Below are 113,004 nucleotides of genomic sequence, written 5' to 3' on the forward strand. Positions count from 1 at the left end.
CTGCTGGCCAGCGTGCTGGCCATCCGCCACGGCCGCCCGCAGCTGTTCGCCCGTGGCGAATACCTGCCGCTACGCATCGAGGGCGAACACGCCGAGCGCGCGCTGGCCTTCGCCAGGCATCTGGATGGCGTGTACCTGATCAGCGTGGTGCCACGCCTGGCAGCCGACCTGCTCGGTACCAGCAGCCAACCGCTGGTCCCCGCCGAGCGCTGGGGCGATACGCGGGTGCTGCTGCCGGAGGGCGCCGCCGACCTGTGCCTGACGGCCGTCTTCCCGCCCTGCCAGCCGAGCAGCGGCCAGAGCCTGCTGCTGGCCGAGGTGCTGGCGCAATTCCCGGTCAACCTCATCTGCCTCAAACCCTATTCCCAGGAGCACCGCCATGAGCACCGATGAACAACGCGTACGCGAATTCGCCTATCAGATCTGGGAGTCCGAGGGTAAACCCGCCGGCCAGGAAGACCGCCACTGGGCCATGGCCCGCAAGCTGGCGGAAGCCGAAGCGGCCGGCGAGCAGCTGCAGCAACAACAGCCGCTCAAGCCCAAACGCATCAGCAAGCCCAAGGCGGTGACGCTGGCCGAGGCCGAAGCCCAGGCCGCGCAGCCGGAGCTGTTGAAGAAGCCGCGCGCACCGCGTGGCAGCGCAACGACCAAGTCTCCCAAGGTTTGAGGTGCCGCCATGGGCTCGCGTATCGCTGAAGGCCATCCCTTTCCGCTGGGCGCCACCTGGGACGGTCTGGGCGTCAACTTCGCCCTGTTCTCGGCCCACGCCACCAAGGTCGAGCTGTGCCTGTTCGACGAACAGGGCAAGACCGAGCTCGAGCGCATCGAGCTGCCCGAGTACACCGACGAGATCTGGCACGGCTACCTGCCGGATGCACATCCGGGCCAGGTCTACGGCTACCGGGTATACGGCCCTTACGAGCCCGATGCCGGGCACCGTTTCAACCCCAACAAGCTGCTGATCGACCCCTACGCCAAGCAGCTGGTGGGCCAGCTCAAGTGGTCCGAGGCACTGTTCGGCTACACCATCGGCCATGCCGACGCCGATCTCAGCTTCGATGAGCGCGACAGCGCGGCCTTCGTGCCCAAATGCAAGGTGATGGACCCGGCCTTCACCTGGGGTGAGCAGACGCCGATCCGCGTGCCCTGGGATTCGACGGTGATCTACGAGACCCACCTGCGTGGCATCAGCATGCGTCACCCGGCCGTGCCCGAGGCACTGCGCGGCACCTGCGCCGGGCTGATGAAGCCGGAGCTGCTGCGCCATATCCGCTCGCTCGGCGTCTCCAGCATCGAGCTGCTGCCGGTACATGCCTTCGTCAACGACCAGCACCTGTTGGAAAAGGGCATGAACAACTACTGGGGCTACAACAGCATCGCCTTCTTCGCCCCGCACCCGGCCTACCTGGCCAGCGGCAAGGTCGGCGAATTCAAGGAAATGGTCGCGCACCTGCATGACGCCGGCCTCGAGCTGATTCTCGACGTGGTCTACAACCACACCGCCGAGGGCAACGAGCGCGGCCCGACCCTGAGCATGCGTGGCATCGACAACGCCAGCTACTACCGGCTGATGCCGGACGACCGGCGCTACTACATCAACGATTCCGGCACCGGCAACACCCTGGACCTGTCGCACCCCTGCGTGCTGCAGATGGTCACCGACTCGCTGCGCTACTGGGCCACCGAGATGCGCGTGGACGGCTTCCGCTTCGACCTGGCGACCATCCTCGGCCGCTACGCCGACGGTTTCGACGAGCGCCACAGCTTCCTCGTCGCCTGCCGCCAGGACCCGGTACTGAGCAAGGTCAAGCTGATTGCCGAACCCTGGGACTGCGGCCCGGGCGGCTACCAGGTCGGCGGCTTCCCACCCGGCTGGGCGGAATGGAACGACAAGTTCCGCGACAACGTGCGGGCCTTCTGGAAGGGCGACGAAGGCCAGCTGGCGGAGCTGGCCAGCCGCCTCACCGCCTCCGGCGATCTGTACGACCAGCGCGGCCGCAGGCCCTTCACCTCGGTCAACTTCATCACCGCCCATGACGGCTTCACCCTGCGCGACCTGGTGTCCTACGACCACAAGCACAATGAGGACAACGACGAGGACAACCGCGACGGCACCGACCACAACATCTCCTGGAATCACGGCCACGAAGGCCCCACGGACGATGCCGAGATCCGCGAGCTGCGCCTGCGGCAGATGCGCAACCTGCTCGGCACCCTGCTGTTCGCCCAGGGCACGCCGATGCTGCTGGCCGGCGACGAGTTTGGGCGTACTCAACACGGCAACAACAATCCCTACTGCCAGGATAACGAACTGAGCTGGGTGGACTGGAACCTCGACGACGAGGGCCGCGGGCTGATCGACTTCACTCGACGCCTGATTTCATTGCGCCGCTCCTACCCCATCCTGCGCCGTGGGCGCTTCCTGGTCGGGCATTACAACGAGGAGCTGGGGGTCAAGGACGTCAGCTGGCTGACGCCGGACGGCGAGGAAATGACCGAGGAGCACTGGCACGACGCCGAGGCCCGCTGCATGGGCATGCTCATGGACGGCCGTGCCCAGCCCACCGGCATCCACCGCAGCGGCGAGGATGCCACCCTGCTGCTGATCCTCAGCGCACACCATGAGATCGTGGACTTCCTTCTCCCGGAGGTCGCCGAAGGCAGCGCCTGGCATTGCCTATTGGACAGCTCCAGGCCCCAGTTGCGCGGTGCAGAGTCGCAGCCATTCGGCAGCCGCCACGCCGTGCAAGCGCGCTCGCTGCTGCTGTTCGAGCTGCAGACCGATGGCGGCAAAAAAGCCTGAACGGGCTTGGCGTGCTCCAGTCCCAACCTGAGTAGGCAGCAGACCAGGGGGAAGCCATGACAACGAGCCGCGCCAGTACGCCGCCGACGCCCAAGAGCGGCAACCATGTACCGGCCAACCGCGAGGTTGGCGCATGACCGAAGCCCTGCCGATTCTCACCGTGGACAGCTCACCGGCCGTAAATCGCCTGCGCGTGCTGACCATCAACACGCACAAGGGCTTCACCGCGCTCAACCGGCGCTTCATCCTGCCCGAGCTGCGCGAGGCGGTGCGCGCCACCGGCGCCGACCTGGTATTTCTTCAGGAGGTACTCGGCACCCACCAGCGCCACGCCCGCCGCCATCGCAACTGGCCAGACACCCCGCACTACGAGTTTCTCGCCGACAGCATGTGGCCGCAGTTCGCCTACGGGCGCAACGCGGTCTACCCGGACGGCGACCACGGCAACGCGCTGCTCAGCAAGTTTCCCATCAGCCACTACGAGAACCTCGACGTGTCGATCGGCGTGGTCGAGCAACGTGGCCTGCTGCATTGCGTGCTGCAGGTGCCCGGCCCGCACGAGGTGCATGCCGTGTGCGTGCACCTGGGGCTGCGCGAACACCACCGCCAGCAGCAGCTGCGCCTGCTCTGCCGCATGATCGATGAATTGCCGGCCGACGCGCCGGTGATCGTCGCCGGCGACTTCAACGACTGGCGCCTGCGCGCCAGCGCCATGCTCGCCGAGCAGCGCCTGCACGAGGTCTTCGCCAACGAGCTGGGCGAACCGGCCAAGAGCTTCCCGGCGCGCTGGCCGCTGCTGCGCCTAGACCGCATCTACGTGCGCAACGCCACCAGCCACGCGCCGACGGTGCTGTCCACCCGCCCCTGGTCGCACCTCTCCGACCATGCCCCGCTGGCCGTGGAGGTCCATCTATGAACTACCCGTGGCGCGACGGTAATCAGGTCGACCTGCTGATCAATGGCGAGGACTACTACCCACGGGTGTTCGAGTGCATTCGCCAGGCACGCCGCGAAGTGCTGATCGAGACCTTCATCATCTTCGAGGACAAGGTCGGCCATGAGCTGCAGCAGGTACTGATCGAAGCGGCCCAGCGCGGCGTGCGGGTGGAATTGACGGTGGATGGCTATGGCACTGCCGACCTCAGCCGCGAGTTCGTCATCGCCATGACCGGCGCCGGGGTCAACCTGCATGTCTTCGACCCCAGCCCGCGCTGGCTGGGCGTGCGCACCAACCTGTTCCGCCGCCTGCACCGCAAGATCGTGGTGATCGACGGCGAGCGCGCCTTCGTCGGCGGCATCAACTATTCGGCGGACCATCTGGGCGACTACGGGCCGATGGCCAAGCAGGACTACGCCGTCGAGGTCAGCGGCCCGGTGGTGGCCGACCTGCACCGCGCCAGCTTGCGCCTGATGCGCCCCGCGCTGGACGCGCCCAGCGAGGTGCGCCCGGACAGCCAGCCCGCCGGCGACAGCCGGATTCTGCTGTCGATCCGTGACAACAACGGCCACGGCCGCGACATCGAGGCCCAGTACCTGCTCGCCATCCGCGCCGCCAAGCAGCGCCTGGTCATCGCCAACGCTTACTTCTTCCCCGGCTACCGGCTGCTGCGCGAGATGCGCAACGCCGCGCGACGTGGCGTGCGCGTGACCCTGATCCTCCAGGGCCAGCCCGACATGCCCTGGGCGCGCGGCTTCTCGCGCATGCTCTACAACTACCTGCTGCGCGATGGCGTGGAGATCTACGAGTACTGCCAGCGCCCGCTGCACGGCAAGGTCGCTCTGGCCGACGAAGAGTGGGCCACGGTGGGCTCGAGCAACCTCGATCCGCTGAGTCTGGCGCTCAACCTGGAAGCCAACCTGATCCTGCGTGACACGCGCTTCAACCAGCGCCTGTTCGAGCACCTGCAGGGGCTGGCCAGCGAGCACTGCAAGCGCATCAGCCTGGAGCGCGCCATCCGCGGCTACTGGTGGCGCGCGCCGCTGATCTTCCTGTGCTTTCACTTCACCCGACTGTTTCCCGCCATCGCCGGCTGGTTCCCAGCGCATTCGCCGCGCCTGGCCTCGCTGCGCCCGCAGGAACAGGAACAGCCGCAAACCTGCTTCGACCAGGGCAAACCCTCATGAGCCAGTCTCCTCCCAAGCCCTGGATCGTCTGGGGTAAACGCCTGCTCACCACCTTCTTCTTCATCCTGGTGCCGGTGCTGCTGTTCCTGCTGGTGAAGAACCTGGAGTGGAACGATGTGGTGCAGGCGCTACGCAGCTACAGCGCGACCACCCTCGCGATCTGCGTGGGCATCACTGCGGTCAGCTTCCTGCTCTTCGCCAGCTATGACCTGCTCGGGCGCATCTACACCGGCCACCACCTGCCGGCCCGGCAGATACTGCCGCTGACCTTCGTCTGCTACGCCTTCAACCTCAACCTCAGCTCCTGGGTCGGCGCCATCGCCTTGCGCTATCGCCTCTACTCGCGGCTCGGCCTGGGAGTATCGACGGTGACGCGCATCCTCACCTTCAGCCTGATCACCAACTGGCTGGGCTACCTGATCCTCGCCGGCGGCGTCTTCGCCCTGCGCCTGGTGCGCCTACCCGAGCAATGGGAAATCGGCACCACCGCGCTGCAGATCATCGGCATCTGCCTGCTGGCGGTCGCCGCGACTTACCTGCTGGCCTGCCGCTTCGCCCGCCGCCGCTCCTGGACCTGGCGCGATCACGAAGTCACCCTGCCCCCGCTTAAGCTGGCCCTGGCCCAGGCGGGCATGTCCATGTGCAACTGGTCACTGTCCAGCCTGCTGGTGTTCCTGCTGCTGCCGGAAGGCGTCGAGTACCCCACCGTGCTGGGCATCATGCTGGTCAGCAGCATCGCCGGCGTGATCACCCACATCCCCGCCGGCTTAGGCGTGCTGGAGGCCGTGTTCATCGCCATGCTCCACGACCAGGTGTCCAAAGGACTCGTCCTGGCCGCCCTGATCGGCTACCGCGCGATCTACCTGCTGCTCCCGCTGGCCGTCGCGGTGGCGGTCTATCTCGTGCTGGAGAAGCGTGCGAAGAAGATGAAGTCGGTCTACCGGAGCAAGCAAGCCAGTCCTCAGCGTGGCTAAACGCTGTGCTCCGCGCGCAGAGGAAAGCTATGGGGATTAAGCCGCTCCTCGGTCTTCGGTTTGCAGCTTAACAACACTGGAAACAGATAAAGCTGATACATACGACGCATCAGCTACGCACAACGGGCTAGCAAGGGCGTCATCAACGCCCTGCGACCTGCTGTAACTTGCCCTGCTGCTCATCACGCTTGCGCCGTTCATCTTTGCGGAATGGCCAGCCAATGATCGAGGAGCGCGCCTGCTGGCCCACGTGGCGTAGCAGGAAGTGCGACAGTGCCGGAATCAGCACCAACGCGCCGAGCATGTTCCACAGCAGCATGAAGGTCAGCAGGATACCCATGTCGGCCTGGAACTTGATCGGCGACCAGGCCCAGCACACCACGCCGGCGGCCAGGGTGATGCCGACCAGCGCCACTACCCGCCCGGTAAAGGCCACCGTGCTGCGATAGGCATCACCCAGGCTGCGGCCCTGGCGCTGGTAGTGCAGCTGTACGCTGAGCAGGTACAGCGCGTAGTCCACCCCTATACCCACGCCAAGGGCGATCACCGGCAGGGTCGCCACCTTCACGCCGATACCCATGGCCACCATCAGTGCCTCGCACAGCACCGAGGTGAGCACCAGCGGTAGCAGCGCAACGAGCATGGCGCGCCAGCTGCGGAAGGTGATCAGGCAAAACACCGCCACTGCCAGATAGACATACAGCAGCATGCTGCGATTGGCCTCGCGCACCACCAGATTGGTGGCCGCTTCGATGCCGGCGGAGCCTGCGGCCAGCAAGAACTGGCGGTCCTCGGTGCTGTTCTCCTTGGCGAAGCGCTCGGCTATAGCCACTACGCCGTCCAAGGTCTCAGCCTTGTGGTCCTTGAGGAAAGCGATCACCGGCATCAGCGAGCACTGCGTGTTGAACAGCTCGGGGGCGTTTACCGAGGCCTGCTGGGCGGCGTAGTTGAGCACGTTCTGGTTGCGCTGGATGCTGGCCATCTTCGGGTTGCCCTCGAAGGAGCCGGCGGTGATCTGGCGCACCGCGTTGACCAGCGACACGGTGGTCTGCACCCCTGGATGCTGTTGTAGCTCCCAGGCCAGGCGATCGGCCAGGACCAGGGTGCGATAGTTCAGACAGCCCTCGGGGCCGGTCTTGATCATCACCGCGAACAGGTCGCTGGACAGCGCGTAATGGCTGGTGATGTAAGCGTTGTCGAGGTTGTAGCGCGAGTCGGCGCGCAGCTCGGGGGCGCCGCGGTCGAGGTCGCCGATCTTCAGCTGCAGGCTCACGGCGAAGCCGGCCAGGCCGAGCACCGCTGCCAACAGCACGGCACCTGTAGCCCACTTCGGCGTGGTGAAGCGATTCAGGCAGTCCCAGATGCGCCCGAAGCCACGGTGCTGGCTGGCCCGGTCGTCGATACGCAGGGCGCGCTCGGCAGCGTACTTGCCAACACCGATATAGGACAGCGCCACCGGCATCAGCAGCAGGCTGGTAAACACCAGCACGGCCACGCCAATGCTGGCGGCGATGGCCAGGTCCTGGATCACCGGGATGTCGATCAGCATCAGCACGGCGAAGCCGACGGCATCGGCCAGCAACGCGGTGACGCCGGCCAGGAACAGGCGGCGGAAGGTGTAGCGCGCGGCAATCAGCTTGTGGGTGCCGCGGGCGATGTCCTGCATGATGCCGTTCATCTTCTGCGCCGCGTGGGACACGCCGATGGCGAAGATCAGAAACGGTACCAGCACCGAGTAGGGATCGATGGCGTAGCCCAACCAGGCGACGATGCCCAACTGCCAGACCACCGCCAGCAGCGAGCAGCCGATCACCAGCAGGGTGCTGCGCAGGCAGCGGGTGTACAGCAGGATGATGGCGAAGGCGGCGACCACCGCCAGGGCGAAGAAAGCCATGACCTGCAGCAGACCGTCGATCAGATCGCCGACCAGCTTGGCGAAGCCGATCACCCGCACCTTGTAGGTGCCCTCCCCGTCGGCGCCGACATTCATGCCCTCGACCTTGCCGCGTAGCTCGTCGAGGGCCTTGGCGAAGGCGTAGTAGTCGATGCCGTGGCCGGTGGCCGAATCCTTGTCCAGCAGTGGCACCACCAGCATGCTCGACTTGAAGTCGTTGGCCACCAGGCTGCCGACGATGCCAGCACGGCCAATGTTCTGCCGCAGCTGCTCGATGCTCGGCTGGCTGCCGTCGTAGCCGTCGGGCATCACCGTGCCGCCCTGGAAGCCTTCCTCGGTTACCTCGGTCCAGCGCACACTGGGCGCCCACAGCGAGCGCAGCCAGGCACGATCCACACCAGGCGTGAGGAACAGCTCGTCGTTGACCTGCTTGAGCACGGCCAGATAAGCCGGCTCGAAGATGTCGCCACGCTGGTTCTCCACCACCACTCGCACCGAGTTGCCCAGCCCGCGCAGCTGGTCGCGGTTGTCGAGGAAGTTGCGGATATAAGGCTGGCTCTGCGGCAGCATCTTCTCGAAGCTCGGGCGCAGTTCCAGGCGAGTCAGTGCCATGTAACCGAACAGCACGGAGAGCCCGGCGATGATGGCGATGAAGCAGAGGCGATGGTTGAACAGCAGACGCTCGAGAAAACTGCCGCTGTTGCGGTCGAAATCGCGCAGGTCGCGGATCACCGGCATGCTGTCTTGTTTGATGTTGCCCATGATGGCTTCTCGTTGATCTGGTTAAGGCAGGCGCTGGGAGCGCATGCCGCGGCTGCCGACCAGCACCAGCTCCTGGTCACTGGAGAACTCGGCGCCAGTAATTGGCTCCAGCGTGCTCTGCGGCAGCCGTTCCAGAGCGCTGCCATCCTCCGTGCTAAGCAGCATGTGCCCCGCCTGGCTGAACAGGTGATAGCGTCCGGCGTCGTCCAGCACGGCGGCGGTAATGCTGCTTTGCAGGCCGCTATCCAGTGCACTCCAGCTGACACCGGCGTCCGTGCTGCGCAACACGTGGCCGCGCAGGCCGTAGACCAGCAGCTCGCTCCCCTGACCGATGACGCCGAAGAAGCTGCCGCTATAGGGCGTCTGCAAGGCGATGAAGCGCTGCTGCACGGCATCCCAGCGCAGCAGCAGGCCCTGCTCACCGACGATGTAGGGCACGCCGTCGACCGCGGCGATGGCGTTGAGGTGCAGGCCCTGGGGGTTGTCGGTGTGCTCGCCGAATGGCTGCCAGCGGCGACCACCGTCATCGGTACGCAGGATCAGGCCGAACACGCCGACGGCGTAGCCCAGCTGATCGTTGGCGAACCAGACGTCGAGCAGCGCCTTGTCGGCGCCCTCCTCGACCATCCGCTGGGCCTCGACCAGGCGTGACGCCCACTCCTCGCTGGCGGGCTCGGCGGCAGCCAGCGCGGTGTAGTGCTGCAGCATCAGCGCGCCAATCTGCCGGCCATCGAGCTGCTTGCTCCAGCTGACGCCGGCATCATCGCTATGCAGGATTACGCCGTCATGCCCCACCGCCCAGCCCGCTCGCCGACTGGGGAAATAGACGGCGGCGAGGTCACTGCTGACCGGTACCCGCGCCTGCTGCCACTGTTCGCCATTAGCGCCGGAATAAAGAATATGGCCGCGCTGGCCCACGGCAACGAGGCGGTCACCGCTGTGCGCCACATCGTTCAGCGGCGCTCGTTCGGCCAGCGCACTGCTGCTCGACGGCAGATCCAGCACATCGACGAATTCGCCCCGCGCACCGCCAGGCAAAGCGCTCAGCAGCAGGCCCAGCAGAGGGAGCAGGACTCTGTAGAAATCACTCATGGTCAATCTCGGCAATAAGGTTGCGCCGCGGGCACGGGTGTGATGCCCGGCGGCGCCGGATCAATCTCCCGCCGTACCGCACCGTCCCGATCTCTGGACGACTGACGTAACCGTCCAGGAGGAATCCGGGGGTACTGGTGGCGGGAACTGCGACCCGAAACTCAGCGGATGCCGGCGCCAGCCAGCGATTCCGGTGCCCATTGCGACTTGGCCAGGGCGTCGATGTAGCGAATACCGCCGTACGGGCCGACCACGCCGTTGATGTTGTAGGAGCCACCGACCAGGTCGTAGATCATGAACGGCGTGGAATCCGGCACGCTCTTGTCGTAGCTCTGGCTGAGGAAGGCGAAGGAGCCGCGATAGAGCTGGCCACGGGCGTCGTACTGGTCGGAGGCGAGAGCCACCCAGCTGTCCTCGTCGAGGTAGAAGCGGCGCTTGGCATAAACGTGGCGTGCGCCTTCCTTGAGGGTCCCCTCGACTACCCAGACGCGGTGCTTCTCCCAGCGCACCAGGTCTGGCGCCAGGTGGTTGGGAGTGGTGATGGACTTGGCCTCGGGGGCGTAGGTCAGGCGGTAGGTGTTGTAGGGCACGATCATTTCCTGCTTGCCCACCAGCTTCCAGTCGAAGCGGTCCAGCGCGCCGTTGAACACGAACACGTCGTCATAGGTACCAGCGCCTGCGGTGCCTGGGTTCGGCGTGTCGTAGGCCAGGTTCGGCGCCAGCTTCACCCGACGCACGCCCGGCAGGTACTGCCAGGCACGGCGCGGCTGCTGCAGCGGGTTGGCCGCGTCACGCAGCATGATCGCCTCGCCAGCGCGGCGGGCCGGGCCGGTGTAGTACAGCTTCATCTGGTAATAGGTGTCGGCCGCGCCAATCGGCTTGTTCATGTCCTGGTAGATCGGGTAGCTGATGTAGGCCTGGCCGGTGGTGGCCAGGCTGGCTACGCCAGCGGCGTCGACGTTCCACGAATCGTACTTGGAGTTGATGGTCACGCCCTGGTAGCGCAGCAGGAAGTTCCACATGGCCTCGGCGCCCGACTGCGGGATCGGGAACGGCACACCCGGCAGCACATTATCGAGAGCCAATCCGCCCTCCAGCACCTTGGCACCGGTGGCATTCTTCACGCTGTTATCCAGTACCGCCTGGGGCATGGCCACGCTGCGGTGGGTCGGATACAGATCCACGCGGAAGCTGGGGAATCGCTTGGCCAGCTCCACCGTGGTGGCGCTGAGCTGGTCCTTGTACTGCTCGATGTTTTTGCCGTCGATCACTGCCAGCGGCTTCTCGCCGGCAAAGGGATCGGGGCGCACGCTGTCGCCGGCCTTGAAGCCGGCCGGCGCCTGGGTCAGGCCGCCGGCGTAGGCGGGAATGGAGCCGTCGGCGTTGCCGGCGACTTCGGCGCCGACCAGGGTCAGGCTCTTGCCAAGTTTGGCCGCTTCCTCAGCGGAAACGGCGGCGCTGGCCTGGCCGACGATGGCCAGGGTAAGAGAGGCGGCCAGTACGGTATGCACGAATTTCATCTTGTTGTTCTCCTGCTCAGAGGCTGGGCAATTCGTGGATCAGAAGGTGGTTTTGAAGGTCAGGTAGACGGCACCACGGTCTTCGCCGGAGGCACCGCCGCCGGAGAACGAGGAGTAGCCGCCGGCGTAGCAGGTGTAGCGCTGGGTCACGTCGAAGGCATTGGGTGTGGCGCCGTCGCTGGCACCGTCCTCGCACTTCTCGGAATCGCCGAAGGAATCCACGTACTTGAGGTCGACGTAGTACTGGTTGTAGATCGCGGCGCCGACACCGATCGAGTAGTTGCCGGTGTCCTCGGCGCCACCAGCGGCCACCGGTGATACACCGTCAATGCCGACGTTGATCGACATCGGCGCGCTCAGGTCGACGCCTGGGAAAACCTGGTACCAGGTCGGTGTGAAGTTGATCGCCACGCCCCAGTTGTCGCGGGTCGGCTTGTCGATGCCGCGGTAGCTGTCCTCGCCCTTGTAGAGCGCCTCGTTCTTGCTATCGAGGCTCAGCAGGTTGCTGTAGTAGACCTCGCCGAGCAGGGTCGCGGCATCGAACAGCGGCGTTTCCGGCAGCGCTACCAGGCCGTTGACCACCCAGTGCAGGGTGTCGCCGGTGGCACTCATGCTGTCGCCCTCTTTCATCGGCGCATCCACCACCCCGGTGGCCGGGTCGCGCGCGCTCAACGGTCCACCGCCGGTCACCAGCAGCGGACTGTAGATGGCCGGAATGCTCGACAGCGGCATGCCATGGCGGATGTTCAGGTCGCTACCGACGCTGACGCCGCCGATGTCCTTGGACAGGCTCAGGCCGTAGATGTCGATGTCCTCGCCGTAGCTCAGGCGATAGGACGTGGTCTCGATGGAATTGCGCAGGCCCGGTACGCCACCGACCAGGGTCAGGTTGCGCGCGTCGAGCACGGCCTGCGGCAGGATGTCGGAGGTGTTGCGGTAATAGATGCCCAGGGTGCCGTCCAGCCACTCGGGCGACCATTTGGCCATCACGCCCCAGTCGCCACGGTCATCCGGGGTCAGGTCATCACCACGGCGGATATTGGTCAGGGTACCGTTCGGGCCGGCCAGGCCAGGGCCACCGGTGTGCCCCAGGAGGAACGACTGGGCGCCCTCGCCGATCAGGTCGGAAGTACCGTAGTAGGTGCCGGCTTCCGGCAGGCGCGCGGCGTCCCAGTTGAAGAAGTACTGGGCACCGAAGGACCACTCGGAATTGAGGGTGAAGCTGGTGGAGAGCTGGTTGCGCGGAACGAACAGCTCCTTGGCCTCGGTACCGGGCGACGCGGCCAGCTTGGCCAGATCGAGGCCGGACTGGCCGTAGCTGATCGAGTGCACCGGGTTGAGCACGGTCTCGCCCCAGAACACGTTGTGCTGGCCGGCCTTCAGGCTCAGCAGCGACTCCTCGCCGACCTCGGTGCTGTAGAACACGAAGGCATCGAGGATCTCGCCAGACGGGCCGCTGTAATAGCGCTGGGCGTAGCGGCTCAGGTGCGAGCTGCCGAACACTGCCGGCGCACCCGGGCGACCGCCCCAGCCGGCGATCGACGAGTACTCGTCATTGCCGTTGACGAAGGGATTGGAGTTGGAGCCGGTGTTGTCGTAGGCCTTGTCGTACCAGCTGGCGGCGCTGACGCGGAAGCCCATGCGGTTCAGGTACACCACGTCGAGCTCGGTGAGCAGGTCGACGCGGTTGGTGATGTTGGTGCCGGCCTTGCGGAAGTTGTAGTCGCCGTCGTTGTTGTTCGGCGTGCCGAGCATGCGCGAATCGGCGCTCTCGGCGCGCACACCGTAGTTGTACTTCACGGTGTTGTCGAAACGCACGGACCAGTCGGGATGGCCGGTTTCGACTTCGAAGGCCTGGGCGGCCGGCACCGAGGCCAGCATGATGGCCGTGGCCAACAGGCTTCTGTGCAAGGGATGACGCTGCTGCTTTTTATTGTTGTGCATTGCGTTGGCTCCGCATTGTGGTGACTTACTGCATGTGCAGCCGCGGCCAGGGCCGCAGCTACGGATGGGGTTGGGCTTCCTTGTCGGGTTCAGGTCTGTTGCGTGTTCTGTGGCGGGCTCAGCCCAGCAGTGCGTTGATCAGCATTTCGGCCTGCGGCCACTCGCCGAACCCCGAGGCGGGGTTGAGGTGGCCGACCGGGCCAAGCTCGACCAGGTTGCTGGCCCAGTCGTCGGCCATGGCATGCACGGCGGCGAGGCTGGCCAGGTGATCGTTGCTGCTGGCAGCGACAATGCTGGGGAACGGCAGCGGGCCGCGCGGCAATGGCGTCCAGCCGTTTTCCTCGAGCACCTGCGGGCTGGGATATTGCGGCGGCCATTCGCGGTTCATATCTGGCGGGGTGACCAGTAGCGCGCCAAGGATCGGCCGCGAGTGGCGCGCCGCCCAGTGCACCGTCATCAACACGCCAGCGCTGTGGGCGACCAGCACCACCGGCCCGTCGATGCGTTCCAGTTCGCTCTGGATCGCTGCAACGCGGGCATCCAGGCTGAGCTTGTCGCGCTCCAGGGGCGGCACCGTGCGGCAGTTGGGCAGGCGTGCCGCGAGTAGGGTCTGCCAATGGTCGGCGACGTGGTCGCGCAGGCCGGGAACGATGAGAACGGTGAATGCTTTGCTGCTGGCCACGCCGGGCTCCTGACTGCCGATAATTCTGCGGCGCGCAGGCGCCGGGTTGAGCAGACAGTAGAGGCCGCGACCTCGGCGACGCTTCACATTAGGCGTCAGCCATTTCGCAATTCATGACATGGCCCGCTGGGCCACGGCTTTGGCGCGCCGCAGTCGCCTGCCGCAGCCCTGCTAATCTGAGGGTTGCGGACCCGATTTTTCATTTCATGACAGCCCCGTGACCCTGGTCGCGGGCTTGCGGCATCATGCGCCACGGCCGTCACAAGCGGCCGTGTCTGTGAAGGAACTAGAACAATGACAACACTGGTTCGCGCAGCGGTACTCACCAACTACCTCGAGGTGGCCCAGCATCTGGGACTCAAGCCTCAGGCGCTGCTCAACGATGTGGGCCTCAGCAAGACTTTGCTGCAGGACCCGGAACACCGCATTCCGATCGACGCCGCCGTGCGTCTGCTGGAAGCCTCGGCCGTGGCCAGCGCCTGCCCGACCTTCGGCCTGCGCATGGCTGAGTCGCGCCAGCTCTCCGACTTCGGAGCGGTCAGCCTGCTGCTGACCCACCAGCGCACCCTGCGTGACGCCCTGCAGGTAGTGGTGCAGTACCGTCACCTGCTCAACGACTCGCTGGCCATCTTCATCGAGGAAGCCGGCGGCATGGTGATCATCCGCGAGGAAGTGGTCACCTCCACCAGCCTCAACTGCCGCCAGGCCAACGAGCTGGCCATCGGCGTGATGTACCGGCTGTGTGCGGCCCTGCTCGGCACGCACTGGCGACCGATCAGCGTGTGCTTCACCCATCCGGCACCGGATGACCTGCAGGTACACCGCCGGGTGCTCGGGCAGAAGCTGGAATTCAATGGCGAGTTCAACGGTATCGTCTGCCACGCCGCCGACTTCGATGTGCCCAACCCGCAGGCCGATCCAGCGATGGCGCGCTATGCCCAACGCTTCCTCGACTCACTGCAGGCGGAGCAAGAGACGCCGCTGATGTTCGAGGTGCGCAAGGCCATCTACCTGCTGCTGCCCATGGGCCGCGCCACCATCGAGCAGATCGCCATGGCCATGGGCATGAACGTGCGCACCCTGCAGCGGCGCCTGGAGGAGAACCAGGCGACCTTCAGCGACCTGATCAACGGCGTGCGTCGTGACCTGGTGCTGCGCTATCTGGAGAACCCCAACTACTCGCTGGGGCGTATCGCCGACATGCTCGGCTACTCGATGCCCAGCTCCTTCACCCGCTGGTTCATCGGTCAGTTCGGTATGCCGCCGGCGGCCTGGCGCAGCGAGCACGCCGGGGCGCGCAAGGACAAGTGATCTGGGGGGGCAGCTCTCCTCAGGGCGCGCCCTGCTCTACCGCCAGCGCCAGTTCATCCAGGTCCAGCACCGCGCGACTCAGGTAGAACTCGGCACCGCCACCGCTCTCCCCCGTGCCCTGGCGCAGCTGGCGCCGCACGAAGCGATAACTGCCGCGAATCTTGCCCAGGGCAGCCGCCTGCGTCGGCTGTTCAGCCAGCAGCAGGTCGAAACGCCGCTCGATATCACCCTCCAGCGCCACCAACTGCTCATCCGCCAACAGCCAGCCCTCGCGTTGCGGCAGCGGGTAGTGGCGCAGCTGATTATCGAGCAGCAGAGCCGCCAGGTCTCGGCTCTGCTCGCCGAAGAGTTGTGCCGGCGCGCCCATGTGCCCCACCTCACGGGACACCGCCTCGCCCAGCTGGCGGCGCTGCTCGAGCAGCCTGGCGAGCAGCTGCGGATAGCGCTGCCGCTGGCTACGCGGCAGGCCGTCCAGCTCGCGGAACAGCTCCTGCATCGCCAATAGCGGCTGCATCAGCTCCACCGGCTGGCCCAGCTGCAGTACATCGGTCTCGAGCGTATTGAGATGGTGGAATACCGCAGTGAGCAGACGTGGATCGGGGTCGCGCTCACGCGGATCGAAATACAGCATGGCGCTGGCGCAGAGCAGGCGGCTGTGGCTGTCCAGTTCGTGAAGCTGGCGCAGCGCCTGGGAGTCAGCATGAACGGGCAGGCAGAACAGGCAGAGCAGGTACGGCAGAACAGTCCTTCGCATCGTCCTTTCCTCGTTTCTTGTTGTTATTGCGTGTCGCCTCCGGGAGAAAAAATGCGGACGGCCCCTGGAGCGGCAGCCGTCGCACAAAACCGGGGCCAGGCCCCGGTGGCCCACAACCACATCCCACCATGGAGTGAACGGGATGCAGCAGACACTCGACCAGGCCGCATGGCCCGGGCTGTGCGCTCAGCGCAGGATGGTGCAGCCGGTGGCCGCCTGCAGCTGGTCGAAATCGACGCCTGGAGCCATCTCCACCAGCTCCACGCCGCTCTCGGTGATGTCCAGCACGGCCAGGTCGCTGATGATGCGGTCGACTACGCCGACACCGGTCAACGGCAAATCGCAACGTGGCAGGATCTTGTGCGCGCCGTCCTTGGCGGTGTGCTCCATCATCACCACCACACGCTTGACCCCGGCAACCAGGTCCATCGCACCGCCCATGCCCTTGACCATCTTGCCGGGGATCATCCAGTTGGCCAGGTCGCCGCGTTCCGACACCTGCATGGCACCGAGCAGAGCCAGGTTGATATGGCCGCCACGGATCATGGCGAAGCTCTCGGCACTGTCGAAAAAACTGCTGCCGGGCAGCGTGGTGATGGTCTGCTTGCCAGCGTTGATCAGGTCCGCATCGACCTCCTCCTCGCCGGGGAACGGGCCGATGCCAAGCAGGCCGTTCTCGCTCTGCAGCCAGACCTCCATACCCTCGGGGATGTAGTTGGCCACCAGGGTTGGCAGGCCGATACCGAGGTTGACGTAGAAGCCGTCCTGCAGCTCGGCGGCGGCGCGCTGCGCCATTTCTTCGCGGGTCCAGGCCATGCTCAGTTCCTCGTGGTGCGCATCTCGATGCGCTTTTGCGGGTTGGCGTTGAGAACCAGGCGCTGCACATAGATGCCCGGCAGGTGGATCTCATCCGCGGCCAGCTCGCCGACCTCGACTATCTCTTCCACCTCAGCCAGGCAGACGCGGCCGGCCTTGGCACACAGCGGGTTGAAGTTGCGCGCGGTCTTGTTGAACACCAGGTTGCCGGCACGGTCGGCCTTGGCGCCCTTGATCAGCGCCAGGTCGGCGGTCAGCGAGCGCTCCATCACGTACCAGTCGCCGTCGAACTGGCGGGTCTCCTTGCCCTCGGCGATCTGCGTGCCGTAGCCGGTGCGGGTGAAGAACGCGGGGATGCCGGCGCCGCCGGCGCGCAACTTCTCAGCCAGGGTGCCCTGGGGAGTGAACTCCAGCTGCAGCTCGCCAGCCAGATACTGACGCTCGAACTCCTTGTTGCCGCCGACGTAGGAGGAAATCATCTTGCCGATCTGCCGGCTGTATAGCAGCGGACCTAGGCCAAAGTCGTCGACCCCGCAGTTGTTGCTGATGATGGTGAAGCCGCGCTTGCCGGTTTCGCCCAAGGCCGCGATCAGCGCCTCGGGAATGCCACAGAGGCCGAAGCCGCCGGAGGCGATGCTGATGCCGTCCTCCACCAGCCCCGCGAGCGCCGCCTGGGCGCTGGGGTAGATCTTGTTCATCGACTGTCTCTCTCGGGTTGGGCTGGCCACGAGGCCAGCGCGCATGTCACAGGCCCCAGTGCAGCAACAGCAGCACCAGAACGACCAGGAAGATGGTTTCGCCGAGCATCAGCAGGATCGGCTTGATACCGACGCTGGCCAGCTCCTTGAGCTGGGTCTTCATGCCCAGGGCGGCGATGGAGATCACCAGGCACCAGCGCGACAGCTCGTTGACCCCGCCCTGCACCAGCGCCGGCACCCAGCCAGTGCTGTTGACGCAGGCCAGCAGCAGGAAGCCGACGGCGAACCAGGGCAGCAGTGGCGGACGCGTGCCGCCACCCTCCGCGCCCTGCAGCCGGGTGACCATAGCGGCCACGACGATCACCGGCAGCAGCATGGCCACGCGCATCAGCTTGACCACCGTGGCGGTGTCGCCGGTCTCGGGCGACATGCTGTAGCCGGCACCGACCACCTGGGCCACGTCGTGGATGGTGGCACCGAGGAACACCCCGGCGACCTGCGGCGACAGGCCGAAGGCGTTGGCGATCATCGGGTAGAGAATCATCGCCAGGGTCGACAGAGCCGACACCCCGATCACGGTGAACAGCGTGGCCTTTTCCTTCTGCGGGTGGTTGGGCAGCGCGGCCGCCAGGGCCAGCGCCGCCGAAGCGCCGCAGATGGCGGTGGCGCCGCCGGTGAGCATGCCGAAGATGCGCTTGAAGCCCATCAGCTTGGCCGCCAACACCGATACCCCGATGGTCACCACCACCAGGGTCACCACCAGCGCCAGCGGCTTCCAGCCGAGCGCAGCGATCTGCTCCAGGGTGATGCGCATACCCAGCAGGGCCACGCCAATGCGCAGTACGGTGCGCGCAGTGAACTCGATGCCAGCCTTGCACTTGCCCTCCCCGGCCAGGAAGTTGAGCGACAGGCCCAGCAGCAGGGCAAACAGCATCACCGGCGCGCCGTAGTGTTCGGAGAGGAAGGTAGCGGCGGCGGCCACCACCAGGCTGACGCTGATGCCCGGTGCCAGCTCGCGGGCACGGTCGTTGATCTGGGTAAGGGCGATGGCGCTCATGGAGCGGAATCCTCGATGACGATGTAGACACGCTCGCCGTCTTCCTCCACCGGGTAGGTGGCGACCTTGAGCTTGTCGGAATTGAGCAAATAGTCCGTGCCCAGTTCGAGCTGCGCGCGCTCCCCTGCAGCCGGCACTTGGAGGGCCGGCACCGAATAACGCCGATTCATGCCTGCAGAGCCCGGCGTTCAGGCAGGTTGAGCGCCTCGCGCATGCCGCGCAGGAGCAATTCCGCAGGGTGCGCGCCGGACAGCGCCAGCTGCCGCTCGAAGACGAAGTACGGCACGCTGCCCTGGGTACCGGAGCCGCCGACGAAAGGCCGGCCGTCGCGGTACAACGCTCGGGACATCTCCTCGCGCGGATATCCGCAGCCCTCGGCGATGGCCAGCAGGGTATTCGCGTCCCCCAGGTCCTCGGCGTACTGGAAGTGCGCGGCGAACAGACGCTCAAGCAGGCGGTCGCGCTGCTCGGGCGTACCCAACTCGACGGCTCGCCGCATCAGGCGGTGGGCGTCTGCGGTATTGGGCATGCGCTCGATGCGGGCGAAGTCGAAGCTAAGCCCCACTGCCGCCGCAGCCTCCTGTACCTGGGCCTGGCGCAGACGCACCGCCGTCTCGCTACCCAGCCTCCGGATATAGAACTCGTCGAAGGGCTCGCCGGCGACCGGCAGCTGCGGCAATAGCTGCACGCCCTGCCAGTCGATGCTCACCACCTGCTGTGGCAGCACCTGCTGCAACTGCACCACGGCGCGCTTGAGCTGGCGCTTGGCGATCAGGCACCAGGGGCAGACGAAGTCGAACGACACATCGATGCGCAGCGCCCGGTTCACGGCTGAGCCTCCAGCATGGCTTCAGAGGGCTCGTCCTTGCCCTGCTCGCCGCGCAGGCGAGCGATGTCCCGCAGGTAGTGGCAACGGGCGTAGAGGAACACCGCGGCGGCGGCGATGCTGACCAGCGGCACCAGCTGGAACGCAGTGTGCAGACCGAACAGGTCGGACAGCCGACCGGTGATGAACGGCCCCGGTGCCAGACCCAACAGGTTGTTGGCCAAGGTCAGGGTGGCAAACGCGGTGCCGTGCACCGAATAGTGGGTCAGGTTGGCCACCATGGCGCCGGACGGCCCGGTGGTGCCGGCGGCGATCAGCATCCCGGCGGCGATCAATAGCAGCTGCAGCGGCCCAGCCGACAGGGCGAAGGCCACGGACAGCAGCAGGCAGCTGCCCAGACAGTAGGCGATGGCCAGGGCGATCTTGCGCTCCGGGGCATTGCGGCACAGGCGGTCGCTGAGCATGCCGCAGAAGATCATGCCGGCGCCGCTGCACAGCACGATGATGCCGGCCAAAGCGCCGGCCTTGTCGGCGCCCATCTCGTAATAGCGATTCAGGTAGCTGGGCATCCACACGATCACAGTGCCGCCGACGAACAGCTGCAGGCCGCTGCCGACATAGGCGGCAATCACCGAGCGGCTGCAATACAGGGTGCGCAGCGGTCGGGCAGCCTTGTCTGCTGCCTGGCGCGCTGCATCGCTGAAGCGTTTGGGCGAGACCCGCGCCTCCTTCACCACCAACGGGTAGACCAGCGCCAGCAGGAGGCCGAACAGCGCCATGCCGACGAACGACCAGCGCCAGCCCAGGTGCTGGGCAATGGCGCCGCCCAGGGCCATGCCCAGCACCGAGCCGAACATGCCGCCTGCCATGAAGGCGCCGGTCAGGGTGGCACGCATATGCTTGGGAAATACCGAGAGCACTACGGCAATGCCGACGCTGCCGTAGGCCGCCTCGCCCACGCCGACCAGGAAACGGGCGACGAACATGTGCTCGTACTGCTTGGCCAGACCGCAGCCGAGGGTGGCCAGGCTCCACAGGATGGCCATCAGGGTGAGGCTGCGCACCCGGCCGAAACGGTCGGCCAGCAGCGACAGGGGGAACGTCAGCAGGCCGACCATCAGCGCGACGATGCCGCTGAGCAGGCCGAGCTGGCTGTCGGACAGGGTCCACTCGCTCTTCAGCAGCGGGAACACGGCATTGAGTACCTGCCGCGACATGTAATCGGAGATCAGCAGGCCAAAGGTCAGGGCGAATACGACCCAGGCGTAACTGCGCGGAATGCCGGCGGAGGTATCGACCTCGTCGCCTGAGCTGCTGTGATGAAAGGCCACTGCTGCCTCCTCGTTCTGTACTGCTAGTTATTGTTGTAGGTCGTTTTCGACGACTCTCGGCAAAGACCTCCCGAGCGGCCCGGTGGGGTCGTCGTTGCCCCGCAGTCATCGCTGCCCGGATCGTGGCCGGTGCGCCGCCTGCGGTAGAGGTCTTTGCCCAGCGTCCTCGCTGTCCACGGTACGGCGGCCCCCGACCTGACCTGCGGGGGCCGCCGGCATCCTCAGCCGTGCTTGCGCAGGAAGCCCTGCTGACCGCCCTTCGGATTCGGCGCGAAGCCGTTGGCGGCCAGGGTTTCTTCGACCGTGTCGTAGAACACGCCGATCTTGAGGATCTCGCGGGCTTCCTTGCCGTTGGCGACCGGGCGGCCGATCTCTTTGGCGATGCGCACCAGCTGCTCGATCTGCTCGACGGAAGTCATCTTGCGCGAGCGATCCTGGGTCCAGATGTTGTCCTCGATACCGCAGCGCACATGCAGGCCCATCGCCATGCCCATCACGTTGACCGGCAAGGTATTGAGCATGGTGCTCTCCACCGTGAGCATGGTTCCGTCCGGGATGGCGCGCAGGAAGTTGGCCATGCTGTAGATATGCGGCTGGTCCATGCCACCGCCAATCGCCACCCAGTTGCACACCAGCGGGCCCTTGTAGACGCCTCGACGGATCAGGCGCTCGACCGTCTCGTAGCTGTTGATGTTGTAGAACTGGAAGGCACTCTGGATGCCGGCGGCGCTCAGACGTTTGACGTGCTCCTCGATGAAGCCCGGGCCGGACGGCACGATCATCTCGCGGTAGGCCTCGTAGGTATCGCTGCCCATGGACGTGCCGGTGTAGTCGCGCACATCCATCTGCTCGATGACGTTCATCTGCGTGGTGTTGACCGTCACCGTGACCTGGTCGGGCTTGGGATCGAGCTCGGCGAGCATGTGCCGGGTGTCGTCATGCAGCCACTTCGCGGCCGCGCCGTCTTCCGGCGGCGCGAAGGAGATGGAGCCGCCGACCTGAATGACCATGTCCGGCACCGCCTCGCGCACGCCGGCAATCAGTTCGTTGAACTTGGACAGGCGCTTGGAGCCCTTGCCGTCCAGCTCTCGCACGTGCAGGTGCAGTACCGAGGCGCCGGCTTCATAGCAGTCGACCGCCTTCTGGATCTGCTCTTCCATGGTTACCGGAATATCTTCCGGATAGTCCGAGGGGAACCATTCGGGGCCATAGGGGGCCGCGGTGATGACGAGTTTGTCCTGGTTTTCCGGGAAGAGAGAACCGTCGAGGAAGTTCATGCCTGTTGCCTCAAATATTTATTAGTAGATGGCGCGGATGGGATGTTTCGACTCAGAAGGTCTTGTCGCCGATGATGCCGGCGCGCTCCATCTTGCGATGGCACGGCGGGTAATCCATGACCGCGTAGTGCTGAGTGCTGCGGTTGTCCCAGATCGCCACGCTGTTGGGTTTCCAGCGCCAGCGCACCTGGTATTCCGGGATGTAGGCCTGGCTGACCAGATAGCGCAGCAGATCACTGCCACCCATGCTGTAGTCCTGGCCGTAGCGCACGTGCTCCGGGGTGTGGAAGTTGGTCAGGTGGGTAGCGAAGGCGTTGACGAACAGCACCTTCTCGCCGGTCTCCGGATGGGTGCGCACCACTGGATGCTCGGCATCCGGGAACTGCGCCTTGAGCGCCAGGCGCTTCTCGATCGGCATGGCCGCGCCGAAGCTAGCCTCGATGCTATGGCGCGCGCGCAGGCCGGCGATGCGTTGCTTCACCTCTTCCGGCAGCTTCTCGTAGGCCAGTGCCATATTCGCCCACATGGTGTCGCCGCCCACCGGCGGGCATTCCACGCAGCGCAGAACGCAGCCCATCGGCGGCGCCTCGCGCCAGGTGGCGTCGGTGTGCCAGGCATTCTCGTAGCGGTCGTTGGGTGCGTCCGGCGACTTGTAGATGCGCACCAGGCCTGGGTGCTCCGGATCGCTGCCAGCCACCGGATGATCCTCCAGCTCGCCGAAACGACGGGCGAAAGCCACATGCTCGGCGCGGCTGATGTCCTGATCACGCAGGAACAGCACCTTGTGTTGCAGCAGCAGCGCCTTGATCTCGGCGAACAGGCCGTCGTCACGGGATGCATCGCCCAGGCTGACGCCGCTCAGCTCGGCGCCGATGGCGCAGGTCAGTTGTTCGACTCGCATGGCGGCCTCCTCAGATGACGAAGATCGACGAACCGGTGGTCTTGCGCGACTCCAGGTCGCGATGCGCCTGCACCGCGTCCTGCAGGGCGTAGTGCTGGTTGATCTCGATACGGATCAGGCCGCTGCCAACCAGGCCGAACAGCTCCTCGGCCAGCTCTGCCTTCTCCTGCGGATCGGCGATGTAATCGGCCAGCGCCGGACGGGTCATGTATAGCGAGCCCTTCATGGCCAGCAGCTGCGGATTGAAACCCTCGATCGGGCCGGAAGCGGTGCCGACGCAGACCAGCATGCCGCGGCGCTTGAGCGAATCCAGCGAACCCATGAAGGTGTCCTTGCCGACACTGTCGAACACCACGTCGACGCCACGCCCGCCAGTGAGCTGGCGCACGCGCTGGGCCACGTCCTCGTGGCTGTAGTCGATCACGTGGTCGCAGCCGTGAGCGCGCGCCACCTCGGCCTTGGCCGCGCTGGACACAGTGCCGATCACGGTGAGGCCGAGCAGCTTGGCCCACTGCGAGACGATCAGGCCGACGCCACCAGCGGCGGCGTGCAGCAGAATGCTGTCGCCCTCGCGGAAGGTGCGGATCTTCCTCATCAGGTAAGCCGAGGTCAGGCCACGCATGGTCATGGCCGCGGCCGTCTCGAAGGCGATGGTTTCCGGTAGCTTGATCAGCGGCGCGGCCGGAATCAGGCGTTCGGTGCTGTAGGCCCCGAGGGTATTGATGAAACCGGTGTAGGTGACGCGATCCCCCACCGCCACATTGCTCACGCCCTCCCCCAGCGCCACCACCACACCAGCCGCCTCGACGCCGATACCGTTGGGCAGCGGGATCGGGTAGGTGCCGTTGCGGAAGTAGGTATCGGCATAGTTCAGGCCGACGGCCACGTGGCGAATGCGCACCTGCCCCGGGCCGGGGTCGCCGACCTCGACGTCCTCGTAGCGCAGTACCTCGGGACCCCCGGTCTCATAAAAGCGGACGGCTTTTGCCATGCCTGTTCTCCAGTCTTGTAATAAGGCGTGAGCGGACTGTAGAACCGGCCTCCGAGGGGTGCTTCTCATCGCACGACAGCGGCTTTTCATTTCATGACATCAAGGTGCGGGACGCTGCCTACGGTGGACATGCGTCGTCACCAGCCGCAGCAAAAACAGCGACCAATGCAGTTCGAAGTCATTGAGTAAACAAGGTCAGCTTTCAAGACCTGTTTACAGATTGGGTGCAATCGAGTGGCCTTGACCCGGCCATGTATGGCACCCACGCGATGAGGCGTACAAGGTCAGCACAGGACGAAGAACCTGCAGGTAATCAATTGCTCCTCGGCCATGCAAAGCGGAAAAGCACCGCTCGTTAACTCGGCATCGAGATCGGCGACACCTTGGTGAAGGCGAAACAGACCGGAGCAAGCAAAAGGGGGAGCTAAGAGTAGGAAAAGTTCGGGTTATAGGCACATCGGCACTCAGTCAAACGCACCGCTGGGTATCGCACTTCCCCTAGAAAAAGCAAGCCACCGGCGCATGCCGATGACTTGCTTTGATGCATCCGGCATCAGTAGGAGCATTAGGGGGTGACGATGTTGAACCAGAAGTCGAAGCTGTCCATGTAGCTCATCAGCTCCTCCAGTTTTCCCTCTGTGCCCTGGACCTTGATCGCGCCCGAGCTTTCCGCGTCTTTCAGCGTTGTCTCCTTGAGCATGATCTTGTTCAGGGTGTCGCGGGTCAGGGTGATGGTCGCGTCGGCGTCCTTCGACTGCATGCCCTCGGTGTGGTTGAGCACGCCGTTGACCATCTCCAGCACGTACTTCTGCTTCAGGTCGGTGAAGTCGAAGTTGAGGGTGATGTGCTTGTCTTCAACCTCCGGCCCTTTCAGGCGCATGGCCAGGTAGTCGAAGAACAGGTCCAGGTCCATGGCCTTGACGGTGTCGGGGCTGGCGGTGTCCGGAGTCGGCAGTTTCTGCACGCCATTGCGCAGCTCCTGCGCACCGGTCAGGTAGAAGTTGCGCCACGGGCCACTCTCGGCCTGGTAGCCCAGCTGCTCCAGCGCATCGGCCTGCAGGTTCTTCGCCGCCTGGTTGCTTGGGTCGGCGAACACCACGTGGTTGACCACCTCTGCCACCCAGCGGAAGTCACCCTTGTCGTAGTACTCCTTGGCTTTGCTCAGCACCGCATCGGCGCCGCCCATCATGTCGACGTAGCGCTTGGCACCTTCCTCCGGTGGCAGCTCGTTGAGGGTGGCGGGGTTGCCGATGAACCAGCCCAGGTGCAGCACATAGGTGGCTTTGACGTTGTGGTTCAACGAGCCGTAGTAGCCACGGTTGGAGAAGCGCGTGGCAATGTCTTTCGGCAGTTTCACCTGCTCGCCGATCTCGGTCATGGTGTAACCCTTGTTCGCCAGGCGCAGGGTCTCGTCGTTGATGAAGCGGTACATGTCGCGCTGCGACGACAGCTGATCCTTGACCTCCTGGTTACCCCAGACCGGCCAGTGGTGCATGGCGTACATCACCTGCACATCGTCGCCCCACAGCTTCAGCGCCTCGTTGAGGTACTTGGACCAGGGCAGCGGCTCGCGGATCTTCGCACCGCGCAGCGAGTAGGTGTTGTGCAGGGTGTGGGTGGAGTCTTCGGCCGTGTTCAGGGCCTTCAGCTCCTTGATGTAATAGAGCATCTCGGCCGGCGCCTCGCTGCCCGGCGCGTAGAGGAACTCGTAGTTGAGCCCGTCGATCACGTGTTTCTCGCCGGTTTTCTGGATGATGTCGGTCGGCGGAATCAGGGTCACGGTGCCGGCGGAGGTGGTGGTGCCGAGGCCGGCGCCCAGCTGGCCGGTCTCATTCGGCGGCAGCAGGTTGCCGTACATGTAGCTGGCACGGCGGCTCATGGCGGTGCCGGCCATGACGTTCTCGGCGACCGCATGCTCGAGGAAGCCCAGCGGGGCATAGATCTTGACCTTGCCGGAGGTGACGTCGGCCTCGTCCACCACGCCGCGCACGCCACCGTAGTGGTCGACGTGGCTGTGGGTGTAGATCACCGCCACCACGGGCTTCTTCGGCCGATGCTTGAAGTACAGATCGAGGGCTGCCTTGGCGGTTTCGCTGGAGATCAGCGGGTCCATGACGGTGATGCCGGACTTGCCTTCGACGATGGTCATGTTCGACAGGTCGTAGTTACGCACCTGATAGAGACCCTCGGTGACCTTGAACAGGCCGGAGATGTTGATCAGCTGCGACTGGCGCCACAGGCTGGGGTTGGTGGTGTCGGGGGCGGCCTGACCTTCCTTGATGAAGTTGTACTTGGCCGGGTCCCAGATCATGTTGCCCTTGGCGCCCTTGATCGGCTCCGCTGGTAGCGGCGCGATAAAGCCCTTGTGCGCCAGCTCGAACGAGGTTTGATCGGCGAATGGCAGTTCCTTGAGCAGGGCATCGTTGGCCGCCTTGGTAGCTGCGGTGGCCGGTTTCGGTGCTTCCGCCGCCCAGCTCTGGGCGCTGACCGAGATGGCTGCCGCCAGCAGGAACGAGGAACTGAACTTCCACAGTCCTGCGGATGCCTGACGAGCCTTCAGCGTCGACGTTTGAGTGATCACTTTCATTGCAAGCTCCTTCTCTCTTGATCCGCCGTACCTGTCCAGGCAACTGCCAGCAGTAGTAATGGTGTTCCCCCACCCCCAGAGATTCTTCCGACCTGCATTCCGATGGCAGCACCTAGCGAACGGCACGACAGGCGCTGCACACCAGCTCTCTAATTATTTCTTCAGCGCTTCGAACGAATGGACCATGTCGCGCGCCCAGCCATCGAGCACGGCCTTGGTGTCGTTAGCGGTCATCACCTGGGCCGAGTTATCGAGGTCGGCACCGGCGCCTTTGCGTACCACCTGGGCGACCACTTCCTTGCTGCTGCCGTCGATGAATGCCGCTTCGGTGGCGATGCTGGTGTCCTGGTCACGGATGCCGGTGGCGGTGCTGACGCCGGCGGCCAGCAGGGCAATCGGGATGACCTCGTATGGGCGCAAGCCCTTGGTCGAGGCGCTGACCGCAGTGATCGCCGGCCGCACCACGAGCACACCCTGGCCCGGTGCTTTGGCCAGCGGCAGCACTTTGGAGAACTGGGTTTTCAGTACCGAGTCGTAGTAGTTGGTGATGCCCTGCAGCGTGCTCTGCGGAATCTTCTCGGTCGGCTGCGGCTTCGGATAGAGCTGGCTCGGCTCGATGTAGACGCTGGTGAATTCGTTGACGTCCACTCCCGGTTTGATCCAGCGCATCACGGGGGCGCCGGAGGGTGACTTAGCCTCCTCCAGCGGCTTGTAGTCCTGGAGGAAGCCCGAGTAGTCCTCGGAATCCACATACTTGCTGGCGCAACCTGCGACCCCCAGAGTGGCAAGGCACAAAGCGAGCGCTATTGGCTTCAACGTCATGGTGATGCTCCTGCTGAACAATGTTGCTGAGTGTTGGTAGTTGTTTTCTGGTTTGCGGTGTTTAGCGACTTCAGAAGCGCCAGGTCGCCCCGCCGCCAAGGATATGCAGGGCCGCGTTTTCGTAGCTGCCCGATAAGGTGGTGCCGGAGCGCGACTTGGTCTGCTCGACCTCCATGTCGCCCAGCCACACCAGGGTGTAGGCCAGGTGCAGGTCGAGGCCTTCGTCGAGCTGGTAGTTGATGCCGGTGGCGAAGCGCCAGGCCTCGCCCATGGGGTTGTCGACGGTGCGGTCATCGTCATCCACGGCCGAGCTGTCGTAGCCAAGGCCGACGCTCCAGCGCAGCTGCGGGGTGGCCTGGTACTGGGTGCCGATGGAAGCGTGCCAGGTGTCCTTGTATTGGCGGTCAACACTGCGGCTAACGCCAAAGGCATCGGCGTCCACCTCCACGCCGATATCGCCGAACTCGCTCCAGTCCTGCCAGCCGAGGCTGCCGAGCAGTTTCCACTGCGCATCGAGCTGGTGCGCCACGCTCAGCTGCACGGTCTGCGGCACGTTCATGTCCAGCTCCAGCGAGTCCACATCCAGACGACGCAGGGCGGCATTGACGATGGGGTTGCTGACGTCGTCGACGTCCGGCTTGTCCTCGAACTCCAGCTTGACCTTGCTGGTGTAGGCCAGGCCGATCTGAGTGCGTTCGTCGAGCTTGTAGAGCAGGCCGAGGTTGACCCCGGTGCCGACGTCGGTGTCCTTGAATTCCAGTTGCCCGTCGGGGTTGTCATTGATCCCGAGCAGGTTGTTGTTGATGGCCATCTCGGTGCGGTAGTACCCCAGCACGAAGCGCGGGCCGATGCCGACCGAGAGCTGGTCGGTGAACTGGTGGGCTATGGTTGGCTGGAACGACACGCCGATGATCGCCGCTTCTTGGGTGAAGTAGCGGCCGGCCCAATCGTCGTCATAGTCGAGCGCCAGGCCGAAGTTGCCATACATGCCGAAGCCGATGGCCGAGGTTTCGTTGAGCTGGTGGCTAATGAACAGGCTGGCGCCCGGCAGCCATTCCAGCGAGTTGCCGCCTTCGTTGCCATCGAACTGATTGCCGTCGTCGCGGGAGAAAGTGATCTGGCCGAGGATCACCTGGGCGTTGGCACTGACCTGCGTGCCCTTGAGTTCGGTGATGCCGGCAGGGTTGCTCATCAGCACGCTGGGGTCGCTGGCGAGCGCGGCGGAACCGGCATTGGCCAGCCCGGCGCCTTCCTGGCCTGCCTCATAGATCAGAATGCCGCCGGCCTGTGCGTGGTCGGCCATCAGCAGGCCCAGGCCGGATGTCAGGATCGCTGCATAGGCGATACGGGTGTTGCGGGTAGTGACATAGCGCATAAAGCATCCCCTGCTGAATATGGCTATCACAGCACTACCGGTACAGCGGCACCCGAGGGGAAAAAGCGTAGTTGGCGATGCATGGCAACTACCGATCAGGTACAGCCGTTCCAGCCATGACAAGAGGCAGCGTAGTAGAGGAGATTTGCGCTGCAAATTTCTGCCGGAGAAAACTGTAGGGATTCTCACTTAAACGCGACGGGTGGCGTAAAGCCGCAGTTTTACTGGGCTGAATGCTGGCGCAATGCCATCCGCCAGGGACGAAATCGGGCTACTGAGTGCCGCAAGGACTCCTCGGTGGATTCAACGAAGTTCAGTCCGAGATGTCAGTGCACAACACGTCCGTGTGAGCAGTTCGACTCTCTGTAGCCCCGCAAAAGACTATTGGGCGGCGGCAGTCGGTTTCCCCTTTTTGTCGACCAGCTTGTAGGCCACGTAGTACTTGTAGATGTTGCCGACGTAATCGACCGTCTCTCGGCCAACCACTCGTGCGGCACTGTGTTCGACGTTACCGAACCAGACATTCGGATCGAGCCCGGACTTCTCCGCGAGCCGCCTGAACTTGCGCAGATTGCCCGGGCCCGCGTTGTACGCGGCAAAGGTCATCAGCGTCTTGTTGAGCGGCGTCAGCTCCGGGTCGTTCAGGTACTTGTCTGCCAGCAGGCGCATGTACTTGCTGCCCGCTTCGATGTTCCTGTCCGCGCTCTTGTCGATTCCGGTTATGCCTACCGCCTTGTCGGCAGCCGTACTGGGCAGCAGCTGCATCATGCCGACCGCGCCGCGCGAGCTACGCGCCTTCTGGTTGAGCTGAGACTCCTGGAAGCTCTGGGCCATCAGCATCAGATAATCGAAGTCGTAGGTCTGGGCATGCTTGCGGAACAGGTCGACGGTCTCGCGGAATTTCTTCATTTCCGCTTCGGAAGTCGACTTGAACATCTTCTGGCTGTTCTTCACGTACTTGTTGCGTAGGGTGTTGCCAAACACCGTGCCGACCTTGTGGGCTTTGACGAAGGCATCCAGTTCGGTCTTGAACTTGGGGCTGCCCTTGCGGATAGCCCAGGCGAACTCGGCACCTTCGTGCACGGCAAAGCCGTCATCAATGCGCATGTCGGTATACAGCTTGCTCCAGGCCTCGGCGATGTAGCGATCCACTACGATGCCGTCGATGATCCCGGCGTTGACCATCTCCAGCAGGTCCTCGGACTCCAGGTTCTCATCGGCAGGAACCACATCTATGGGTGCCAAGCCCTTTTCCTGGAAGCTCTTGTTCAGGTTGACCAGATGTTCGAAGTAACTGCTCGAGGCTCGCACCGTGATCTTGCGCCCGGACAGGTCCTCCAGCTTGTTCAAGGGTTTGCTGCCTTTGGCCGACACGACCACCTCGCGGATACCGCTGGCAAACGGCGCGCCGAAATCCACCGTCTGCAGGCGCCCCTCGGTAATGGTCAGGCCTCCGGCGGCAATGTCCCCTACGCCTTCGAGCAGCTTTGGCATCAGCTCGTCACGGGCTACCGGGATAAACATCACGCGCCACTGGAATGACTTGCGCTCATAGGGATGGCGCTTGTTCATCCAAACCTCCAGCGCCTTGCCCAGCTCATAGCTGATGCCCTGCTGACGGCCGCGATCGACGGCATAGAAGGTTCGGCTGTAGGGCACCAGAACCCGTATCAGGCGCCGCTCACGCATTCCGTCCAGATCGCCAATCCAGGCTTCCGGAACAGGCAGCACCATGGCCGTCACTTCTGCCTCTTCCTGAGCGCTGAGTTGCACATCGGGCAACGCCGGTGTTTCAGCCAAAGCCGATGCGCTGAACAGCAACAACGTCAGAGCCGCACTGCGAAGGTTCATCTACCCTCTCCTTGCTTTACCTAAAGTGGACGCCGGCCTCGCTGGAGTTCTGCGCCCTGCTCTACCGCCCGCTTCTCATCCATGACCCACATGGGAGATCAGGCGGCAACGAAAACGATGATCGGACCACATACCGCCAGCAGCACATTGGAAATGGCGTAGCACACCGTGAAGCCAATTACCGGCGTATTGCTGCCCGACTGCTCCATGACCTTGTTCATCGACGCGGCCTCGGTCTGGGCTCCCGCCAAGGCGCCAAACAGAATCATCGGGTGCAGGCGCAAGACATAGCGGCCGAAGTACAGGGCCACCAATGGCGGCAGCAGTGTCACCACTACCCCGGAGATCAACAGCGCTGTGCCCTGTTCCTGCATGGCAGCAATCGCCGCGGGACCAGCCAGCAGGCCGACCACAGCGCCAAACGCGGTCAGGCCGAACTCGGAGAAAGCCCATTGCGCCGCGGGCGGCAGGTTGCCGACCTCCGGATGGCGGGAGTTGAACCAGCCAATCAGCAGCGCAACAACCAGCACGCCGCCACCAACACCCAGCTCCACTGGAATCATGCCGATATGCGTCGACAGCATGCCCAGCAGCGCGCCAATCACCATGCCCAGGCTGTGTATGGCTATGTCGGACTTGTAGCTGCTTTCCCGGATCCGCCCCACCCTGGCGGCCAGTGACTCGACGCTCGCTTTGCGCCCGGAGAGCGAGATGACATCGCCCCGACGCAATACCGTGTTGGGTAACAGCGGCAGCTCAAGCCCCTGGCGAGTGATGCTGTTGATGAAGCAGCCGAGTCTCTCTGCGCCAACAACACGCGCCTTGATGTCATGAATCGTATGGCCGGCCAGGTCGGCCGCAATCAGCACCACATCGACGGTGCGCGTCGGGAAGGACATCGACTCGGCATGATCGACCTCCGGTCCTATCCACTGACTGAGCTGGCCAACGGCCTCGCGTAGCGCGTACACCCCGAGGATGTCGCCGACCTGCAACTGCAGGTCCGGGGCGCGCTCCAGTACCTGCGTCCCACGGACCACGCGCTCGATGCTCAGTGATGAGTGCAGACGCTCGATATCGGCGATGCGAGAGCCGGCGGCGCCACCTTCCACGGCCCGATGCGCCCGAACCACGATGCGCGTGTAAGGGACACGGGTGAAATCGTCCTGGTTGGTAGCGATCCCCAGCTCCTGCTCCAGCTCACGCGCCGAAGCCCGCAAATCAACCCTGAGCAGCCGCGGCGCGATGCTGCCCACGAATACGATCAGGCCAACGGTGCCGAACAGATAAGTAATGGCGTAGGCGATGGCCATGTGGCTGTTGAGCTGGGCCTTCGCCGCACTATCGAGCGGCAGCTGGGCAATGGCGCTACTGGCGGTGCCCATGATCGCCGTATCGGTCAACGCGCCGGCGCCAAGGCCTGCGGTGAAGCCGGCGTCGAACTGGTAAATCCAGTTCATCAGCAAGATGGCGCCCAGCGCAGTACTGCACAGCACCACAGAGAACAGCACCAGCTTCAAGGTGCCGCGATTCAGGCTGCCGAAGAACTCGGGGCCACTCTTGAAGCCCACGGCATAGATGAACAGCACGAAGAACACGGATTTCAGCTCATGCGGGACCTCCAGCCCCACCTGCCCGATGAGCAGCCCCATCAGCAACGCGCCCGCCACCGAGCCCAGGTGGAAGCTGCCAATGCGGATGCGCCCGATCAACACGCCCAGGGCAATGGCCAGAAAGACCGCGAGCTCCGGATTTGAGCGAAGTGCGCCTATGACGAAATCCATCATGGCTTGTCAGCCTCGTCCTTAGCCTGCGCCGGTGCGGAGAACCAGCGCTCCTTGGGCACCCACTTCTCCTGCTCGGGGTCGCCCAGGTAATGCGGCGACATGATCTGCACCCCGTATTCGTTGAATACATCCTGGATGTTGGCGTGCAGCATGGTGAGCAATACCGCGCGCGGCCTGGGCTCGCTGGGAATCGCCTGGGCCACCAGGCGGTACTCCGGGTAGAAGTCCGACAGCGCCGTCTGGAACACCTGAGGGTTTGGTGTTTGCAGAATGCCGGGAGTGCGCAATGCGGCCTCGAGGAGCATGGCCTCCACCTGCCGCCAGGGCGTGTCGTAGCCGATGGTGACCACGGTATCCACGACATAGCCGTTACCCTGCACCACGCGCGAGTAGTTCTTGGTCACTGCTCCGGTGATCATCGAGTTGGGAAGGGTCAGCACCTCGCCGAGCCCCGTGCGGATAGTGGTGGTGAACATCCCTACCTCGGTCACGGTGCCTTCGTTTTCGCCAACCCGGACGTACTCCCCTACGCGCAAGGTACGGGTATAGGTCAGGATCAGCCCGGCGGCTGCCTGCCCCACCACACTGGACGCGCCCAGGGAAATCATCAGGCCGATCAGTACCGACAGGCCCTTGAAGGCCTCGGTGTCCGCCCCAGGCAGATAGGGATAAGCCATCGCCAGGGCGAACAGCCAGATGGCCAGTGACGTCAGCCGAGTGGTGGGCTGCAGCGTCTCCTGGTTGAGCCAGTTGATGGTTCCCGGCCGCGACAGGCGCTCCAGCAAGCGCCTGCAGAAAGCACTGAAGCCGCGCGCGATGAAGAAGATCAGCAGCGCAATCACCAGACCCGGAATCGCGCTGACCACAGCATCCAGCACATAGCGGGCAAGCCCCACCAGATACTCGTTCAGGCTTTCACCCCAGGGCCGGGTATAGGGGAAGCGCTGCAGGACGAACGTCAGCCACTCGTAGGTGAGCAGCAACACCAATACCCAATACACCAGGCCGAATAGCCGGCGAGTCACCAGCAACAGGTTGCCGCTATCGATCAATTGGGCATGGCCGACTTTCAAGGCGCTGGTGTGGCGCTGCACGCGGTCGGGCAGCCAGGACAGCAGGCGCCGGTGGCAGAAGGAAAGCAAACGCAGCAGTCCCATGAACAGCAATGTCGCCGCTGCGCTTAGGCCACCCGCCATTAGCAGGAAACGCAGGTTGCGGGCTTCCTGGGTTTCCCCGACCACCTGACGCAGGCGCTGCGCCGCAGCCTCGGCCGTTTGCCGGACGTCCGCATCGCCTGGACCAACATCCTTGGGAGAAACGATAAACGCTCGGCGATTGCCCAGCAGTACCAGGTAGTCGTCCTGGATAGAGTCCAGCCGCACCTCGACGTCGTCCGTGCCCCCTACCACTTCATTGATCACTGCGCGCGCACGCTCGACCCTAGCCTCGGGGTTCTCCCCCAGTACCGTGGCGCGAAACACGATGATGCTGCGATTGGCGATCTTGAGCTCAGCAGTCTCTGGCGCTGAGACCGCAGCCTCTTCTGCGGCGCTGACCATCCCAGCAAAGGCCAAGCAGAAAGCCAAGAATATGAAACGCCCCTTCCCCATCGCTCAGCCCCCTACAGGCGTCACTGCCTGGCACAACCCGGACATATCCCCGCAAATCCCGTTCTGCAGCCTAGACCAGCCGCCAAGAAGGCGCCTGTACCACCCAACCGGCAAGAATCTGGTATGGGTCTACCCTGCCGCTCAGCACGCGCAAGGCTGGAAGTGCCGAGATAGAGATGGCAAGGCGCTATTACGCCGCCTATCCGGAAGGCAGACGCTCCGCTAGGAAAGGTGTTCTGGTACTCGGCATCCAGACCCGGGCTGACTGCCTTGACACCTTCGTTGAACAGGCAGTTGGGACCGTAGCCATCGACGCCATGGGACAAAGTAATGCTCGGTATGAGACTCACCCTGGCGAACACGCTGTTGTAGTCCCAGCTGGCGTGCATGCTGTCATCCCAGGAAGTCGAGGTCACGAAACCGTCGCCTTCGCAGTACTTGTCGATGTTCTCGGCGGAAGCACCTACTGCGGCACACTCCGACTAGCGAAGGTATTCGCCACTGGCGACTATTGGCCGAAGGTAGCCCCTCGTGAAAGCCAGTTTCCGGCCATTAGCGCGTCATACAGTGGCTATCGAAGGCCGCCGTAAGGGGAGCCCCATACTTCGCTTCTAACATTGGAGGTATCGGGAGCTTCAGACTCCATTCAGATTCGCTTCGGATACTGCCTTCCATCGAACCAATCGATGGGGGCAAAACATGATCCGATTGCAATGGGAAACACTGTTCCCACTTCACTTTGGCGGAGCTGGCGAGCGCTGTGCCTATCTGAATCTACATCGAGAAGACGCCCCTGGCCGACAAGAGCTGGAGTCGTTTGTTAAACGCGGCTTCGAGCAAGCGCATGGGGCGAATGTTCAGCACTTCCTACCGGAAATGCTTGGGCTTTATGACGGCCAAGATCGTTTGGATGCTGCCGTCGGGATTCGCCTAGCCAGTAGTGGTCCACTCTTTCTCGAACAATATCTGGATGAACCGATGGAGACTGAGGTCTCGCGGTTAGCCGGAATAGATGTTTCGCGTGAAGCGCTGGTGGAGGTCGGTAATCTCTCGGCACTGTCTGCGGGTGGTGCGCGCTTGCTGATCATCGCAGTGACTTGGCTGCTGGCGGCCAGGGGCCTGCGCTGGGTGGCCTTCACTGGTACTTCCAGCTTGGTTAACAGCTTCCATCGCCTGGGGCTGGAACCCATTGCACTGGGTCAGGCTCAGGCCGAGCGTCTGAGTGATCCGAGCAGCAATTGGGGCACGTATTACGAGCTATGTCCTCAAGTGTTCGCCGGCGACATCCTTCATGGCCATGCAGAACTGGAGCGTCGCGGGATTTTCCAGCGCCTTGGCTTTCCGCGGTTGCAGGGAGAAAGTGGCCATGCAGCCTAATCTCCGCTGGTTCCGCGAGGTTTTGCAGAAACATGCCCAAGGTGGGTCGCCACAGGCAGCAGTGCGAGGTGTCGAACAGCGCTACACCTATGCCCAGCTGCTGACCGAGGTCGAGCGGCGCGAGTCCCGCTTGCGGGAGCAGCCAGCAGGACCGATCGCTTTGTTCTTGGACAACGGACCAGAAGCGCTCTTCTGGGACCTGGCTGCGCTATTCAGCGAGCGGCCCTGCATTGTATTGCCGCCTTTCTTCAGCCCCTCTCAGCGTGCCCACTGCCTGCAGCAAAGCCAGACTCCGCTAGTGCTAGCCGGTGAGGTGATGGGCGAAGAGCTACGTGCATTAGGCTACGTGTTCGACGGCATGTTCTGGAAACACCCCATAACCCATTCGGATGCGTTGCCAGATGGCACAGCCAAGATCACCTACACCTCGGGCAGTACCGGGACACCCAAAGGTGTGTGCTTGTCGGCTGAGGCCATGTTGAGGGTTGCCCATGAGCTTGAAGCAGCCAGCCGTCCCACCCAACCTAGCCACTATCTAGTAGTGCTGCCTCTGGGTGTGCTGCTGGAGAATCTGGGTGTATATGCCGCTCTGCTGGCTGGGGCTCAAGTTACGCTGCTGCCCCTGCATCAACTCGGTATGAGCGGTGCCAGTGGCATCGATATCAAGCGTTTGTTGACGTGCATTGCCTTGAGCGGTGCGCAAAGCCTGATCTTGGTACCGCAGTTGTTGCTGGGACTGGTCACCGCTATTGAACGTGGCCTCATGGGTGTCGGCGCCTTGCGCTTCGTTGCGGTAGGCGGGGCGAAGGTCTCGGAAGGGCTGCTTTCGCGGGCGCAGGCTGTAGGACTCCCGGTTTATGAAGGTTATGGCCTGTCCGAATGTGCATCGGTGGTCTGCTTGAACCGCCCACAGCACAGCCGTCCCGGTACGGTCGGTCGGCCGCTGCCTCATGTCGAAGTACGTCTGGCCGAGGATGGTGAGGTTCAGGTACGCGGCACCACCATGTTGGGCTATCTGGGCGAGCCAGCAAGCATAGGCTCCTGGTTATCGACCGGCGATCTGGGTCGCTTCGATGCAGATGGTTATCTGCACATTCTCGGGCGCAAGAAGAACCAGTTCATTACCAGCCTGGGCCGCAACGTCAATCCGGAGTGGGTGGAGGCCGAGCTGACGCAGGACGGAACCATTCTCCAGGCCTTCATTCACGGCGAAGGCCTGAGCCACAACCTGGCGTTGTTGTGGCCCCTCTCTTCCGAAACAAGCGATGCCGAGTTGGATGCTGCCGTACAGCGTTGCAATAGCTCGTTGCCTGACTATGCCCGTGTACATCGCTGGGCTCGCCTTCCCGAACCGTTTGCGTCCAGCAATGGACTGCTGACTGGCAACGGTCGGCCACGCCGCGAGGCGATTTACCTCCACTACCAGAACACCCTCAACCAGCTCGTAACCGAATGAGGTTTACCCCATGTCTTTCTTCGACTCCCTGCAAGCCGCAACCAGTGAAGAGCGTAAAACTCTGTTCAGTGTACCCGTGATCCGGGATGCCTTGGGTGGGGCTGTGAGTCTTGAGGGCTACATTGTCTTCCTGACTCAGGCTTACTACCACGTCCGCCATACGGCGCCATTGATGATGGCGTGCGGTGCCCGCCTACCGATCCGCCTTGAATGGCTGCGCAAGGCTGTTTGCGAATACATCGATGAGGAGTACGGCCATGAGCAGTGGATTCTCAACGACATAGAAGCCTGTGGCGGAGATCCCGAGAAGGTGCGTAATGGCCGTCCATCCCTCTCCATCGAGCTGATGGTTGCCTTCCTCTACGACACTATTCAGCGGGGCAACCCGGTTGGGTTGTTCGGCATGGTGAATGTCCTGGAGGGTACGAGCATCGCTCTGGCCACCCATGCAGCTGGCAGCATCCGCAGTTCCTTGGGGCTTCCGGTCACTGCGTTCAGCTACCTCAGCTCTCATGGCGAACTGGACCAGGAACACATGGCCACCTATCGCTCGCTGATGAATCGGCTTGAGCAGCCAGAGGACCAGGATGCTGTCATTCATGCGTCCAAGGTGGTTTACGGTCTCTACACAGACATGTTCCGGGGCCTGCCGCGAGCAGAGGTCCATGCCGGGGTGCACCATGCGCTTGTCTGACTGCCGCGCGATACTCACCGGTGCTAGTGGTGGTATTGGTTTGCAGCTAGCAGAGCAGCTGTGCAACGCCGGTGCACAGGTTCTTGCGGTGAGTCGTCAGGAAGGTGGGCTCGGGCAACTGCGGCAGCGCTTTCCGCAACAATTGCGCTGGCAGCAGGCTGACTTGAATCAGGCCAAGGCCCGCCAGGAAGTGCTGAGCGCCGCGTGGCAACTAGGTGGCGTAAACCTGCTCATCAACGCTGCAGGGGTCAATCGTTTCGCCCTGTTTGAGGAGATGGACGACGATGAGATCGATGCTCTGCTCGACCTGAACATCAAGGCCACCCTGCAGTTGACGCGACTGCTGCTGCCCGTCCTGCGTCGGCAGGGACATGCATTGATCACGAACATCGGCTCCACCTATGGATCAATTGGCTACCCCGGTTACGCGACATACTGCGCAAGCAAGTTTGCCCTAAGAGGTTTTTCAGAGGCATTGCGGCGTGAGTTAGCAGATACGTCCGTGGATGTTCTCTACGTGGCCCCCAGAGCCACTCGAACGACGATGAATGGTGCTGCTGCCAGGGCGCTGAATGACGCGCTTAAGGTGGGCACCGATGATCCTCGAGATGTCGCCGTCGCGGTGCTAGAGGCAATAGAGCGCAACCTCAGTGAGCTTTATCTGGGCTGGCCTGAGAAGATTTTTGTGCGCCTGAACCACCTGCTGCCAGGCCTGATAGACCGGGCCCTGCGTAAGCAGCTTCCATTGATCCGCCACCACAGCCGTGCGGAAGTCGGAGAGGCTAGTAAATGAAACGACTCATATTCATCGCACTCGCACTGCTTCTGGCTGCACCGTCCACGTGGGCTTTGGATTCTGCAGGCCAGCAGCGGCTCGCTGACATTCAAACACGTTGGGCGCAGATTCAGTACCGCACTCCAGAGGCAGAACGTGAAGAGGAATTCGCTAAGCTGGCGAGCGACGCGCTCGTATTTACTCGCCAGCAACCAAGATCTGCAGAAGCCTGGATCTGGAACGGCATTGTCACCAGCAGCTGGGCCGGTGCCGAAGGCGGGCTTGGCGCCCTGAGTAAAGTGAAGGATGCACGCGCTAGCCTGGAGAACGCCTTGGCTATTAATCCTGAAGCCCTGCAGGGCTCTGCTTACACCAGCCTCGCTGCTCTCTATGATCGGGTGCCGGGCTGGCCAATTGGCTTCGGCGATTCGGAGAAGGCGGAATCGCTGCTGAAGGAAGCTTTGCGCATCAATCCAAACGGCATCGACAGTCTGTATTTCTGGGGAGACCACCTGTACCGTCAGGGACGCAATGCTGAAGCACGCAAGGTGCTGGAACAGGCTCAGCAGGCGGCACCGAGGCCTGGACGTGAGCTCGCTGACCAGGGGCGACGAGAGGAAATCACTGCTTTACTCAAAACCCTTGAGAAAGAATAGGACTGGGCATGCGTCTGTTGTTGGTTGAGGACGATACTGCGCTGGGGGAGGGCCTCAGAACTGGCCTCCGTGAAGAGGGCTATACCATCGACTGGCTGCAGGACGGTGCCAGCGCATTACATGCTTTGACCCAGGAGGCTTTCGACCTGGTGATACTCGATCTCGGCCTGCCCCGGCTGGATGGCATTCATGTTCTCAGGCGCCTCCGCGGCACCGGGGCGTCGCTTCCTGTGTTGATTCTCACCGCTCGTGATGGGACGGACGATCGCATTGCCGGCCTTGATGCAGGTGCAGATGACTACCTGATCAAACCCTTCGATCTCAACGAGCTCAAGGCGCGGCTACGAGCCTTGCTACGCCGTAGTAGCGGTCGTGCGACGGTACTGATCGAGCATGGCGGTGTCAGCCTCGATCCGGTCTCGCAGCAAGTGCATTACCAAGGCCGTTCTATTTCGCTGACGCCCAAGGAGTACGTGTTATTGCACGAACTCTTGGCGCAGCCCGGAAAAGTCTTTAGCCGGGAGCGGCTGACCCAGTTGTTGTACGGCTGGGATGAGGAAGCGGAAAGTAACACTCTCGAAGTCCATATCTATCACCTGCGCAAGAAACTGTTCGGCGAGCTGATACGAACCGTTCGCGGCATCGGCTACCTGGTGGAAAGCAAACTATGACGTCCCTGCGGCAACGCACCCTCTGGCGAGTGGTAGTTCTCCTTATCGCCGGGACCAGTCTGCTTGCGTACTACAACTACCGGGACAGCAGCCACGAGATCGCCGAGGTCTACGATGCTCACCTGGCTCAAAATGCCCGACTACTACAGGGCGTGATGAGCCTGCCGCTTGCCACCAATGATCGCGAGCGGCTTTACGATGCATTCGACAAGGCTCTACGCCAGGCTGGTAGCCCAGGCGTTGGTCATCCATACGAAAACAAGCTGGCGTTTCAGGTCTGGCGCGAAAGTGGTGAGTTGCTAGTGCATACGCCTAGTGCACCGAGCATCGTGCCCCCCATGAGCAAACCGGGCTTTTCTGACTTCACTGCCGACACCAGACAGTGGCGTGGCTTCCTGCTCCCGGTTCCTGATCAGCAAGTCATTATCTGGGTCGGAGAGCGGAAGGATGTTCGTGGTGACCTGGTTAGTCGCATCGTTCGCCATACACTGATTCCTTTCCTGCTCGGCGGGTTGGTGTTGGCGTTGCTGGTTTGGTTCGCCATCGGTTGGGGACTGCAACCCCTGCAGAACATGGCGAATGTCATTCGTGGTCGCCACGCCAAGTCGCTTGAGCCCTTGCAACTAGCTCCGCTGCCCAGCGAGTTGGAACCAATGCAGGCTGCGATCAATCGGCTGCTTAGCCAGGTCAGCGATCTCCTTCGTCGTGAGCAGCGCTTCATCGCCGATGCAGCACACGAAATGCGTACTCCGCTGGCGATCCTTCGCCTTCATGCACAGAACGTAGAGCAAGCTAAGACTGCGGAAGATCGAGATCAGGCGCTGCGGTTCTTGATTGGCGGCGTTGATCGGTTGAGCCGAGTAGTCAATCAGTTGCTCACGCTCGCCCGGCTCGAGCCGCGCATGGGCCAGCAGCAGTGGGAGGATGTTGACCTAGCGAAGGTCGCGACGGAAACGCTGGTTGAAATGACGCCGTGGATGCTGGAGCAGAGTGTCGAGCCAACCTTGGAAATTGCACCAGGCACTTACCACGTTCGGGGCGACCCGATGACTATCGGCCTTGCCCTGCAGAACCTCGTCAGTAACGCCGTCAACTTCTCGCCTTCAGGCGCTAGCGTGCGAGTCAGCCTTCAGGGCCGGGGTTCGCATATTGTTCTGATGGTCGAGGACGAGGGACCAGGCCTCTCGCAAGAACAACTCGAAAAGGTATTCGAGCGCTTTTTTAGCGAAGGCCATGAGGGCGGCGCCGGTCTAGGACTTTCCATCGTGCGAACCATTATGGAGCACATCGGAGGCACGGTACATCTACAAAACGGCCAGACAAAGGGACTGAGGGCGACGCTGGAGTTCCCGAGCCAACCGCGCACGGCCTGAAGACAAGCTAGCCAAGCTCGTCTTCTTTCGGCAACACCCGCCGCCGGCCGGTGATCATCGAAAGGGGTAGATTATCTCGTAGGCGTACACTCTCCAGCACTGCAGCGACAAGGTGCAGCGATACCAGCGCAGCAAGCCCATTGGCAATCCAGCGATGCAGGTCCCCTGGCCAATCGACGCCCCAGAGGGCGTCGACTTCCTGCATCAGATAGCCTGTCAGCCCCAGCAGGGCAATCGCAGACATCATCAGGATCATGACCAACGCCCCCAGTGGTGAGTGCCCTAGCCGATGGTGAGGTGATCCATTTAGTAGAGCTGTGATGTGCGCTCCCAGCCGGCGCTTCGTTGGCCAGAAATCCTGCCATCGCGCACTGCGAGGGCCAACGACCCCCCACAGTACGCGAATCAGCAACCAGCCGCAGGCGTAGTACCCCAGCCAGTTGTGCCAGCTATCACCTTCCTCGGTGAAGAAGTAGTTGCTCACGAAGACACCGGCGACCGAGACATGGAACAGCCGGACAATTGGGTCCCAGAGCCGAATGGTCGCCGGGCGCATCAGCTTTCTACCTTGCTCTTCACCGGCTGCCCGGTGACCGGATCGTGATAGATCTCAACCTTGCGCTTGTCCTTGTCGAATCCATAGATCTCGTAGCAGTTACCACTGGTGATCTTGAACTTACTGATCTGGTAGCCCTGTTCCTTGAGTTGAGCTTGGAACTGCTCAGGGTCTTTCCATGTGGAGCGGTCAGCGGTAGTGCATTGGGGGGAGGCAAGAGCAGCAGTGCTAGCGATCAGGAGGGCAGGAATAAGTAGAAAACGCATGATGAAGCTCCTCAATGGTTTGGAGGCTTCACTCTGCGCGCGAAAGCTTAAGGATTTCTGAGGGGACCTGATCTAGCTGTCCCAAAATGATCGCCGATGCTCTCGAGGTGGGAATCTGCAGCTCGTAGATAGCCGCTGCTTCTGGCTGGTTAGCGCCCAGTGTCATGACTGGCGATCCTTGTCCTCTCCCATCTGTGGAGGACAAGCCATGCACACAATTGCTATCTGTAGCCGCCAACCTTGGAACAAAGGAAAACTGGTTGGGCAGAAAGCCCCGCTCCGTCTACGAGATATCTGGGCGATCCGGGTAAGACTTCAAATTGCGGAGCGAGTCCGGGATCTGGCTCTCTTCGATCTAGCCATCGACAGCAAACTTCGAGCCTGCGACTTAACCAAACTCCGTGTGCGCGATGTCGCTCATGGCGAGCGAGTTTCATCGCGGGCCATCGTCATGCAGCAGAAAACCCAGCGCCCAGTTCAGTTTGAGATCACCGAGCAAACACGTATTGCTCTCGAAGCCTGGATACATCACGCGCATCTTCGCAGCGAGGATTGCCTTTTCCCGAGCCGGCTACATAGCTCAGAGCATCTCTCCACTCGGCAGTACGCACGAATCGTTAAAGCGTGGGTGCGTTCCATTGGCCTTGATCCGGCTATGTATGGCACTCACACAATGAGGCGCACGAAAGCATCTCTGATTTACCGCAGGACGAAGAACCTAAGGGCTGTTCAACTGCTGCTTGGCCATACGAAGCTGGAGAGCACCGTTCGATATCTCGGGATCGAGGTAGATGACGCCCTGGAAATGGCGGAGCAGACAGAGGTTTGACCATGCAATGCATAGCGGCGGCCGTCGCCAGGTCGTCGCTAACCGGCCAATAACGGACATCCATATATGGCTAAGCGCCTATAGCAGGACTCCGACTGATCAATCTCCCCGATCAGCCTAGACCGCCGCTTACCTGAACCACCCGACAAGAGGGGGGTAAGGAACCCCACTCCCGCGCAGAATCCTCGAAAGCATTCCGCCATGCCTGAGCCGAGGAGCCTGCACATGCTGTACGAATCAATCGACACCGCCGCAATCAACGACGAAGACCTGCCCTGGATCCCCTTCTCCCCCTACAGCAACGACGTACTGCTCAAGTACATCAAGTGCGACCCGGTGCGCGGGGAGACCATCACCCTGCTCAAGGCCCCCGCAGGCGCCACGCTGCCGAAGCACCATCACTCCGGCACGGTGATCGTTTACACCATCAAGGGCGCCTGGAAATACATCGAGCATGACTGGATCTCCCGCGAGGGCGGCGTGGTCTTCGAGACTGCCGGCACCAGCCACACCCCCATCACCCTGACCGAGTACGGCGACGAGATCATCACCCTGAACATCACCCAGGGCGACCTGTTGTATTTCGACGAGAACGACAACCTGTTCGCCATCGAGAACTGGAAGTCGGGAGTCGAGCGCTACCTGGCGTACTGCAAGGCCAACGGCATCGAGGCCAAGGACATCACCAGCTTCTCGGTCTGACCCGACCCGCCCAGCAGCCCGCAGCGCTCGACGCCCTGCGGGCTTGCCATAGAACGACAAGACGGATGCCCAGATGACCAAGAAGCCCTGTGCGGGAGAAATCGCGCTGGCAATCGGCACGCTGTTAAGCGCCCCCGCTGCCATGGCGCAGGACAGCCTGCCCTTCCCTCCGACGCCCTCCGCCAGCGACGCCGGCCCCACCCTCAAGGAGTCGCGGCACGCGAAGCGCCAGGCGCAGTCGCACCTGCCGGCGGATGCGCCGAATATCCTGGTGATCATGCTCGACGACGCCGGCTTCGCCCAGGCCGATACCGTGGGCGGCGGCATCCACACGCCGACCCTCAGCCGCGTCGCCGACAGCGGCATCCGCTACAACGCCTTCCACACCACCGCAATCAGTTCGGCCACTCGCGCCGCGCTGCTGACCGGGCGCAACCATCACCGAGTGGGCAACGGCGTGATCGCCGAGCTAGCCACCGATTGGGACGGTTACACCGGGGAGATTCCCAAGAGCTCGGCGACCATGGCCGAAGTGCTCAAGCAGCACGGCTACAGCACCGCCGCCTTCGGCAAGTGGCACAACACGCCGACCCACGACACCACGGCGGTCGGCCCCTTCGACACCTGGCCCAGCGGCTACGGCTTCGAATACTTCTACGGCTTCCTCGCCGGCGAGACCTCCCAGTACGAGCCGCGCCTGTACCGCAATACCACGCCGATCGAGCCGCCGCACGAGCCCGGCTACCACCTCAGCGAGGACCTCGCCGAGCAGGCCGTGGACTGGCTGCAGGAACATCAGACCCATGCCCCGAGCAAGCCCTTCTTCCTCTACTGGACGCCGGGCGCCGTGCACGGACCGCATCAGGTCAACGCGACCTGGGCGGACAAGTACAAGGGCAAGTTCGATGCCGGCTGGGACAGCTACCGGCAAGAGACCTTCAAGCGCCAGAAGGCTCTCGGCTTCATTCCCCAAGACGCCCAGCTGACCCCACGCCCGGCGGAGCTGCCGGCCTGGAACAGCCTCAGCGCCGAGCAGAAGCGCTACCAGGCACGCCTGATGGAGGTCTACGCCGGCTTCATGGAACATGCCGACACCCAGGCCGGCAAACTGCTCGACGAGTTGGAACGCCAGGGCGAGCGCGACAACACCCTGGTGTTCTACGTGTTCGGCGACAACGGCGCCTCCGCCGAAGGCATGGAGGGCACCATCAACGAGCTGCTCGCGCAGAACGGCATCACCTTCCCCAAGGAGCAGCAGCTCAAGGTGCTCGACGGCATGTACGGCGGCCTACCGGCGCTGGGCGGCGCCAAGCTGGAAAGCATGTACAACGCCAGCTGGGCCTGGGCCGGTTCCGGCCCCTTTCCCGGCACCAAGCTGGTGGCCGGCTACTTCGGCGGTACCCGCACGCCGCTGGCGGTGTCCTGGCCCAAGCGCATCGCGGCGGACGAACGGGTCCGCCAGCAGTTCCACCACGTCAACGACATCGCCCCGACCGTCTACGACCTTCTCGACATCACGCCACCGAAGTCGGTCAACGGCGTGGTCCAGGACCCGCTGGACGGTGTGAGCATGGGCTACACCTTCGCCGATGCCGCGGCCGAGCCACGCAAGCCGGCGCAGTACTTCGAGGTGCTCGGCAGCCGCGGCATCTACAAGGACGGCTGGATGGCCTCGGTATTCGGCCCGCGCAAGCCCTGGGTCCAGGGCTTTGCCCAGTTCATGGGCTGGAACCCGCAGAACGATCACTGGGCATTGTATGACCTGAGCAATGATTATTCGCAGGCCACCGACGTGGCCGAGAAGTACCCGGAGAAACTCGCCGAGCTCAAGGCGGAGTTCGACGCCCAGGCCAAGGCTAACCACGTCTACCCCATCGGCGCGGGGCTTTACCCCTTCCTCGCTCCTTCGGTGCTGGCCGGCGACGGCCGCCAGGAGTGGCACTTCACCGCGCGGGTCAAGCGCCTGCCGGAGTTCGCCGCGCCCAACCTGCGCAACCGCAGCAGCCTGGTGAGTGCCGAGGTCGAGTTGCCGGGCAACGCCAGCGGGGTGATCTACGCGCTGGGCGGCATGGGCGGCGGGGTGACGCTGTATCTCGACAAGGGCCACGTGGTCTACGAATACAACGCGATGGCCGTGGCCCGCATCAGGCTGCGCGCCGAGCGCCCCCTGGCCGCCGGCCCGGCGCGGATCGAGGTGCGTACCCAGGCCACCGCCGCCAAGCCCGGCTCGCCGGTGCAGCTGAGCCTGCTGGTCAATGGCGAGGAAGTGGCCAGCGGCGCCACGCCCTTCACCCCACCGCTGACCTTCACCGCCAGCGAGACCTTCGATGTGGCGCAGGACCTCGGTTCGCCGGTGGCGCTGGACTACTTCGACCGCGCGCCGTTCGCCTTCGATGGCAACGTGCGGGACCTGCAAATCCGCTATCTCCCCTGACCCCATCGGGACGCGCCCAGCGCGGCCCACGGAGACGACCATGGCCATCGCCGACCTGAAGAACAAGAAAGTCCTGATCACCGGAGCGGCCTCAGGCATCGGCCGCGCCACGGCACTGGCCTTCGCCCGCCGCGGGGCCATCCTGCTTCTGTGCGACATCGATACCAGCGGCCTGGCCGCGCTGAGCCAGCAGATAGTCGACGCCGGCGGGCAATGCTTCAGCTATGAGATAGACGTCACCGACGCCACCGCCATGGCCGAACTGGCCGCCGGCATCCATGTCGCCCAGGGCGCGGTCGACGTGCTGATCAACAACGCCGGCGTCGGCTACCTGGGCCGCTTCCTGGATAGCGACCTGAACCACTGGCCGCGGGTGCTGGACATCAACCTGATGGGCGTGGTGCACGGCTGCTACTGCTTCCTGCCACGCATGATCGAGGCCGGCGGCCCGCGCCAGATCATCAACGTGGCCTCCGCCGCAGCCCTCTACCCCTCCCCGAGCATGGCCGCCTACGCCGCCTCCAAGCACGCGGTCTACGGCCTGAGCGAAGTGCTGAAGATGGAGCTGAACGACACTGAGATACAGGTCACCACCGTATGCCCCGGGGTGATCAACACGCCGATAGTGGCCAACCGCAGGAATATCGCCGCCTCCGTAGGCGTGGAGCAGATCAGTCGCCTGCAGCAGTATTACCAGAACAAGGGCTGCGACCCGGAGCTGGTGGCCGAGAGCATGGTGCAGGCGGTGCAGCAGGGCCGTGACCTGGTACTGGTAGGCCCCTTCGCCCGCCTGATCTTCCAGCTCAGGCGCCTCTCGGTCGGTCTGCTGCGACGCATCGTGCTCAAGGATGCGCGCAAGATCGGCTACCTCTGATTCCACAGGCCACACCATGAGCGATCTGCAGCAGCAAGGCATGCACCTGATGGCCAAGCCCGTCGGGCCGATCTGCAATCTCGATTGCGATTACTGCTTCTACCTGGAGAAGGAGCAGCTGCACCCGCCGAGCAACCGCTTTCGCATGGCCGACGAGGTGTTGCGCGCCTATGTGCAGCGCTACATCGCCGCGCAGCACAGCCCGGAGGTCGAGTTCACCTGGCAGGGCGGCGAGCCCACCCTGCTGGGGCTGGAGTTCTTCCAGCGCGCGCGGGCCTACCAGCGAGAGTTCGCCAACGGCAAGACCATCCGCAATACCCTGCAGACCAACGGCACGTTGCTCGACGAAGCCTGGTGCGCCTTCCTGGCCCACGAGGGCTTCACGGTAGGCATCAGCCTGGACGGGCCGCAGGAGCTGCACGACTTGCACCGGCCGGACAAGCGCGGTCGCTCCAGCTTCAACGACGTGATGCACGGCCTGGCGCTGCTGCAGAAGCACCTGGTGCCCTACAACGTGCTGGTGACCGTGACGCGCGATACCACGCTGCAACCGCTGGCGGTCTATCGCTTCCTCAAGGACGCCGGCGTGCGCCATATCCAGTTCAACCCGGTGGTCGAGCGCGCACCGACGGTGCCCGACGCGGCGCGCGGCCAGCAGTTCGCCACGCCACCCGAGCTGCGCCTGCACGACCTGCAGCAGCCCGACGCGCAGGTGACGGCGCAGAGCGTGGCGCCGGAGGCCTACGGAGAGTTCCTCACCGCCATCTTCGACGAGTGGGTACGACACGACGTCGGCACCATCCACGTGATGAACTTCGAATGGGCCCTGTCCGCCTGGTGCCAGCTGCCGCCCAGCGTCTGCCTGTTCGCCCCGCGCTGCGGCAAGGCGGCGATCGTCGAGCACGACGGCAGCCTGTACTCCTGCGACCACTACATGTACCCCGAGTACCGTCTCGGCAACATCCGCGAGCAGGACCCGGCCGAGCTGCTGGCCTCCCCCGCCCAGCAGGCCTTCGGCGCGGCCAAGGAAGAAGCGCTGCCCGACTACTGCCGCAACTGCGACTACCTGTTCGCCTGCCATGGCGAGTGCCCGAAGAACCGCTTCAGCGAGACGCCGGACGGCAAACCCGGGCTCAACTATCTGTGCGCGGGCTACAAGCACTACTTCCGCCATGTCACGCCCTACCTCAACGCCATGGCCCAGCTGATCGCCCACGGCCAGCCGGCCGACCTGATCATGCAGGCCTTCAACGGCCCGCTGCTGATCAAGCTGTAGCCTGCTACTCGCCCACCTGGGCGGCCAGCTCGTCGAGGTCGACTATGCCCCTGGCCAGATAGAACTCCACGCCCCCCGAGGACTCCCGCGGCCTGTTCGCCAGGATCTGCGAACGCACGAAGCGGTACCCCTGGTGCACCCTGCCGAGCGCCTCGGCCTGGGCTGCATCGGTGTTCTGCATCTGGCGCAGGCCCTGTTGCAGACCCTGGTCCAGAGCCTGCCGCTCGGCCTGCGCCAGGCCCTGGTATTCGCCGTCGAGGAAGGGATAGCTGCGCGCCTGATAGTCCAGCAGCAGGCGCGCCATATCCCGGCTGCGCTGGCGCAGCAGCTGCGCCGTGGTGGCCGCGGCGCCCTCCTCCGCCAGCTGCTGTTCGGCCCAGACCTCCATCTCCCGCTGCAACCGCAACAGCCGCAGCAACAGCGGCGGGTACTGCTCCGCCTGCTGCCGGGGCAGGCATTCGAGGTCCTTGAACAGGCGCTGCATGTCGCGCAGATGCGCGGCCACGGGCTCGGGCTGGCCCAACTGCACCACACGGGTCGCTAGCAGATTCAGGCTGTCGTAGCTGGAGGCCAGCGCGCGGGAATCCTGCGCCTCCAGCGCCGGGTTGAAGTACAGCAGCGCGCTGGAACACAACAGCGAACTGCGCGTGCGCAACTCGTGCAGGTGCTGCTGCACCTGTTCGTCCGCACCGGCGTTCATCGCGTACAGCCATCCAAGCAACAGCAGTGCACCCAGCCGCATATCCGTTCCCTCGCCATGACGTGATGGGATGGAATGAAACCGGCTATGGGCGTCGCTCACCTCCCCCGGCTCGGGGGGGCTGGTCATCAACTTCGCCCGGATATATCCGCGGCGCCAGCTGCGGCCATTCGGCAGAGGCGCGGATGCGCCCGATCTCCTGCCAGACGCGGTCCAGGCGCACCTTCTCGCGGGCATACAGGGCCTTGTTGAAGGCCAGGTAGGTATTGCTCTGCATGAACTGCCGGGGTAGGCGCTGCAGGTCGGCAAACTCCGGCGTCTTCAGCAGCTCGCTGATGCGCGGCTCCAGACCCAGGGCCAGCTCCGCGCGCCCCATCAACAGCATGCGCATCAGCTGTTCCGGCGAGTTGGCGCTGTCCAGGCCCGGCTGGCCCAGCTCCGCCAGGCGCGCGGTAAAGGCCGAGATGCCGGCCTCGTGAATTACCGGGGAATGCAGACCGGTGAAGCGCGCGCCGTCCCAGTCGGCTCGGCTGTCACGGCGCCTGATCACCACCGAGATCACCTCGCCCACGGCCCTGGAGGGGTTGGCCAGGCCACGGCGCAGCGGCATCGCCAGCCTGATCCGGTTCGTCGGGGTATCGGCGACGGTCGCCACGCCCTCGAGATCACCCGCGGTGACCGCCTTCAGGCAGCGCCGCCAGGGCAACACGACGAACTCGACGCGCCAGCCCATCTGCCCCGCCGCGCGCCGGATCAGGTACTGAGCCTGGCCGTCGCGGTGCGGAAAGGTCAGCGGCGGGTAGGCGTGGTCGCTCACGCAGATGCGCAGGCGCTCGGGCTGCGCCGGCACTTCGGCCGACGCGGCCAGGCTGCACAACAGCCCGCACCAGAGCAGCCACCGGCGCATGTCACCGTCCTCCCCTCAGGTAGCCTTCCTGAGCAGGAAGTGCGACAGCGCGGGAATCAGCACCAACGCGCCGATCATGTTCCAGACGAACATGAAGGTCAGCAGGATGCCCATGTCGGCCTGGAACTTGATCGGCGACCAGGCCCAGGTCACCACGCCGGCGGCCAGGGTGACGCCGACCAGGGCGACCACCTTGCCGGTGAACGCCACCGCGTTGCGGTAGGCCATGGCCAGCGGCACGCCGGCGCGCTGCTGGGCCAACTGCACGCTGAGCAGGTACAGGGCGTAGTCCACGCCGATACCGACACCGAGGGCGATCACCGGCAGTGTGGCCACCTTCACGCCCATGCCCAGCCAGACCATCAGCGCCTCGCAGAGGATCGAGGTGAGCATCAGCGGCAGCACCGCCACCAGCACCGCGCGCCAGCTGCGGAAGGTCACGAAGCAGAGCAGGATCACCGCGGCGTAGACGTACAGCAGCATGATGCGGTTGGCCTCGCGCACCACGATGTTGGTGGCGGCCTCGATCCCGGCGCTGCCGGCCACCAGCAGGAACTGGCGCTGCTCGGTGCTGTGCTCGTGCACGAACTGCTCGGCCACCTTGACCATGTGATCGAGGGTCTCGGCCTTGTGATCGGTCAGGTAGGCCACTACCGGCATCATCGAGCAGTCGGTGTTAAACAGCTCCGGGTTGTTCACCGAGGCCTGCTGGGCGCCGTAGTTCAGCACGTTCTGGTTGCGCGCGATGGTCAGCCACTTGGGGTTGCCCTCGTAGGAACCGGCCGTGACCTGACGCACCGCATTGACCAGCGACACGGTGGTCTGCACCCCGGTCTGTTGTTGCAGCAACCAGCCCAGGCGATCCGCCTCGACCAGGCTCTGGTATTTCAGGCAGCCTTCTTTCGGCGTCTTCAGCATCACTGCGAACAGGTCGCTGGACAGCGAGTAGTTGTCGGTGATGTAGGCGTTGTCGAGGTTGTAGCGCGAGTCCGCACGCAGCTCGGGGGCGCCGGGGTCGAGGTCGCCGATCTTCAGCTGCAGGCTGACGACGAAGCCAGCCACCGCCAGCACCGCCGCCACCAGCAGAGTGACGGTGGCCCAGCGGCGCTCGGTAAAGCGGTCGAGCCCGCTCCACAGTGCGCCCAGGCCACGGCCGCGCACCTCTTCCTGCTCATGCCGCAGGCTGCGCGCGGCGGCGCGCTGGCTGACGCCCAGGTAGGACAGCAGCACCGGCAGCAGCACCAGGTTGGTGAAGATCAGTACCGCCACGCCGACGCTGGCGGTCACCGCCAGGTCCTGGATCACCGGGATGTCGATCAGCATCAGCACGGCGAAGCCGACGGCGTCGGCCAGCAGCGCGGTGAGGCCGGCGAGGAACAGGCGGCGGAAGGTATAGCGCGCGGCCACCAGCTGGTGGGTACCGCGCCCGACGTCCTGCATGATGCCGTTCATCTTCTGCGCGCCATGGGACACGCCGATGGCGAATACCAGGAACGGCACCAGGATGGAGAACGGGTCCAGCGCGTAGCCGAACAGCGCCACCAGGCCCAGCTGCCAGACCACGGCGATCAGCGAGCAGCAGACCACCAGGGTGGTGCTGCGTACACAACGGGTGTAGGCGTAGATGATCAGGGTGGCGATCAGCGCGGCGGCGACGAAGTACGCCATGACCAGCAGCAGGCCGTCGAGCAGGTCGCCGATCAGCTTGGCGAAGCCGATGATGCGAACCTTGACCGCCCCGCTCTCCTGGCCTTCATAGCGGGCCCGCAGCTTGTCCTCGAGCACCTTGGAGAAGGCGTGGTAGTCGATGGCCTGGCCGCTGACCGGATCTTTCTCCAGCAGCGGCACGAAGATCATGCTGGAGCGGAAGTTGTTGCCCACCAGGCTGCCTACTATGCCGGAGCGGGCGATGTTCATGCGCAGCTGTTCGACGCTGGCCGGCGAGCCGTCGTAGGAGTCGGGCATCACCGGGCCGCCCTGGAAGCCCTGCTCGGTCACCTCGGTCCAGCGCACCGCCGGGGTCCATAGCGACTTCATCCAGGCACGGTCGACACCGGGAGTCACGAACAGCTCGTCGTTGATCTCCTTGAGCACCTGCAGATAGGCGGGATCGAAGATATCGCCGTCGGGGTTCTCCACCACGATGCGCACGGTGTTGCCTAGGCCGCGCAGCGAGTCGCGGTGCTCCAGGTAGTTCTGAATGAAGGGTTGGCTCTGCGGCAGCATCTTCTCAAAGCTGGCGGTCAGGCTCAGGCGGGTAGCCGCCACATAACCCAGCACCAGGGTGATCAGCGCACAGGCCAGCACCACCAGCAGGCGGTTGTTGAAGATGCTGCGCTCCAGCAGGCTGCCGGAGCGCGCGTCGAAGCCTTGCAGCTCCCGCACCACCGGCATGCCGTCGTGCTCGTAGTTACCCATTTCCGTGTCTCTCTGCGTGCGGGGTCATTGAACGAGCAGCCGGCGCGCGCCGCGCGTGCCGACCAGCACCAGGGCGCCCGTCGTCGAGGCCTGGGCCGCGGCGACCGGGGTCATGGCGGGCTGCGGTTGCAGCTGGAAGCTGGCACCGTCGTCGCTGCTGAGCAGCAGATGGCCGGCCTGGCTGAGCAGCGCGAGACGGCCGTCGGCCAGGCGCGTACCACTGGTGATGCTCACCGGCAGGCCGGTCTCGACCTGGCTCCAGCTGGCGCCGGCATCGACACTGCGGAACACGTTGCCGCGCAGGCCGAAGACCAGTGCCACGTCGGGCGTACCGAGGATGCCGAAGAAGCTGCCGGCATAAGGCGTTGGGCTGGGGACGAAGCGCCCGCTGCTGCGGTCGAGCTTGAGCAGCAGCCCCTGTTCGCCGGCAATCAGCAGTTCACCGCCGGCCGGGCGGATGGCATAGAGGTTGAGTGCGCTGGGGTTGTCCGTGTGCTCCAGCCAGGGCGTCCAGGTGCTGCCGCCGTCCTCGGTGCGGAAGATCAGGTTGAAGGCGCCGACTATGTAGCCGATCCGCTCGCTCTCGAACCACACGTCGAGGAATGGCTTGTCCGCACCCTCCTCGGTCATGCGCTGGGCCTCGCCCACTAGCGCGGCCAGGGCCTCGTTCGCCGGGTTGGCGCGGGCCAAAGCTCGGTAGTGATTCAGCATGTTGGGGCCGACCTGGCGACCGTCGAACTGGCGCTGCCAGCTCTCGCCGCCATCGGCGCTGTGCAGCACCACGCCGTCGTGGCCGACCGCCCAGCCGTGGCTGGCCGAGGGAAAGTGCACGGCCACCAGGTCGGAGCTGACCGGCACGCGGGCCTGCTGCCAGCTCTCGCCTCCGTTGTCGGAATACAGAATGTGCCCGCGCTGGCCGACCGCCACCAGGCGCTCACCGGCGCTGGCGAGGCCCACCAGCAGGCCGTGCTGGGCCAGGTGGCTGATCTGTGCCGGGGTGTCCAGCACATCGACGAAGCCCTGTGCCACCACCGGCCGGCAGAACGGTGCGCTTACCGCCGCGGCCAGGCCGGCCAGCAAGGCCCACTTGAGAATGTTCATGAGTCGATCTCGTTGATGGCCACCGGAGCCCTCAGGCCCCGGTGGCGTGGCAGTGCGTCAGCGGATGCCGGTACCGGCCAGGGAGTCCGGCGACCACTGGGCCTTGGAGAGCGGCTCGATGTACTTCACCCCGCCATGCGGACCGTAGATGCCGGTGATGTTGTAACTGCCGGAGACGAAGTCGTAGAACATGTGGTTGTCCGAGTTCGGCGCCTGGGCGTCGTAGCTGTAGGCCATGTGGGCGAAGGCGCCACGGTAGAGCTGGCCACGGGCATCGAACTCATCGGAAGCCAGGGCGATCCAGCTGTCCTCGTCGAGGTAGAAGGTGCGCTTGCTGTAGATGTGACGCTTGCCCGGCTTGAGCGTGGCCTCGACCACCCACACACGGTGCAGCTCCCAGCGCATCAGGTCCGGGTTGACGTGGTTCGGCGTGGTGATGTCGGCCGCCTTCGGGTGGTAGTTGAGCTTGTAGGTGTTGTACGGCACGTACATTTCCTTCTTGCCCACCAGCTTGAAGTCGAAGCGGTCCATGGCGCCGTTGAACACCCAGGCATCGTCATAGGTCGAGCTGCCGGCGGAACCGGGGTTCGGCGTGTCGTAGGCGATGTCCGGGGCCATCTTCACCCGACGCTGCCCCGGCAGGTACTGCCAGGCGCGGCGCGGTTTCTCCAGCGGATTCACCGCGTCGATCAGCAGGATCGCCTCGCCCGCACGACGGGCCGGGCCCTGGTAATAGAGCTTGGACTTGAAGAACAGGTCGTCCGGCTTGGCCGGCACATCGTTGCGCGCCGGGTCGAACAACGGGTACTCCAGGTAGGCGTCGCCGGTGGTGGCCAGGGAAGCGTTGCCCGAGGAGTCGACGTTCCACGAGTCGTACTTGGAGTTCAGCGCATGTCCCTGGTAGCGCAGCAGGTGGTTCCACATGGCCTCGTTGCCATCGCCGGGAATCGGGAACGGCACACCCGGCAGCACGTTCTCCAGCGCCAGCCCCTCACCCGTGGTGCGCGCCGCGGTGGCGTTCTTGCGGGTGTTGTCGAGCAGGCGCTGCGGCAGCACCACGGTGCGGTGGCTGGGGTAGACGTCCATGCGGAAGGTCGGGAAGCGCTTGAGCAGTTCGCGGGAGGTGGCGGTGAGTTTGTCCGCCTGTTCGGCCGCGTTCTTGCCGTCGATCACCAGGCGTGGCTTGTCGCCGGCGAAGGGATCCACGCGCATGGAGCTACCGGCCTGATAGCCGCTCGGCGCGCTGGTCAGACCGCCGCTATAGGCGGGAATGCTGCCATCGGCATTGCCGGCCTGCTCGGCACCGACCGGGGTCAGGCTCTGCCCCAGCTGGGCGGCCTGTTCCGGCGAAACGGCGGCCTGGGCGGCCGCGACCACGGCGAGCGACAGCGCGCTGACCATCAAGGATTTGATAAGGGCCATCTCTGATCTCCTGGATCGTTGGTCAGAAGGTTGTCTTGAAGGTGAAGGTGACCATGCCGCGGTCCTTGAGCTGGGCCGGGGTACCCGCGAATGCGGTGGTCTGGCCCGGCGCGCAGTTGTACAGACCATTCGCGCCCGGGGCGGCGCCATCGGTCAGCGACTCGCAGGTGTCGAACGGGCCGAAGTTGTCCACGTACTTGAGGTCGAAGCGGTATTGGTTGCGCAGGTCGACACCGACGCCCACCGAGTAGCTGCCGGCGTCCTCGTTGCCGCCCAGCTGCACGGCCGAGTGGCCGCTGAGGCCGACGTTGTAGGTCATTGGCAGGTGGATATCGACGCCCGGGAACACCTGATACCAGGTCGGTGTGAAGTTCACCCCGAGCACGAAGTTGTCGCGGGTGACCTTGTCCACGCCGCGGTACCAGTCCTCGCCCTTGAACAGTTGTTCGTTGTCGGTCACGTCCAGCCAGCGGCTGTAGGCCAGCTCCATCAGCAGCGAGGCGCCGTCCCACACCGGGGTGTCGGCGAAGGTGGTCAGGCCGTTGACCACCACGTGCATGGTCTTGCCGCGCGCTACGCCGTCTTCGCCGTCGAAGCTTCTGACGAAGCCCGGCTTGTCTGCCGGGGCCAACGGATTGACGTTGGCCGGGACGCTGGCCAGCGGCATGTTCTCGCGATAGTTCACATCCACGCCGACGCTGACGCCGCCGATGTTTTTCGACAGGCTGATGCCATAAACATCGATGTCGTCGACGTAGAACTGGTTGTAGTGTCCCACCACACCCGACTGCAGCTGCGGCAGGCCGATCGCACCCACCTGCAGGGCCAGGTTCGGCAGCACGTCGGAGGTGTTGCGGTAGTACAGGCCAAGGGTGCCGTCGAGCCATTCCGGGCTCCACTTGGCCATCAGGCCGTAGTCGCCACGCTTGTCCGGGGTGTAGGTGTGGCCACCGTTCAGGCGCAAGAACTGCGGAGCGCCCGGCAGTACACCGAACATCGGGTTGCCCTGGGCGATCAGCGACAGGTCGTCACTGCCGTGCTGAATCGCGTCGTTGAAGCCCAGGTAGGTACCGGATTCGGGCAAGCGCGAGGCATCCCAGTCGAGGAAGTACTGAGCGCCGAAGGACAGCTCCGGGTTCACCAGGAAGTTCATCGAGATCTGGTTGCGCGGAATGAACAGCTCCTTGGCCTCGGTACCCGGCACCGCCAGGGCCTTGGCGATGTCCAGGCCGGACTGGCCATAGCTGTTGCCGTGGGCGAACGCCAGGATGGTCTCGCCCCAGTACTGGGTATGGCTGCCGACCTTGCCGCTGAGCAGCGATTCCTCGCCGAGCTCCACGCTGCCGAACACGAAGGCGTCGAGCACTTCCGAGGACGGGCCGTTGAAATAGCGGTCGGCGTAGCTGCTCAGCCCACGCGAATCGACCACGCCGTTTTCGTGCTGATTGGTCGAGGCGTTGGCGCTGCCGACATCGTCGTAAGCGTGGTCGTACCAGGAGTTGCCGCTGACGCGAAAGCCGAACTGGCGGCGATAAACCACATCGAGCTCGTGCAGCACGTCGATGCGCTGGGACACTGCGCTGCCGGCGGAGAAGTTGCGGTTGCCGTCGTTGTTGTTCCAAGAGTTGGCCAGCTTGGAGTTGGCGCTTTCCACGCGCTGGGCATAGTTGAGCTTGACCGTGTTGTCGAAGCGCACCTGCAGGTCATCGATGCCGGTATCGAGTTCGAAGGCCTGTGCGGGCAAGCTGCCCAGGCCGACCAGCACGGCCGAGGCCAGAAGGCTCGGCCGCAGGTGGTGGCAGGTTTTATTGTTCTTGTTGTTCATCGTGATACTCGCTGTGTGGTTATGAATGCTGCGCTCGGCCTCAGACCCGCTGGAGAATCGTGACCGTGACCGAACGCCCGACGGCGGCACTGTGCTGGAGACCGACCCGCGCCCCCGGTACCTGCCGCGTTCCCGCTTCGCCACGGAGCTGGCGCACCAGCTCCGCCAGTTGCGCCAGGGCGCTGGCCCCTGGCACCAGGCCGCATCCGAGCAGCCCTCCCGAGGGGCATACGGCGGGCTTCGTCTGCGTACGCAGTGCGAACTCGCCCATTCCCTCTTCCTCGCACAGACCCAACGCCGCGCTGAACACCAGGTAGTCGCCCACGCTCTGGTCGTGCAGCTCGACCACGTCGAGGTCCTCGACACCGATCCCGGCTTGCGCGTAGGCCTGTGCCGCGGCACGCCGCGTGGCCGCACGACCGAGAACATCGAGCAGGTTGCCGGTGGCCAGTTCCGACAATGTCTCGCCGGCCCGTGCGCTGCCGAGGATGGCCACGCCACCGCGCGAGCCATAACGCGCGGCGAAGGCCGCCGAGCACAGCAGCACCGCGGCCGCGCCGCAGGCCGGCGGGCACAGGTAAGGCGGCAGCCACTCGCCACGCTCGGGAGCAACGGCCAGGGCACCTGGATTGAGGCGCGCCTGCGCGCGGGCACGCTCGACGACCTGCTCGAAGCAGCGATCGCCGAGGCCCATGCGCTCCTGCAGCCAGTTCATCTGCGCGGCATACAGGGCGGCCGGATGGTCGCGCTGGGCGATCATGCTCAGCGGGTCGCCAGGGCGAATCAGCTCGCTCCAGTCGTCATCGGGGAAGTTGTCCAGACCGAAGAACATGCGCTTGGAGACGCCTGCCTGCAGATCCTCGACGCCGAGCACCAGGATCGCTTCGGCCTCGCCGGCGAGGATGCTGTTGCGCGCCAGATGCACCGCGGTGCTGGCGGCCACGCCGCCGTCGCGAATGCAGAACAGCGGAATGCCGGACAGGCCGATCTGCATCAGCAGCTGCTCGCTGACCCCGACGCTGGTGTTCACGCTGGACATGAACACCTGGTCGATCAGGTCGTAGTCGATGCGTGCGTCTTCGAGAGCCATCCGCACCGCCTGGCCGGCGAGCTCGGGCAAGGAGCCGCGCACGGCCAGCGGGGTGAATGGCGTCACCCCCACTCCTGCGATCAGCACTCGTTCTGCCATGGTTGCTCCCCAAGGTCGGGCGCCCACCTCCCGGTGAGCACGAAAATCCATGGAGAGAAGGTATGCGGGGGAGCGCGGCATTCCCCCCCCAGCGTATGGGGGGATGCACGAGTGGGATGGGGGGCGGGTGGTCCGGCCTTCAGGCCGGGGTCAGGCGATCAGCGCTCGGCCTCGAGGATGCCGAGCATGTAGGCACGGTCCACCACGTGCCGGCGGGTGCCGGCCTGGAACTTGCCGAACAGGTTCTTCAGGTGCCACTTGACCGTCTCTTCGCCGACATTGAGGGCCAGGGCGATCTGCTTGTTGGAGAGATTGCGCGCCAGCAGCTGCAGGACCTCCTGCTCCTTGGGGGTGAGCAGGCGACTCGGCGTCACCTTCGCCGCGGGCACACGGGCGACGGGCTCCGTCAGCGACGCTCGCGATGCGGCCTGAGCGGGCTCGTCCGCCTGCGCCGACGGGCTCCAGCGGGCCAGCAGCGGATGGGTATCCACCAGCACGCGGCGCATGCCGTATTCCTGCGCCAGGCTGTTGGCCTCCTGCAGGCTGGCCTGGCCATCGCGCCCCGTTTCGTGCAGGGCCAGGGCCTTGAACAACAGGGCCTGAACCAGCTCGCGGCCACGGCGCATCCTGCTGGCCAGCTCATGCAGTTCGGCGACCGCCGCCAGCAGCTCCGGCCAGGCGCGCTGTGTCAGCAGGACATAGGCGCGGGCCACGCCGGCATGCAAGCGCAGCTCGGGCGCCAATAGGCTGTCGGGATCATGGAAGCACGGCGGAATCACTTCTTCGAGTCGACGCCAGAGCACCTGACAGGTGTCCGCCCTGCCCTGCAAGGCGTGCAGGCGGATCTGCTCGCCCAGCGAGACGATACGGAAGCGCGGCACATCGCGCTCGTCGCCCAGGGCGTAGAGCGCCTCGAGCAGATCGTGGCTGCGGTGCGCCTGCCCCTGCAGACCCGCCAGGCGGGCCGCAGTGACGAAGCCGAAGACTATGGCATCGGGGCTGGCCAGACGCTCGACCACATCCAGCCGGTTGGCCAGCACGGTAGTCGCTTCGTCCAGCTCGTCCCGCTCCAGCAGCACCGCCGCCAGGGAGGAAGCCAGCAGGGTCGCCACCGAGCTGCGCCGGCCGATGTCCTGCTCGGCACGCTGCAGGGTGCCGCTCAGCGACTCCGCGGCCGGCAGCATGCGTCCCTCCCACAGGTAGGTGACGCCAATCACCCACTCGGCGAAGCCGCGAATGGCGTCCAGCCCTTCCGTCCAGCTGAACTGCGGCGCCTTGCGGCAGATGCGGCGTGCCGCTTCCGGCTGGCCACGGAATAACGCCAGGCGCGCCTGCTGGTTGGCCACTATGGCCTGCACCTTGATCGAGCTCCTGGGCGGCGACTCGGTCCAGCGCCCGATGATGGCCTGCGACTCGTCCGGACGATCCCGGAAATAAGCCGCCGCGGAGGCAATGGCCGCGGCTTCGCAGCTGGCCTCTTCATCCACCGAAGGGTCCGACTGCAGCTTGACGATCAGATGCTGGGCCTGCGCCGAGCGCTCGCTCATGGCCAGCGCCCAGGCCGCCGCCAGGCACATGCGCGGCCGCGACTCCACCTCTTCGGCGGGCAGCTCGCCCACCCATTCGATGACCCGATTGAACTGGCCGCGCAGCATGATCTCGTACAGGCACTGTTCGATCATGCTGTAGGCCTGGGCCGGCACGTCCGCATTCAGGTAATGGCGTGCTGCCTCTTCGAAGAAGCCGTGCGCCTCCAGCCACGCGGCGGCCCGGCGATGCAGTTCGCCGCGCCTGGGGGCAGACAGCAAGGCGACACGTTGCTGGAGAAATTCACGGGCCAGTGGGTGAATGCGTACCCAGTCGCTGCCCTGGCCCTCGGCGAATATCGGTGTGCTGGCACATAGCTCTGCCATCAGCTCCGCGGCAGCGGGGTTGCCGGTCAGCGCGATGCACAGCTCGGGATGCAGGGCTTCCGGCACGGCGATGCAGGTGAGGAAGTCGACCTGATCCGGCTGCAGCTTGTCCACCAGGCTGTCGACGAAATAACGCTGGATGTCGCCAGTGCAGGCCTTGAGTTCGTGGATGGCACGCTCGGTTCCTGAGCTCCGCTCGATGGCCGCCACGGCCAGCTGCAAGCCCAGCGGCCAACCCTCGGTCAGATCATGCAGGAGCACCTTGTGGTCGATGTCGAGGCCTTCGGCGAAACGGCTGCCGAGCACGGTCACGGTTTCATCGACGCGAAAGCGCAAGGTCTCCAGGCCCAGGCCGAGGAAGATGCCCCGCGCCTGCAGTTCGGCGGACTGCAGGTTGAGACGCCGGCGCGAGGCCATCAGCACGCGCAGATTGGCCGGAGCATTGTGCAGGAGATAGGTCAGGGCGACGCGGATGGTGGCGTCCGGCAGCGCGTCGACTTCGTCGAGCATCAGTGCCACCTCGCAGCCCAGGTCGGCCACTTCCGCCAGCCACTCGGTGAGGTCGCCCAAGGCATCGCGACGGCTCATGGCCTGGTTGGCGGAGCTGGCGAACGCCGGGCGGCCACTGGCCACCAGCATGGCGGCGGCCAGCCCTTGGACGAAGCGCACGCTGTCGTCGCGGCCATCCAGGGTCAGCCAGGCAACCACAGCGCCACGGGAAAGGAGCTCCCGGCGCCATTGCGCCAGCAGCCAGGTCTTGCCGAAGCCGGCCGGCGCATGCGCCGAGATGGCCATGCGCGAGGCCAACTCTTCCGCTTCCAGGCTCAGGCGCTCGCGGCGAAAAGCGCTCTTCTGGCTTCTCGGCGGCGTTGTCTTGAGTACCAGCTCGGGCTCCATTCTTTCCACTCACAGCGCCTCAGGCAGGGAAAAAAGCTTGGTGCCTCGCAGTATCGTTCCTTGTGGCTGCGGTTCGCCAGCCAGGAAACACCGCCTTCGTCTCAGTCCCCGGCCAGAACATAGTCGCGAAACCGCTCGCGCAGCTTCATCTTCAGCAGCTTGCCCGTCGCCGTGTGCGGCAGCTCGTCGACGAAGGCCACGTCGTCCGGCAGCCACCATTTGGCCACCCGTTCGGCGAGGAAGTCGCGCAGCTCCGCCTTGCTCGCCGCCCTGCCCGGCTTCAGCACCACCACCAGCAGCGGGCGCTCCTGCCACTTCTCGTGGGGGATGCCGATGACGGCCGCCTCGGCGACCGCCGCATGGCCCATGGCGGCATTTTCCAGGTCGATGGAGGAGATCCACTCGCCGCCCGACTTGATCACGTCCTTGGCCCGGTCGGTGATCTGCATGTAGCCATCGGCATCGATGGTGGCCACGTCACCGGTATCGAACCAGCCTTGCGCGTCCAGGATCGTCTCGTCGTTGCGGTAATAGTGGCTGGCGATCCACGGCCCTTGCACCAGCAGGTGACCCGCCGAGCGACCGTCGCGTGGCAGCTCCACACCCTCGTCATCGACCACCTTCATCGACACGCCGAACAGCGCTCTGCCCTGCTTGGCCTGCAGGTCCAGGCGCGCCTCGAGATCGGCGCCGGCGTGCTTGGGCAGCGGATTGCAGACCGTACCCAGCGGCGACATCTCGGTCATGCCCCAGGCATGCATCACCCGGGTATCGAAATCCCGCTCGAAGCGCTCGACCTGGCTGCGTGGCGCCGCCGCACCGCCGATCACCACCCGCTCCAGGCACAGCTCGGCGGCAGGCGCCAGGCCCTGGGTCTCGACATGCTGCTGCAGCATCATCCATACCGTGGGCACTCCCAGGGCCAGGGTCACCCGCTCGCTGCGCATCAGCTCGTAGAGGCTCGCGCCATCCAGCGCCGGGCCCGGCAGCACCAGCTTGGCGCCGCTCATGGCGCAGGCATAGGGCATGCCCCAGGCGTTGACGTGGAACATGGGCACCACCAGCAGCGCGGAGTCCGCCGCGGACAGGCCGAAGCCGTCAGGCGTGCACAGCGCCAGCGAATGCAGCAGCGAGGAGCGATGGGAATACATCACGCCCTTGGGATTGCCGGTGGTGCCGGAGGTGTAGCACATGGAGGACGCCAGGCGTTCGTCGAGGCACGGCCAGACGAACTCCTCGCTCTCACTGGCGATCAGCTCCTCGAAGCACAGCAGGTTGGGTATCTGGATGTCCGGCATATGGCGCCGTTCGGTCATCGCGACGAAAGCCTTCACTCCCGGCAGGTGCGGTGCCAGCTGCTCGACCAGCGCGCTGAAGGTGAGGTCGAAGAACAGCACACGATCTTCGGCATGCTGGACGATGAACTCGATCTGCTCGGGAAACAGCCGCGGATTGATGGTGTGCAGCACGGCCCCCATGCCGGACACCGCAAAGTACAGCTCCATGTGTCGGTAGCCGTTCCAGGCCAGGGTGCCGATACGCTCGCCGGGCGCGATGCCGAGGCGAGTCAGGGCGTTGGCCATCTGCTTGGCACGACGCCCCACATCGGCATAGGTGCAATGGTGTATGGGGCCTTCGACGGTGCGCGAGGCGATCGGCGTCAACGGGTGGGAGCGCAGTGCGTGTTCGAGCACCGAGGAAATAAGTAGGGGGTGGTCCTGCATCAAACCCAGCACGGCTTCGCTCCATTGTTCTTATAAGAGATACGAGTTATCGCCGGCGCGGGCCATGCCGCGCGCCGCGACGGCACGGGGACAACATAGGGAGATTCGGCGCCGCTTCACCCCCCATCGACGAGGGGTGAGCGATAGAGACGGCAGACGCCCCGGCGAGTACACGAAAAGAAGGCCCGGCCCACAAGGGCGGGGGTAAAGCGGGCGTTACTCGGCCCGGACGACCTGCGGCGGGTTCCAGCTGGCATCGAGAATCGACGGGCTCTGGTCCTTCGGCCAGTACATGCGCAGCATCGGCAGGAAGTCGCCCTTCGGCGCCGGCAGCCAGTTGGCCTCCTTGTCCTTGCCGGGCGACTCGTGCTGGAAGTACAGGGTCAGTGAGCCATCGGCGTTGTACTGCAGATCGTTGCGCGGGCTGACGGTGAACTTGTTCAGCGGGTTGGGCACGAACCACCAACCCTGGTCGATCTGGTACATGGTGATGGACCAGAAGCCATTCACCGGCGGCGTCTGCCCCTTGGCAAAGGTCAGGGTGTAGCGGTTGGCGCCATTGAGTTTCTGCCCGCTGCTGTCCACCGTGGTGTAGGGGTAGACGGCATCCTGCTCCACGTTCGCCGGCCAGCCGAAGGCGGCGACCAGCGCGCGCTTCATGTAGTGCGTGCCGTACACGCCGAGGCCCTTGGTATAGGTCCAGCCGTTGATATTGCTGCCCAGGGAACGCTGGTTCGCACCGATCTCCTTCAGGGCCAGCGCAGGCAGATCCGCCAGTGCCTTCTGCAGGTCCGCATCCAGCTTGCCCAGCTCGAATGGCTTGCACGGCTCGATACCCACCTGGGCCATGCGGGCCAGGATGGGGCCATCCTCGGCGGCTGGCGGAGCGTCTTCGCACATCAGGGTGGCGAGCTTGTTGAAGTAGGCCTCAGTGCTCATGCCGAGGATCACTTCCTGCGGCTTGGCGGTCATGCTGAAGCCCGGATTCGGGTCCACCGCCGGAGCCTTCGGTGTATAGGGCTTGCCCCAGGCGGACAGGGGCGTGAGCTTGAGTTGCGCCTGCAGGGCGTTGACTGCTTCGTAGTCCTGCGCGCTGCCATCGGCGTAGGTGCGCCCGAGGATCAGCATCTTCCGGGTGGCGGACTTGATCTGCACCATGCCTGCGGGCACCTCCCCCTCCCAGCCCGGCCCCGTGAGCAGATAGTTGGCCGCAGCGCCACCGGCGGTGCGCGCACCCGGCGAATGGAAGATGGTCATCCACAGGTCATACATGGGCATCAGATAGTAGCGCTTGCCCATGTCCGGCTGGCTGAACACCTGAGGCTCGTCCAGGTCCGCCCAGGCGATCGAATACAGGGTATCGGCGTTGGGCGCCGACACGCCGCGGTACTCGGCCGGCGGGTAGCGTTTGACGTTGATGAATTGCCCCATGGGCGCGTGCTCGTTGTCCACCTTGGCCACGTTGGTCATCTGCACACGGGTGACCTCCGTGGTGATCAGCGAGTAACCGTAGACGTAGGCATCCTTGGCAATCTGCAGCAGCTGATCCGTGTCGGCAGCCGCAGCGGGTGTGGCCAGTCCGAGGCCGAGGGCAGCCAGCAAGGCCGTTGGCGCGACTCTCATAGGTGTTCTCCAGTGTGGGCGTGCCGCTCGGCACAGGTTGGTATGCGCAGAACCCTGCCCCGTCGGGGCTTTCGATGCGGTCATCTCAGAAGCGCCAGGTGACGCTGCCACTGAGGGCCTGAATCCAGGCGTCTTCGAACTCTCCGGAGACCTGCTTCGGCTCACCGGCGGGCAGTGGTTTTTCCTGGCGGACAGCCATATCGCCGAGCCAGACCAGCTCGTAGCTCAGGTTCAGATCGGTGTGGCCATCCAGGCTGTAGGTCAGGCCCGTGCCGAAGCGCCAGCTTTCCGCCATCGGCACCGCGAGGCTGCGGTCGTCGTCATCCACCGGCGAGCTGTCGAAGCCGACACCGGCGCTCCACAGCCACTGCGGAGCAAAGCGGAACTGGGTGCCGAGGGAGAGATGCCAGGTATCGCGGTAGTTGGCCTCCAGCGTGGCCGAGCGCGGCCGGTTGCTGTCGAGCTCGATACCTACCTCGCCGAACCTCGACCAGTCCTGCCAGTTGACGCTGGCCAGCAGCGCCCAGCGCGAGTCGAGTTGCTGATAGAGGCTGAGGGTCAGGGTCTGCGGCACCTGCATGTCGAGTCGCGTGTCGGCGCCGAGCAGGCCACGATCATTCAGCAGCGTGGTGGTGATCGGACCGACGCCCTCGAGGTCCAGGCCGTCCTCCAGTTCGATATCGATCTCGCTGGTGTAGCTCAAACCCAGGCGGGTACCCGGCACGGGGGCGTAGATCACCCCCAGGTTGGCGCCATAACCCCAGTCGTGGTCGCTGTAGCTCAGTCGTCCGTCCGGCCGTTCGAGCAGGCCGAAGGGCTCGTTGTCGATCGCCAGCTGGCTATCCAGCGCGGCGTAGAAGGCGCGCACGCCCAGGCCGAAGGACCACTGCTCGTTCGCGCGATAGGCCAGCGCCGGCATCAGCGACATGCCGAGTATTTCGCCGTTCTGCAGAAAGTACCGGCCGCTCCAGTCGTTCTCGTAATCCAGGCTCAGGCCGAAGTCACCGTAGCTGGCAAAGCCGACCGACCAGCCCTCGCCGAGCTCCCGGGAAACGAACAGGCTGCCTCCCGGCGCCCACTCCATCGCGTTACCGCCATCGACACCCGCGACATTGGTGGCGCCATCGGTTTCGAATTCGAGATGACCATGCAGAAATTGGGCGCCGGCACTGACCTGCGTGCCAGGCAACCAGGCGATGCCAGCCACGTTGCTAGCCAGAGTCGAAGGCCCCTGGGCACGCGCGGCCGCGCCCGCATTGGCCAGGCCGACGTTGTCCGTACCGACTTCGTAAAGCATTAGACCACCTGCCAGGAGATGGCCAGGCACGACTAGGAGAACGGCTGCAGCTGCAATAAGGAGAGGCTGGCTCATGATGCGATCCCTGACGGGCGTTATCCGATGCCCACCGCATTTATCCGCGGCTGGCCGAGTCGCATCCTACGATTGCGCAGTGCCTCTCATACCCCCCCGCGTCGGGTGGTATGAATGTCAGAGTGATTTAGGTCCGATATCAGCTTTGGGCCATTAGCTGACGACCTCAAGAGGCAGCTTCTGGCCGGAAGCAGACTCCAGTCAGACGCAGCTACCGGCCATTACCAACCGGGCACGCCGTGCATGTCCGGCAGCTTGTGGGCGATGCCCTTGTGACAGTCGATGCAGGTGGCTTGGCCACTGCCCAGCGCGGTGGAGTGCATCTGCCGTGCCCGCACGCTCTGCTTGGTGAAGTCCATGAAGTCGAAGCCGTGGCAGTTGCGGCACTCCAGCGAGTCGTTGGCCTTGAGTCGGGCCCACTCATGCTCGGCCAGTTCGCGGCGCTTTTCGAGGAACTTGTCGCGGCTGTTGATGGTGCCGAAGATCTTGCCCCAGACCTCCTTGGAGGCCTGCATCTTGCGCGCGATCTTGTCCGTCCACTGGTGTGGCACGTGGCAGTCCGGACAGGTGGCGCGCACGCCCGAGCGGTTGCTGTAGTGGATGGTGTCCTGCAGCTCGACGTAGACGTTGTCGCGCATCTCGTGACAGGAGATGCAGAACTGCTCGGTGTTGGTCGCCTCCAGCGCGGTGTTGAAACCGCCCCAGAAGATGATCCCGGCGATGAAGCCGCCGAGGGTGAGGAACCCCAGGCTATAGTGCACGCTGGGACGACGCAGGATGGTCCAGTATTCGCTCAGCCAGCGGAACAGGGCTCTCATGGACACCTCACTGCTTTTGGCCGGCGCGCTGCACTTCGTCCTGCAGCACTTGGTCGATGGTGCGGAAGCCGTTTTCCACCAGCGGCTTCACCTCTTTCTGTGGCACATGGCACTGGGTACAGAAGTAGCGCCGCGGCGAGACGGCGGCGAGTACCTGGCCGTCGCGGTCCATGTAGTGGGTGATGCTGATCATCGGCGCCTGGGTCAGCGCGCTGTTGGCCCGGCTGTGGCAGCTCAGGCACTTGTTGCCGTTCTTGTCCACCTGGTAGCCGCGGATGGTGTGCGGAATGGTCGGTGGCTGCTCGGGGTAGTTGCGCTCGCGCTTGATGTCCTTGTTCTCGTCGTTGGCCAGGGGCGGCGCGGGCAGCTCCTGGCTGATGGTGCCGCCGGGGCGGCGACCGTCCGGGGCGGGTGCGTCCAGCGGGTAGTCGGCGGCCTGGGCAAGGCTCGCCAGGAAGACCAGCAGCAGGGGCAGGCTTCTCATGTTCGGGCTCCTCAGGCCAGGCTGACCAGTTCGATGCGCACCGCGCACTTCTTGTAGTCGGTCTGCTTGGAAATGGGGTCGGTGGCGTCGAGGGTGACCTTGTTGATCAGCTTGTTGGCATCGAAGAAGGGCACGAACACCAGGCCGCGTGGCGGCTTGTTGCGCCCGCGGGTCTCGATGCGTGCGCGCATCTCGCCGCGCCGGCTGACCAGTTTGACTTCGCTGCCGCGCCGCGCCTTGAGTTCTTTGGCGTCATCCGGGTGCATGTACACCAGCGCATCGGGCACCGCGCGGTACAGCTCGTCCACACGCTGGGTCATGCTGCCGGTGTGCCAGTGCTCCAGTACCCGACCGGTGCTGAGCCAGAACGGGAAGTCCGCATCCGGCGCCTCGGCTGGCGGCTCGTAGGGCAGGGCGAAGATGATCGCCTTCTTGTCCGGGTAGCCGTAGAACTGCACGCCGCTGCCTTTCTCCACGTATGGGTCGTGCCCCTCGCGATAGCGCCAACGGGTTTCCTGGCCTTCCACCACCGGCCAGCGCAGGCCGCGCGCCTCGTGGTAAGAGTCGAAGGGCGCCAGGTCGTGGCCGTGGCCACGGCCGAAGGCGGCGTACTCCTCGAACAGGCCCTTCTGCAGATAGAAGCCGAAGGCGGCCGCCTCGTCGTTGGCGTAGCCCTCGGCTATCTCGCTGGAGGGGAACTGGTCGACCTGGCCGTTCTTGAACAGCACCTCATAGAGGGACTTGCCCTTGTATTGCGGCGCCTTGGCCAACAGTTCGGCCGGCCACACCTCGTCGGTGCTGAAGTGCTTGGAGAATTCGACCAGCTGCCAAAGGTCGGACCTGGCCTCGCCGGGCGCCTTGACCAGCTGATGCCAGAACTGGGTGCGGCGTTCGGCATTGCCATAGGCGCCTTCCTTCTCTACCCACATGGCGCTGGGCAGGATCAGGTCGGCGGCCTGGGCCGAGACCGTCGGGTAGACATCGGAGACGATGACGAAGGTCTCCGGGTTGCGCCAACCAGGTAGCACCTCCTGCATGATGTTGGGCCCGGCCTGCATGTTGTTGCTGACCTGGGTCCAGTAGACCTTGAGTACACCATCCTTGAGCTTGCGGCTCTGCTCCACGGCGTGGAAACCAGGCTTCTCCTGGATGGTGCCGGCGGGCAGCTTCCAGATCTTCTCGGCGGTGGCTCGGTGCTTGGGATTGGCCACCACCAGGTCGGCCGGCAGGCGATGGGAGAAGGTGCCGACCTCGCGCGCGGTGCCGCAGGCCGAGGGCTGGCCGGTCAGCGAGAAGGGGCTGTTGCCCGGCTCGCTGATCTTCCCGGTGAGCAGGTGGATGTTGTAGATCAGGTTGTTGGCCCACACCCCACGGGTGTGCTGGTTGAAGCCCATGGTCCAGAACGACACCACCTTGCGCTTGGGGTCGGCATACAGCTCGGCCAGGGCCTTGAGGCGCTCGGCCGGCACGCCGGATTCCTCAGCGGCGCGCTCCAGGCTGTAGGGTTTGACGAAGGCGGCGAACTGCTCGAGGGAGATATCGCTCCAGGTGTTGGCGGTGGCGGCGTTCTTCGCCTTCTGTTCACGCGGGTCGGTCGGGCGCAGGCCGTAGCCGATGTCGTCGGCGCCCTTGGCGAAGCGGGTGTGGCGGGTGACGAAGTCCCGGTTCACCGCGCCGGACTGGATGATGTGGTTGGCGATGTAGTTGAGGATGATCAGGTCGGTCTGCGGCTTGAACACCATGGGAATGTCGGCCAGGTCGAAGCTGCGGTGCTCGAAGGTGGACAGCACCGCGACCTTGACCTGCGGCTGGCTGAGGCGCCGGTCGGTGACGCGCGACCAGAGGATCGGGTGCATCTCGGCCATGTTCGAGCCCCACAGCACGAAGCTGTCGGTGGCCTCGATGTCGTCGTAGCAGCCCATCGGCTCGTCCATGCCGAAGCTGCGCATGAAGCCCATCACCGCCGAGGCCATGCAGTGGCGGGCATTGGGGTCGATGTTGTTGCTGCGCAGGCCGGCCTTCATCAGCTTGTTGGCCGCGTAGCCCTCCCAGATGGTCCACTGCCCGGAGCCGAACATGCCGACGGACTCGGGGCCGTGGGCCTTGAGCGCGGCCTTGGTCTTCTCGGCCATGATGGCGAAGGCCTGCTCCCAGCTGACCGGCTGGAACTCTCCCTGCTTGTCGTACTGGCCGTCCTTCATGCGCAGCAGCGGTTGAGTCAGGCGGTCGATGCCGTACATGATCTTCGACAGGAAGTAGCCCTTGACGCAGTTCAGGCCACGGTTGACCTCGGCCTTGATGTCGCCATGGGTAGCCACCACGCGGCCGTTCTTGGTCGCCACCATCACCCCGCAACCGGTGCCGCAGAAGCGGCAGGGCGCCTTGTTCCAGTCGAGGGTGGTGAGGTCGGCTTCGGTGAGCAGGTTGCTCGCCGTGCTGACCAGCGGCAGTCCTGCGGCGGCTGCAGCGATGGCGGCGGCCTGGGCCTTGGCGAATTCGCGGCGGGTCAGCTTCACCAGGCTTTTCCTTCTGCGTCGAGGCATTCGTGGTAGATCAGCGCCGCACCGAGCACGCCAGGCAGCTGCTGGATACCGTGCAGGCGTTCGAGGATGGTGTGCTCGTCGTGGGCTTCGAGCACCACCACCTGCTTGCCGGCGGGGCTGCTCTGGTGCAGTTCGAGATCGGGCAGGCGCGCCAGGTTGGCGCGCACGGCGTCCAGCTGTTCGGGGTGACAGTGAACCAGCAGGCTGGCGATGTGCAGGGCGTCGTCCATGGGCGCTCCTGGCTAGCCGGGTGGCCCTGGCGGGCCGGTGAAGATCTGCAGTATCCAGACGATGAAGCCGTAGCCACCGACGATGGCGACGGAAAGGATGGGGAACAGGAATATCACCAGGAACAGAAACAGCCTGGTTTCCTTGGCCTTGCTCACGGTACTGGGCATTCCGGCACTTCTCGATAGGTGCGGATGCCCTACAGGCTAGACCCTACTTTCAGTGAGGACAAATGCGTTGGTCGCTCAGTGGCACATTTGCTGCCATCTTGGTTCGCGGACTCTACAAATGAGCATGGTATGAGGCAGCCAGCTATGTCCGCTAATGGCCGGAAGCAGCCTCTCGAAGGTCGCGCAATCGGCCAAAACCAGTCCCTGCGCCAATCCTCGACACAGGATGAAAGTGCCGCCTGGCGCGATAAAGCAGCGCACCGCCCGGCAAACCGCTACAATCGCGCCCTTTTGCGCAGCCGCGCTCCGTTTCCAGGATTCCAGTCGTGATCTCTACCGCCAACATCACCATGCAATTCGGCGCCAAGCCGCTGTTCGAGAACGTTTCCGTCAAGTTCAACAACGGCAACCGCTACGGCCTGATCGGCGCCAACGGCTGCGGCAAGTCGACCTTCATGAAGATCCTCGGTGGTGATCTGGAGCCTTCCGGCGGCCAGGTGATGCTCGAGCCGAACGTGCGCCTGGGTAAGCTGCGCCAGGATCAGTTCGCCTACGAAGAATTCACCGTGATCGACACCGTGATCATGGGCCACGCCGAGCTGTGGAAGGTCAAGGCCGAGCGCGACCGCATCTACTCGCTGCCGGAGATGAGCGAAGAAGACGGCATGAAGGTTGGCGAGCTCGAAGGTGAGTTCGCCGAGATGGACGGCTACACCGCCGAATCCCGCGCTGGCGAGCTGCTGCTCGGTCTGGGCATTCCGCTGGAACAGCACTTCGGCCCGATGAGCGAAGTCGCTCCAGGCTGGAAGCTGCGCGTACTGCTGGCCCAGGCGCTGTTCTCCGACCCGGAAGTACTGCTGCTCGACGAACCGACCAACCACCTGGACATCAACACCATCCGTTGGCTGGAAAGCATCCTGGTGCAGCGCAACAGCACCATGATCATCATTTCCCACGACCGTCACTTCCTGAACTCGGTCTGCACCCACATGGCCGACCTGGACTACGGCGAGCTGCGCCTGTTCCCGGGCAACTACGACGAGTACATGACCGCCGCGACCCAGTCGCGCGAACAGCTGCTGGCCGACAACGCCAAGAAGAAGGCGCAGATCGCCGAGCTGCAGACCTTCGTCAGCCGCTTCTCGGCCAACGCCTCCAAGGCCAAGCAGGCCACCTCGCGCGCCAAGCAGATCGACAAGATCCAACTGGCCGAGGTCAAGCCGTCCAGTCGCGTCAGCCCGTTCATCCGCTTCGACCAGAACAAGAAGTTGCACCGCCAGGCCGTGACCATCGAGAAAGTCTCCAAGGCCTTCGACGACAAGGTGCTGTTCAAGAACTTCAGCTTCCAGGTCGAGGCCGGCGAGCGCGTGGCCATCATCGGCCCCAACGGCATCGGCAAGACCACCCTGCTGCGCACCCTGGTCGGCGAGATGAGCCCGGATGCCGGTGAAGTGAAGTGGACCGAGAGCGCCGAGGTCGGCTACTACGCTCAGGACCATGCCCACGACTTCGAGGACGACGTCAGCCTGTTCGACTGGATGGGCCAGTGGACCCAGGGCGAGCAGACCATCCGTGGCACCCTCGGCCGTATGCTGTTCAGCAACGACGAGATCCAGAAGTCGGTCAAGGTGATTTCCGGTGGTGAACAGGGCCGCATGCTGTTCGGCAAGCTGATCCTGCAGAAGCCCAACGTGCTGGTGATGGACGAGCCGACCAACCACCTGGACATGGAGTCCATCGAGGCGCTCAACCTGGCGCTGGACAACTACCCGGGCACGCTGATCTTCGTCAGCCACGACCGCGAGTTCGTCGGCTCCCTGGCCACGCGCATCATCGAGCTGTCGGAAAACGGCGTGACCGACTTCTCCGGTACCTACGACGATTACCTGCGCAGCCAAGGCATCATCGTCTAAGCCCGCACAGGCAAGAAAAAAGGCATCCCTCGGGATGCCTTTTTCGTTTCCGCCCTACCCTTCAGTGCCCGCCGAGATAGGCGTTGCGCACCTCCTCGTTACCCAGCAGCTCGGCGCCGGTGCCGCTCATGCGGATCTGCCCGGTGACCATCACGTAACCACGGTCGGACAGTTTCAACGCGTGGTTGGCGTTCTGCTCCACCAGGAAGATGGTCATGCCGCTCTTGGCCAGCTCGCGCAAGGTCTGGAAGATCTGCTTGACCACGATCGGCGCCAGGCCCAACGAGGGTTCGTCGAGCAGCAGCAGCTTGGGCCGGCTCATCAGCGCACGGGCGATGGCGAGCATCTGCTGCTCGCCGCCGGACATGGTCATGGCGCGCTGGTTGCGCCGCTCCTTGAGCCGCGGGAACAACTCGAACATGCGCTGCATGTCCTCTTGGGCGTGCGTCATGCCGATGGGGATGGTGCCCATCAGCAGGTTCTCCTCCACGCTCATGTCGGGAAACACCCGGCGCCCCTCGGGCGACTGGGCGATACCGTTAGAGGCGACGAAGTGCGCCGACTTGCGGCTGATGTCCTCGCCACGCAGCAGGATCTGCCCGCCACCGATGCGCGGCTGACCGAAGATCGACATCAGCAGGGTCGACTTGCCGGCGCCGTTGGCGCCGATCAGCGCCACCGTTTCCCCTTCGTTGACCTGCAACGAGACCTTGTGCAGTGCCTGGATCGGCCCGTAGAACACATCGACTTCACGAAACTCCAGCAACGGCGCCGTCATGCCAGCTCCTCTTCATCGGTACCCAGGTAGGCGGCAATCACCTTCTCGTCGTTACGTATCTGCGCCGGTTCGCCACGGGCGATCACATCACCGTGATCGAGCACGATGATGTGGTCGGAGATGTTCATCACCATGCCCATGTCATGCTCGATCAGCAGCACGGTGATGCCGTGGTGATCGCGCAGGAAGCGGATGATCCGGCTCAGCGCCTCGGTCTCCGAGGGGTTGAGGCCGGCGGCCGGCTCGTCCAGGCAGATGATTTCCGGGCGTGTGCACATGGCCCGGGCGATCTCCAGGCGGCGCTGCTGGCCGTAGGACAGCTCGCCGGCCAGGCGGTTGGCGGCGTCCACCAGGCCGACCACCTCCAGCCAGTAGAAGGCATGGTCCAGCGCCTCGTTCTCCGCGCGGCGGTAGCCGGGGGTGTTGAGCACGCCAGCGAGCAGGTTGCGGTTGACGAACATGTGCTGGGCCACCAGCAGGTTCTCCACCACCGACATCTCGCGGAACAGCCGGATGTTCTGGAAGGTGCGCGCCAGGCCGGCGCGATTGATCAGGTGGGTGCCGCCGAACATCTTGTACCAGACCCGGTTGGCGAACTGCGCCGGGCGCACGAAGTCGTCCGCCTGGAACGGCTGGCCGAGCACCTTGATCACATCGGTGGTGCGCCCGCGCGCATCCAGCAGGATGTTGCCGCCGGTGGCGCTGTAGAAGCCGGTGAGGCAGTTGAACACCGTGGTCTTGCCGGCACCGTTGGGGCCGATCAGTGCGGTGATGGAGTGCCGATCGACGTCCAGGTTGACGTCATTGAGCGCCTTGATGCCGCCGAACTGCATCATCAGATGCTCGACGCGAAGAATCTTGTCGCTCATGGCGCCACCCCCTTGCGCGGCTCGACCCCGGCGCGGCTGATGCGGATCAGCCCGCGCGGGCGCCAGATCATCATCAACACCATCAGCACGCCGAACAGCAGCACCCGGTAATCGGCGAAGGCGCGCAGCAGCTCCGGCGCCACGGTGAGGACGAAGGCGGCGATCACCACCCCGAGCGTCGAACCCATGCCGCCGAGCACGACGATGGCGAGGATCAGCGCTGACTCGAAGAAGGTGAACGACGATGGGTTGACGAAGCCCTGGTAGGTGGCGAAGAACACCCCGGCAAGCCCCGCGGTGGAAGCGCCGAGGGTGAAGGCCGAGAGCTTGACCAGCACATGGTTGAGGCCCATGGCGCGGCAGGCGATCTCGTCCTCACGCAGCGCCTCCCAGGCACGGCCGACCGGCATGCGGGTCAGCCGATGCTTGACGTAGAGCACCAGCAGCACCACCAGGAACAACGCGGCGTAGATGAAGATGAACTTCATATTGGGGTCGTAGGCCACGCCGAAGAACTCGTGATACGGCACCCCGCCGTCCTTGGCCCGACGGCCGAACTCCAGGCCGAACAGGGTCGGTGCCGGCGCGGACATGCCGTTGGGCCCGCCGGTGAAACTCAGCCAGTTGTTCAGCACCAGGCGGATGATCTCGCCGAAGCCCAGCGTGACGATGGCCAGATAGTCACCGTGCATACGCAGCACCGGGAAGCCGAGGATGGCTCCGGCCACCGCCGCCGCCAGAGCGGCCAGCGGCAACACGGTCCAGAAGCCCAGGTCCAGGTAGTGGTAGCCGAGCGCCAGGCCGTAGGCGCCGATGGCGTAGAAGGCCACGTAGCCGAGGTCGAGCAATCCGGCCAGGCCGACCACGATGTTCAGGCCCAGGCCCAGCAGCACATAGATCAGCCCGAGGATCACCACGGTCAGCAGGTACTTGCTGGCGAAGAGCGGGAAGATCACTGCCGCCACCACCAGCAGCGGCACGATCCAGCGCAGGCGGCTGCGGTAGCCCGGCGGCAACACGTGCACGCCGGAGCCGCTGCCTTCGAAGCCGTCGAGGATGCGTTTACCGCTGGCGGTCTGCAGGAACAGGCTGAGTACCAGGCGGCCGAGCACCACGACGGCGACGATCAGCCCCAGGCGCTCGGGCTGCAGGTTGAAGCTGTAGCCGTCGAGCACGATGCCGACGATGGGGCCGAACACGATCAGCGCCACCAGGCCGGCCAGCACCGCATCCAGCAGGCTGCGTTTGATATCGATGGAAGATGTCATCGTGCGCCCTCAGACCTTGGCGACCAGCGGGCGGCCGAGCAGCCCCTGGGGTCGGAAGATCAGGATCAGCACCAGCAGGCCGAAGCTGAACACGTCCTTGTAGTCGGTGTTGACCATGCCGGAGAACTGCGCCTCGGCCACGCCGAGCAGGATGCCGCCGAGCATCGCCCCCGGCAGCGAGCCGATGCCGCCGAGTACCGCGGCAGTGAAGGCCTTGATGCCGATGACGAAGCCTGCATAGAAGTCGAAGGTGCCGTAGTTCATGGTGATCAGCACGCCTGCCAGCGCAGCCATCGAGGCGCCGATGACGAACACGTAGGAGATCACCCGGTCGGTGTTGATGCCGAGGATCGAGGCCATCTTGCGATCCTGCTGGGTGGCGCGGCACATACGGCCGAGCTTGGTGTACTGGATCACGTAGGTCAGCACCGCCATGCCGAGGAAGGCGGCGATGAGGATGAACACCTTGGTGTAGCTGAGCTGCACGAAGCCTTCGCCGATGTGGAACTTGAAGGCACCGTCGAGCAGCGTCGGCACGCCCTGCTGGCGCGCGCCCTGGGCCAGCTGCACGTAGTTCTGCAGGATCAGCGACATGCCGATGGCGCTGATCAGCGGCGCCAGGCGGGTGGAGTTGCGCAACGGCTTGTAGGCGATGCGCTCGATCACATAGCCGTACAGCCCGGTGATGCAGATGGTGAAGACCAGCGTGCCGAGGATCAGCAGCGGGAAGGATTCGAGGCCGAAGAAGGCCAGCACGGCCAGAGAGATGGCGGCCAGGTAGGCGGAGACCATGTACACCTCGCCGTGGGCGAAGTTGATCATGCCGATGATGCCGTAAACCATGGTGTAGCCGATGGCGATCAGGCCATAGACCGCGCCCAGGGTCAGGCCGTTGATCAGTTGCTGGAGGAAGATACCGTCCATACGCGCTCTCGTCCGGGGCACGGCCAGGCGGCCGTGCTTATCAAATCAGGCGGGAAGCGCTGAAACACTGCAGGAGCCTTCCAGCGTTCCCGGAATGCACCGGTCGGCGGAGGCTCCCGCCGACCGGCCGAGTGCCGCGGGGTTACTGCATCTGGTGGTACTTGCCCTTGTCGTCCCACTCGTACATCACGTAGTCGGACACCTTCAGGTCGCCCTTGGCGTCGAAGGCCTTCTTGCCCATCACGGTGGCGACCGGGTTGGCCTTCAGCCATTCGCTGGCCTTGGCGCCATCGGTGCTGCCGGCGCCGGTGAAGGCTGCGGCCAGAGCCTGGATCGAGGCGTAGGCGTAGAGGGTGTAGCCTTCCGGCTCGTAACCGCCGGCGCGGAACTTGTCGATCACCGCCTTGCCGTCCGGAATCAGGCGCGGGTCGGCGCCGAAGGTCATCAGCACACCCTTGGTGTACTGCGGGCCGCCGGCGGTGGTGACCATCTCGTCGGTCACTACGCAGTCACCGGAGAGGAACTTGGCGTCCAGGCCCTGCTCGCGCATCTGGCGTACCAGTGGGCCGGCTTCCGGGTGGCAACCGCCGAAGTAGACGACTTCGGTACCGGCGGCGCGGACCTTGGTGACCAGGGCGTTGAAGTCCTTCTCACCACGAGTCAGACCTTCGTACAGCACCGGCTCGACGCCGCGTTTTTCCAGCTGCGCCTTGGTTGCATCAGCCAGGCCCTGGCCGTAGGTGTCCTTGTCGTGGATCACTGCGACTTTCTTGGCCTTCAGGGTATCGACGATATAGTCGCCAGCAACCACACCCTGCTGGTCGTCACGGCCGCACATGCGGAACATGGCGCCCAGGCCGCGCTCGGTGACCTGCGGGTTGGTCGAGGCTGGGGTGATGGCGATGATGCCCGCCTCGTCGTACACCTCGGAGGCCGGGATGGTGGAGGACGAGCAGAAGTGGCCAACCACGCCGACTGCCTTGTCCTGGTCGACCAGACGGTTGGCTACCGACACGGCCTGCTTCGGCTCGCAGGCGTCGTCCGCCTTGACCAGCTTGATCTTCTCGCCGTTGATGCCACCAGCGGCGTTGATGTCCTCGGCGGCCTGAGTCGCGCCACGCCAGTATTGCTCACCAAACGAGGCGTTGGGGCCGGTATGCGGGCCGGCGACGCCGATCACGACATCCGCCTGAGCCAGGGTAGAAGCGCCCGCCGCGGCGGTTACCGCGAGAGCCAGAAAGCCTTTTCTGAAAAACTTCTGCGACATGGAGTTGTGCTCCTGAGGGTTTAGGTTGGCAACCTGCGACAGCAAGGCTTATGCCAGCGTAGCTCAGGAGAACAAACGACTAAGAACTATATATATGCCGTAACGGCAACGCGGCTTCGCGCCGCCGACGGCTGTGAGCGAAATGCTCCATCGGGTAACGGTCGCCCTGCAACGGTGCTAAGAAACTACTCAGCCGCACCAAGGGCAGACATGCTTACTCAGACTCGACCGAGATAATCCATCTTGCCAATCTCCAGGCCGTTGTGACGCAGGATCGCGTAGGCCGTGGTGAGGTGGAAATAGAAGTTGGGTAGGACGAAGTGCAGCAGATAGTCCTCGGCGGTGAACTTCAGCTCGGCGCCGGGGAATTTCATGACGATCTCGCGACCGGCGCCGCTGTCGATCTGCTCCGGCGTCAGGCTCTTCACGAAGTCCAGGGTCTTGGTGATACGTGCCTGCAAGTCGGAGAAGCTGCTCTCGGTATCGGCGAAACTCGGCACCTCTACCCCGGCCAGGCGCGCCGCACAGCCTTTCACCGCATCGCTGGCGATCTGCACCTGACGGGTCAGCGGGTGCATATCCGGCGCCAGGCGCGCGCTCAGCAGCACGGACGGATCGATCTTCTTCGCCTCGGCGTACGCTGCAGCCTTGTCGAGGATGGCCGAGAGGTTGCCGAACATGCGCACGAACTGCGGTACAGAGGACTGGTAGAGGGAAAGCGACATCGGAGGAACTCCTTTGCGAAGAGGCGACGCGGTTCTGCTAGGGTAGCCGCGGTTCAGCCTGGGGAATGAAGCCTGATGACCAATGAGCAGATCGCCGCATACTGTTTGAGCCTGCCTGGCGCCCGCGAGGATCTTAAGTGGGGCGGCAACCGGGTGTTCTCAATAGCGGGCAACAAAATGTTCGCCATTCTCGATTTCATGGGCGAGCACCTGGCATTCAAGGTCGGCGCGGAGCTGTTTCTCGGCTATGTCGACCGCCCCGGCATCCTCCCGGCTCCTTATCTGGCGCGGGCGCACTGGGTCAGCATGGCGCCGCCCTTCCCCATGGGTGACGACGAGCTGCGCGAATGTCTGCAGCGCTCCCACCAGTTGGTGGTACGCAAGCTGCCTAAAATCCGTCAGGTGGGACTGCTGCTCGGCTAGAAAGGCAGCAGATGGCCAAGGTAACGCCCGCCCAGCACCAGGCGGTCGAGCCAGAACGCCTGGTGCAACACGACGATGGCCCAGAACACCAGCTGGAACGAGGCCTTGCGCGTCTTGTGGCGGAATACCTGCTGCGCCACCAGGGCGCCGGGCCAGCCGCCCACTAGCTCGGCGATGTGCAGGCTGTTCTCCGGCGTGCGCCAACGGCCCTTCTGCGCGGACTGCTTGTCCAGCCAGTACTGGCAGAAGCTGAACAGGCTGACCAGCGGATAGGCCAGCAGCACCCAGACCACGCCCTGCGCCAGCAGCGCCAGACTGCCCCAGAGCGGCAGAACACACAGGGCCGCCAGGACCAGCAACTTGAGCGGCAGATCACGAATGCCCGCCGAAGCACTGTGCTCCGGGCGTATCACTTTGGTGCGCTGCGGCTTGGCCGCCTTCGCCGACTTGGCAACTGCATCCGGTTTACGCCGGATCGCCGGGCGATCCAGGCTCAGCCCGGCATGGCGCATGTGCTGCGCCCGCGGACGGCCCTGGGCATCGCTGCCCGGCACATAGAGCACTTCCTCGCCGGCTTGCGGGCGCTTGTCGCCACGCACGGCGGAAATATGCACGAACAGCTGCTCGCCACCGCCCTCAGGCTGGATGAAGCCGAAACCCTTGTCGTCGTTCCAGCTCTTCAGGACGCCACGCTTTTCCATATCAGCCCTGGGCGCTGCTCCAGTCGATCAGGTGGAACTGCCAGGTGGCCAAGATCAGCAGGCCGAAAGCGATGCGGTACCAGGCAAACACCGCATAGCTGTGGTTGGCGATGAACTTGAGCAGCGCGCGCACGGCGATCATGGCGAAGATGAAGGAGATCACGAAGCCCAGGGCGAACACCGGCAGGTCGCCGGGCTGGAACAGGTCGCGGTACTTGTAGCCGGAGTACACGGCGGCGCCGACCATGGTCGGCATGGCCAGGAAGAAGGAGAACTCGGTGGCCGCGCGGCGCGACAGGCCGAACAGCAGGCCGCCGATAATGGTCGAGGCCGAGCGCGAGGTGCCGGGGATCATCGCCAGGCACTGGGCGAAGCCGATCTTCAGCGCTTCCTTCCAGGTCATGTCGTCCACTTCTTCCACGTGGACCTCGTGCTTGCGCTGTTCGGCCCAGAGCATCACCACACCGCCGACCACCAGCGCTGCGGCCACAGTGATCGGGTTGAACAGGTATTCATGGATCAGATCGGCGAAGGCCACGCCGATGACCACAGCCGGCATGAAGGCGATCAGCAGATTGGCGGTGAAACGCTGCGCCTGGCGCTGGCGCGGCACGTTGAACACGGTGATGAGGATCTTGCGGCGGTACTCCCACATCACCGCGAGGATCGCGCCGAGCTGGATGATGATATTGAAGGCAATCGCCCGCTCACCACCGAAGCCGAGCAGATCGGCGACGACGATCTGGTGACCGGTGCTGGAGATGGGCAGGAATTCGGTCAACCCCTCCACGATGCCAAGAATCAGTACCTGCAGGGCTGTCCACAAATCCATGAATACCTCGAACTGGCCCTTTCTCGGAAGCGGCCGATAACTGGGTTAGCGCCTGGCGAACAGGCAGAAATCGGCGGGCATGCTACCAGATAGCCCCCCGTTAGGCTGCCGGACCAACGGTTGATGGCGCAGCTTCTAGACTGGCTATTAGCTAGCACGCATTCCAAGAACAAAAACCGGAGCACCGTTCATGAGCAGTCTGCGTACCCTCCCCATCAGCCGTCGCCTGTGGCTGATCCTGCTGTCGTCCATCATCATGCTCCTGGCCCTCACCGGGCTGATGTTGCAGCAGATCCACGACGACCTCTATCGGGCCAAGGCCCTGAAGACCCGCCACGTGGTGGAGAGCGCGATCGGCGTGCTCAAGCACTACCAGGGCCTGGAGGCCGGCGGCCTGGCCCGCGCGGATGCGCAGAAACAGGCCATGGAGGTGATCCGCGGCCTGCGCTATGACCAGGACGACTACTACTGGATCAACGACATGACTCCGGTGATGGTCATGCACCCGACCAACCCCAAGCTGGAGGGCCAGAACCTCTCCGGCCTGAAGGACCCGGACGGCAAGTTCCTGTTCAACGAAATGGTGGCCATCGCCAAGAAGCAGGGATCAGGCCAGGTCGACTACCGCTGGCCCAAGCCGGGCTCGGAAGATCCGGTGCCGAAAATCTCCTATGTCGAGCTGTTCCAGCCCTGGGGCTGGATTCTCGGTTCGGGCATCTATGTCGATGACGTGCAGGAAGAGTTCCGCGAGCAGGCCCTGCGCGCCGTCGGCATCCTGATCGTGATTACCCTGCTGCTGGGCGCCCTGGTGCTGTTGATCAACCGCAGCATCGCCCGGCCGATGGATGAGGCGGTCAACGCCATGGCCAACATCGCCAGCGGCGACGCCGACCTGACCCGTAGCCTGGACAACCAGGGGCGCGATGAGCTGACCGCTCTGGGCGGCCACTTCAATGCCTTTACCGGCAAACTGCGTAGTGTCATCGGCCAGTCGCTGCAAGCTGCCAGCACCCTCGACCAGGCCTCGCAGTCACTCGGTGAGATTTCCAACAACGCCCAGCAGCACAGCCAGCAGCAATCGCAGCAGATGGAGATAGTCGCCACCGCCATCAACGAGGTGTCCTACGCCGTGCAGGACGTGGCGAAGAACGCCGAGCATGCCGCCAGCGAAGTGCGCCTGGCCGAGCAGCAGGCGCTGCAGGGCCAGCACAACATCGACAGCAGCCTGCGCCAGATCGATCAGCTGTCCGAGACCATCGGCCAGGCCGTGCAGGTGATCCAGAACCTGGCCCAGGAAAGCACCCAGATCGGCAGCGTGCTGGAGGTGATCCGCTCCATCGCCGAGCAGACCAACCTGCTGGCGCTCAACGCCGCCATCGAGGCCGCTCGCGCTGGCGAGGCCGGGCGTGGCTTTGCCGTGGTCGCCGACGAGGTGCGTGCCCTGGCCAGCCGCACCCAGCAGAGCACCCAGGAAATCCAGGGCATGATCGACCGCCTGCAGGGCAACTCGGAGGCTGCGGTCAAGGTGATCAACGCCAGCAGCCAGGCCTCGCAGCAGACCGTCGAACTGGCCCGCCAGGCCGGTGAAAGCCTGGCGCAGATCGCCGCCGCCCTGCGCAACCTAACCGGCTTGAATGCCTCCATCGCCAGTGCCACGCTGCAACAGTCGCATGTGGTCGAGGATATCAATCACAATGTCACCCAGGCCGCCACGCTGGCCCATGAAAACGCCCTGGCGGCGGACCAGTCCAGCGAGGCCAGCCAGCATCTCGGCCAGTTGGCCGGGCAGCTGAACCGACTTCTGGGGCAATTCCGCGTGTGAGGTGTCGATGAGCAGTATGGAGCACCAAGAGGTCAACCTCGGCCAGCAGCAGAACCAGGACCTGATCTGGGACCTGGACAGCATCGCCCGTCGCGAACTGGCCGAGCGCTTCATCAAGCTGTTCGAGAACCGTCTGTGCGTGTATTCCGAATCGACCCGGCAGCTGTACACCAACTACAACCTGCACTTCCCGACCGACTACGGGCGCAAGATGGTGGTGCTGCCCAACCCCTACGCCTTCCATGACACCCTGCACGGCATCGACCCGGTGGCCGTGCGCAAGACCGGCCTCTGCGTGCTGCCCGGCGTCGTGCTGGGCAAGCCTGGCTTGATGCTGACCACGCAGATCAAGGACGGCGGCCCCGCGCCCAAGACCATGCCGTTCAAGGCGGCCCTGGCGCAGATCATCAGCAACCAGAAGAAGATCAACGACGTCTTCCTGCCGATCCTGATGAAGGGTGACCTGCGCGAATTCGACCAGAAGATGCCCTACATCCATCTGCACCGCCTGCAGGTGCAGCGCCTCACCCGCCTGTCCTCATTCGAACGCGACGACATCCAGCAGACAATCACCCGCAAGCTGCTGATGCTCTATCGCCAGGCTGATACCCTCGACTGCTAACGCATCTGGTGCTTGTGCAGCAGCCGGTAAAAGGTCGGCCGCGAAATGCCCAGCACCCGCGCCGCCTGGGTCATGTTGCCGGCATAACGCAGCAGCACGTCGTGCAGGGCCTGGCGCTCGGCGCGATGGACGTAATCCTCCAGGCTGCCGAACGGCCCGGCTGAGCCAGCACCGGACACCAAGCCCAGATCTGCCGCCTCGATCTGCCGCTGCTCGGACAACACGGTCGCGCGCCGCACCCGCGTGGCCAGCTCGCGCACATTACCGGGCCAGTCGTGATCGGCCAGCGCGCGGATCGCCTCATCGCTGAAGCTGCGCGGCCGGCGGCCGACCTCCGCGGCGTAGCGCCGGGTGAAGTAACCGGCCAGGCTGGCGATATCGTCACGTCGCTCGCGCAGCGGCGTGGTGCGCACCTGCAGAGCCGCCAGCAGGTAATAGAAGTCTTCGCGCAAGGCGCCGCTGGCGACCTCGCTTTCCAGGTCCACGCGGCTGGTGACAATCAGGCGCACGTTGACCGGAGTCGCCAGCCCAGCACGTTCCACCCGCCCCTCCTGCAGGGTGCGCAGCAGGCGCGCCTGGGCCCGATGGGGCAGCTCACCCACCTCGCCCAGCAGCAGGGTGCCGCCATCCGCCTGCTCGATCAGCCCGGGGCCGCGCTCATCGCCGAACAGCTCCCTTTCATCTAGCGCCGAGCAACTGGCCGCCAGCAGCGGCCCGGCGGCACGCGGCGAGAGGCGATGCAGGGTCCGCGCGACCAGTTCCCGACCGCTGCCGCTCTCGCCGAGGATCAGCACCGGAGCGTCCACCGGCGCCAGCCTGGCCAGCAGATGGCGCAACTCGCTGATGCTGCGGCTACTGCCGAGCAGCTCATGCGGCCGGTCGATCTCGCCGGTCGCCACCTTGCCGCGCAGGCGCGCCATGCCGAATGCGCGCCCGAGCGCGACACTGACCCGCTCCAGGTCGAACGGCAGGGTGTGGTAGTCGAAGAACCACTCGCCGATGAAGCCGCCCACCTCCGGCAGGCCCAGGGTTTCCGCGCTGAGCACGGCGATCCATTCGGTGCCGCTCTGGCTGATCAGCTGCTTGAGACGCTCGGGTTGCTGCAGATGGCTGCGGCGCAGGCGCACCAGGCCCACATCGCAGGCCAGTTCGCCCGCCAACGCCAGCTCACAGCTCTGCACCTGCCAGCCGGAAGCCTGCAGCTCGGGCAGCAGACGCTCGCATTGCTCGCAGGGATCGACCACCAACAGGCGTCGGGCAGCGACCGGGGTTTGCAATAGATCCATCCTTGGCGCCAATTTTTTGAAAAATTCAAATAAAACAATTGGTTGGCGCTGATACAAGAACCCTAGCAAGGCACCGTCAAGATTCTAGGAACTTTTACTTATAAAAACGGCAGGATATTGCGCACCTTTCTAATTGTTATGGCCGCTTGCCATCCCCCCCGCGGATTGGCATAAACGTACCCCATAACAAAATCATCACAGGGATGTTGACCACATGCGATTCCTGCGCCGTGTCCTAGGCCTGATCCTGTTGCTCGTACTCGGCGCTCTGGCGGTCGTCATCTACTACATCGCCCGCCCCAACCTGCCGGTCTTCGACAAGCCGCAGCAGGTCCACTATCTCGGCCAGTGGGACGAGCAGGCCCGCCAGACCTACTACTACACGCCCCAGGGCACCACGGTGAAAGGCCTGCACTACGACTGGTTCACCGCCCTGGAGATGCCCTTCTCCCGCGAGAAATTCGCCCGCCCCGAGTACCTGGCGCGCTTCGGCTTCCTCACCGACCCGCAGCAGAAGCCCAGCGAGCTGAACCCCGGCAACCTGCCGGTAGGCTTCGCCCGCCACCAGGACGACGAGAGCGGCACCCAGTACCTCGATATCAGCTGCGCTGCCTGCCACACCGGCGAGCTGCGCTACAAAGGCCAGGCCATCCGTATCGACGGTGGCGCCGCCCTGCACTCCCTCGCCTCCACCGTGCCGACCCTCAAGGGTGGCGGCTTCGGCCAGGCGCTGGGCATGAGCATGGCGCTCACCTACTACAACCCGGTCAAGTTCAGCCGTTTCGCCCAGGAAGTACTGGGCGACAACTACGAGCAGGACAAGGATCAACTGCGCGAAGACTTCAAGGCGGTACTCGATCGCCTGCTCGGCACCGCCTACAACGACTGGCATCGCGGCCTCTACCCCACCGAAGAAGGCTTCGGCCGCACCGACGCCTTCGGCCGCATCGCCAACAGCGTGTTCGGCGATGCCATCGACGGCAGCAACTACCGCGTGGCCAACGCACCGGTCAGCTACCCGCAGGTATGGGACATCTGGAAGTTCGACTGGGTGCAGTGGAATGGCTCGGCCATGCAGCCGATGGCGCGCAACATCGGTGAAGCACTGGGCGTGGGCGCGACCCTGCATCTGTTCGACGACGAGGGCAAGGCGCTGACCCACGACGAGCGCTACCCCTCCAGCGTGCGCCTGCGCGACCTCTACACCCTGGAAGAGACCCTCAAGCAGCTCAAGCCGCCGACCTGGCCGGAAGCCGTGCTCGGTAAGGTCGACCTCAAGCTCGCCAGCCAGGGCCGCGCCCTGTTCGCCGAGAACTGCGCCTACTGCCACGCCCCGGTCGACGTTCCGCGTGACCAGCGCCTGGCCCCGGCGCGCGATCCGGAGTGGCACCTGCGCATCGTGCCGACCCGCATTATCGGTACCGACCCGACCACCGCCGACAACATCGCCGACCACCGCTTCGACATCCGCAAGCTGGGCTGGAGCAAGGAAGAGCTGGGCAAACTCGACGTCAAACTGTTTGGCGCCAGCCTGGACGAGGTCGACTTCGCCAGCATCTCCAGCGCCAAGGGTCTGGCCTATGTCACCGCCTACGTGGAGGACCGTGCCTACCGCGACGCCGGCATCCAGCCGCGCGAGCGCTGGCGCATGGACGGCTACGGCCTGGCCATCGGCGTGCAGGAGAAACGCGGCTACAAGGCGCGCCCGCTCAACGGCATCTGGGCTACCCCGCCCTTCCTGCACAACGGTTCGGTGCCCAACCTGTTCCAGTTGCTGTCACCGGTGGTCGAGCGTGATCGCCAGTTCTGGGTCGGCAACTTCGAGTACGACCCGCAGCGCGCCGGCTTCCTCACCGACAAATTCCCCGGCGGCTTCCTCTACGACACCAGCGTGACCGGCAACGGCAACCGCGGCCACGAGTTCCGCGACGGCTGCCGCAACGAGGGCGTGATCGGCCGCTACCTGGAGCCGGAGGAACGCTACGCGCTGATCGAGTATCTCAAGGTGATGGGCGACGCCAAGCTGGAAAGCCAGCTGCAAGCCACCGAGAGCCGTCCATGGACCCCCGGCCCCAGCTGCCAGAACAATAATTAAGGAATAGCCCTCATGCTCAAGCGCTTCTGGCTCTGGCTCGGCCGTCTGGTCGGCCGCCTGTTGCTGACTCTCGTGATCGTTGGCTGTCTGGGCTGGGGCCTGGGCGCCGCCTACTACGCCTGGAAGTTCTCCGGCCCGGTAGCGGCCGAGGAAGAGATCCCCAAGGACGAGGCGGCCCTGACCCAGAGCATCATCGAGGATGCCATCCGCATCGTCGAACAGCACCGCGACAACACCCGCGTGCTGCGCGATGCCCACGCCAAGGCCCACGGCTGCGTGAAGGCGGAGATGACCGTGCTGCAGAACCTGGTACCGGAGCTGCGCCACGGCGTGCTGGCCGAGCCGGGCAAGACCTGGCAGGCCTGGATGCGCCTGTCCAACGGCAACGCCTACCCACAGTTCGACAGCGCCCGCGATGCCCGCGGCATGGCCATCAAGCTGCTCGACGTGCCCGGCGACAAACTGCTCAGCAGCAAGGCCACTGCCGGCAACCAGGACTTCGTGATGTTCAACCACCCGGTGTTCTTCGTCCGCGACGTGGCCGAGTACAAGCAGAACTTCGCCGCCCAGGCCAGCGGCCAGAAGATCCAGGCGTTCTTCCCCAGCCTGGACCCGCGCACCTGGGAAATCCGCCACCTGATCATCGCCCTGAAGACCCTAGCGCCTGCGCCGGAGAGCCCGGTGGCCGCTACCTACAACTCCATCGCACCGTTCAAGCTCGGCCCACACAACATCAAGTATCGCGTGGTGCCGGACCCGCAGAGCTGCCCGCGCTACGAGCTGCCGGAGCAGAACACCGCCCTGCCCAACTTCCTGCGCAACGCCCTGTACCAGCAGCTGTCGCTGGACCGCGTGCCGGCCTGCTTCGCCCTGCAGGTGCAGCGGCAGAACGCCAACTACTACATGCCGATCGAGGACACCAGCGTGCAGTGGAGCGAAGACATCTCGCCGTTCGAGACGGTGGCGACCATCCGCGTACAGCCGCAGGATTTCGACACCCGCGAGCAGAACCTGGCCTGCGACAACCTCTCCTTCAACCCCTGGCACGCCCTGCCCGAGCATCGCCCGATCGGCGGCATCAACCGCCTGCGCAAGGCGGTGTACGAGGCCGTCAGCGTCTACCGCCACCAGCGCAACGACGCGCCCCAGGCGCACTGAATGAAAAGGCCGCCAGCAGGCGGCCTTTTTCTTGGTGCAGGATTCAGGCTGGGGCGAGTATCTGCTCACGCCAGCGCCACTCGAGAGCGGCCAGCGCACCGACAAACAGGGCTTCGCCGATCAGGTGCAGCTGGGCGAACAGTGACGAATCGCCAGCAAACTGCAGCGCCATCGCTACGCAGACGCCCGCCCACAGGCTATTGCCGACGATGAGCCCATACAGCAGCAGACGTGGCCGATTGCCACGCAGCGCCAGGGAGAAGGAATAACTGGCGTAGATCAGGTTCACCACGCCGATAAACAGCAGCAGTTCACGCGGCAAACTATAGAGATCGCTCAGCCAGGCGCCGAGCGCCAGCACCACCAGGCCTGCCGTGGCCGCTGCGGCGGAATCGATCCATAACAGATAGCGAAAGATGGGCACTGCGGGCTCTCGTCACGACCTCAGACTGGCGAAGCGTAGCAGGCTGCTACAACGGGTTCAGCGAGCTAATGCATTGAACCTCTCAGGTATCAGCACCACGCGCCCGACGCGGCCCCATGATCATCCAGTTGAACAGGCCCAGCAGCGGGAACAGCAGGAGCAGCGCCATCCACAGCGCCTTCTGCTGTCGCCCCGCGGCACTACCCAGCACCTGTGCGATGGCCCAGGCGGTCAGTGACAGGTAGAGCAACGCGGGCAGGCCATAGAACAGCCAGTCCGGCAGGGACGCAAGCATCGGGCATCTCCCAGCAAGGGTTTCCCCTTAGGGTTCTACCAGCCCGCCTAGGTTCAGCTCAGAAACGATCCAGATCGATCACCGCGAAACTGGCCACCGTGTCATGCCCGACCAGGCGCCCGCCTTCACGGGCCAGGCCGATGGTCTGCAGGCCGGCCTGCTGCGCTGCATCCAGCTCCTGGACGACATCGGAGAGGAACAGTATCTCGTCGCCGGGCAGGCCGATGGCCGCGGCGATGTTCTGGTAGGACTGCGCTTCGCGCTTGGGGCCGCTGCTGGTATCGAAGTAGCCGGCAAAAAGCGGAGTCAGGTCGCCGGCGATGGAGCAGCCAAAGAGCAGCTGCTGTGCCTGCACCGAGCCGGAGGAATAGACGTACAGCGCGTAGCCATCCCGATGCCAGCGCTGCAATGCTTCCACCGCGTCCGGGTAGACGTGGCCCTTGAGCTGCCCCGCCTCGTAGCCTTGCTGCCAGACCATGCCCTGCAGGGCCTTGAGCGGCGTGGCCTTGCGGTCCTCGATGATCCACTGCAAGAGGATCTCGATAACCCGGATCAGGTCCGCATCAGCCTCACCGCTCTCGGCACGCACGGCGTCCAGTTGCGCGGCCACGGCCGGCTCCTGCGCATGTTCGATGACAAACTGCGGCAGATGCTCGAAGGCATAGGGGAACAACACGTCGAAGACGAAGCTCACCGCGCTGGTGGTGCCTTCGATGTCGGTGAGGATGGCCCTGATCGGCATGGACTTCAGTCTTCCAGGCGCGGGAAGCGGCTGGCGATGTCGTCGCCGGTGAAGCTGGCGACCCAGCCTTCCGGGTTGTTGAACAGGCGAATGGCCACGAAGTGCGGGAACTCGCCCATGTCGAACCAGTGGCGGGTGCCGGCCGGTACCGAGATCAGATCGTTCTTCTCGCACAGCACGGCGTAGACGTAGTCGCCGATGTGCAGGCTAAACAGGCCACGGCCGGCGACGAAGAAGCGCACCTCATCCTCGCCATGCTGGTGCTCGTCGAGGAACTTGGCGCGCAACTCGTCCTTCTGTGGATGCTTGCGGTCCAGACTGATCACGTCGACGGTGACGTAGCCACGCTCTGCCTTGAGCTGGTCGATCTGCGCACGGTAGGCGGCGATCACTTCGTCCTGGCTGGCGCCCGGCTGGATCGGTGCCGCGGCCTGCCAGCGCTCGAAGCGCACGCCGACTTCGCCCAGGGTGGCGGCGATGTCCTCGGCATGGGTCAGCACCTTGTTCGGCACATCGGGGCTGGACTGGTGGTAAACGGTCAGGCTGCTCATTGCATTTCCTCTACGGGATTCTCAGCGCTGCAGGGCGCGTACTTTCAGTTCGCACTCGAACAGGAATTCGAAGGCCTCGACCTGGCGCAGGCAGTCGCCAATGGTCGCGCCCCAGGTATACAGGCCGTGGCCACGGATCAGGTAACCGACGCAATCGGGCCGCTCGTCCAGCCAGGGCTGCACCTTGGTGGCCAGGCGCGCGATGTCCTGATCGTTGTCGAAGATCGGCACCAGCACCTGGCTTTCGTGGCTGTCGACGCCGGCGAAGGCCTTTTGCAGTTCATAGTCGGCGAACACCAGGGAATCGGCCAGGGTCAGACGCGACAGCACGGTGGCGTTGACCGAATGGGTATGCAGCACGGCGCCGATCGCCGGTTGCCAGCGGTACAGCTGGGTGTGCAGGCGGGCCTCGGCGGAAGGCTTCTTGCCCGGTTCCAGGCTATTGCCGTCGAGGTCGGTGGCCAGCACGTCGTCCTCGCCCAGCTGGCCCTTGTGCCTGCCGGAGACGGTCAGCAGCGCCTGGTCGAAGGGCAGCCGCGCCGAATAGTTGCCGCTGGTGGCCGGCGACCAGCCACGCTCATGCAGAAAGCGCCCCGCCTCGATGATCTGCCGGGTCAGTTGTTCACGGCTCATGGCCGTTCCTCATGCAAACGGACGGCAATGATAAAGGCCGCGGCCAGGGCTACCAAGCTGGCGATGGCGAAGGTCCAGGCCGGGCCCAGACCAGCCCAGCTGTAGCCCGCGTACAGCGCCCCCAGGGCGCCGCCGGTGCCGGCCAGCGCCGCGTACAGCGCCTGGCCCTGGCCCTGCTGGTTGGGGCCGAAGCTGCGCTGGACGAAATGGATGGCGGCGGCATGGAAGCTGCCGAAGGTGGCAGCATGCAGCAGCTGGGCGAACAGCAGCACACCCAGGTGATCGGCCAGGTTGCCCAGCAGCAGCCAGCGCAACGATGCCAGCAGGAAGCTGGCCGCCAGCACCCAGCGCACCGAAAAACGCGTGAGGATGCGCGCCATGAACAGGAACAGCACAATCTCCGCCACCACGCCCAGCGCCCACATCTGGCCGATGAAGCCGCGCGCGTAGCCGAGGCTCTCCAGATGCAGGGTGAGGAAGGTGTAGTACGGCCCGTGCGACAGCTGCATCAGGCACACGCAGAAGAAGAACGCCGGCACGCCGGGGCGGCGCAGCTGGGCGAGAAAACCGCCCTCGCCGCCCTGCCCGGCCCGCGCCTGCGGCACTGCATTGGGCACCCACAGGGTGCCGACTAGGATGCCGGCGAGGATCAGCACCACCATGACCGGGAACAGCCCAGGACTGAAGCGCTGGAACAGCGCGCCCAGGCCGATCACCGCAACAATGAAGCCGATCGAGCCCCACAGGCGGATCTGCGAATAGCGCGCGCTCTGTTCACGCAGGTGCGCCAGGGTGATCACCTCGAACTGTGGCAGCACCGCGTGCCAGAAGAAGGCATGCAGCGCCATCACCAGAGCCAGCCAGGCGTAGCTCTGGTCGACGAAGATCAGGCAGAAGCTCGCCAGCGTACAGGCCGCACCAAAACGCACGATGCGCAGGCGCTGGCCGCTGCGGTCACCCAGCCAGCCCCACAGGTTGGGCGCCAGGCAGCGCATCAGCATCGGGATGGCCACCAGCTCGCCGATGCGCGCCGGCGAGAAGCCCAGGTGCTGGAAGTACAGCGGCAGGAAGGGCGCGGTGGCGCCCAGCATGGCGAAGTAGAAGAAGTAGAACGCGGACAGCCGCCAGTACGGCAGCGGCTGCACGGTCACAGCTGCGGCAGTACCGGCGTGTTGACCCGCACGTCGGCGTTCTGTGCGCGGTGGCGCAGCAGGTGGTCGAGCAGTACGATGGCCAGCATCGCTTCGGCGATCGGCGTGGCACGGATGCCGACGCAGGGGTCATGGCGACCCTTGGTGATCACGTCCACCGGGTTGCCGTCGACGTCGATGGAGCGGCCCGGCGTGGTGATGCTGGAGGTCGGCTTGAGCGCCAGGTGGGCGACGATCGGCTGGCCGCTGGAGATGCCACCGAGGATGCCGCCGGCGTTGTTGCTGAGGAAGCCTTGCGGGGTCAGCTCGTCGCGGTGCTCGGTGCCGCGCTGGGCCACCGAGGCGAAACCAGCGCCGATTTCCACGCCCTTGACCGCGTTGATGCTCATCAGCGCGTGGGCCAGGTCTGCGTCCAGGCGGTCGAAGATCGGCTCACCCAGGCCCGGCATCACGCCTTCGGCGACCACGGTGATCTTCGCACCGACCGAGTCCTGGTCACGGCGCAGCTGGTCCATGTAGGCCTCCAGCTCCGGCACCTTGTCCGGGTCGGGGCTGAAGAAGGCGTTCTGCTCGACGCTGTCCCAGGTCTTGAACGGGATCTCGATCGGGCCCAACTGGCTCATGTAGCCACGTACCTGGATGCCCAGGCCGGCCAGCACTTTCTTCGCCACGGCGCCGGCGGCGACGCGCATGGCGGTCTCGCGGGCCGAGCTGCGGCCGCCACCACGGTAGTCGCGGATGCCGTACTTGTGGTGGTAGGTGTAGTCGGCGTGGGCCGGGCGGAACAGGTCCTTGATCGCCGAGTAGTCCTTGGACTTCTGGTCGGTGTTGCGGATCAGCAGGCCGATCGGGCAGCCAGTGGTCTTGCCCTCGAACACCCCGGAGAGAATCTCGACTTCGTCGTCTTCCTGGCGCTGGGTGGTGTGGCGGCTGGTGCCCGGCTTGCGGCGATCAAGGTCGCGCTGCAGGTCTTCCAGGGACAGCTCGATGCCCGGCGGGCAACCGTCGACTATGGCGACCAGGGCCGGACCGTGGCTCTCGCCAGCGGTAGTGACGGTGAACAACTTGCCGTAAGTGTTGCCGGACATGTACAGCGCTCCGCAGAGATGGACCTCGATTTGAAGGTCGAGGAGTATACCCGCGGCCTTGCGCCAGTTCACCCCTTCGCGCCACGTGCCGACGGGCCCTGCCAGGACAACCAGGAACCTCCCCGGCGCATGCTCCGACTGCTCCTCTGCATTCTTCCCCTGCTCAGCGGCCTGTGCCTGGCCGGCCCGCAGGCCATTGTCCGCACGCCCGTCGAGCTGGATACCGGCAGCGGCGTGCTACACGGCACCCTGCTGCGCCCCAAGACCGAACAGGCAGTATCCGTCGCATTGATCATCGCCGGCTCCGGCCCCACCGACCGCGACGGCAATAACCCGATGGCCGGGCGCAACGACAGCCTGAAGAAACTCGCCGAGCTGCTGGCCGCCCAGGGCGTCGCCAGCCTGCGCTACGACAAACGCGGCATCGCCGCCAGCACGGCGGCCGGGCCGGATGAGCGACAGCTCAGCCTGGAGGCCTATGCCGCCGACGCCGCACGCTGGGGCCAGCGCCTGAAGCGCGACCCGCGCTTCTCCCGGCTGATCCTTATCGGCCACAGCGAGGGCTCGCTGGTCGCCGGCATGGCCGCGCAAGGCGCCGGGGCCGATGCCCTGATCAGCATCGCCGGCAGCTCGCGACCCGTCGATGAGCTGCTCCGCGAGCAGTTGCACGAACGCCTGCCCAACGAGCTGCTGGCCGATAGCGAACGCATTCTGGCCAGCCTCAAGCTGGGCATCCCCACCAGCAACGTGCCGGAGCGCCTGCAGGTGATATTTCGCCCCAGCGTGCAGCCCTTCCTGATCTCGCTGTTCCGCCAGGACCCGGCGCAGGTGTTCGCCAGCCTGCGCATCCCCACGCTGATCATCCAGGGCAGTCACGACATCCAGGTCAAGGTGGCCGATGCCGAGCGCCTGCAGGCGGCGACGCCCAATGCGCGGCTAGTGGTCATCGAAGGCATGAACCACGTGATGCGCATCGTGCCCATGGACCTGCAACGCCAGCTGGCATCCTATGCTGAGCCCAAGCTGCCACTGGCCAATGAGCTAGGTGCCAGTATTCTTGCCTTCATCGACGATCTGCCAGACTCCAGAAAACCGTAGCGCGACCGATACAATTTCAAACGAGCGTACCAACTGGCGCGCCACAGGCCCTTGCAAGGTATTCACTCGATGTCCGACAGCCCAGCCGAGCAGCCCAGCACCGAAGAGCCGGTGGAGGCCCAACCCCATCCCTGGGAAGGGCTGGAGGCCGAGCATTTCCAATTGCTGCGCCTGGCGCCATTGCCGACCGACCGCACTACCGGGCTGCGGCCTCTGCGCTTCGTCAAACTCGGCCGCGTCGAACGGCACAACGACGAACAGAGCCTGCTGCGCCTAACAGTTGAGCTGCCGGGGCAACGCCTACGCCGCGAACAGAACCTGCTGGAGGTGTGGGTCGACCACCGCAGCCGCGAGGTCCGCTTCGGCGCCGACAAGGGCCTGCAGATCGAGCCAGCCAACCGCGGTCTGGGGCGTTTCCTGCTCGCCCAAGGCATCGCCTGGGCGCGTCAGCGCTGGGGCAGCTACACGGTCGAGGGCGGCTCCCTGGCGGTGAAGGACGTGCTCAGCGAGGACGCCCGCCTGCGCCGTGACCACTTCCTGCGCATCCAGGGTTTCGAGGTGGCCTATCAGGACCTGGCGCAGATCAAGGCCAGCTACAGCGCCAGCCGGGTCAGCGTGCTCAACCCCGAGTGGAACCAGGAAAAGGTCCAGGTGCTCGACCTACTCGACTGCGGCGCCATGCTGCAGCAGGCCGACCAGAACCTGCACGAGCAGCAGCTCAAGATCACCAAGCTGGAGCGCCAGATCGACATGCTCCGGCGCGAAGACAGCGGCCTGCGTTTCACCATCGCCTGCCTGGTGGCGCTGGCGCTGTTCCAGGCCGGACTGCTGATCTGGATCGCAACGCGCTAGCGCGAATCAGCCCTTGAGCCGCGAACGGAACAGCTTCTGGTACTCGCGGCACTGGGACGCCGCCAGCAGGAATACGCCGTGGCCACCCTGCTCGAACTCCAGCCAGGTGAAGTCCACTTCCGGGTAGATGGCCTCGACATGCACCTGGCTGTTACCCACCTCGACGATCAGCAAGCCCTTCTCGCTCAGATGGTCGGCGGCCTCGGCCAGCATCCGTCGCACCAGGTCCAGACCATCGTCACCACAGGCCAGGCCCAGCTCCGGCTCGTGCTGGTATTCGGCCGGCATGTCGGCGAAGTCCTCGGCGTCCACATAGGGCGGGTTGGAGACGATCAGGTCGAAGCGCTGTCCCGGCAGGCCATCGAAGCCATCGCCCTGCACGGTGTACACGCGCTCTTCCAGACCATGCCGCTCGATGTTGTGGTTGGCCACCTCCAGCGCATCGAAGGACAGGTCGCCCAGCACCACTTCCGCCTCGGGGAAGGCATAGGCGCAGGCGATGCCGATGCAGCCTGAGCCGGTGCACAGGTCGAGGATGCGCATCGGTGTGGCCGGCAGCCAGGGTTCGAACTGGCTGCCGATCAGCTCGGCGATGGGCGAGCGCGGCACCAGCACACGCTCGTCAACCAGGAACGGCAGGCCGCAGAACCAGGCCTCGCCCAGCAGGTAGGCGGTCGGCACGCGATCCTCGACGCGGCGGCGGATCAGCTCCAGCAGGTGCTGTTGCTCGTCTTCTTCGAGACGGCAATCGAGGTAGGCGTCGGCAATCTCGAACGGCAGGTGCAGGGAGCCCAGCACCAGCTGGCGGGCATCGTCCCAGGCGTTGTCGGTGCCGTGGCCGAAGAACAGGCCGGCCTCGTGGAAGCGGCTGACGGCCCAGCGGATATGGTCGCGCACGGTGCGCAGGCGAGATGGGGACACGGCGGATACCTCGAAAATCGGTGCGCGATTCTAACAGGACGAAACAAAACTACTCGGCCCGTTTGCCGAAACCGCCGCCATCATTTCCAGGCAATAGCGCCGCGCCGCCGCCCATAGCGATAATCGACGCGACACACAAGAGGTTCACATATCGGCCTGGCGAGCAGAGAATAGACGCATCGTTGCTATAGGAGCCCCCCCATGTCCGATCCGAAAACGCTGTTCCAACTGCTCGGACGCGGTTATGCCCCAGCCACTCTCAGCAAGGCGACTCTCTTGGTTATCGATGCCCAGGAGGAGTACCGCAGTGGTGTTCTGCAGCTGCCCGATGTCGAGGCAGCCATCAGCGAGATCGCGACCCTGATGGGCGCCGCGCGCAACCTCGGTTCCCCCGTCGTGCATGTTCGCCATCTCGGCATCCCCGGCGGCTTCCTCGACCCGCAAGGGCCGCGTGGTCGCTTCATCGAGGGGCTCGCCCCGCTGGCCAGTGAGCCGGTAGTGGAGAAGCGCCTGCCCAATGCCTTCGCCGGTACCGAGTTGCACGAACGCCTGCAGCAGAGCGGCAACCTGGACCTGATCATCTGCGGCTTCATGACCCACTCCAGCGTCAGCACCACCGTGCGTGCGGCCAAGGACTACGGTTATCGCTGCACCCTGGTGGACACCGCCTGCGCTACTCGCGACCTGCCCTACCAGGACGAACTGATCCCGGCCCGGGACCTGCACCGCATGACCCTGGCGGCGCTCTCCGACAACTATGCGATGGTCGTGCCCCAGGCCCGCGCGCTGCTCTAGGTTCCGCCCGCACCGCTACTCGGTGAAGTCCAGCGGCCGGAACCCAACTGAATGGGGCCGGTCATAGCGCCGATAGCCCGAGAGGAAATCGGAATGAAGCTTGATGGATTCGATGCACGCCGCTTGCGCCCCCGTGGCCCCGGTAACTGGCGCTGGCGCGCACTCGGTGCGCTCGCCGCGCTGTTCGCCGCCTGCGGCGTAATGCTCAGCATGGCCGGGGCAGCCACCCTGCTCGGCCGCCCTCCGGCTCTCGGCGCACTGAACGACAGCGCCGGTGCCGCCATCGTCCTGCTGCTGTTCGGCCTGTTCCTGCTGTGGGGTGGCGTGAATGTCTGGCGCCGTTGCCGTCGACGCATGCGTCGGCAGTACGGCAACGATCTGAGCCTGTCGCCACGGTTGCTGAAAAAGCGCGGCTGAAGCCGGTAAACTCGCCTCTCCCGTGGAGGCCTTCATGCAAGACGACGATTTTTCCCTGTTCCAGTCCGCCGTGCACGGCGTCAAGCCGATCAGCCACGATCGCGCCGACACCGGCAAGCCCAAGGCCGACCGCCAGCGCATCAACACCCTGCGCCAGGCTGCCACCGTGAAGACCGAGCAGGTCAAGGTGGATGGCCTTTCTGACCAGTTCGTCATCGACGTCGGCGCTGAAGACGAGCTGTACTGGGCCCGCGACGGCGTACAGGACGGCCAGATGCGCAAGCTCAAGGCCGGCCAGGTGCCCTTCGAAGGCAGCCTCGACCTGCACGGCATGACCGTGGAAAAAGCCCGCGAAATCCTCTGGGACTTCTTCGCCGAAGCCGCGCGCATGGAAGTGCGTTGCGTACGTGTGACCCACGGCAAAGCCGTGCGCACGGACGGCAAGCGCCCGATGATCAAGAGCCACGTCAACACCTGGCTGCGCCAGCACCCGCAGGTGCTGGGCTTCACCTCCTGCATCGCCAAGCATGGCGGCACCGGCGCGGTGTACATCCTGCTCAAGCGCACCATGCTAGACGGCCGCGACGAATACTGATCAACCCGGGAAGCGCGGCGCGTATTCCTCCCGCTCCACCCGCAGGCCGTTCAGCAGGAACGATACCGTGTGATAGAAGCCGACCAGCGACAGACACTCGATCAGTTGCTCGTCGCTGAAGTGCTCGCGCAGCCGGCCCCAGAGCACGTCATCCACCGTCGACTTGTCGTGCAGGCTGTCCGCCAGTGCCAACAGCGCGAGTTGCTCCGGGCGCCATAACCCAGCGTCCGGCGCGGCCCGGCAGGTATCCGCCAGTTGCGCCTGGCTAAAGCCGGTCTTGGCGGTATAGAACGCCACATGCACGCCCCACTCATACTCAGCGCCGCAACGCGCGGTGGTCCGCAGGATCAGTAGCTCGCGGTCCGCCAGGCTGATGCTGCCATGGTCTAGCAGGCCCCCGGCGAAGAAGCGCTGCAGCACCCGCGGGTTGCGCGCCATGCTGGTGAACAGCTTCAGCGGCTCGACGCCCGGCGGCATGATGCGGGCGAAGGCAGCCTGTAGATCCTCGGCGTAAGGCGGCTGTACGGGTTCGACTCGTGCTTGTGTCATGATGGCCTCCTGGCGCTACGATTTACGTAGCAAGAATCTAGACCGCTACAAAATAAGTAGCAAGGAGGCCTCGTTGAATCTTCCCTTGCCCGGCAATCCGGTACGCGGCTCGGACAGCGGCCGGCCAATCATGGCGCTGTTCGATCTGCTCGGCCGGCGCTGGAGCCTGCGGGTGCTCTGGGAGTTGTACCAGGCGCCGGCGACTTTCCGTGAGCTGCAGACGCGCTGCGAAGGCCTGTCGCCCTCGGTGCTCAATACTCGTCTTGGCGAGCTGCGTGAGGCACAGCTGGTGGAGAACGGCAGCAGCGGCTATCAGCTTTCGAGCCTGGGCCAGGAGCTGGCGCTGCAATGTTTGCCGTTGGCGCAATGGGCCGAAGGCTGGGCCGCGCAACTGCCGCCACGGCCGGAAAAGTAGGCTCGGCTGGCGTACTTCGCCCTTGCCAGCGCTGCGCCTGCGCCCTACCCTGCGCCCCTGAGCATCAACCCACAGGAAGACCCATGTCCCTGGAACAGCAATACACCGCGATTCTCGGCCAGCTCGGCGAGGACGTTTCCCGCGAAGGCCTGCTCGACACGCCGAAGCGCGCGGCCAAAGCCATGCAGTACCTCTGCCGTGGCTACCAGCAGACCCTCGAGGAAGTCACCAACGGCGCCCTGTTCAGCTCCGACAACAGCGAAATGGTGCTGGTGAAGAACATCGAGCTGTACTCGCTGTGCGAACACCACCTGCTGCCCTTCATCGGCAAGGCCCACGTGGCCTACATCCCGAGCGGCAAGGTGTTGGGCCTGTCCAAGGTGGCGCGCATCGTCGATATGTACGCCCGCCGCCTGCAGATCCAGGAAAACCTCAGCCGGCAGATCGCCGAAGCGATCCAGCAGGTCACCGGCGCCCTGGGCGTAGCCGTGGTGATCGAGGCGCAGCACATGTGCATGATGATGCGCGGCGTGGAGAAGCAGAACTCCTCCATGGTCACCTCGGTGATGCTCGGCGAGTTCCGCGAGAACGCCGCCACCCGTAGCGAGTTCCTCAGCCTGATCAAGGACTGAGCCGCTGCGCGGTAAAAAAGCCGGCCCTGCGCCGGCTTTTTCATGCCCGTGACACTCTCGCGCTCAGTGGTCGCGACCGTTCCAGGGCACGATCCTGAAGGGCGAAAGATCGACGCCATCCAGGCAGCGCGCATTGATCGCCGCCATCAATCGGCCCTCCGGCCCCGGTGCCTCGCTGAACGGCGCGCAGCCGCAGACATCGCAGAAATGGTGGGCAATCTTCAGCGTATTGAAGCGATAGGTCGGCAGCTCGCCCTCTGGCGTCTTCAACTTCAGCTGCTCACGCCCGACGAACCACAGCAGCCCACCACGCTTGCTGCACAACGAGCAGTTGCACTCGGTCAGGCTGTCGATCTCGCCGCTCACGCTGAAACTGATCTTGCCGCAATGGCAACTGCCCTGATGGCTCATCTCATGCACTCCTGTGCGCCTCACCCAGGACTGCAAGCTAGTTCGCCACCACCCGGCTCGCCAGCGACACCGAAGAAAATCGCCGGCAAAGCGATATCCGGCGCTGCCAAGGGCGAGCAACTCGGGTACCCTGCCGCCCCTTTTCACCATTCCAGGAATGCTCGGCGATGCTCATCAAGGCACTGCGGATCGGCCTCGGCCAGATCATCATCTTTCTCGACTTCATCACCCGCCCACGCAAGCTCAAGCGCGGCGCGCAGGAGCAAGCCCAGGTCGAGAGTGCGGCGAAGAGTCTGGCGTTGTACCAGTTCCACGCCTGCCCGTTCTGCGTGAAGACCCGCCGCACCCTGCACCGCCTCAACGTGCCGGTGGCGCTTCGTGACGCGAAGAACGACGAAGCCCGCCGCCAGGAGCTGCTGGAACAGGGTGGCAAGGTGCAGGTGCCCTGCCTGCGTATCGAGGATCAGGGCGAGGTGCGCTGGCTGTACGAGTCCAAGGCTATTGGCGCTTATCTGAACGAGCGTTTCGCCGCGCAGTAAGCCCCTGCAGCGGGCCCGTCGGGGCCCGCTCCGGCCGATCTCAGCCGAACATGCTCACATGGCGAGGATGGCTGGCAACGCGAGCGAGCCAGGCGTTGATCGCCGGGTAGGCAGCCAGGTCGAAGCCGCCTTCGCTGGCCACGTGGGTGTAGGCGTACAGCGCGATATCGGCCAGGGTGAACTGCTCGCCCACCAGGTACGGCGTGCGTTCGAGCTGCTGCTCCATCACCTTGAAGGCCTTGTGGCCGCCCTTGTGGCAGTTCTCGTACTCGGCGCGGCGCTCTTCTGGCAGCCCCAGATAGAGCTGAATGAAACGAGCGACCGCGACATAGGGCTCGTGGCTGTACTGCTCGAAGAATTGCCACTGCAGCATCTGCGTGCGCAGGCGAGGCTCGGTCGGGATGAACTCGCTGCCGTCGGCGAGGAAGTTGAGGATGGCATTGGACTCCCAGAGGAAGGTGCCATCTTCCAGCTCCAGCACCGGAATCTTGCCGTTGGGGTTCTTGGCCAGAAACTCGGCGGTCTGCGTCTCGCCCTTGAGGATGTCGATCGGCAGCCACTGGTACTCATGGCCGAGCAGATTGAGCATCAGCTTGACCTTGTAGCAGTTACCGGAACGGTAATCGCCGTAGACCTTGAGCATAACTACTGTCCTCCTTGCGCTTCACGGATCACTGCCGCCAGGCGGCGCAGGCCCTCGCCGAGCTTCTCCGGCGGGACGTGGCTGAAGTTCAGTCGCAGATGACCGGGGTTGGCATCCGGATCGACGAAGAACGGCTCGCCCGGCATGAACGCAACGTTCTGCGCCATGGCCGGCTGCAGCAGCGTGCGGGTGTCCAGCTTGTCGTTCAGGGTCAGCCAGAAGAACAGGCCGCCCTGCGGCACCTGCCAGCTGGCCAGATCACCGAAATGCTCCTCCAGCGCCACCTGCATGGCGTCGCGGCGCACGCGGTAGAAGTCGCGCAGCTCCGCTAGGTGAGCGCTGTATTTCTCGGTGCCGAACCACTGCAGTGCCTGCCACTGACCGATGCGGTTGGTGTGCAGGTCGGCGGCTTGTTTCAGACGCAGCAGGTGCGGGAACAGGTCCGGGCTGGCGATCAGGAAGCCGACGCGCAGGCCCGGCAGCAGGGTCTTCGACACGGTGCCGGTGTAGATCCAGCTGGTGCGCTGCAGGCGGCTGACGATCGGCGTGGCGCTGCCGGCATCGAACACCAGTTCGCGGTACGGCTCGTCCTCGATCAGGGTCACGTTGAACTCGTCGAGCAGCGCCGCCACGGCGTCACGCTTAGCCTCGCTATAGCGCACGGCGGACGGGTTCTGGAAGGTCGGGATCAGGTAGGCGAAGGCCGGCTTGTGCTTCTGCAGGCGCTCGCGCAGGGCTTCCAGCTCGGGGCCATCGGCTTCCTGCGGCACGGTGATGCAGTCGGCGCCGAACAGCTGGAACGACTGCAGCGCGGCCAGGTAGGTCGGCGCTTCCACTAGGATTTCAGTGCCCGGATCGATGAACAGCTTGCTGGCCAGGTCCAGGGTCTGCTGCGAACCGCAGGTGATTAGCACCTGGCTGGCATCGCACTGCACGCCCAGTTTGCGCGCCTCGGCGGCCACTGCCTCGCGCAGCGCTGGCTCGCCCTCGCTCATGCCGTACTGGCCGATGGAGGCCGGCATCTCGCTCCAGTCCACCTTCGGCAACATCGGCTCGGCTGGCAGGCCGCCAGCAAAGGACATCACCTCCGGACGCTGCGCCGCAGCAAGGATTTCGCGAATCAGGGAGCTTTTGAGGCGGGCAACGCGTTCGGAGAAGGCCATGAAATCACCGGGTAGCACAGGCAGGGAAAATTGGGTCAAACTGTTTGACCGAAACTACGACGACGGGAATGGATACGTCAATATGCTTGACCTTAAAAAGCCAAGCTCGCAGCAGGCCGCCATGGAAGCCTTCTTCTTCGGCTACCAGGCCTTTACCGCCAAGCCGGACGAGATACTGGCGCGCCGTGGGCTGTCGCGCGTGCACCATCGCATCCTGTTCTTCATCGCTCGCCATCCGGGGCTGAGCGTCAAACAGCTGCTCGGCTATCTCGGCGTCACCAAGCAGGCGCTGAATACGCCACTGCGCCAGTTGCAGGAGATGTCGATGGTGGAGAGCGTGGCCGCCAGCGACGATAAACGCAAACGCCAGCTCGGCCTCACTGCCGAAGGCGCCAAGCTGGAGCAGGCGCTGCGTCGCGAGCAGGCGCGACTGCTGGAGCGGGTATTCAAGGAAGCCGGCGAGCCCGCCGTGCAGGCCTGGCTGGCAGTCAACCAGGCCCTGGGCAATGCCCGCCAGGCCGGCAGCGAGGACTGAAGCCTCAGGCCGCCTGACGGCCCTGCAACTCGCTGGCGCCACGGAAGAACACCAGGGCCGAGGCCACCATGGCCGCCAGCATCGGCAGTATGCCGACCACCAGCAGGATCACCGAAGCCACCAGCACGCCGCTGGCGACGTTCAACCAGGCCAGTGCGCGTAGCGACGGATAGGGTTCGATCACCTTGAGCAGCACGATGCCCAGCCACAGGATGACCAGGCCGAGCACGGCCAGACCACCGAAGTAGATGTACGAGGGCGCGCTGAACTCCGCCAGTGCGGTTTCGCCCCAGTACAGCTGAGCCAGCTCCAGCGCCACGCTGAGCACCACGCTCAGCCACACCGGCCAGTCCAGGCCTCGCGCAGCGAAGCGCGCCTGCAAGAATGCCTTGAGGCGTAACGCCAGATAGCTGCCGAGCAGGGTCGCCGCAACACTCAGCCAATCCCCAATCGCCACCAGACTCTCGACAAAGGCCAGGCCAATGACCACCAGCGTGGCGACCAGGTAGGCCAGATTGAGCCAACCGAGCAGCCGCAGCTGGCCAGGATTCCAGCCATCCAGCGGGCGCGGCGCCTGGGCATCCACCAACGCTACCTGGGGTGAGGCATAGGGATTGTTCGGGTCCATGGCAATTTCCTTATGTAATGAGAACAGTCCTTTTCGCCCGAGCCATCTCCGCAAACTGTACCGACGATTGTCGGGATTGCTGTATCGCGACGCCCAGGCGAGCTGCGCATAGGCTGCCAGCATCCACGGAGAACTGCCATGACCTCGGAACTGCTGATCGCTTTCGTCCTCTTCGCCTTCGTCACTTCGGTGACGCCCGGCCCCAACAACATGATGCTGCTGGCCTCGGGGGTGAACTTCGGCGTGCGCCGCAGCGTGCCGCACATGCTCGGCATCAGCCTGGGCTTCATGGTGCTGGTGGCCGCAGTGGGCCTGGGCCTCGGCCAGCTGTTCGAGCAGTTCCCGCCGCTGTACAGCGCGCTGCGCTACGGTGGCGCCGCCTACCTGCTGTACCTGGCCTGGAAGATCGCCGGCTCCGGCGCTCCGGATGCGGACGGCAAGAGCACTGGAAAACCGCTGACCTTCCTGCAGGCGGCTGCCTTCCAGTGGGTCAACCCCAAGGCCTGGATCATGGCCATCGGCGCCATCACCACCTACACGCCGCAGGACGGCTTCCTGGTCAACGTGCTGCTGATCGCGGCCCTGTTCGCCCTGGTCAACTGCCCCAGCGTCGGCTTGTGGACGGTGGCCGGCAGCCTGCTGCGCCGCTGGCTGGACAAGCCACGCGTGCTGCGCGCCTTCAATATCGGCATGGCCCTGCTGCTGGTGGCCTCGCTCTACCCTATCCTCAAGGACAGTTTCTGATGACCGACAGCACCATGGATAGCGCCAAGCCCCTGCGACCACTCGCCGACTCCTCGCCCTCCGCGGTGGTCGCCGGCTTCGTCGCCGCCCTCACCGGCTACACCAGCACGCTGGTGCTGATGTTCCAGGCCGGCCAGGCGGCGGGCCTGAGCGCCGCGCAGATTTCCTCCTGGCTGTGGGCGCTGTCGATCGGCATGGCCATCTGCACCATCGGCCTGTCGCTGCGCTACCGCGCACCCATCGTGGTGGCCTGGTCGACTCCCGGCGCGGTGCTGCTGATCACCAGCATGCCCGGTGTGACCTATCCAGAGGCGATTGGCGCCTTCGTGGTCTGCGCCGTTCTGCTCGCCGTGCTGGGGCTTTCCGGCGCCTTCGAGCGCGTCATGCGCCACCTGCCCGCCTCGCTCGCCGCGGCGCTGCTGGCCGGCATCCTGTTCCGTATCGGCAGCGAAATCTTCATCGCCGCGCAGACCAGCACCCTGCTGGTACTGGCGATGTTCTTCAGTTTCCTGATCTGCAAACGCCTACTGCCGCGCTACGCGGTGATGGTCGCGCTGCTGGTCGGCGGCGTGGTCGCCGGTGCCCAGGGCATGCTGGATTTCAGCCAGTTCGAGCTGCAGGTCGCCGTGCCGGTGTGGACCACGCCGAGCTTCTCCCTGAGCGCGGCGATCAGCATCGGCATCCCGCTGTTCATCGTCGCCATGGCCTCGCAGAACATCCCCGGCATCGCCGTGCTGCGCGCCGACGGCTATGACGTTCCGCCCTCGCCGCTGATCGCCAGCACCGGCATCGCCTCGCTACTGCTGGCGCCCTTCGGCTCCCACGGCATCAACCTGGCCGCCATCAGCGCCGCCATCTGCACCGGCCCCGAGGCCCACGAGGACAAGCGCAAGCGCTACACCGCGGCGCTCTGGTGCGGCTTGTTCTATGGCATCGCCGGCATCTTCGCCGCCACCCTGGCCGCGCTGTTCGCCGCCCTGCCCAGCGCGCTGGTGCTGTCGATCGCCGCCCTAGCCCTGCTCGGCTCGATCGGCAACGGCCTGGCCCAGGCGATGAACGCCCCCGCCGAGCGCGACGCGGCGCTGGTCACCTTCATGGTCACCGCCTCGGGCATGACTCTGGTCGGAATCGGCTCGGCCTTCTGGGGCCTGGTAGCCGGCGGCCTGACCCTGCTGATCCTCAACTGGCGCAAACGCTAAACCAGCGCCGCAATGAAAAAGCCCGGGACAGGCCCGGGCTTTTTTCGACCGCAATAAACTCAGGTAGCCTGAGCCTCCTCGGCCGCCAGCGCCTTGCCGTGGGCGAAGTTGACCCACCAGCCGAAGGCCGCCGCAGTGAAGAACATGATGAAGCTGTAGATCGCCGCCGGCACCGCCATGGTGGCGTTGTTCAGCAGCATCGGGCTCAGCGCCAGAGCGATGGCCAGGGTGCCGTTGTGGATGCCGATCTCCATGCCGATGGCGATGGCCTGGCGACGCGGTAGTTTCATCAGAATCGGTACGCCGTAGCCGACACCCAGGCTGATCAGGTTGAACAGCAGCGCGGCCAGGCCCACCACCGGGGCGTAGTCGACCACCGTCTGCCAGTCCTTGATGAAGGCCAGCACGATCACCAGGATCAGGAACAGCGCGGAGATGATCTTCACCGGCTTCTCCATGGCATTGGCGAAGCCCGGTGCCAGCTTGCGGATCACCATGCCGATGGCCACCGGGCCGAGGACGATGGCGAACACCTGCACCACCTTGGCGAACTGCAGCGGGATGGCCTGGTCGCCCTCCATGAAGTAGGCCAGCGAGAGGTTGACGATGAAGGGCATGGTGAGAATCGCCACCACCGAGTTCACCGCGGTCAGCGTCACGTTCAGCGCCACGTCACCGTGGGCCAGGTGGCTGTACAGGTTGGCCGAGGTGCCGCCGGGCGAAGCCGCCAGCAGCATCATGCCGACCGCCAGGGCCGGCGCCAGGCCGAAGCCCTTGGCAATCAGGAAGCACACCAGCGGCAGCAGGAGCAGCTGGCAGCCCAGGCCGATCAGCACCGGCTTGGGAAATTTCGCCACCCGGGCGAAATCCGCCAGGGTCAGCGACAACCCCAGGCCGAGCATGATGATGCCCAGGGCGATGGGGAGGAAGGTGGTGGTCAAGGCACTTGAAGTCATTGTTATTGTTCTCCGTAACGGTCTATCTCGGCGATTCTTGACGAGTCGCGCAGCTCTTGTAACTGGCTTTCTGTGCCAACGGCCGGCGTACTCGTTACAGAATGCAAAAAGGGCGCCCCCAGGCGCCCTTTTTTATTTAGATCGCGGTGGCCCCGCCATCCACGGCCAGCGAGTGGCCGGTGGTGAAAGCGGCGGCATCGCTGCACAGGTAGAGCACCGCTGCGGCGATTTCCTCGACCTTGCCGATGCGCCCGACCGGGTGCATGCCGGCGACGAACTCGGCCTTCTTCGGATCGGACTCGGCGGCGCGGCGCCACATGTCGGTGTCGATCACTGCCGGGCACACGGCGTTGACGCGGATCTTCTTCTTGCCGTACTCGATCGCAGCGGACTTGGTCAGGCCGATTACCGCGTGCTTGGAGGCGGCGTAGATGCTCATCTTCGGCGCTGCACCGAGGCCGGCGATGGAGGCGGTGTTGACGATGGCGCCACCACCCTGGGCCTGCAGCAGCGGCAGCTGGTGCTTCATGCACAGCCACACGCCCTTGACGTTGACGCCCATGATCGCGTCGAACTCGGCCTCGCTGCCCTCGGCCAGCTTGCCCTTCTCGATCTCGATGCCGGCGTTGTTGAAGGCATAGTCGAGGCGCCCGTAGGTGCTCACCACCTGCGCCATCAGCGCCTGGACTTCGGCATCACGGGTCACGTCGCAGCGCACGAAAGTGGCCTCGCCACCCGCATCGAGAATCAGCTGTACGGTGCCTTCACCGCCACTCACGTCGACGTCGGACACCACCACCTGCAGCCCCTCGGCCGCAAAAGCCTGGGCGGTGGCGCGACCGATGCCTGCGGCACCGCCGGTGACCAGGGCAACCTTGCCCGAGAAAGTCATGCTCATTTCTGCATCCTCGCAGGGAGTTGGAATTGAGCGGAGTCTAGCCAGCGGCGGCGCAGGCGAGCAGCACTATCAGGGGGCGATGTGCAGGATCATCCAAAGGAATGATGAAGGGCTCATACCTTCGATCACTCCTCTGGATGTAAAGCGGGTCAGGCCAGCTCGGCGACGATGTCCGCCAGGGCCTTGGCCGGATCTGCGGCCTGGCTGATCGGGCGGCCGATCACCAGGAAGTCCGAGCCTGCGGCCAGGGCCTTGGCCGGCGTGAGGATGCGGCGCTGGTCATCGGCAGCGCTGCCGGCCGGGCGGATGCCAGGAGTGACCAGTTGCAGGGCCGGCTGGGCGATCTTCAGCGCCGGCGCCTCCTGGGCCGAGCACACCAGGCCGTCCAGCTTGGCTTCCGCAGCCAGTGCGGCCAGGCGCAGCACCTGCTCCTGCGGCACCACGTCCAGGCCGATACCGGCCAGGTCCGACTGTTCCATGCTGGTCAGCACGGTCACGCCGATCAGCAGCGGCTTTTTGCCGGCGAGCTTGTCCAGCTCCTCGCGGCACGCCGCCATCATGCGCAGGCCGCCGGAGCAGTGCACGTTGACCATCCACACGCCCATTTCCGCCGCGGCCTTGACCGCCATCGCCGTGGTGTTGGGGATGTCGTGGAATTTGAGGTCGAGGAACACCTCGAAGCCCTTGGCGTGCAGGGCCTCGACCACCGCCGGACCGCTGCGGGTGAACAGTTCCTTGCCGACCTTGACCCGGCACAGCTGCGGGTCGAGCTGGTCGGCCAGCGCCAGGGCGGCATCACGGGAAGGAAAGTCGAGGGCAACGATGATCGGGGTCTGGCAGGACATGGCGGGCTCGCAGGAATCGAAAACCGCGGCATTGTAGCGGAAGCCGCCCGCCGCGGTCAGATCACCTTGTCCAGTGCCAGCGCAGTCATGAAACCGCTCAGGGTGATCAGGCCGGTCAGCGCATGAGTCTCGGCAAAGGCCTCGGGAATCATGCTGTCGACCAGCATGCACAACACGGCACCGGCAGAAAAGCCGAGAACGAAGGCCAGCCAGGTATCCGGCAAACCGGCGAACAGCGCCGGCCCGGCCATGGCCGCCAGCCCCGACAGCAGAACGATCACGCCCCACAGGCCGAATACCCAGGCGCGGCTGCGGCCCTCGTCGCGCAGGCCGGCGGCGCTGGCCAGGCCCTCCGGCAAGTTGGAGAGGAAGATCGCCACCAGCATCACCAGGCTGACCGAGCCGCCGTCGAGCAGGCCCAGGCCGAGACCCAGCGACTCGGGAATACCGTCGAGAAAGGCTCCCGCCGCGATCAGCAGCCCGGCCATGGCACCCTGCCCGCCCTGCAAGCGCTCCAGCCAGCGGCTGGCAAGGACGAACGCCAGGCCGCCGCAGAACATCCCGGCCAGGCTCGGCACATGTCCGCCCAGGCGCAACGCGTCCGGCAGCTGCTCGAAGCAGATCGCGGCGATCAGCACGCCGCTGCCATAGGCCATGATCGACGCCACCGCCTTGCGCGGCAGCCTGACGAACACACCAATGGCCGCGCCCAGCAACAGGCTGCTGGCCGCCAGCCAGCCCCACAGCCCGGCCTGCAGGGTCATGTTCAACGCCATGCAACCTCCTCATTCACGATGGCAATGATTTCGTACCGCAGCGCCGAGGGTAGACTGTCGCCCCCTCTCTCGACCAGGCAGCAGTCATGGCCCGTCTCCAGCTCGATTTCTCCCAGCAGCAGTTCTGCTACAGCACCCACATGACCGTGCGCAGCACCGACATCAATGCCAGCAACCACCTGGGCAACGACGCCATGATCTCGATGATCTCCGAGGCCCGTGCGCGCTTCCTGTTCGACTTCGGCATCCGCGAAGCCGACCAGGCGCACGGCATCATCGTTACCGACCTGGCCACCATGTACCGCGCCGAGTCGCACTCGCGTGACCAGCTACTGTTCGAAGTCGGCGTAATGGACTTCAACCGCTACGGCGGCGACATCATCTTCCGCATCACCCGCCCGGCGGACGACACCCTGATCGCCCTGGCCAAGTCCGGCTTCGTGTTCTTCGACTACCAGCAGAACAAGGTGGTGCCGATGCCGGAGGCCTTCCGCGCCACCTTCCCCGAGGTCAACTGGCTGAACTAACCCCCTCAGCCGGCAGGGCCTTCCGCCCCGACTCAGTGCGCAATCCGCCTCACGCGCACCGTCTTGAATCGATTCGATTCACATGCCGGCCCCCGACGCGCCATTTTTCAGCGTCTACAGAGTTTGGCCCGAGTATTGCTCAAGCCCTGCTACAGGCATCCAACGGCGGTTGCCCCGATACGACAAAGGCGTCGCACCTCCCCGCTCAGGCGGTCAGTGGTGCGGCGCCTTTTGCGTTTCCGCCCCAGCGTATGGGGCGGTCGGCGGACCGCGATCCGGACGTCGACCGGTAACTCTCTCAACCTGGCTGTGGCTTCGGCCACGGGGCCGGGCGCCACAAGCGCCGGGCTCATCCCGCAGGCGGCAAGGCAACGTGCCCACGATCACGGCGCCGCGCCACCGGCGGGACTCTAACTCGATGATGAGGTGTTGGATGAATACAAGTTTCTGGAAAGCCGGCCACGCACCGACGCTGTTTGCCGCGTTCCTCTATTTCGACCTGAGCTTCATGATCTGGTACGTACTCGGCCCGCTGGGCGTACAGATCGCCACCGACCTGGGCCTGACCACCCAGCAGCGCGCCATGATGGTCGCCACGCCGATCCTGGCCGGCGCCGTGCTGCGCTTCCTGATGGGCCTGCTGGCCGACCGCACCTCGCCGAAGAGCGCCGGCCTGATCGGCCAGGTGATCGTCATCGCCGCCCTGGCGGTGGCCTGGCAGCACGGCATCCACAGCTATGAGCAGGCGCTGCTGCTCGGCCTGTTCCTCGGCTTCGCCGGCGCCTCGTTCGCCGTGGCCCTGCCGCTGGCCTCGCAGTGGTACCCGCCGCAGCACCAGGGCAAGGCCATGGGCATCGCCGGCGCCGGCAACTCCGGTACCGTGCTGACCGCCCTGTTCGCCCCGGGCCTGGCTGCGGCCTTCGGCTGGAGCAACGTATTCGGCCTGGCGCTGATTCCGCTGGTGCTGACCCTGATCATCTTCGCCAGCGTGGCCAAGAACGCTCCCGAGCGCCCGGCACCCAAGTCCATGGCCGACTACCTCAAGGCCCTCGGCGACCGCGACAGCTGGTGGTTCATGTTCTTCTACAGCATCACCTTCGGCGGCTTCCTCGGCCTGGCCAGCACCCTGCCCGGCTACTTCCACGACCAGTACGGCTTCGACCCGGTGAAAGCCGGCTACTACACCGCCGCCTGCGTGTTCGCCGGCAGCCTGATGCGTCCGCTGGGCGGCGCCCTGGCCGACCGCATCGGCGGCATCCGCTCGCTGCTGGTGATGTACACCTGCGCCTCCATCTGCATCGCCGCGGTGGGCTTCAACCTGCCCAGCGCCTACGCCGCCCTTGGCTTGTTCGTGGTCGCCATGCTCAGCCTCGGCGCTGGCAACGGCGCGGTGTTCCAGCTGGTGCCACAGCGTTTCCGCAAGGAGATCGGCGTAATGACCGGACTGATCGGCATGGCTGGCGGCATCGGCGGCTTCTGCCTGACCGCAGGATTGGGCGCCATCAAACAGTCCACCGGCGACTACCAGCTAGGCCTGTGGCTGTTCGCCAGCCTCGGCGTGCTGGCCTGGTTCGGCCTGCATGGCGTCAAGCTGCGCTGGCGCACCACCTGGGGCAGCGCGGCTGTCACCGTCGCCCGCGTCTGAGTTGGGAGGCCGGGCGCCCAGTGCGCCCGGCATTGCTGAAGAGGACGGTTGCGACAAAGGCCGGGCCGGCGGCGGCTCAGCGCACTGGTCAGGAAAGGTGGAGTGGCGACGCTCCTTGGGGCACACCGGCCCGGCCTTTGTCTCAACCGACTTGCACACCTTCGGGCGCCACGTGGCGCCCTTGCCCATGAGAACCCGCATGGCCCTGCAACTGAGTTTCGGCGAAGCAAGCGCTACCGGCCCGCGCACGGAGAACCAGGATGCCATCCGCGTGGTCACCCCTGCGCCGACGCTGGCAGCCAGCAAGGGCTTCCTCTTCTCCCTGGCCGATGGCGTCAGCCAGTGCGCCGACGGCGGCCTGGCCGCCCGCGCCACCCTGCAGGCCCTGGCGCTGGACTACTACTCGACACCCGAGACCTGGGCCGTGCCCCAGGCGCTGGACCGCCTGCTGGTGGCGCATAACCGCTGGCTGCAGGCCAATGGTGGTGGGCAGCCGCTGCTCACCACCCTCTCCGCCCTGGTCCTGCGCGGCCGCCGCTTCACCCTGGCGCATGTCGGCGACTGCCGCGCCTATCGCCTACATGCCGGCCAGCTGGAGCGCCTCAGCGAAGACCACGTGTGGGAGCAACCGGGCATGCAGCATGTGCTCAAGCGCGCCCTGGGTCTGGATCAGCACCTGGTGGTCGACTACCTGGAAGGCGAGCTGCGCGAGGACGAACGCTACCTGCTGGTCAGCGATGGCGTGTGGTCGACCCTGGGCGACTCCGGCATCCGCAGCCTGCTGCTGGACGAGAGCGACCCGGCCGCTGCCTGCCAGGCGCTGGTCGCCGCCGCGCACCTGGCCGGCAGCCAGGACAATGCCAGCGCCGTGCTGGTACAGGTCGACGCCCTGCCGGACAACGACCTGGCCGACACCCTGGCCCAGCTGCAGCAGTGGCCACTGCCGCCCAGATTGCGCGAGGGTCAGGAGTTCGAGGGCTGGCAGGTCGAGCGCCTGCTCGGCGAGTCGCGCCAGTCGCTGGTGTACCGGGTGCGCGACGCCCAGGCCCGGCGCTGGCTGCTCAAGACCCTGCCGGCCAGCCGCCACGACGAGGCCCAGGCCGGCTCGGCCCTGTTGTTGGAAGAATGGTTCCTGCGCCGCGTCGCCGGCCGGCATTTCGCCGAGGCGCACCCGCTGCCGCAGCGCCAGCATCTGTACTACGTGCAGCGCGAGTACGCCGGCCAGACCCTGGCCGAACACCTGCGCCTGAGCGGCCAACTGGGCCTGCCGGAATGGCTGGACCTGGCCCCACGCCTGCTCAAGGCCCTCGGCCTGCTGCACCGGCGCAATATCCTGCACCGCGACATCAAGCCGGAGAACCTGCTCTGGTGCGACGACGGCGAGCTGCGCCTGCTCGACTTCGGCCTGGCCTACTGCCCCGGCCTGTCGCGCGACGAGCAGCACGCCCTGCCCGGCACGCCCAGCTACATCGCCCCCGAGGCCTTCGCCGGCGCCGCACCGGATCGCCAGCAGGACCTCTACGCCGCCGGCATCACCCTCTACCGCCTGCTTACCGGGCACTATCCCTATGGCGAGATCGAGGCCTTCCAGCACCCGCGCTTCGGCAAGCCGGCCGCGCCCAGCCGCTATCGCCCGGACCTGCCCGCCTGGCTCGACGAGTGCCTGCTGCGCGCCGTGGCCACCAGCCCGGACGAGCGCTTCGAAACCGCCGAGGAATGGCTGCTGGTGCTCGAGCAGGGCGAGCGCCAGGCGCTCAACGTGCGCCCACGCCCGCTGCTGGAGCGCGAGCCGCTGAAGGTCTGGCGCGGCGTCGCCCTGGCCTCGCTGCTGGTCAATCTGGTGCTGCTGTTCTGCCTGCTGCAGTAACTGGCAAAAATTGACCCGGTCGCCAGTCGGCGACGCCTCCATTACACTGCCGGCAATCCATGGCAGCTCTCTGCCATGCCCGTTCCAGCCCTATCAGGACGAATATGGCGCAGGCCGGCAGCATCGAACTGGACAGCTCTTCCGCCACGCCTCGCACCCTGCTGCGCGGCGACTGGACCCTGGCCCACTACCTCGTGCTGCGCGAGCAACTGGCCAGGCAATCCCGACCGGAGCAGCTCGATCTGAGCCAACTCGGCCAGCTCGACACCGCCGGCGCCTCACTGCTTAGCGACTGGCTCGGTGCCGAGCGCCTGGGCCAACTGATCGATCAGACCCCGAACCTGCCGGCCGAACGCCTGGCCCTGCTGCGCACGGTCAGCACGGCGCTGCGCGACGTGCCGGTGGTCTGCCCACCGCCGCCACCGTCCACCACCCGCGAAGTGCTCGAACATATCGGCGCCACCGTCAGCGGCCAGATTCTGCAACTGCGCGCCCTGCTCGGCTTCCTCGGCCTGACCCTGGCCAGCCTGGTGCAGAGCCTGTGGCGCCCGCGGCGCTGGCGCATCACCTCGCTGGCGGCGCATATCGAGCAGATCGGCCTCAACGCCATCCCGATCATCGCCCTGCTCACCTTTATGGTTGGCGCGGTGGTGGCCTTCCTCGGCGCCACGGTGCTGGAGCAGTTCGGCGCCACCATCTACACCGTGCACCTGGTGGCGTTCTCCTTCCTGCGTGAATTCGGCGTGCTGCTCACCGCCATCCTCATGGCCGGGCGCACGGCCAGCGCCTTTACCGCACAGATCGGCGCGATGAAGGCCAACGAGGAGATCGACGCGATCCGCGCCCTCGGCCTTGACCCCATGGAGCTGCTGGTACTGCCGCGGGTGCTGGCCATGCTGATCTGCCTGCCAATCCTGACCTTTATCGCCATGCTCTGCGGCATCGTCGGCGGCGGCGTGGTCAGCACCCTGCTGCTGGACGTCTCGCCGACCCTGTTCCTCAACATCCTGCAGACCGACATTCCGGTGCAGCACTTCTATATCGGCCTGGTGAAGGCGCCGTTCTTCGCCATGCTGATCGCCATCATCGGCTGCCTGGAAGGCTTCAAGGCCAGCGGCAGCGCCAAGTCGGTGGGCGACCACACCACCAGCAGCGTGGTCCAGTCGATCTTCGTGGTGATCCTGCTCGACGCCCTCGCCGCGCTGTTCTTCATGGAGATGGGCTGGTGAGCGCGCTGGTCGAGGTCCGCGGCCTGCGCAACCAGTTCGGCGCGCAGGTGGTGCACGACCAACTCGACCTGGATATCCGCCATGGCGAGATCCTCGGCGTGGTCGGCGGCTCCGGCACCGGCAAGTCGGTGCTGCTGCGCAGCATCGTCGGCCTGCTGCGCCCGGCTGCCGGCCGCGTCACGGTATTCGGCGAAGACTTGCTGAGCCTGCCGGCCGAGCGCCGCTCACAGCTGGAGCGGCGCTTCGGCGTGCTGTTCCAGCGCGGCGCCCTGTTCTCCTCGCTGAGCGTGGTGGAGAACATCGCCCTGCCGCTGATCGAGCACGCCGGCCTGCCACGCAGCGATGCCGAGCACCTAGCGCGGCTCAAGGTGGCGCTGGCCGGCCTGCCGGTGGGCGCCGGCGACAAGTTCCCGGACGAGCTGTCCGGCGGCATGGTCAAGCGCGCTGCCCTGGCCCGCGCCCTGGCCCTGGACCCGGAAATCCTCTTTCTCGACGAACCCACCGCCGGCCTCGACCCGATTGGCGCGGCGGCCTTCGACCAGTTGATCCGCACCCTGCGCGACGCCCTCGGCCTCAGCGTGTTCCTCATCACCCACGACCTGGACACCCTCTACAGCATCTGCGACCGCGTCGCCGTGCTGTCGCAGAAGCGCGTGCTGGTGGCCGACCGCCTCGACGTGGTCGAGGCCACCGACGATGCCTGGGTCCAGGACTACTTTCACGGCCCCCGTGGCCGCGCCGCCGCCCAGGCGGTTCTGCGTTCGGAGACACCCTGATGGAAACCCGCGCCCACCATGTGTTGATCGGCCTGTTCACCGTGCTGGCCCTGGGCAGCGCTCTGCTGTTCGCCCTGTGGCTGGGCAAGTCCAGCGTCGACAAGGAATTCCGCCTGTACGACGTGGTGTTCAACGAGGCCGTGACCGGCCTCTCGCTGGGCAGCGCCGTGCAGTACAGCGGCATCAAGGTCGGTGACGTCAGTCACCTCAGCCTCGACCCACAGGACCCGCGCAAGGTGCGCGTGCGCATCCGCGTGGCGCCGGATACGCCGATCAAGCAGAACACCCATGCGCGCCTGGCCATCACCGGGGTCACCGGCAACGCCATCATCCAGCTCTACGGCGGCACACCTACCAGCCCGGCGCTGGCCACCAGCAACGAAAAGCCCAGCGAGATTCCCGCCGACCCGTCGCCACTGGCGCGCCTGCTAGCCAACGGCGAGGATCTGGTCGGCAACATCAACAGCCTGCTGATCAACGCCAACCGACTGTTCTCCGACGAGAACCTGGCCCACGTCGGCAACACCCTCAAGCAGCTGGACCAGACCACCGCGGTGCTCGCCGAGCAGCGCGACGGCATCCGCCAGACCCTGGCCCAGCTCGGCGAGGCCAGCCGCCAGGCCAACCTGACCCTGCAGCAGAGCGCCGCCCTGGCGCAGAAGGCCAACAGCCTGGTCGACCAACAGGGCAGCGCGATCTTCCAGCGTACCGAGCAGGCCG

107 protein-coding genes and 1 pseudogene (1 of these 108 only partly in view) are annotated in these 113,004 nt (G+C 64.9%); 42 read left to right on the forward strand and 66 right to left on the reverse strand.

Features of this window, described 5'->3' with window-relative positions; all coding sequences use genetic code 11:
• The 6 genes and pseudogenes from IP89_RS23535 to IP89_RS11735 form a co-directional block, all read left to right on the forward strand.
• Positions 1–393 (forward strand): annotated as a pseudogene (locus IP89_RS23535) (malto-oligosyltrehalose synthase); the annotation flags it as partial.
• On the forward strand, positions 380–667 hold the full coding sequence (locus IP89_RS11715; protein ID WP_043309708.1) for a DUF2934 domain-containing protein: 288 nt from the start codon (positions 380–382) through the stop codon (positions 665–667). The pseudogene IP89_RS23535 and the gene IP89_RS11715, both read left to right, overlap by 14 nt.
• Positions 668–676: 9 nt before the next feature.
• Positions 677–2,803, forward strand: a complete 2,127-nt coding sequence (gene glgX / locus IP89_RS11720) for a glycogen debranching protein GlgX (RefSeq protein ID WP_043309709.1) — start codon at positions 677–679, stop codon at positions 2,801–2,803.
• A 133-nt stretch (positions 2,804–2,936) separates the two neighbouring features.
• Entirely contained in the window at positions 2,937–3,719 is a 783-nt protein-coding gene (locus IP89_RS11725) for an endonuclease/exonuclease/phosphatase family protein (RefSeq protein WP_052081051.1), read from the forward strand.
• Positions 3,716–4,927, forward strand: coding sequence for a cardiolipin synthase ClsB (gene clsB / locus IP89_RS11730; RefSeq protein WP_043309710.1), 1,212 nt, complete (start codon positions 3,716–3,718; stop codon positions 4,925–4,927). Before IP89_RS11725 ends, clsB begins: the two co-directional genes overlap by 4 nt.
• Positions 4,924–5,901, forward strand: coding sequence for a lysylphosphatidylglycerol synthase domain-containing protein (locus IP89_RS11735; RefSeq protein WP_043309711.1), 978 nt, complete (start codon positions 4,924–4,926; stop codon positions 5,899–5,901). The genes clsB and IP89_RS11735 overlap by 4 nt, the downstream gene beginning before the upstream one ends.
• Positions 5,902–6,043: 142 nt before the next feature.
• Here the strand turns inward: IP89_RS11735 and IP89_RS11740 are convergent, their stop codons facing one another.
• The 5 genes from IP89_RS11740 to IP89_RS11760 form a co-directional block, all read right to left on the reverse strand.
• Positions 6,044–8,557, reverse strand: coding sequence for an RND family transporter (locus IP89_RS11740; RefSeq protein WP_081963229.1), 2,514 nt, complete (start codon positions 8,555–8,557; stop codon positions 6,044–6,046).
• Between the two features lie 21 nt (positions 8,558–8,578).
• Positions 8,579–9,649 (reverse strand): YCF48-related protein, encoded by a 1,071-nt coding sequence (locus IP89_RS11745; protein ID WP_043309712.1) that lies wholly within the window; start codon positions 9,647–9,649, stop codon positions 8,579–8,581.
• Positions 9,650–9,810: 161 nt separating this feature from the next.
• Positions 9,811–11,169, reverse strand: a complete 1,359-nt coding sequence (locus IP89_RS11750; protein ID WP_043309713.1) for a DUF1329 domain-containing protein — start codon at positions 11,167–11,169, stop codon at positions 9,811–9,813.
• 39 nt (positions 11,170–11,208) lie between these two features.
• Complete coding sequence (locus tag IP89_RS11755) at positions 11,209–13,113, reverse strand: DUF1302 domain-containing protein (RefSeq protein WP_043309714.1); 1,905 nt, start codon at positions 13,111–13,113, stop codon at positions 11,209–11,211.
• Between the two features lie 118 nt (positions 13,114–13,231).
• Positions 13,232–13,795, reverse strand: a complete 564-nt coding sequence (locus IP89_RS11760; protein ID WP_043309715.1) for an alpha/beta hydrolase — start codon at positions 13,793–13,795, stop codon at positions 13,232–13,234.
• A gap of 294 nt (positions 13,796–14,089) precedes the next feature.
• Between IP89_RS11760 and IP89_RS11765 the strand changes: the two genes are divergently transcribed.
• Positions 14,090–15,106 carry an AraC family transcriptional regulator gene (locus IP89_RS11765; RefSeq protein WP_043309716.1) on the forward strand — a complete coding sequence of 339 codons (1,017 nt, stop codon included), beginning with the start codon at positions 14,090–14,092 and terminating at the stop codon, positions 15,104–15,106.
• Positions 15,107–15,125: 19 nt separating this feature from the next.
• On the opposite strand, the gene IP89_RS22785 is transcribed toward IP89_RS11765, so the two are convergent.
• The 17 genes from IP89_RS22785 to IP89_RS23895 all read right to left on the reverse strand — a co-directional run bounded on the left by IP89_RS22785 (position 15,126) and on the right by IP89_RS23895 (position 34,235).
• Positions 15,126–15,860 (reverse strand): hypothetical protein, encoded by a 735-nt coding sequence (locus IP89_RS22785; RefSeq protein WP_052081052.1) that lies wholly within the window; start codon positions 15,858–15,860, stop codon positions 15,126–15,128.
• A 186-nt stretch (positions 15,861–16,046) separates the two neighbouring features.
• Positions 16,047–16,676 carry a CoA transferase subunit B gene (locus IP89_RS11775; RefSeq protein WP_043309717.1) on the reverse strand — a complete coding sequence of 210 codons (630 nt, stop codon included), beginning with the start codon at positions 16,674–16,676 and terminating at the stop codon, positions 16,047–16,049.
• 2 nt (positions 16,677–16,678) lie between these two features.
• A complete protein-coding gene (locus IP89_RS11780; RefSeq protein ID WP_043309718.1) occupies positions 16,679–17,374 on the reverse strand; it encodes a CoA transferase subunit A in 696 nt (231 codons plus the stop codon).
• 46 nt (positions 17,375–17,420) lie between these two features.
• Positions 17,421–18,431, reverse strand: coding sequence for a YeiH family protein (locus IP89_RS11785; RefSeq protein ID WP_043309719.1), 1,011 nt, complete (start codon positions 18,429–18,431; stop codon positions 17,421–17,423).
• Entirely contained in the window at positions 18,428–18,601 is a 174-nt protein-coding gene (locus IP89_RS23540) for a hypothetical protein (RefSeq protein ID WP_177326869.1), read from the reverse strand. The genes IP89_RS11785 and IP89_RS23540 overlap by 4 nt, the downstream gene beginning before the upstream one ends.
• The gene (locus IP89_RS11790) at positions 18,598–19,260 is read right to left on the reverse strand and encodes a DsbA family oxidoreductase (protein ID WP_043309720.1); all 663 of its coding nucleotides are present in this window, start codon (positions 19,258–19,260) and stop codon (positions 18,598–18,600) included. Before IP89_RS11790 ends, IP89_RS23540 begins: the two co-directional genes overlap by 4 nt.
• Positions 19,257–20,588, reverse strand: a complete 1,332-nt coding sequence (locus IP89_RS11795) for an MFS transporter (protein ID WP_043309721.1) — start codon at positions 20,586–20,588, stop codon at positions 19,257–19,259. The genes IP89_RS11790 and IP89_RS11795 overlap by 4 nt, the downstream gene beginning before the upstream one ends.
• A gap of 221 nt (positions 20,589–20,809) precedes the next feature.
• A complete protein-coding gene (locus IP89_RS11800; RefSeq protein ID WP_043309722.1) occupies positions 20,810–21,865 on the reverse strand; it encodes a 3-keto-5-aminohexanoate cleavage protein in 1,056 nt (351 codons plus the stop codon).
• Positions 21,866–21,917: 52 nt separating this feature from the next.
• The gene (locus IP89_RS11805; protein ID WP_043309723.1) at positions 21,918–22,766 is read right to left on the reverse strand and encodes a TauD/TfdA family dioxygenase; all 849 of its coding nucleotides are present in this window, start codon (positions 22,764–22,766) and stop codon (positions 21,918–21,920) included.
• Between the two features lie 10 nt (positions 22,767–22,776).
• Positions 22,777–23,757, reverse strand: coding sequence for a quinone oxidoreductase (locus tag IP89_RS11810; RefSeq protein ID WP_043309724.1), 981 nt, complete (start codon positions 23,755–23,757; stop codon positions 22,777–22,779).
• A 565-nt stretch (positions 23,758–24,322) separates the two neighbouring features.
• Positions 24,323–26,344 (reverse strand): alkyl/aryl-sulfatase, encoded by a 2,022-nt coding sequence (locus IP89_RS11815; RefSeq protein WP_052081053.1) that lies wholly within the window; start codon positions 26,342–26,344, stop codon positions 24,323–24,325.
• A gap of 153 nt (positions 26,345–26,497) precedes the next feature.
• On the reverse strand, positions 26,498–27,166 hold the full coding sequence (locus IP89_RS11820; protein ID WP_043309725.1) for a DUF3313 domain-containing protein: 669 nt from the start codon (positions 27,164–27,166) through the stop codon (positions 26,498–26,500).
• Between the two features lie 70 nt (positions 27,167–27,236).
• Positions 27,237–28,469, reverse strand: coding sequence for an OmpP1/FadL family transporter (locus tag IP89_RS11825; RefSeq protein ID WP_256203140.1), 1,233 nt, complete (start codon positions 28,467–28,469; stop codon positions 27,237–27,239).
• 453 nt (positions 28,470–28,922) lie between these two features.
• The gene (locus IP89_RS11830; protein WP_043309727.1) at positions 28,923–30,392 is read right to left on the reverse strand and encodes a lytic transglycosylase F; all 1,470 of its coding nucleotides are present in this window, start codon (positions 30,390–30,392) and stop codon (positions 28,923–28,925) included.
• Between the two features lie 98 nt (positions 30,393–30,490).
• A complete protein-coding gene (gene aspT, locus IP89_RS11835; RefSeq protein WP_043309728.1) occupies positions 30,491–32,179 on the reverse strand; it encodes an aspartate-alanine antiporter in 1,689 nt (562 codons plus the stop codon).
• On the reverse strand, positions 32,176–33,738 hold the full coding sequence (locus tag IP89_RS11840) for a mechanosensitive ion channel family protein (protein WP_052081054.1): 1,563 nt from the start codon (positions 33,736–33,738) through the stop codon (positions 32,176–32,178). Before IP89_RS11840 ends, aspT begins: the two co-directional genes overlap by 4 nt.
• A gap of 71 nt (positions 33,739–33,809) precedes the next feature.
• The gene (locus IP89_RS23895) at positions 33,810–34,235 is read right to left on the reverse strand and encodes a DUF1302 family protein (protein WP_081963231.1); all 426 of its coding nucleotides are present in this window, start codon (positions 34,233–34,235) and stop codon (positions 33,810–33,812) included.
• 253 nt (positions 34,236–34,488) lie between these two features.
• On the opposite strand from IP89_RS23895, the gene IP89_RS11845 reads away from it, so the two are divergent.
• Genes IP89_RS11845 through IP89_RS11875 form a run of 7 tightly spaced genes read left to right on the forward strand, consistent with a single transcriptional unit; the run spans position 34,489 to position 40,791 of the window.
• On the forward strand, positions 34,489–35,166 hold the full coding sequence (locus IP89_RS11845; RefSeq protein WP_043309729.1) for a thermostable hemolysin: 678 nt from the start codon (positions 34,489–34,491) through the stop codon (positions 35,164–35,166).
• A complete protein-coding gene (locus IP89_RS11850; protein ID WP_043309730.1) occupies positions 35,156–36,622 on the forward strand; it encodes an AMP-binding protein in 1,467 nt (488 codons plus the stop codon). Before IP89_RS11845 ends, IP89_RS11850 begins: the two co-directional genes overlap by 11 nt.
• 10 nt (positions 36,623–36,632) lie before the next feature.
• Positions 36,633–37,316 carry a TenA family transcriptional regulator gene (locus tag IP89_RS11855; RefSeq protein ID WP_043309731.1) on the forward strand — a complete coding sequence of 228 codons (684 nt, stop codon included), beginning with the start codon at positions 36,633–36,635 and terminating at the stop codon, positions 37,314–37,316.
• Positions 37,303–38,109 (forward strand): SDR family oxidoreductase, encoded by an 807-nt coding sequence (locus tag IP89_RS11860; RefSeq protein WP_043309845.1) that lies wholly within the window; start codon positions 37,303–37,305, stop codon positions 38,107–38,109. The genes IP89_RS11855 and IP89_RS11860 overlap by 14 nt, the downstream gene beginning before the upstream one ends.
• On the forward strand, positions 38,106–38,747 hold the full coding sequence (locus tag IP89_RS11865; RefSeq protein WP_043309732.1) for a tetratricopeptide repeat protein: 642 nt from the start codon (positions 38,106–38,108) through the stop codon (positions 38,745–38,747). Before IP89_RS11860 ends, IP89_RS11865 begins: the two co-directional genes overlap by 4 nt.
• Before the next feature lie 8 nt (positions 38,748–38,755).
• Positions 38,756–39,418 (forward strand): response regulator, encoded by a 663-nt coding sequence (locus IP89_RS11870; RefSeq protein ID WP_043309733.1) that lies wholly within the window; start codon positions 38,756–38,758, stop codon positions 39,416–39,418.
• Positions 39,415–40,791, forward strand: a complete 1,377-nt coding sequence (locus tag IP89_RS11875) for an ATP-binding protein (protein ID WP_043309734.1) — start codon at positions 39,415–39,417, stop codon at positions 40,789–40,791. The genes IP89_RS11870 and IP89_RS11875 overlap by 4 nt, the downstream gene beginning before the upstream one ends.
• Positions 40,792–40,798: 7 nt before the next feature.
• Here IP89_RS11875 and IP89_RS11880 read toward each other — a convergent pair whose 3' ends face one another.
• Complete coding sequence (locus IP89_RS11880; protein WP_043309735.1) at positions 40,799–41,347, reverse strand: cytochrome b/b6 domain-containing protein; 549 nt, start codon at positions 41,345–41,347, stop codon at positions 40,799–40,801.
• Positions 41,347–41,613 carry a PepSY domain-containing protein gene (locus IP89_RS11885; protein ID WP_043309736.1) on the reverse strand — a complete coding sequence of 89 codons (267 nt, stop codon included), beginning with the start codon at positions 41,611–41,613 and terminating at the stop codon, positions 41,347–41,349. Before IP89_RS11885 ends, IP89_RS11880 begins: the two co-directional genes overlap by 1 nt.
• Positions 41,614–41,821: 208 nt before the next feature.
• On the opposite strand from IP89_RS11885, the gene IP89_RS11890 reads away from it, so the two are divergent.
• The 5 genes from IP89_RS11890 (at position 41,822) to IP89_RS11910 (ending at position 47,728) form a co-directional block, all read left to right on the forward strand.
• A complete protein-coding gene (locus IP89_RS11890; RefSeq protein ID WP_043309737.1) occupies positions 41,822–42,442 on the forward strand; it encodes a tyrosine-type recombinase/integrase in 621 nt (206 codons plus the stop codon).
• Between the two features lie 225 nt (positions 42,443–42,667).
• Positions 42,668–43,144, forward strand: coding sequence for a 2,4'-dihydroxyacetophenone dioxygenase family protein (locus tag IP89_RS11895; protein WP_043309738.1), 477 nt, complete (start codon positions 42,668–42,670; stop codon positions 43,142–43,144).
• A gap of 73 nt (positions 43,145–43,217) precedes the next feature.
• Complete coding sequence (locus tag IP89_RS11900) at positions 43,218–45,578, forward strand: arylsulfatase (protein ID WP_043309739.1); 2,361 nt, start codon at positions 43,218–43,220, stop codon at positions 45,576–45,578.
• 40 nt (positions 45,579–45,618) lie between these two features.
• Complete coding sequence (locus tag IP89_RS11905; RefSeq protein WP_043309740.1) at positions 45,619–46,452, forward strand: SDR family NAD(P)-dependent oxidoreductase; 834 nt, start codon at positions 45,619–45,621, stop codon at positions 46,450–46,452.
• Positions 46,453–46,468: 16 nt separating this feature from the next.
• Positions 46,469–47,728 carry an anaerobic sulfatase maturase gene (locus IP89_RS11910; RefSeq protein ID WP_043309741.1) on the forward strand — a complete coding sequence of 420 codons (1,260 nt, stop codon included), beginning with the start codon at positions 46,469–46,471 and terminating at the stop codon, positions 47,726–47,728.
• A gap of 4 nt (positions 47,729–47,732) precedes the next feature.
• Here the strand turns inward: IP89_RS11910 and IP89_RS11915 are convergent, their stop codons facing one another.
• The 16 genes from IP89_RS11915 to napE form a co-directional block, all read right to left on the reverse strand.
• Positions 47,733–48,470, reverse strand: a complete 738-nt coding sequence (locus IP89_RS11915) for a hypothetical protein (protein ID WP_043309742.1) — start codon at positions 48,468–48,470, stop codon at positions 47,733–47,735.
• A gap of 43 nt (positions 48,471–48,513) precedes the next feature.
• Positions 48,514–49,335: an ABC transporter substrate-binding protein gene (locus tag IP89_RS11920; protein WP_043309743.1), complete on the reverse strand. Its 822-nt coding sequence runs from the start codon at positions 49,333–49,335 to the stop codon at positions 48,514–48,516.
• A 15-nt stretch (positions 49,336–49,350) separates the two neighbouring features.
• Positions 49,351–51,753 carry an RND family transporter gene (locus IP89_RS11925; protein ID WP_043309744.1) on the reverse strand — a complete coding sequence of 801 codons (2,403 nt, stop codon included), beginning with the start codon at positions 51,751–51,753 and terminating at the stop codon, positions 49,351–49,353.
• Between the two features lie 24 nt (positions 51,754–51,777).
• The gene (locus IP89_RS11930; protein ID WP_043309745.1) at positions 51,778–52,854 is read right to left on the reverse strand and encodes a YCF48-related protein; all 1,077 of its coding nucleotides are present in this window, start codon (positions 52,852–52,854) and stop codon (positions 51,778–51,780) included.
• Positions 52,855–52,911: 57 nt separating this feature from the next.
• On the reverse strand, positions 52,912–54,276 hold the full coding sequence (locus IP89_RS11935) for a DUF1329 domain-containing protein (RefSeq protein ID WP_043309746.1): 1,365 nt from the start codon (positions 54,274–54,276) through the stop codon (positions 52,912–52,914).
• Between the two features lie 22 nt (positions 54,277–54,298).
• Complete coding sequence (locus IP89_RS11940) at positions 54,299–56,101, reverse strand: DUF1302 domain-containing protein (RefSeq protein WP_052081055.1); 1,803 nt, start codon at positions 56,099–56,101, stop codon at positions 54,299–54,301.
• A 40-nt stretch (positions 56,102–56,141) separates the two neighbouring features.
• Entirely contained in the window at positions 56,142–57,290 is a 1,149-nt protein-coding gene (locus tag IP89_RS11945) for a hypothetical protein (protein WP_043309747.1), read from the reverse strand.
• Between the two features lie 158 nt (positions 57,291–57,448).
• On the reverse strand, positions 57,449–60,100 hold the full coding sequence (locus IP89_RS11950; RefSeq protein ID WP_043309748.1) for a LuxR C-terminal-related transcriptional regulator: 2,652 nt from the start codon (positions 60,098–60,100) through the stop codon (positions 57,449–57,451).
• 101 nt (positions 60,101–60,201) lie between these two features.
• Positions 60,202–61,836: a 3-(methylthio)propionyl-CoA ligase gene (locus IP89_RS11955; protein WP_043309749.1), complete on the reverse strand. Its 1,635-nt coding sequence runs from the start codon at positions 61,834–61,836 to the stop codon at positions 60,202–60,204.
• A 204-nt stretch (positions 61,837–62,040) separates the two neighbouring features.
• Positions 62,041–63,447 carry a DUF1254 domain-containing protein gene (locus IP89_RS11960; RefSeq protein ID WP_043309750.1) on the reverse strand — a complete coding sequence of 469 codons (1,407 nt, stop codon included), beginning with the start codon at positions 63,445–63,447 and terminating at the stop codon, positions 62,041–62,043.
• Between the two features lie 85 nt (positions 63,448–63,532).
• Positions 63,533–64,822, reverse strand: coding sequence for an OmpP1/FadL family transporter (locus tag IP89_RS11965; protein ID WP_371261942.1), 1,290 nt, complete (start codon positions 64,820–64,822; stop codon positions 63,533–63,535).
• A gap of 218 nt (positions 64,823–65,040) precedes the next feature.
• Entirely contained in the window at positions 65,041–65,637 is a 597-nt protein-coding gene (locus IP89_RS11970) for a cytochrome c3 family protein (RefSeq protein WP_043309752.1), read from the reverse strand.
• A gap of 7 nt (positions 65,638–65,644) precedes the next feature.
• Positions 65,645–66,121, reverse strand: coding sequence for a nitrate reductase cytochrome c-type subunit (locus tag IP89_RS11975; RefSeq protein ID WP_043309753.1), 477 nt, complete (start codon positions 66,119–66,121; stop codon positions 65,645–65,647).
• An 11-nt stretch (positions 66,122–66,132) separates the two neighbouring features.
• Complete coding sequence (gene napA, locus IP89_RS11980) at positions 66,133–68,637, reverse strand: nitrate reductase catalytic subunit NapA (protein WP_043309754.1); 2,505 nt, start codon at positions 68,635–68,637, stop codon at positions 66,133–66,135.
• Positions 68,634–68,894: a chaperone NapD gene (locus tag IP89_RS11985; RefSeq protein WP_043309755.1), complete on the reverse strand. Its 261-nt coding sequence runs from the start codon at positions 68,892–68,894 to the stop codon at positions 68,634–68,636. The genes napA and IP89_RS11985 overlap by 4 nt, the downstream gene beginning before the upstream one ends.
• 12 nt (positions 68,895–68,906) lie before the next feature.
• Entirely contained in the window at positions 68,907–69,062 is a 156-nt protein-coding gene (napE, locus tag IP89_RS11990; protein ID WP_043309757.1) for a periplasmic nitrate reductase, NapE protein, read from the reverse strand.
• 326 nt (positions 69,063–69,388) lie between these two features.
• Between napE and IP89_RS11995 the strand changes: the two genes are divergently transcribed.
• On the forward strand, positions 69,389–70,975 hold the full coding sequence (locus IP89_RS11995) for an ABC-F family ATPase (protein ID WP_043309758.1): 1,587 nt from the start codon (positions 69,389–69,391) through the stop codon (positions 70,973–70,975).
• Positions 70,976–71,036: 61 nt separating this feature from the next.
• Here IP89_RS11995 and IP89_RS12000 read toward each other — a convergent pair whose 3' ends face one another.
• From IP89_RS12000 to IP89_RS12025, 6 genes are all read right to left on the reverse strand, one after another.
• Positions 71,037–71,753, reverse strand: coding sequence for an ABC transporter ATP-binding protein (locus IP89_RS12000; RefSeq protein WP_043309760.1), 717 nt, complete (start codon positions 71,751–71,753; stop codon positions 71,037–71,039).
• Positions 71,750–72,622, reverse strand: coding sequence for an ATP-binding cassette domain-containing protein (locus IP89_RS12005; protein ID WP_043309762.1), 873 nt, complete (start codon positions 72,620–72,622; stop codon positions 71,750–71,752). The genes IP89_RS12000 and IP89_RS12005 overlap by 4 nt, the downstream gene beginning before the upstream one ends.
• Complete coding sequence (gene livM / locus IP89_RS12010) at positions 72,619–73,890, reverse strand: high-affinity branched-chain amino acid ABC transporter permease LivM (protein ID WP_043309763.1); 1,272 nt, start codon at positions 73,888–73,890, stop codon at positions 72,619–72,621. Before livM ends, IP89_RS12005 begins: the two co-directional genes overlap by 4 nt.
• Before the next feature lie 9 nt (positions 73,891–73,899).
• Positions 73,900–74,814 carry a branched-chain amino acid ABC transporter permease gene (locus tag IP89_RS12015; RefSeq protein WP_043309764.1) on the reverse strand — a complete coding sequence of 305 codons (915 nt, stop codon included), beginning with the start codon at positions 74,812–74,814 and terminating at the stop codon, positions 73,900–73,902.
• Positions 74,815–74,956: 142 nt separating this feature from the next.
• A complete protein-coding gene (locus IP89_RS12020) occupies positions 74,957–76,081 on the reverse strand; it encodes a branched-chain amino acid ABC transporter substrate-binding protein (RefSeq protein ID WP_043309766.1) in 1,125 nt (374 codons plus the stop codon).
• 218 nt (positions 76,082–76,299) lie between these two features.
• Positions 76,300–76,806, reverse strand: coding sequence for a DUF1993 family protein (locus IP89_RS12025; RefSeq protein WP_043309768.1), 507 nt, complete (start codon positions 76,804–76,806; stop codon positions 76,300–76,302).
• A gap of 75 nt (positions 76,807–76,881) precedes the next feature.
• Here IP89_RS12025 and IP89_RS12030 point away from each other — a divergent pair, with 75 nt between their 5' ends.
• Positions 76,882–77,229, forward strand: a complete 348-nt coding sequence (locus IP89_RS12030; RefSeq protein WP_043309769.1) for an MmcQ/YjbR family DNA-binding protein — start codon at positions 76,882–76,884, stop codon at positions 77,227–77,229.
• On the opposite strand, the gene IP89_RS12035 is transcribed toward IP89_RS12030, so the two are convergent.
• Positions 77,226–77,930: a DUF1294 domain-containing protein gene (locus IP89_RS12035; protein WP_043309771.1), complete on the reverse strand. Its 705-nt coding sequence runs from the start codon at positions 77,928–77,930 to the stop codon at positions 77,226–77,228. The two genes, IP89_RS12030 and IP89_RS12035, sit on opposite strands and share 4 nt — an antisense overlap.
• Position 77,931: 1 nt before the next feature.
• Positions 77,932–78,762: an undecaprenyl-diphosphate phosphatase gene (locus IP89_RS12040; protein ID WP_043309772.1), complete on the reverse strand. Its 831-nt coding sequence runs from the start codon at positions 78,760–78,762 to the stop codon at positions 77,932–77,934.
• Between the two features lie 190 nt (positions 78,763–78,952).
• On the opposite strand from IP89_RS12040, the gene IP89_RS12045 reads away from it, so the two are divergent.
• A complete protein-coding gene (locus tag IP89_RS12045) occupies positions 78,953–80,584 on the forward strand; it encodes a methyl-accepting chemotaxis protein (RefSeq protein WP_043309774.1) in 1,632 nt (543 codons plus the stop codon).
• A gap of 7 nt (positions 80,585–80,591) precedes the next feature.
• Positions 80,592–81,206, forward strand: coding sequence for a hypothetical protein (locus IP89_RS12050; RefSeq protein WP_043309775.1), 615 nt, complete (start codon positions 80,592–80,594; stop codon positions 81,204–81,206).
• Here IP89_RS12050 and IP89_RS12055 read toward each other — a convergent pair.
• The gene (locus tag IP89_RS12055; RefSeq protein WP_043309776.1) at positions 81,203–82,492 is read right to left on the reverse strand and encodes a sigma-54 dependent transcriptional regulator; all 1,290 of its coding nucleotides are present in this window, start codon (positions 82,490–82,492) and stop codon (positions 81,203–81,205) included. The genes IP89_RS12050 and IP89_RS12055 overlap by 4 nt on opposite strands.
• Before the next feature lie 214 nt (positions 82,493–82,706).
• Between IP89_RS12055 and IP89_RS12060 the strand changes: the two genes are divergently transcribed.
• Positions 82,707–84,587, forward strand: a complete 1,881-nt coding sequence (locus IP89_RS12060) for a di-heme-cytochrome C peroxidase (protein WP_043309777.1) — start codon at positions 82,707–82,709, stop codon at positions 84,585–84,587.
• A 12-nt stretch (positions 84,588–84,599) separates the two neighbouring features.
• Entirely contained in the window at positions 84,600–85,745 is a 1,146-nt protein-coding gene (locus IP89_RS12065) for a catalase family protein (protein ID WP_043309778.1), read from the forward strand.
• Between the two features lie 43 nt (positions 85,746–85,788).
• On the opposite strand, the gene IP89_RS12070 is transcribed toward IP89_RS12065, so the two are convergent.
• From IP89_RS12070 to aroC, 7 genes are all read right to left on the reverse strand, one after another.
• The gene (locus IP89_RS12070) at positions 85,789–86,169 is read right to left on the reverse strand and encodes a hypothetical protein (protein ID WP_043309779.1); all 381 of its coding nucleotides are present in this window, start codon (positions 86,167–86,169) and stop codon (positions 85,789–85,791) included.
• Between the two features lie 82 nt (positions 86,170–86,251).
• Positions 86,252–86,464, reverse strand: coding sequence for a PLDc N-terminal domain-containing protein (locus tag IP89_RS12075; protein WP_043309780.1), 213 nt, complete (start codon positions 86,462–86,464; stop codon positions 86,252–86,254).
• 58 nt (positions 86,465–86,522) lie between these two features.
• Complete coding sequence (gene mtnC / locus IP89_RS12080) at positions 86,523–87,206, reverse strand: acireductone synthase (RefSeq protein WP_043309781.1); 684 nt, start codon at positions 87,204–87,206, stop codon at positions 86,523–86,525.
• Between the two features lie 5 nt (positions 87,207–87,211).
• Positions 87,212–87,757 (reverse strand): acireductone dioxygenase, encoded by a 546-nt coding sequence (locus IP89_RS12085; protein ID WP_043309782.1) that lies wholly within the window; start codon positions 87,755–87,757, stop codon positions 87,212–87,214.
• Positions 87,758–87,778: 21 nt separating this feature from the next.
• Positions 87,779–88,390, reverse strand: a complete 612-nt coding sequence (locus tag IP89_RS12090) for a methylthioribulose 1-phosphate dehydratase (protein ID WP_043309783.1) — start codon at positions 88,388–88,390, stop codon at positions 87,779–87,781.
• A complete protein-coding gene (locus tag IP89_RS12095; RefSeq protein WP_043309784.1) occupies positions 88,387–89,535 on the reverse strand; it encodes an MFS transporter in 1,149 nt (382 codons plus the stop codon). The genes IP89_RS12090 and IP89_RS12095 overlap by 4 nt, the downstream gene beginning before the upstream one ends.
• A gap of 2 nt (positions 89,536–89,537) precedes the next feature.
• The gene (gene aroC, locus IP89_RS12100) at positions 89,538–90,629 is read right to left on the reverse strand and encodes a chorismate synthase (RefSeq protein WP_043309785.1); all 1,092 of its coding nucleotides are present in this window, start codon (positions 90,627–90,629) and stop codon (positions 89,538–89,540) included.
• 129 nt (positions 90,630–90,758) lie between these two features.
• On the opposite strand from aroC, the gene IP89_RS12105 reads away from it, so the two are divergent.
• A complete protein-coding gene (locus IP89_RS12105) occupies positions 90,759–91,727 on the forward strand; it encodes an alpha/beta hydrolase (protein ID WP_043309786.1) in 969 nt (322 codons plus the stop codon).
• A 69-nt stretch (positions 91,728–91,796) separates the two neighbouring features.
• Complete coding sequence (locus IP89_RS12110) at positions 91,797–92,579, forward strand: hypothetical protein (protein WP_043309787.1); 783 nt, start codon at positions 91,797–91,799, stop codon at positions 92,577–92,579.
• A gap of 6 nt (positions 92,580–92,585) precedes the next feature.
• On the opposite strand, the gene prmB is transcribed toward IP89_RS12110, so the two are convergent.
• Positions 92,586–93,500 carry a 50S ribosomal protein L3 N(5)-glutamine methyltransferase gene (gene prmB / locus IP89_RS12115; RefSeq protein WP_043309788.1) on the reverse strand — a complete coding sequence of 305 codons (915 nt, stop codon included), beginning with the start codon at positions 93,498–93,500 and terminating at the stop codon, positions 92,586–92,588.
• A 201-nt stretch (positions 93,501–93,701) separates the two neighbouring features.
• Between prmB and IP89_RS12120 the strand changes: the two genes are divergently transcribed.
• From IP89_RS12120 to IP89_RS12130, 3 genes are all read left to right on the forward strand, one after another.
• Entirely contained in the window at positions 93,702–94,295 is a 594-nt protein-coding gene (locus IP89_RS12120) for a cysteine hydrolase family protein (protein ID WP_043309789.1), read from the forward strand.
• A gap of 93 nt (positions 94,296–94,388) precedes the next feature.
• Positions 94,389–94,712, forward strand: coding sequence for a hypothetical protein (locus IP89_RS12125; protein WP_043309790.1), 324 nt, complete (start codon positions 94,389–94,391; stop codon positions 94,710–94,712).
• 34 nt (positions 94,713–94,746) lie between these two features.
• The gene (locus IP89_RS12130; RefSeq protein ID WP_043309791.1) at positions 94,747–95,307 is read left to right on the forward strand and encodes a Smr/MutS family protein; all 561 of its coding nucleotides are present in this window, start codon (positions 94,747–94,749) and stop codon (positions 95,305–95,307) included.
• Here the strand turns inward: IP89_RS12130 and IP89_RS12135 are convergent, their stop codons facing one another.
• Positions 95,308–95,856 carry a carboxymuconolactone decarboxylase family protein gene (locus IP89_RS12135; protein WP_043309792.1) on the reverse strand — a complete coding sequence of 183 codons (549 nt, stop codon included), beginning with the start codon at positions 95,854–95,856 and terminating at the stop codon, positions 95,308–95,310. It abuts the gene before it with no gap.
• A 73-nt stretch (positions 95,857–95,929) separates the two neighbouring features.
• Here IP89_RS12135 and IP89_RS12140 point away from each other — a divergent pair, with 73 nt between their 5' ends.
• Together IP89_RS12140 and folE are read left to right on the forward strand one after the other, a co-directional pair.
• Positions 95,930–96,271, forward strand: a complete 342-nt coding sequence (locus IP89_RS12140; RefSeq protein WP_043309793.1) for a helix-turn-helix domain-containing protein — start codon at positions 95,930–95,932, stop codon at positions 96,269–96,271.
• 83 nt (positions 96,272–96,354) lie between these two features.
• The gene (gene folE / locus IP89_RS12145) at positions 96,355–96,903 is read left to right on the forward strand and encodes a GTP cyclohydrolase I FolE (protein WP_043309794.1); all 549 of its coding nucleotides are present in this window, start codon (positions 96,355–96,357) and stop codon (positions 96,901–96,903) included.
• Positions 96,904–96,966: 63 nt separating this feature from the next.
• Here the strand turns inward: folE and IP89_RS12150 are convergent, their stop codons facing one another.
• Positions 96,967–97,314 carry a GFA family protein gene (locus IP89_RS12150; protein WP_043309795.1) on the reverse strand — a complete coding sequence of 116 codons (348 nt, stop codon included), beginning with the start codon at positions 97,312–97,314 and terminating at the stop codon, positions 96,967–96,969.
• A 167-nt stretch (positions 97,315–97,481) separates the two neighbouring features.
• Between IP89_RS12150 and IP89_RS12155 the strand changes: the two genes are divergently transcribed.
• Positions 97,482–97,853: a glutaredoxin gene (locus IP89_RS12155; protein WP_043309796.1), complete on the forward strand. Its 372-nt coding sequence runs from the start codon at positions 97,482–97,484 to the stop codon at positions 97,851–97,853.
• Positions 97,854–97,893: 40 nt separating this feature from the next.
• On the opposite strand, the gene IP89_RS12160 is transcribed toward IP89_RS12155, so the two are convergent.
• Both IP89_RS12160 and IP89_RS12165 read right to left on the reverse strand, forming a co-directional pair.
• A complete protein-coding gene (locus IP89_RS12160) occupies positions 97,894–98,496 on the reverse strand; it encodes a glutathione S-transferase family protein (protein WP_043309797.1) in 603 nt (200 codons plus the stop codon).
• A 2-nt stretch (positions 98,497–98,498) separates the two neighbouring features.
• The gene (locus IP89_RS12165; RefSeq protein WP_043309798.1) at positions 98,499–99,659 is read right to left on the reverse strand and encodes a PLP-dependent aminotransferase family protein; all 1,161 of its coding nucleotides are present in this window, start codon (positions 99,657–99,659) and stop codon (positions 98,499–98,501) included.
• Between the two features lie 82 nt (positions 99,660–99,741).
• Between IP89_RS12165 and IP89_RS12170 the strand changes: the two genes are divergently transcribed.
• Entirely contained in the window at positions 99,742–100,194 is a 453-nt protein-coding gene (locus tag IP89_RS12170; RefSeq protein WP_081963233.1) for a MarR family winged helix-turn-helix transcriptional regulator, read from the forward strand.
• 4 nt (positions 100,195–100,198) lie between these two features.
• On the opposite strand, the gene IP89_RS12175 is transcribed toward IP89_RS12170, so the two are convergent.
• Complete coding sequence (locus tag IP89_RS12175) at positions 100,199–100,822, reverse strand: hypothetical protein (RefSeq protein WP_043309800.1); 624 nt, start codon at positions 100,820–100,822, stop codon at positions 100,199–100,201.
• A gap of 138 nt (positions 100,823–100,960) precedes the next feature.
• Between IP89_RS12175 and IP89_RS12180 the strand changes: the two genes are divergently transcribed.
• Both IP89_RS12180 and IP89_RS12185 read left to right on the forward strand, forming a co-directional pair.
• Positions 100,961–101,566 carry a LysE family translocator gene (locus IP89_RS12180; protein WP_043309801.1) on the forward strand — a complete coding sequence of 202 codons (606 nt, stop codon included), beginning with the start codon at positions 100,961–100,963 and terminating at the stop codon, positions 101,564–101,566.
• 14 nt (positions 101,567–101,580) lie between these two features.
• The gene (locus IP89_RS12185; RefSeq protein ID WP_371261943.1) at positions 101,581–102,765 is read left to right on the forward strand and encodes a benzoate/H(+) symporter BenE family transporter; all 1,185 of its coding nucleotides are present in this window, start codon (positions 101,581–101,583) and stop codon (positions 102,763–102,765) included.
• Positions 102,766–102,824: 59 nt separating this feature from the next.
• Here the strand turns inward: IP89_RS12185 and IP89_RS12190 are convergent, their stop codons facing one another.
• From IP89_RS12190 to IP89_RS12205, 4 genes are all read right to left on the reverse strand, one after another.
• Positions 102,825–103,721 carry a bile acid:sodium symporter family protein gene (locus IP89_RS12190; protein ID WP_043309803.1) on the reverse strand — a complete coding sequence of 299 codons (897 nt, stop codon included), beginning with the start codon at positions 103,719–103,721 and terminating at the stop codon, positions 102,825–102,827.
• A 136-nt stretch (positions 103,722–103,857) separates the two neighbouring features.
• Positions 103,858–104,619, reverse strand: a complete 762-nt coding sequence (locus IP89_RS12195; protein ID WP_043309804.1) for an SDR family oxidoreductase — start codon at positions 104,617–104,619, stop codon at positions 103,858–103,860.
• A 149-nt stretch (positions 104,620–104,768) separates the two neighbouring features.
• Positions 104,769–105,464: an orotidine-5'-phosphate decarboxylase gene (gene pyrF, locus IP89_RS12200; protein WP_043309805.1), complete on the reverse strand. Its 696-nt coding sequence runs from the start codon at positions 105,462–105,464 to the stop codon at positions 104,769–104,771.
• 56 nt (positions 105,465–105,520) lie between these two features.
• The gene (locus IP89_RS12205) at positions 105,521–106,240 is read right to left on the reverse strand and encodes a ZIP family metal transporter (RefSeq protein WP_043309806.1); all 720 of its coding nucleotides are present in this window, start codon (positions 106,238–106,240) and stop codon (positions 105,521–105,523) included.
• An 86-nt stretch (positions 106,241–106,326) separates the two neighbouring features.
• Between IP89_RS12205 and IP89_RS12210 the strand changes: the two genes are divergently transcribed.
• From IP89_RS12210 to IP89_RS12235, 6 genes are all read left to right on the forward strand, one after another.
• Positions 106,327–106,767 (forward strand): thioesterase family protein, encoded by a 441-nt coding sequence (locus IP89_RS12210; protein WP_043309807.1) that lies wholly within the window; start codon positions 106,327–106,329, stop codon positions 106,765–106,767.
• A 433-nt stretch (positions 106,768–107,200) separates the two neighbouring features.
• Positions 107,201–108,412, forward strand: coding sequence for a nitrate/nitrite transporter (locus IP89_RS12215; protein ID WP_043309808.1), 1,212 nt, complete (start codon positions 107,201–107,203; stop codon positions 108,410–108,412).
• A 199-nt stretch (positions 108,413–108,611) separates the two neighbouring features.
• Positions 108,612–110,279 (forward strand): bifunctional protein-serine/threonine kinase/phosphatase, encoded by a 1,668-nt coding sequence (locus tag IP89_RS12220; protein WP_043309809.1) that lies wholly within the window; start codon positions 108,612–108,614, stop codon positions 110,277–110,279.
• Positions 110,280–110,383: 104 nt separating this feature from the next.
• On the forward strand, positions 110,384–111,508 hold the full coding sequence (locus IP89_RS12225) for an ABC transporter permease (protein WP_043309810.1): 1,125 nt from the start codon (positions 110,384–110,386) through the stop codon (positions 111,506–111,508).
• Positions 111,505–112,284 (forward strand): ATP-binding cassette domain-containing protein, encoded by a 780-nt coding sequence (locus tag IP89_RS12230; RefSeq protein ID WP_156115041.1) that lies wholly within the window; start codon positions 111,505–111,507, stop codon positions 112,282–112,284. Before IP89_RS12225 ends, IP89_RS12230 begins: the two co-directional genes overlap by 4 nt.
• Positions 112,284–113,004: the 5' portion of an MlaD family protein gene (locus IP89_RS12235; RefSeq protein WP_043309812.1), read on the forward strand. 215 nt of this gene lie beyond the right edge of the window; 721 of the gene's 936 nt are visible here — the first part of the coding sequence; it begins with the start codon at positions 112,284–112,286; its stop codon lies off the right edge, out of view. The genes IP89_RS12230 and IP89_RS12235 overlap by 1 nt, the downstream gene beginning before the upstream one ends.

The organism is Pseudomonas sp. ML96 (assembly GCF_000761545.1).
Classification (GTDB): Bacteria; Pseudomonadota; Gammaproteobacteria; order Pseudomonadales; family Pseudomonadaceae; genus Aquipseudomonas.

Excerpts from the sequence above, each read along its gene's own strand:
- pyrF (WP_043309805.1), bottom strand. The coding sequence starts at position 105,464 with ATGTCCTGCCAGACCCCGATCATCGTTGCCCTCGACTTTCCTTCCCGT.
- IP89_RS11940 (WP_052081055.1), bottom strand. The coding sequence starts at position 56,101 with ATGAACAACAAGAACAATAAAACCTGCCACCACCTGCGGCCGAGCCTT.
- IP89_RS11945 (WP_043309747.1), bottom strand. The coding sequence starts at position 57,290 with ATGGCAGAACGAGTGCTGATCGCAGGAGTGGGGGTGACGCCATTCACC.
- IP89_RS11735 (WP_043309711.1), top strand. The coding sequence starts at position 4,924 with ATGAGCCAGTCTCCTCCCAAGCCCTGGATCGTCTGGGGTAAACGCCTG.
- IP89_RS12000 (WP_043309760.1), bottom strand. The coding sequence starts at position 71,753 with ATGACGGCGCCGTTGCTGGAGTTTCGTGAAGTCGATGTGTTCTACGGG.
- IP89_RS12060 (WP_043309777.1), top strand. The coding sequence starts at position 82,707 with ATGCGATTCCTGCGCCGTGTCCTAGGCCTGATCCTGTTGCTCGTACTC.
- IP89_RS12085 (WP_043309782.1), bottom strand. The coding sequence starts at position 87,757 with ATGAGCAGCCTGACCGTTTACCACCAGTCCAGCCCCGATGTGCCGAAC.
- IP89_RS12190 (WP_043309803.1), bottom strand. The coding sequence starts at position 103,721 with ATGACTTCAAGTGCCTTGACCACCACCTTCCTCCCCATCGCCCTGGGC.
- IP89_RS12160 (WP_043309797.1), bottom strand. The coding sequence starts at position 98,496 with ATGCTCAAGGTCTACGGCGATTACCGTTCCGGTAACTGCTACAAGGTC.
- IP89_RS12155 (WP_043309796.1), top strand. The coding sequence starts at position 97,482 with ATGCTCATCAAGGCACTGCGGATCGGCCTCGGCCAGATCATCATCTTT.
- IP89_RS12225 (WP_043309810.1), top strand. The coding sequence starts at position 110,384 with ATGGCGCAGGCCGGCAGCATCGAACTGGACAGCTCTTCCGCCACGCCT.
- IP89_RS12150 (WP_043309795.1), bottom strand. The coding sequence starts at position 97,314 with ATGAGCCATCAGGGCAGTTGCCATTGCGGCAAGATCAGTTTCAGCGTG.
- IP89_RS12110 (WP_043309787.1), top strand. The coding sequence starts at position 91,797 with ATGTCCGACAGCCCAGCCGAGCAGCCCAGCACCGAAGAGCCGGTGGAG.
- IP89_RS11885 (WP_043309736.1), bottom strand. The coding sequence starts at position 41,613 with ATGCGTTTTCTACTTATTCCTGCCCTCCTGATCGCTAGCACTGCTGCT.
- IP89_RS11895 (WP_043309738.1), top strand. The coding sequence starts at position 42,668 with ATGCTGTACGAATCAATCGACACCGCCGCAATCAACGACGAAGACCTG.
- IP89_RS11850 (WP_043309730.1), top strand. The coding sequence starts at position 35,156 with ATGCAGCCTAATCTCCGCTGGTTCCGCGAGGTTTTGCAGAAACATGCC.
- IP89_RS11910 (WP_043309741.1), top strand. The coding sequence starts at position 46,469 with ATGAGCGATCTGCAGCAGCAAGGCATGCACCTGATGGCCAAGCCCGTC.
- IP89_RS12175 (WP_043309800.1), bottom strand. The coding sequence starts at position 100,822 with ATGGACCCGAACAATCCCTATGCCTCACCCCAGGTAGCGTTGGTGGAT.
- IP89_RS11900 (WP_043309739.1), top strand. The coding sequence starts at position 43,218 with ATGACCAAGAAGCCCTGTGCGGGAGAAATCGCGCTGGCAATCGGCACG.
- IP89_RS12030 (WP_043309769.1), top strand. The coding sequence starts at position 76,882 with ATGACCAATGAGCAGATCGCCGCATACTGTTTGAGCCTGCCTGGCGCC.
- IP89_RS11840 (WP_052081054.1), bottom strand. The coding sequence starts at position 33,738 with ATGGTCAGCGCCGCAGAAGAGGCTGCGGTCTCAGCGCCAGAGACTGCT.
- IP89_RS12040 (WP_043309772.1), bottom strand. The coding sequence starts at position 78,762 with ATGGATTTGTGGACAGCCCTGCAGGTACTGATTCTTGGCATCGTGGAG.
- IP89_RS11935 (WP_043309746.1), bottom strand. The coding sequence starts at position 54,276 with ATGGCCCTTATCAAATCCTTGATGGTCAGCGCGCTGTCGCTCGCCGTG.
- glgX (WP_043309709.1), top strand. The coding sequence starts at position 677 with ATGGGCTCGCGTATCGCTGAAGGCCATCCCTTTCCGCTGGGCGCCACC.
- IP89_RS11815 (WP_052081053.1), bottom strand. The coding sequence starts at position 26,344 with ATGAAAGTGATCACTCAAACGTCGACGCTGAAGGCTCGTCAGGCATCC.
- IP89_RS11810 (WP_043309724.1), bottom strand. The coding sequence starts at position 23,757 with ATGGCAAAAGCCGTCCGCTTTTATGAGACCGGGGGTCCCGAGGTACTG.
- aroC (WP_043309785.1), bottom strand. The coding sequence starts at position 90,629 with ATGTCCGGCAACACTTACGGCAAGTTGTTCACCGTCACTACCGCTGGC.
- IP89_RS12090 (WP_043309783.1), bottom strand. The coding sequence starts at position 88,390 with ATGAGCCGTGAACAACTGACCCGGCAGATCATCGAGGCGGGGCGCTTT.
- clsB (WP_043309710.1), top strand. The coding sequence starts at position 3,716 with ATGAACTACCCGTGGCGCGACGGTAATCAGGTCGACCTGCTGATCAAT.
- IP89_RS11860 (WP_043309845.1), top strand. The coding sequence starts at position 37,303 with ATGCGCTTGTCTGACTGCCGCGCGATACTCACCGGTGCTAGTGGTGGT.
- mtnC (WP_043309781.1), bottom strand. The coding sequence starts at position 87,206 with ATGCCGATCAGGGCCATCCTCACCGACATCGAAGGCACCACCAGCGCG.
- IP89_RS12210 (WP_043309807.1), top strand. The coding sequence starts at position 106,327 with ATGGCCCGTCTCCAGCTCGATTTCTCCCAGCAGCAGTTCTGCTACAGC.
- IP89_RS11845 (WP_043309729.1), top strand. The coding sequence starts at position 34,489 with ATGATCCGATTGCAATGGGAAACACTGTTCCCACTTCACTTTGGCGGA.
- IP89_RS11725 (WP_052081051.1), top strand. The coding sequence starts at position 2,937 with ATGACCGAAGCCCTGCCGATTCTCACCGTGGACAGCTCACCGGCCGTA.
- IP89_RS11765 (WP_043309716.1), top strand. The coding sequence starts at position 14,090 with ATGACAACACTGGTTCGCGCAGCGGTACTCACCAACTACCTCGAGGTG.
- IP89_RS11925 (WP_043309744.1), bottom strand. The coding sequence starts at position 51,753 with ATGGGTAACTACGAGCACGACGGCATGCCGGTGGTGCGGGAGCTGCAA.
- IP89_RS12035 (WP_043309771.1), bottom strand. The coding sequence starts at position 77,930 with ATGGAAAAGCGTGGCGTCCTGAAGAGCTGGAACGACGACAAGGGTTTC.
- IP89_RS11775 (WP_043309717.1), bottom strand. The coding sequence starts at position 16,676 with ATGGCCTGGACCCGCGAAGAAATGGCGCAGCGCGCCGCCGCCGAGCTG.
- IP89_RS12105 (WP_043309786.1), top strand. The coding sequence starts at position 90,759 with ATGCTCCGACTGCTCCTCTGCATTCTTCCCCTGCTCAGCGGCCTGTGC.
- IP89_RS12020 (WP_043309766.1), bottom strand. The coding sequence starts at position 76,081 with ATGTCGCAGAAGTTTTTCAGAAAAGGCTTTCTGGCTCTCGCGGTAACC.
- IP89_RS11920 (WP_043309743.1), bottom strand. The coding sequence starts at position 49,335 with ATGCGCCGGTGGCTGCTCTGGTGCGGGCTGTTGTGCAGCCTGGCCGCG.
- IP89_RS12015 (WP_043309764.1), bottom strand. The coding sequence starts at position 74,814 with ATGGACGGTATCTTCCTCCAGCAACTGATCAACGGCCTGACCCTGGGC.
- IP89_RS12055 (WP_043309776.1), bottom strand. The coding sequence starts at position 82,492 with ATGGATCTATTGCAAACCCCGGTCGCTGCCCGACGCCTGTTGGTGGTC.
- IP89_RS11740 (WP_081963229.1), bottom strand. The coding sequence starts at position 8,557 with ATGGGCAACATCAAACAAGACAGCATGCCGGTGATCCGCGACCTGCGC.
- livM (WP_043309763.1), bottom strand. The coding sequence starts at position 73,890 with ATGACATCTTCCATCGATATCAAACGCAGCCTGCTGGATGCGGTGCTG.
- IP89_RS12220 (WP_043309809.1), top strand. The coding sequence starts at position 108,612 with ATGGCCCTGCAACTGAGTTTCGGCGAAGCAAGCGCTACCGGCCCGCGC.
- IP89_RS12180 (WP_043309801.1), top strand. The coding sequence starts at position 100,961 with ATGACCTCGGAACTGCTGATCGCTTTCGTCCTCTTCGCCTTCGTCACT.
- IP89_RS11870 (WP_043309733.1), top strand. The coding sequence starts at position 38,756 with ATGCGTCTGTTGTTGGTTGAGGACGATACTGCGCTGGGGGAGGGCCTC.
- IP89_RS11745 (WP_043309712.1), bottom strand. The coding sequence starts at position 9,649 with ATGAGTGATTTCTACAGAGTCCTGCTCCCTCTGCTGGGCCTGCTGCTG.
- IP89_RS11830 (WP_043309727.1), bottom strand. The coding sequence starts at position 30,392 with ATGAACCTTCGCAGTGCGGCTCTGACGTTGTTGCTGTTCAGCGCATCG.
- IP89_RS11785 (WP_043309719.1), bottom strand. The coding sequence starts at position 18,431 with ATGAGCGCCATCGCCCTTACCCAGATCAACGACCGTGCCCGCGAGCTG.
- IP89_RS11975 (WP_043309753.1), bottom strand. The coding sequence starts at position 66,121 with ATGAGAAGCCTGCCCCTGCTGCTGGTCTTCCTGGCGAGCCTTGCCCAG.
- aspT (WP_043309728.1), bottom strand. The coding sequence starts at position 32,179 with ATGATGGATTTCGTCATAGGCGCACTTCGCTCAAATCCGGAGCTCGCG.
- IP89_RS11985 (WP_043309755.1), bottom strand. The coding sequence starts at position 68,894 with ATGGACGACGCCCTGCACATCGCCAGCCTGCTGGTTCACTGTCACCCC.
- IP89_RS12215 (WP_043309808.1), top strand. The coding sequence starts at position 107,201 with ATGAATACAAGTTTCTGGAAAGCCGGCCACGCACCGACGCTGTTTGCC.
- napE (WP_043309757.1), bottom strand. The coding sequence starts at position 69,062 with ATGCCCAGTACCGTGAGCAAGGCCAAGGAAACCAGGCTGTTTCTGTTC.
- IP89_RS11750 (WP_043309713.1), bottom strand. The coding sequence starts at position 11,169 with ATGAAATTCGTGCATACCGTACTGGCCGCCTCTCTTACCCTGGCCATC.
- IP89_RS12005 (WP_043309762.1), bottom strand. The coding sequence starts at position 72,622 with ATGAGCGACAAGATTCTTCGCGTCGAGCATCTGATGATGCAGTTCGGC.
- IP89_RS12135 (WP_043309792.1), bottom strand. The coding sequence starts at position 95,856 with ATGACACAAGCACGAGTCGAACCCGTACAGCCGCCTTACGCCGAGGAT.
- IP89_RS11865 (WP_043309732.1), top strand. The coding sequence starts at position 38,106 with ATGAAACGACTCATATTCATCGCACTCGCACTGCTTCTGGCTGCACCG.
- IP89_RS12125 (WP_043309790.1), top strand. The coding sequence starts at position 94,389 with ATGAAGCTTGATGGATTCGATGCACGCCGCTTGCGCCCCCGTGGCCCC.
- IP89_RS11855 (WP_043309731.1), top strand. The coding sequence starts at position 36,633 with ATGTCTTTCTTCGACTCCCTGCAAGCCGCAACCAGTGAAGAGCGTAAA.
- IP89_RS11780 (WP_043309718.1), bottom strand. The coding sequence starts at position 17,374 with ATGAACAAGATCTACCCCAGCGCCCAGGCGGCGCTCGCGGGGCTGGTG.
- IP89_RS11875 (WP_043309734.1), top strand. The coding sequence starts at position 39,415 with ATGACGTCCCTGCGGCAACGCACCCTCTGGCGAGTGGTAGTTCTCCTT.
- IP89_RS12045 (WP_043309774.1), top strand. The coding sequence starts at position 78,953 with ATGAGCAGTCTGCGTACCCTCCCCATCAGCCGTCGCCTGTGGCTGATC.
- IP89_RS11930 (WP_043309745.1), bottom strand. The coding sequence starts at position 52,854 with ATGAACATTCTCAAGTGGGCCTTGCTGGCCGGCCTGGCCGCGGCGGTA.
- IP89_RS12120 (WP_043309789.1), top strand. The coding sequence starts at position 93,702 with ATGTCCGATCCGAAAACGCTGTTCCAACTGCTCGGACGCGGTTATGCC.
- IP89_RS12075 (WP_043309780.1), bottom strand. The coding sequence starts at position 86,464 with ATGCTTGCGTCCCTGCCGGACTGGCTGTTCTATGGCCTGCCCGCGTTG.
- folE (WP_043309794.1), top strand. The coding sequence starts at position 96,355 with ATGTCCCTGGAACAGCAATACACCGCGATTCTCGGCCAGCTCGGCGAG.
- IP89_RS12065 (WP_043309778.1), top strand. The coding sequence starts at position 84,600 with ATGCTCAAGCGCTTCTGGCTCTGGCTCGGCCGTCTGGTCGGCCGCCTG.
- IP89_RS22785 (WP_052081052.1), bottom strand. The coding sequence starts at position 15,860 with ATGCGAAGGACTGTTCTGCCGTACCTGCTCTGCCTGTTCTGCCTGCCC.
- IP89_RS11820 (WP_043309725.1), bottom strand. The coding sequence starts at position 27,166 with ATGACGTTGAAGCCAATAGCGCTCGCTTTGTGCCTTGCCACTCTGGGG.
- IP89_RS11800 (WP_043309722.1), bottom strand. The coding sequence starts at position 21,865 with ATGAACTTCCTCGACGGTTCTCTCTTCCCGGAAAACCAGGACAAACTC.
- IP89_RS11950 (WP_043309748.1), bottom strand. The coding sequence starts at position 60,100 with ATGGAGCCCGAGCTGGTACTCAAGACAACGCCGCCGAGAAGCCAGAAG.
- IP89_RS11970 (WP_043309752.1), bottom strand. The coding sequence starts at position 65,637 with ATGAGAGCCCTGTTCCGCTGGCTGAGCGAATACTGGACCATCCTGCGT.
- IP89_RS23540 (WP_177326869.1), bottom strand. The coding sequence starts at position 18,601 with ATGAATCGGCGTTATTCGGTGCCGGCCCTCCAAGTGCCGGCTGCAGGG.
- IP89_RS11880 (WP_043309735.1), bottom strand. The coding sequence starts at position 41,347 with ATGCGCCCGGCGACCATTCGGCTCTGGGACCCAATTGTCCGGCTGTTC.
- IP89_RS12185 (WP_371261943.1), top strand. The coding sequence starts at position 101,581 with ATGGATAGCGCCAAGCCCCTGCGACCACTCGCCGACTCCTCGCCCTCC.
- IP89_RS11755 (WP_043309714.1), bottom strand. The coding sequence starts at position 13,113 with ATGCACAACAATAAAAAGCAGCAGCGTCATCCCTTGCACAGAAGCCTG.
- IP89_RS12050 (WP_043309775.1), top strand. The coding sequence starts at position 80,592 with ATGAGCAGTATGGAGCACCAAGAGGTCAACCTCGGCCAGCAGCAGAAC.
- IP89_RS11915 (WP_043309742.1), bottom strand. The coding sequence starts at position 48,470 with ATGCGGCTGGGTGCACTGCTGTTGCTTGGATGGCTGTACGCGATGAAC.
- IP89_RS11960 (WP_043309750.1), bottom strand. The coding sequence starts at position 63,447 with ATGAGAGTCGCGCCAACGGCCTTGCTGGCTGCCCTCGGCCTCGGACTG.
- IP89_RS12130 (WP_043309791.1), top strand. The coding sequence starts at position 94,747 with ATGCAAGACGACGATTTTTCCCTGTTCCAGTCCGCCGTGCACGGCGTC.
- IP89_RS12025 (WP_043309768.1), bottom strand. The coding sequence starts at position 76,806 with ATGTCGCTTTCCCTCTACCAGTCCTCTGTACCGCAGTTCGTGCGCATG.
- IP89_RS11805 (WP_043309723.1), bottom strand. The coding sequence starts at position 22,766 with ATGCGAGTCGAACAACTGACCTGCGCCATCGGCGCCGAGCTGAGCGGC.
- IP89_RS11825 (WP_256203140.1), bottom strand. The coding sequence starts at position 28,469 with ATGGCCGACCACGCACAGGCCGGCGGCATTCTGATCTATGAGGCAGGC.
- IP89_RS12170 (WP_081963233.1), top strand. The coding sequence starts at position 99,742 with ATGCTTGACCTTAAAAAGCCAAGCTCGCAGCAGGCCGCCATGGAAGCC.
- IP89_RS12205 (WP_043309806.1), bottom strand. The coding sequence starts at position 106,240 with ATGGCGTTGAACATGACCCTGCAGGCCGGGCTGTGGGGCTGGCTGGCG.
- IP89_RS11890 (WP_043309737.1), top strand. The coding sequence starts at position 41,822 with ATGCACACAATTGCTATCTGTAGCCGCCAACCTTGGAACAAAGGAAAA.
- IP89_RS12195 (WP_043309804.1), bottom strand. The coding sequence starts at position 104,619 with ATGAGCATGACTTTCTCGGGCAAGGTTGCCCTGGTCACCGGCGGTGCC.
- IP89_RS12165 (WP_043309798.1), bottom strand. The coding sequence starts at position 99,659 with ATGGCCTTCTCCGAACGCGTTGCCCGCCTCAAAAGCTCCCTGATTCGC.
- IP89_RS11905 (WP_043309740.1), top strand. The coding sequence starts at position 45,619 with ATGGCCATCGCCGACCTGAAGAACAAGAAAGTCCTGATCACCGGAGCG.
- IP89_RS11715 (WP_043309708.1), top strand. The coding sequence starts at position 380 with ATGAGCACCGATGAACAACGCGTACGCGAATTCGCCTATCAGATCTGG.